This is a genomic window from Sphingomonas aurantiaca (genome assembly GCF_003050705.1).
Taxonomy (GTDB): Bacteria; Pseudomonadota; Alphaproteobacteria; order Sphingomonadales; family Sphingomonadaceae; genus Sphingomonas; species Sphingomonas aurantiaca.
In genome coordinates this window covers 169937-285279 of sequence record NZ_QAOG01000006.1, presented here as the reverse complement: position 1 = coordinate 285279, position 115343 = coordinate 169937, and the positions used below count along the sequence as shown (strand labels likewise).

The 115343-nt window shown below is 66.5% G+C and carries 93 protein-coding genes and 2 tRNA genes (2 of these 95 running past the window's edge); 60 read left to right on the top strand and 35 right to left on the bottom strand.

Annotation, left to right across the window (positions count from 1 at the left end; all coding sequences use genetic code 11):
• The 4 genes in view from C8J26_RS16920 to C8J26_RS16905 are tightly spaced (at most 14 nt apart) and all read left to right on the top strand, a layout consistent with a single transcriptional unit that may run on beyond the window.
• Window positions 1-22 carry the final stretch of a glycosyltransferase family 4 protein gene (locus C8J26_RS16920; RefSeq protein ID WP_167398880.1) on the top strand. Its footprint begins 1352 nt before the window's first position, so only the last 22 of its 1374 coding nucleotides appear in the window; the start codon falls outside the window, past its left edge; its stop codon occupies window positions 20-22.
• Complete coding sequence (locus C8J26_RS16915; protein ID WP_167398879.1) at window positions 22-1161, top strand: glycosyltransferase; 1140 nt, start codon at window positions 22-24, stop codon at window positions 1159-1161. Before C8J26_RS16920 ends, C8J26_RS16915 begins: the two co-directional genes overlap by 1 nt.
• Window positions 1158-2699 carry a hypothetical protein gene (locus tag C8J26_RS16910; RefSeq protein ID WP_107959368.1) on the top strand — a complete coding sequence of 514 codons (1542 nt, stop codon included), beginning with the start codon at window positions 1158-1160 and terminating at the stop codon, window positions 2697-2699. The genes C8J26_RS16915 and C8J26_RS16910 overlap by 4 nt, the downstream gene beginning before the upstream one ends.
• A 14-nt stretch (window positions 2700-2713) precedes the next feature.
• Window positions 2714-4252, top strand: a complete 1539-nt coding sequence (locus tag C8J26_RS16905; RefSeq protein WP_208631431.1) for an O-antigen ligase family protein — start codon at window positions 2714-2716, stop codon at window positions 4250-4252.
• On the opposite strand, the gene C8J26_RS16900 is transcribed toward C8J26_RS16905, so the two are convergent.
• Together C8J26_RS16900 and C8J26_RS20205 are read right to left on the bottom strand one after the other, a co-directional pair.
• Window positions 4225-5595, bottom strand: a complete 1371-nt coding sequence (locus C8J26_RS16900; protein ID WP_167398878.1) for an oligosaccharide flippase family protein — start codon at window positions 5593-5595, stop codon at window positions 4225-4227. The genes C8J26_RS16905 and C8J26_RS16900 overlap by 28 nt on opposite strands.
• Complete coding sequence (locus C8J26_RS20205; RefSeq protein ID WP_146168873.1) at window positions 5592-6803, bottom strand: glycosyltransferase family 4 protein; 1212 nt, start codon at window positions 6801-6803, stop codon at window positions 5592-5594. The genes C8J26_RS16900 and C8J26_RS20205 overlap by 4 nt, the downstream gene beginning before the upstream one ends.
• Between C8J26_RS20205 and C8J26_RS16885 the strand changes: the two genes are divergently transcribed.
• Window positions 6793-7854 carry a 2OG-Fe(II) oxygenase gene (locus tag C8J26_RS16885; RefSeq protein WP_244185366.1) on the top strand — a complete coding sequence of 354 codons (1062 nt, stop codon included), beginning with the start codon at window positions 6793-6795 and terminating at the stop codon, window positions 7852-7854. The genes C8J26_RS20205 and C8J26_RS16885 overlap by 11 nt on opposite strands.
• Here the strand turns inward: C8J26_RS16885 and C8J26_RS16880 are convergent.
• Complete coding sequence (locus C8J26_RS16880) at window positions 7840-9444, bottom strand: GMC oxidoreductase (protein ID WP_167398877.1); 1605 nt, start codon at window positions 9442-9444, stop codon at window positions 7840-7842. The two genes, C8J26_RS16885 and C8J26_RS16880, sit on opposite strands and share 15 nt — an antisense overlap.
• Window positions 9441-10205: a WecB/TagA/CpsF family glycosyltransferase gene (locus C8J26_RS16875; protein WP_107959362.1), complete on the bottom strand. Its 765-nt coding sequence runs from the start codon at window positions 10203-10205 to the stop codon at window positions 9441-9443. Before C8J26_RS16875 ends, C8J26_RS16880 begins: the two co-directional genes overlap by 4 nt.
• 365 nt (window positions 10206-10570) lie before the next feature.
• Here C8J26_RS16875 and C8J26_RS16870 point away from each other — a divergent pair, with 365 nt between their 5' ends.
• The 4 genes from C8J26_RS16870 to C8J26_RS16855 are packed head-to-tail and all read left to right on the top strand — an operon-like array spanning window position 10571 to window position 14555.
• Window positions 10571-11095: a polysaccharide biosynthesis/export family protein gene (locus tag C8J26_RS16870; protein ID WP_244185365.1), complete on the top strand. Its 525-nt coding sequence runs from the start codon at window positions 10571-10573 to the stop codon at window positions 11093-11095.
• Window positions 11082-12269, top strand: coding sequence for a hypothetical protein (locus tag C8J26_RS16865; RefSeq protein WP_107959360.1), 1188 nt, complete (start codon window positions 11082-11084; stop codon window positions 12267-12269). The genes C8J26_RS16870 and C8J26_RS16865 overlap by 14 nt, the downstream gene beginning before the upstream one ends.
• The gene (locus tag C8J26_RS16860; RefSeq protein WP_107959359.1) at window positions 12266-13738 is read left to right on the top strand and encodes a GumC family protein; all 1473 of its coding nucleotides are present in this window, start codon (window positions 12266-12268) and stop codon (window positions 13736-13738) included. Before C8J26_RS16865 ends, C8J26_RS16860 begins: the two co-directional genes overlap by 4 nt.
• Window positions 13739-13748: 10 nt before the next feature.
• On the top strand, window positions 13749-14555 hold the full coding sequence (locus tag C8J26_RS16855) for a CpsD/CapB family tyrosine-protein kinase (RefSeq protein ID WP_167398876.1): 807 nt from the start codon (window positions 13749-13751) through the stop codon (window positions 14553-14555).
• Window positions 14556-14571: 16 nt separating this feature from the next.
• On the opposite strand, the gene C8J26_RS16850 is transcribed toward C8J26_RS16855, so the two are convergent.
• Window positions 14572-15534, bottom strand: coding sequence for a phytanoyl-CoA dioxygenase family protein (locus C8J26_RS16850; protein WP_146168871.1), 963 nt, complete (start codon window positions 15532-15534; stop codon window positions 14572-14574).
• Between the two features lie 248 nt (window positions 15535-15782).
• Between C8J26_RS16850 and C8J26_RS16845 the strand changes: the two genes are divergently transcribed.
• On the top strand, window positions 15783-16904 hold the full coding sequence (locus tag C8J26_RS16845) for an acyltransferase family protein (protein ID WP_107959356.1): 1122 nt from the start codon (window positions 15783-15785) through the stop codon (window positions 16902-16904).
• Here C8J26_RS16845 and C8J26_RS16840 read toward each other — a convergent pair.
• Window positions 16897-18099 (bottom strand): DUF418 domain-containing protein, encoded by a 1203-nt coding sequence (locus C8J26_RS16840; RefSeq protein WP_107959355.1) that lies wholly within the window; start codon window positions 18097-18099, stop codon window positions 16897-16899. The genes C8J26_RS16845 and C8J26_RS16840 overlap by 8 nt on opposite strands.
• A 313-nt stretch (window positions 18100-18412) precedes the next feature.
• Here C8J26_RS16840 and C8J26_RS16835 point away from each other — a divergent pair, with 313 nt between their 5' ends.
• On the top strand, window positions 18413-19534 hold the full coding sequence (locus tag C8J26_RS16835; protein ID WP_107959354.1) for a DegT/DnrJ/EryC1/StrS family aminotransferase: 1122 nt from the start codon (window positions 18413-18415) through the stop codon (window positions 19532-19534).
• Window positions 19535-19547: 13 nt separating this feature from the next.
• Here the strand turns inward: C8J26_RS16835 and C8J26_RS16830 are convergent, their stop codons facing one another.
• Together C8J26_RS16830 and C8J26_RS20565 are read right to left on the bottom strand one after the other, a co-directional pair.
• Complete coding sequence (locus C8J26_RS16830; protein ID WP_107959353.1) at window positions 19548-21017, bottom strand: UbiA family prenyltransferase; 1470 nt, start codon at window positions 21015-21017, stop codon at window positions 19548-19550.
• Entirely contained in the window at window positions 21014-21406 is a 393-nt protein-coding gene (locus tag C8J26_RS20565; protein ID WP_167398875.1) for an EamA family transporter, read from the bottom strand. Before C8J26_RS20565 ends, C8J26_RS16830 begins: the two co-directional genes overlap by 4 nt.
• A gap of 165 nt (window positions 21407-21571) precedes the next feature.
• Between C8J26_RS20565 and C8J26_RS16820 the strand changes: the two genes are divergently transcribed.
• The 4 genes from C8J26_RS16820 (at window position 21572) to C8J26_RS16805 (ending at window position 27412) form a co-directional block, all read left to right on the top strand.
• The gene (locus C8J26_RS16820; protein ID WP_167398874.1) at window positions 21572-22867 is read left to right on the top strand and encodes a glycosyltransferase family 39 protein; all 1296 of its coding nucleotides are present in this window, start codon (window positions 21572-21574) and stop codon (window positions 22865-22867) included.
• Window positions 22868-23064: 197 nt separating this feature from the next.
• Window positions 23065-24108, top strand: coding sequence for a rod shape-determining protein (locus tag C8J26_RS16815; RefSeq protein ID WP_107959350.1), 1044 nt, complete (start codon window positions 23065-23067; stop codon window positions 24106-24108).
• A gap of 134 nt (window positions 24109-24242) precedes the next feature.
• Window positions 24243-26615 (top strand): FdhF/YdeP family oxidoreductase, encoded by a 2373-nt coding sequence (locus C8J26_RS16810; protein ID WP_107959349.1) that lies wholly within the window; start codon window positions 24243-24245, stop codon window positions 26613-26615.
• A complete protein-coding gene (locus C8J26_RS16805) occupies window positions 26612-27412 on the top strand; it encodes a formate/nitrite transporter family protein (protein ID WP_107959348.1) in 801 nt (266 codons plus the stop codon). Before C8J26_RS16810 ends, C8J26_RS16805 begins: the two co-directional genes overlap by 4 nt.
• Window positions 27413-27424: 12 nt before the next feature.
• On the opposite strand, the gene C8J26_RS16800 is transcribed toward C8J26_RS16805, so the two are convergent.
• Window positions 27425-27898 (bottom strand): Lrp/AsnC family transcriptional regulator, encoded by a 474-nt coding sequence (locus C8J26_RS16800; protein WP_107959347.1) that lies wholly within the window; start codon window positions 27896-27898, stop codon window positions 27425-27427.
• A 116-nt stretch (window positions 27899-28014) separates the two neighbouring features.
• Between C8J26_RS16800 and putA the strand changes: the two genes are divergently transcribed.
• Together putA and C8J26_RS16790 are read left to right on the top strand one after the other, a co-directional pair.
• The gene (gene putA, locus C8J26_RS16795) at window positions 28015-31626 is read left to right on the top strand and encodes a trifunctional transcriptional regulator/proline dehydrogenase/L-glutamate gamma-semialdehyde dehydrogenase (RefSeq protein ID WP_107959346.1); all 3612 of its coding nucleotides are present in this window, start codon (window positions 28015-28017) and stop codon (window positions 31624-31626) included.
• 63 nt (window positions 31627-31689) lie between these two features.
• Window positions 31690-33303 carry a M28 family peptidase gene (locus tag C8J26_RS16790; protein ID WP_107959345.1) on the top strand — a complete coding sequence of 538 codons (1614 nt, stop codon included), beginning with the start codon at window positions 31690-31692 and terminating at the stop codon, window positions 33301-33303.
• Here C8J26_RS16790 and C8J26_RS16785 read toward each other — a convergent pair.
• Window positions 33300-34160, bottom strand: coding sequence for an exonuclease domain-containing protein (locus tag C8J26_RS16785; protein WP_107959344.1), 861 nt, complete (start codon window positions 34158-34160; stop codon window positions 33300-33302). The genes C8J26_RS16790 and C8J26_RS16785 overlap by 4 nt on opposite strands.
• A 55-nt stretch (window positions 34161-34215) precedes the next feature.
• Window positions 34216-34476, bottom strand: a complete 261-nt coding sequence (locus C8J26_RS16780) for a DksA/TraR family C4-type zinc finger protein (RefSeq protein WP_107959422.1) — start codon at window positions 34474-34476, stop codon at window positions 34216-34218.
• A 166-nt stretch (window positions 34477-34642) separates the two neighbouring features.
• Between C8J26_RS16780 and C8J26_RS16775 the strand changes: the two genes are divergently transcribed.
• The 9 genes from C8J26_RS16775 to C8J26_RS16735 all read left to right on the top strand — a co-directional run bounded on the left by C8J26_RS16775 (window position 34643) and on the right by C8J26_RS16735 (window position 47166).
• Window positions 34643-35449, top strand: a complete 807-nt coding sequence (locus tag C8J26_RS16775) for a class I SAM-dependent methyltransferase (protein WP_056415199.1) — start codon at window positions 34643-34645, stop codon at window positions 35447-35449.
• Window positions 35450-35525: 76 nt separating this feature from the next.
• The gene (locus C8J26_RS16770; protein ID WP_107959343.1) at window positions 35526-37352 is read left to right on the top strand and encodes a DUF885 domain-containing protein; all 1827 of its coding nucleotides are present in this window, start codon (window positions 35526-35528) and stop codon (window positions 37350-37352) included.
• 263 nt (window positions 37353-37615) lie between these two features.
• Window positions 37616-38848: an ROK family transcriptional regulator gene (locus C8J26_RS16765; protein ID WP_244185364.1), complete on the top strand. Its 1233-nt coding sequence runs from the start codon at window positions 37616-37618 to the stop codon at window positions 38846-38848.
• A gap of 236 nt (window positions 38849-39084) precedes the next feature.
• Window positions 39085-39852 carry an SDR family NAD(P)-dependent oxidoreductase gene (locus tag C8J26_RS16760; RefSeq protein ID WP_107959341.1) on the top strand — a complete coding sequence of 256 codons (768 nt, stop codon included), beginning with the start codon at window positions 39085-39087 and terminating at the stop codon, window positions 39850-39852.
• A gap of 4 nt (window positions 39853-39856) precedes the next feature.
• Window positions 39857-40750: a glycoside hydrolase family 130 protein gene (locus C8J26_RS16755; RefSeq protein ID WP_107959421.1), complete on the top strand. Its 894-nt coding sequence runs from the start codon at window positions 39857-39859 to the stop codon at window positions 40748-40750.
• A gap of 142 nt (window positions 40751-40892) precedes the next feature.
• On the top strand, window positions 40893-41975 hold the full coding sequence (locus C8J26_RS16750; protein ID WP_244185363.1) for a metallophosphoesterase: 1083 nt from the start codon (window positions 40893-40895) through the stop codon (window positions 41973-41975).
• 100 nt (window positions 41976-42075) lie between these two features.
• Entirely contained in the window at window positions 42076-44199 is a 2124-nt protein-coding gene (locus C8J26_RS16745; protein WP_107959340.1) for a M3 family metallopeptidase, read from the top strand.
• Entirely contained in the window at window positions 44199-46100 is a 1902-nt protein-coding gene (locus C8J26_RS16740) for a S9 family peptidase (protein WP_107959419.1), read from the top strand. The genes C8J26_RS16745 and C8J26_RS16740 overlap by 1 nt, the downstream gene beginning before the upstream one ends.
• 58 nt (window positions 46101-46158) lie before the next feature.
• Window positions 46159-47166, top strand: a complete 1008-nt coding sequence (locus C8J26_RS16735) for a zinc-dependent alcohol dehydrogenase family protein (protein WP_107959339.1) — start codon at window positions 46159-46161, stop codon at window positions 47164-47166.
• 125 nt (window positions 47167-47291) lie between these two features.
• On the opposite strand, the gene C8J26_RS16730 is transcribed toward C8J26_RS16735, so the two are convergent.
• Window positions 47292-50288, bottom strand: coding sequence for a TonB-dependent receptor (locus C8J26_RS16730; protein ID WP_107959338.1), 2997 nt, complete (start codon window positions 50286-50288; stop codon window positions 47292-47294).
• Between the two features lie 258 nt (window positions 50289-50546).
• Between C8J26_RS16730 and C8J26_RS16725 the strand changes: the two genes are divergently transcribed.
• The 13 genes from C8J26_RS16725 (at window position 50547) to C8J26_RS16665 (ending at window position 65124) form a co-directional block, all read left to right on the top strand.
• Complete coding sequence (locus C8J26_RS16725) at window positions 50547-51086, top strand: RNA polymerase sigma factor (RefSeq protein WP_107959337.1); 540 nt, start codon at window positions 50547-50549, stop codon at window positions 51084-51086.
• The gene (locus tag C8J26_RS16720; protein ID WP_107959336.1) at window positions 51083-52057 is read left to right on the top strand and encodes a FecR family protein; all 975 of its coding nucleotides are present in this window, start codon (window positions 51083-51085) and stop codon (window positions 52055-52057) included. The genes C8J26_RS16725 and C8J26_RS16720 overlap by 4 nt, the downstream gene beginning before the upstream one ends.
• Before the next feature lie 130 nt (window positions 52058-52187).
• Window positions 52188-53753 carry an alkaline phosphatase D family protein gene (locus C8J26_RS16715; protein WP_244185362.1) on the top strand — a complete coding sequence of 522 codons (1566 nt, stop codon included), beginning with the start codon at window positions 52188-52190 and terminating at the stop codon, window positions 53751-53753.
• A gap of 238 nt (window positions 53754-53991) precedes the next feature.
• A complete protein-coding gene (locus C8J26_RS16710) occupies window positions 53992-54303 on the top strand; it encodes an STAS domain-containing protein (RefSeq protein ID WP_107959335.1) in 312 nt (103 codons plus the stop codon).
• Window positions 54300-54668 (top strand): response regulator, encoded by a 369-nt coding sequence (locus C8J26_RS16705; protein WP_107959334.1) that lies wholly within the window; start codon window positions 54300-54302, stop codon window positions 54666-54668. Before C8J26_RS16710 ends, C8J26_RS16705 begins: the two co-directional genes overlap by 4 nt.
• Window positions 54665-56677, top strand: coding sequence for a chemotaxis protein CheA (locus C8J26_RS16700; protein ID WP_107959333.1), 2013 nt, complete (start codon window positions 54665-54667; stop codon window positions 56675-56677). The genes C8J26_RS16705 and C8J26_RS16700 overlap by 4 nt, the downstream gene beginning before the upstream one ends.
• 4 nt (window positions 56678-56681) lie before the next feature.
• Window positions 56682-57188 carry a chemotaxis protein CheW gene (locus tag C8J26_RS16695; RefSeq protein WP_107959332.1) on the top strand — a complete coding sequence of 169 codons (507 nt, stop codon included), beginning with the start codon at window positions 56682-56684 and terminating at the stop codon, window positions 57186-57188.
• Window positions 57189-57242: 54 nt separating this feature from the next.
• Window positions 57243-58931, top strand: coding sequence for a methyl-accepting chemotaxis protein (locus C8J26_RS16690; protein ID WP_107959331.1), 1689 nt, complete (start codon window positions 57243-57245; stop codon window positions 58929-58931).
• 55 nt (window positions 58932-58986) lie between these two features.
• Window positions 58987-60798, top strand: coding sequence for a methyl-accepting chemotaxis protein (locus tag C8J26_RS16685; protein ID WP_107959330.1), 1812 nt, complete (start codon window positions 58987-58989; stop codon window positions 60796-60798).
• Window positions 60795-61280 (top strand): chemotaxis protein CheW, encoded by a 486-nt coding sequence (locus C8J26_RS16680; protein WP_107959329.1) that lies wholly within the window; start codon window positions 60795-60797, stop codon window positions 61278-61280. Before C8J26_RS16685 ends, C8J26_RS16680 begins: the two co-directional genes overlap by 4 nt.
• A 125-nt stretch (window positions 61281-61405) precedes the next feature.
• Window positions 61406-62215: a CheR family methyltransferase gene (locus C8J26_RS16675; protein ID WP_107959417.1), complete on the top strand. Its 810-nt coding sequence runs from the start codon at window positions 61406-61408 to the stop codon at window positions 62213-62215.
• Between the two features lie 3 nt (window positions 62216-62218).
• Entirely contained in the window at window positions 62219-63307 is a 1089-nt protein-coding gene (locus tag C8J26_RS16670) for a protein-glutamate methylesterase/protein-glutamine glutaminase (protein WP_056415157.1), read from the top strand.
• Window positions 63307-65124, top strand: a complete 1818-nt coding sequence (locus tag C8J26_RS16665; RefSeq protein WP_244185360.1) for a hypothetical protein — start codon at window positions 63307-63309, stop codon at window positions 65122-65124. Before C8J26_RS16670 ends, C8J26_RS16665 begins: the two co-directional genes overlap by 1 nt.
• Window positions 65125-65722: 598 nt before the next feature.
• Here the strand turns inward: C8J26_RS16665 and C8J26_RS16655 are convergent.
• A tRNA-Pro gene (locus tag C8J26_RS16655) sits at window positions 65723-65799 on the bottom strand.
• A gap of 188 nt (window positions 65800-65987) precedes the next feature.
• Here C8J26_RS16655 and C8J26_RS16650 point away from each other — a divergent pair.
• From C8J26_RS16650 to C8J26_RS16625, 6 genes are all read left to right on the top strand, one after another.
• On the top strand, window positions 65988-67034 hold the full coding sequence (locus tag C8J26_RS16650) for a lytic murein transglycosylase (RefSeq protein WP_107959328.1): 1047 nt from the start codon (window positions 65988-65990) through the stop codon (window positions 67032-67034).
• 106 nt (window positions 67035-67140) lie between these two features.
• Window positions 67141-68304, top strand: a complete 1164-nt coding sequence (locus C8J26_RS16645; RefSeq protein WP_107959327.1) for a D-alanyl-D-alanine carboxypeptidase family protein — start codon at window positions 67141-67143, stop codon at window positions 68302-68304.
• Between the two features lie 28 nt (window positions 68305-68332).
• Window positions 68333-69310: an AAA family ATPase gene (locus C8J26_RS16640; protein WP_107959326.1), complete on the top strand. Its 978-nt coding sequence runs from the start codon at window positions 68333-68335 to the stop codon at window positions 69308-69310.
• Between the two features lie 50 nt (window positions 69311-69360).
• Window positions 69361-70908 (top strand): methionine--tRNA ligase, encoded by a 1548-nt coding sequence (gene metG / locus C8J26_RS16635; RefSeq protein ID WP_107959325.1) that lies wholly within the window; start codon window positions 69361-69363, stop codon window positions 70906-70908.
• The gene (locus tag C8J26_RS16630) at window positions 70908-71699 is read left to right on the top strand and encodes a TatD family hydrolase (RefSeq protein ID WP_107959324.1); all 792 of its coding nucleotides are present in this window, start codon (window positions 70908-70910) and stop codon (window positions 71697-71699) included. The genes metG and C8J26_RS16630 overlap by 1 nt, the downstream gene beginning before the upstream one ends.
• Entirely contained in the window at window positions 71696-72460 is a 765-nt protein-coding gene (locus C8J26_RS16625; protein WP_056415139.1) for an MBL fold metallo-hydrolase, read from the top strand. Before C8J26_RS16630 ends, C8J26_RS16625 begins: the two co-directional genes overlap by 4 nt.
• 20 nt (window positions 72461-72480) lie before the next feature.
• Here the strand turns inward: C8J26_RS16625 and C8J26_RS16620 are convergent, their stop codons facing one another.
• Complete coding sequence (locus tag C8J26_RS16620) at window positions 72481-74865, bottom strand: TonB-dependent receptor (protein WP_208631430.1); 2385 nt, start codon at window positions 74863-74865, stop codon at window positions 72481-72483.
• Window positions 74866-75193: 328 nt separating this feature from the next.
• Here C8J26_RS16620 and poxB point away from each other — a divergent pair, with 328 nt between their 5' ends.
• Entirely contained in the window at window positions 75194-76933 is a 1740-nt protein-coding gene (gene poxB, locus C8J26_RS16615; protein ID WP_107959323.1) for a ubiquinone-dependent pyruvate dehydrogenase, read from the top strand.
• Window positions 76934-76984: 51 nt separating this feature from the next.
• Here poxB and C8J26_RS16610 read toward each other — a convergent pair whose 3' ends face one another.
• Both C8J26_RS16610 and C8J26_RS20955 read right to left on the bottom strand, forming a co-directional pair.
• Window positions 76985-77500 (bottom strand): Ros/MucR family transcriptional regulator, encoded by a 516-nt coding sequence (locus C8J26_RS16610; protein ID WP_107959322.1) that lies wholly within the window; start codon window positions 77498-77500, stop codon window positions 76985-76987.
• A gap of 139 nt (window positions 77501-77639) precedes the next feature.
• Window positions 77640-77843 carry a DUF5818 domain-containing protein gene (locus C8J26_RS20955; protein ID WP_056415133.1) on the bottom strand — a complete coding sequence of 68 codons (204 nt, stop codon included), beginning with the start codon at window positions 77841-77843 and terminating at the stop codon, window positions 77640-77642.
• A 138-nt stretch (window positions 77844-77981) separates the two neighbouring features.
• On the opposite strand from C8J26_RS20955, the gene C8J26_RS16600 reads away from it, so the two are divergent.
• Window positions 77982-78626: a glutathione S-transferase gene (locus tag C8J26_RS16600; protein WP_107959414.1), complete on the top strand. Its 645-nt coding sequence runs from the start codon at window positions 77982-77984 to the stop codon at window positions 78624-78626.
• Window positions 78627-78628: 2 nt separating this feature from the next.
• Here C8J26_RS16600 and C8J26_RS16595 read toward each other — a convergent pair.
• Window positions 78629-78718: transfer RNA gene (locus C8J26_RS16595), tRNA-Ser, on the bottom strand.
• Window positions 78719-78823: 105 nt separating this feature from the next.
• On the opposite strand from C8J26_RS16595, the gene C8J26_RS16590 reads away from it, so the two are divergent.
• A complete protein-coding gene (locus C8J26_RS16590) occupies window positions 78824-79090 on the top strand; it encodes a hypothetical protein (RefSeq protein WP_107959321.1) in 267 nt (88 codons plus the stop codon).
• A 22-nt stretch (window positions 79091-79112) separates the two neighbouring features.
• On the opposite strand, the gene C8J26_RS20560 is transcribed toward C8J26_RS16590, so the two are convergent.
• Window positions 79113-79265, bottom strand: a complete 153-nt coding sequence (locus tag C8J26_RS20560) for a hypothetical protein (protein ID WP_167398873.1) — start codon at window positions 79263-79265, stop codon at window positions 79113-79115.
• A gap of 180 nt (window positions 79266-79445) precedes the next feature.
• Here C8J26_RS20560 and C8J26_RS16585 point away from each other — a divergent pair, with 180 nt between their 5' ends.
• The 3 genes from C8J26_RS16585 to C8J26_RS16575 are packed head-to-tail and all read left to right on the top strand — an operon-like array spanning window position 79446 to window position 82885.
• Window positions 79446-80237, top strand: a complete 792-nt coding sequence (locus C8J26_RS16585; RefSeq protein WP_107959320.1) for a glucose 1-dehydrogenase — start codon at window positions 79446-79448, stop codon at window positions 80235-80237.
• Entirely contained in the window at window positions 80230-82053 is a 1824-nt protein-coding gene (locus C8J26_RS16580) for a glycoside hydrolase family 15 protein (protein ID WP_107959319.1), read from the top strand. The genes C8J26_RS16585 and C8J26_RS16580 overlap by 8 nt, the downstream gene beginning before the upstream one ends.
• 28 nt (window positions 82054-82081) lie before the next feature.
• Window positions 82082-82885, top strand: a complete 804-nt coding sequence (locus tag C8J26_RS16575) for an SDR family NAD(P)-dependent oxidoreductase (protein ID WP_107959318.1) — start codon at window positions 82082-82084, stop codon at window positions 82883-82885.
• A gap of 58 nt (window positions 82886-82943) precedes the next feature.
• On the opposite strand, the gene C8J26_RS16570 is transcribed toward C8J26_RS16575, so the two are convergent.
• Window positions 82944-84047, bottom strand: a complete 1104-nt coding sequence (locus C8J26_RS16570) for an NADH:flavin oxidoreductase/NADH oxidase (protein ID WP_107959317.1) — start codon at window positions 84045-84047, stop codon at window positions 82944-82946.
• Between the two features lie 175 nt (window positions 84048-84222).
• Here C8J26_RS16570 and glgX point away from each other — a divergent pair, with 175 nt between their 5' ends.
• Genes glgX through treY form a run of 4 tightly spaced genes read left to right on the top strand, consistent with a single transcriptional unit; the run spans window position 84223 to window position 92424 of the window.
• A complete protein-coding gene (gene glgX, locus C8J26_RS16565; protein WP_244185359.1) occupies window positions 84223-86325 on the top strand; it encodes a glycogen debranching protein GlgX in 2103 nt (700 codons plus the stop codon).
• Window positions 86322-88031: a malto-oligosyltrehalose trehalohydrolase gene (gene treZ / locus C8J26_RS16560; RefSeq protein ID WP_107959413.1), complete on the top strand. Its 1710-nt coding sequence runs from the start codon at window positions 86322-86324 to the stop codon at window positions 88029-88031. Before glgX ends, treZ begins: the two co-directional genes overlap by 4 nt.
• A complete protein-coding gene (malQ, locus tag C8J26_RS16555) occupies window positions 88028-90001 on the top strand; it encodes a 4-alpha-glucanotransferase (protein ID WP_107959315.1) in 1974 nt (657 codons plus the stop codon). The genes treZ and malQ overlap by 4 nt, the downstream gene beginning before the upstream one ends.
• Window positions 89998-92424 (top strand): malto-oligosyltrehalose synthase, encoded by a 2427-nt coding sequence (gene treY / locus C8J26_RS16550; RefSeq protein ID WP_107959314.1) that lies wholly within the window; start codon window positions 89998-90000, stop codon window positions 92422-92424. Before malQ ends, treY begins: the two co-directional genes overlap by 4 nt.
• A 4-nt stretch (window positions 92425-92428) precedes the next feature.
• On the opposite strand, the gene C8J26_RS16545 is transcribed toward treY, so the two are convergent.
• From C8J26_RS16545 to aroQ, 12 genes are all read right to left on the bottom strand, one after another.
• Entirely contained in the window at window positions 92429-93457 is a 1029-nt protein-coding gene (locus C8J26_RS16545; protein WP_107959313.1) for a c-type cytochrome, read from the bottom strand.
• Entirely contained in the window at window positions 93454-94074 is a 621-nt protein-coding gene (locus tag C8J26_RS16540) for a cytochrome c oxidase assembly protein (protein WP_107959312.1), read from the bottom strand. The genes C8J26_RS16545 and C8J26_RS16540 overlap by 4 nt, the downstream gene beginning before the upstream one ends.
• Entirely contained in the window at window positions 94071-94472 is a 402-nt protein-coding gene (locus tag C8J26_RS16535; protein ID WP_107959311.1) for a hypothetical protein, read from the bottom strand. Before C8J26_RS16535 ends, C8J26_RS16540 begins: the two co-directional genes overlap by 4 nt.
• On the bottom strand, window positions 94469-97015 hold the full coding sequence (gene ctaD / locus C8J26_RS16530) for a cytochrome c oxidase subunit I (RefSeq protein WP_107959310.1): 2547 nt from the start codon (window positions 97013-97015) through the stop codon (window positions 94469-94471). Before ctaD ends, C8J26_RS16535 begins: the two co-directional genes overlap by 4 nt.
• Window positions 97012-97950, bottom strand: coding sequence for a cytochrome c oxidase subunit II (locus C8J26_RS16525; RefSeq protein WP_416366527.1), 939 nt, complete (start codon window positions 97948-97950; stop codon window positions 97012-97014). Before C8J26_RS16525 ends, ctaD begins: the two co-directional genes overlap by 4 nt.
• Window positions 97951-98165: 215 nt before the next feature.
• Window positions 98166-99761: an isocitrate lyase gene (locus C8J26_RS16520; RefSeq protein WP_107959309.1), complete on the bottom strand. Its 1596-nt coding sequence runs from the start codon at window positions 99759-99761 to the stop codon at window positions 98166-98168.
• Between the two features lie 299 nt (window positions 99762-100060).
• A complete protein-coding gene (glnA, locus tag C8J26_RS16515; protein ID WP_056475362.1) occupies window positions 100061-101473 on the bottom strand; it encodes a type I glutamate--ammonia ligase in 1413 nt (470 codons plus the stop codon).
• A 143-nt stretch (window positions 101474-101616) separates the two neighbouring features.
• Window positions 101617-101955: a P-II family nitrogen regulator gene (locus C8J26_RS16510; protein WP_055875939.1), complete on the bottom strand. Its 339-nt coding sequence runs from the start codon at window positions 101953-101955 to the stop codon at window positions 101617-101619.
• Between the two features lie 184 nt (window positions 101956-102139).
• The gene (locus C8J26_RS16505) at window positions 102140-102475 is read right to left on the bottom strand and encodes an arsenate reductase family protein (protein ID WP_107959411.1); all 336 of its coding nucleotides are present in this window, start codon (window positions 102473-102475) and stop codon (window positions 102140-102142) included.
• A gap of 139 nt (window positions 102476-102614) precedes the next feature.
• On the bottom strand, window positions 102615-103967 hold the full coding sequence (gene accC / locus C8J26_RS16500) for an acetyl-CoA carboxylase biotin carboxylase subunit (protein WP_056415079.1): 1353 nt from the start codon (window positions 103965-103967) through the stop codon (window positions 102615-102617).
• The gene (accB, locus tag C8J26_RS16495; protein ID WP_107959308.1) at window positions 103967-104455 is read right to left on the bottom strand and encodes an acetyl-CoA carboxylase biotin carboxyl carrier protein; all 489 of its coding nucleotides are present in this window, start codon (window positions 104453-104455) and stop codon (window positions 103967-103969) included. The genes accC and accB overlap by 1 nt, the downstream gene beginning before the upstream one ends.
• Before the next feature lie 14 nt (window positions 104456-104469).
• The gene (gene aroQ / locus C8J26_RS16490) at window positions 104470-104904 is read right to left on the bottom strand and encodes a type II 3-dehydroquinate dehydratase (protein WP_055875951.1); all 435 of its coding nucleotides are present in this window, start codon (window positions 104902-104904) and stop codon (window positions 104470-104472) included.
• Window positions 104905-105025: 121 nt separating this feature from the next.
• Here aroQ and thiS point away from each other — a divergent pair, with 121 nt between their 5' ends.
• From thiS to C8J26_RS16475, 3 genes are all read left to right on the top strand, one after another.
• Window positions 105026-106018, top strand: a complete 993-nt coding sequence (gene thiS, locus C8J26_RS16485) for a sulfur carrier protein ThiS (protein ID WP_107959307.1) — start codon at window positions 105026-105028, stop codon at window positions 106016-106018.
• Between the two features lie 122 nt (window positions 106019-106140).
• Window positions 106141-106323, top strand: a complete 183-nt coding sequence (locus tag C8J26_RS16480; protein ID WP_055875955.1) for a CsbD family protein — start codon at window positions 106141-106143, stop codon at window positions 106321-106323.
• A gap of 242 nt (window positions 106324-106565) precedes the next feature.
• The gene (locus C8J26_RS16475; protein ID WP_107959306.1) at window positions 106566-107219 is read left to right on the top strand and encodes an HAD-IA family hydrolase; all 654 of its coding nucleotides are present in this window, start codon (window positions 106566-106568) and stop codon (window positions 107217-107219) included.
• Between the two features lie 115 nt (window positions 107220-107334).
• On the opposite strand, the gene C8J26_RS16470 is transcribed toward C8J26_RS16475, so the two are convergent.
• Entirely contained in the window at window positions 107335-109005 is a 1671-nt protein-coding gene (locus C8J26_RS16470) for a formate--tetrahydrofolate ligase (RefSeq protein ID WP_107959305.1), read from the bottom strand.
• An 82-nt stretch (window positions 109006-109087) separates the two neighbouring features.
• Between C8J26_RS16470 and C8J26_RS16465 the strand changes: the two genes are divergently transcribed.
• The gene (locus C8J26_RS16465) at window positions 109088-110293 is read left to right on the top strand and encodes an MFS transporter (protein WP_244185358.1); all 1206 of its coding nucleotides are present in this window, start codon (window positions 109088-109090) and stop codon (window positions 110291-110293) included.
• On the opposite strand, the gene C8J26_RS16460 is transcribed toward C8J26_RS16465, so the two are convergent.
• Genes C8J26_RS16460 through C8J26_RS16450 form a run of 3 tightly spaced genes read right to left on the bottom strand, consistent with a single transcriptional unit; the run spans window position 110269 to window position 114535 of the window.
• Entirely contained in the window at window positions 110269-111366 is a 1098-nt protein-coding gene (locus C8J26_RS16460; RefSeq protein ID WP_107959410.1) for a lipocalin-like domain-containing protein, read from the bottom strand. The genes C8J26_RS16465 and C8J26_RS16460 overlap by 25 nt on opposite strands.
• Entirely contained in the window at window positions 111366-113861 is a 2496-nt protein-coding gene (locus C8J26_RS16455) for an FtsX-like permease family protein (RefSeq protein ID WP_107959303.1), read from the bottom strand. The genes C8J26_RS16460 and C8J26_RS16455 overlap by 1 nt, the downstream gene beginning before the upstream one ends.
• Window positions 113858-114535, bottom strand: coding sequence for an ABC transporter ATP-binding protein (locus tag C8J26_RS16450; RefSeq protein WP_107959302.1), 678 nt, complete (start codon window positions 114533-114535; stop codon window positions 113858-113860). The genes C8J26_RS16455 and C8J26_RS16450 overlap by 4 nt, the downstream gene beginning before the upstream one ends.
• Before the next feature lie 256 nt (window positions 114536-114791).
• Here C8J26_RS16450 and mazG point away from each other — a divergent pair, with 256 nt between their 5' ends.
• Window positions 114792-115343, top strand: partial view of a nucleoside triphosphate pyrophosphohydrolase gene (gene mazG, locus C8J26_RS16445; RefSeq protein ID WP_107959301.1) — the 5' portion only. It continues 183 nt past the right edge of the window; the window shows 552 of its 735 coding nt (coding positions 1-552); it begins with the start codon at window positions 114792-114794; its stop codon lies off the right edge, out of view.

The following is a 115343-nucleotide window of genomic DNA, read 5'->3' as shown; positions in this document are numbered from 1 at the left end:
TTCCACGACAGCGAGCTTGTGATGCGCGACGCTGTGCCTGCGGATCGGCGAACCGACTTGGCGTTCTACACGCGCAGCTTGCACAACGGCGGCGTCGACCGGGTCGTCTTCAACCTTGCGGAAGAGTATCGCGACCGGGGGATGGCGGTCGACATCGTCGTCGATATCGACAACGTCCATTCGCCGTTCCGCACGCTGCTGCCATCCGGGGTAGAGTATGTCGTGCTCGATGCGCGCGGGCCGATCGCCCGGTTCACCAAGCTGCAGCGCTATCTGCGTCTTGCCCGGCCGCGTGCGGTGATGTGCACCAGCTTCGGCTTTCCCAATATCTACGCCGTGACCGTGCGAAGGCTGTCGGACGTGCCGTTCAGGTTGATGCTCACCGAACATTGCTTTCCTTCGGTCGACGTAGCCGATCCCGGGCCGTTGACGTCGCGCTATTGGTTCTTTCGCATCGCGCGGTTTTTCTACCCCCATGCCGATGCGATCGTGGCCGTATCGCAGGGAACGGCCGACGATCTGGCCGACGTGATCCGGATCGACCCGCGCACCGTACAGTGTATCTACAACCCGATCGTCAGCGATGCACTGCATCGCCAGGCAGAGTCGCCGATCGACCATCGCTGGTTCACGCAATCATCGGTACCGGTCGTGATCGCGGTGGGCAGGCTAGAGCCGCAAAAGGATTTCGCGACGCTGATCCGTGCCTTTGCGCAGGTGGTCCAGACGACGCCATGCCGTCTGCTGATCCTGGGGGATGGTTCGGAGCGTGCGATGCTGTCGCGGCTGGTGGCGTCGCTCAATCTGGACGACCTCGTCGAGATGCCGGGGTTCGCGCCCAATCCGCATGCCTATGTCGCGCGCGCCGCTGTGTTGGTGCTGTCGTCGCGCTTCGAGAGCCTGGCCAATGTCGTGATCGAGGCCATGGCCGTCGGTACGCCGGTCGTGGCGACCAACTGCCCGTCGGGGCCCGCGGAAGCGCTTGGCGGCGGGCGCTTCGGTACGCTGGTCACGGTCGGCGACGCGGATGAGCTGGCGGACGCGATGCTTGCAGTCCTGAAGTCGCGCCCGGCGCGTGTGCCGGCATCCTGGCTCGAACAATTCTCCACCAAATGGTCGGCCGACCGCTATCTGGAATCGCTGGGGCTGGTCGCACCATGATGACGGGTATCGCCGCACGGCTGGCCTGTGGCGGCGCGGCAGCCGCGATGGCCCTGGCGGTCGGCATGGGCGACAGCAGGCCGGGAAACGCTGCCGACGCGGTACCGGCGCAGGCCCGGCCACGTGCTGCAACGGACCTAGGCATTAATCTGTTCGGACTGGAAACCGCCAATCGCGAGCAGGTATTCTCGAACCTCATCCTGCAAAGCGGCTGGTTCGTCGACACCGGCCACGGCTGGACGCCGATGCCTGCGGACCGGCTCGATCGCAATGGCTGGATCAAGACCCTGCGCAAGGGCGAGGTGGCACCGCGACCTCTGGTCTTGCCGCCGTTACCGTTCGATCGCGTCGCGGTGCGCTGTACCTATGCGGGGCAGGGCATACTCACCACGGGTGGCATTGCGGAGACGGTAGGGCGGGCACCGGGCGTGCTCGATCTCGAGCTTCGGTCGAACGCTGCCCCCGACGAAGGCGCGTGGATCCGGCTCGATCAATCGAATCCGGCCGATCCACTGCGCGACATCGACTGCCGGGAAGAAGGCCGGTCCCGGTCCGAGCTTTTCAACCCCGCTTTCATTCGGTCGTTGCACGGTTTTGCCGCGGTGCGCTTCCTCGACTGGCAGCTCACCAATCTGAACCGATCGGTAACCTGGAACACGCGGACGCGCCCGGAGAGCGCGAACCAGACCGGCGGCGACGGCGTCGCGATCGAGACGATGATCGCGCTCGCCAATACCGCGCATGTCGATCCGTGGTTCCTGATGCCCTATACTGCGGATGCGACCTATATCGCGGGGTTCGCCAAGCTCGTGCGGGAGCGCCTGGCGCCCGACCGGACGGTCTATGTCGAACTCGGCAACGAGATGTGGAACGACATGTTCGAAGCGACCAGGCAGGCCGCGCGCGAGGGGATCGCCGCCGGACTGGCGCCGGCAGGCGACGGCGATACGGCCAAGTCGCTTCGCTACGCGCAGAAAACGCGCGCGGCGATGCGGATATGGACGCAGGTCTATGCCGACCGGCCGAACCGTCTGGTCCGGGTGCTGTCGGTCCAGAATGTCGAGCCGGCGATGGCGCGCCTCATGCTGGCCGATAAGGAGACGGCCCGATCGATCGATGCGCTGGCGACCGCGCCGTACATCCATCTGGATATGACCGGGCTCGGCGTCGACGATGTCGATCGGATGTTCGCAGCGCTGCCCGCGCAGGTCGACGCGACGATCGGCTATGCGGCGCAGACGCGTGCGCTGGCGCACGACCATGGCAAGCGCTTCGTCGCCTATGAAGGCGGGCAGCATCTGGTGACCGGGGACCTCGCGCTCGCGCGCGCGGTGCAGCGCGATCCCCGGATGGAGGCGATCTACCGGCAGTATCTGCGGGCGTGGCAGGCGCGGATCGGGGACCGACTGATGCTGTACGCCTCGACCGCACCAATCGCGCCCTATGGCGCGTGGGGGCTGAAGGAATATGCGGGCCAGGCCGAAACCGAGGCGCCCAAACTGCGCGCCGTCCATGCCTTCATGGCAGCGTCGCGCTGACCCGACCGTCCGCCTTGCCCGCCTTGATGCTGATCGCCGGGGGGATGCTGGCGCTATGGGCCTATTTCGTGATCAAGCCGGCCTTGTTCGTCGTCATCCTGTCCGGAATCGCGCTGTCGATCTTCTATGCCTGCCTCCGCCGCGAATGGCGAACGCAGCTGGGATGGGCACCGGCATTGGTAGCGGTTGCTCTGCCACTACTTGCCTGGTCGCCGCCCAATGTGTGGCTGCTCTATGCGGCGATGGCGTTGGTGGTACCCGTTGCGGCGCGGCGCGATGCGCAGATTGCGCCGCTCTACCTCTTCGCGCTCCTGCTGTTGCCCGGGCTCGATACGGTCATCGTGATCGGGACGTTGAAGCTGTTCGACTGCGGGGTCCACGACATGCTCGGGATCGGCGCGCTGGCGCGGCTTGCGCTGGCGGCGCGACGGACGCCGGTCGCGGTGCGCTTCGACCTTCCGGCCGCGGCTCTGATCACGCTCCTCGTGTTTGCGATCGCGCGCGATACGAGCATGACCAACGCGCTGCGCGTCACGATCACGATGCTGCTGGACTGCGCGATGCCCTATTACATCCTGAGCCGCGCGGTATCGCGCCCTGAGGATGTGAAACGGTGCATGGTACACCTGGCCGCCGCCGCGGCGATCCTGGCCGTCATCTTGCTCTACGAGGTTCGCACGTCCTGGCCGGTCTATAACGGGCTGTACAATGCGTATGGCCTGAACCTGATCCTGCTCGTCAAGCAACGCGGTGGCTATCTCCGCAGCGGCGGCCCGTTTCTCGAATCGACCTCGGTCGCGATGGTGATGGCGTGGTGCATCCTCGCCGCGTGGCTCGCACGCTTTGCGTTTCGGACGCGACTTTCCCACAGGGTCGTGCTTGGCCTGCTGCTGGTCGGCCTCACCGCGCCGCAATCGCGGGGTGCGTGGATCGGGCTCCTGCTCGGCACGATTGTCGCGGACCTCTATCGCGGTCGCATCGCTGCGATTGCGGGCCGGCTGGTCGGTGTGGCGACGCTCGGCGTCGTCATGGTCGCATTGGCACCAGCTGTGCCTTATCTGGCGAACATGCTGGGCAAGTCGACGGAGACGGCGTCGACCGTTGATTATCGCGCAAGATTGCTGACGCGGGGCATGGAGGAATATTGGAAGAGCCCGCTCATTGGCTATTCGCAACCGGAGGTGCTGTCGCGGCTTGCGGACATGCGGCAGGGGGAAGGGATCATCGACTTCGTGAACACCTATCTGTTCTTCGCGCTGGTATCCGGGGCGATCGGGGTAGCCTGCTTTATCGCCGCATTCGTGTTCTACATTCGCGGCATGCTGCGTTTCAGGGGCGCGCTGGGTCGGGCGGATCGAAGCCTCGCCGTGCCGGCATTCCTGGTCGCTGGGCTCGTGATGCCGATGGAGATGCTGGTCTTCACCTCGTTCGGGGGGCGCTGCGAGGTGATGGTGTTCGTGCTGTTCGGGCTGGCGGCGGCGCAGATGGCCTTCGTGCAGCCGCCATATCGTCGGCGCCGCGCGTCCTACAGCGCGATCGCGCAGACCGCATAACCCGCCGCTATCCCTATCCCGCCTATCGCGAGGAGACCGATCTCCTCGCCCAGGTGCAACAGCCCGACGCGGTGCAACTGCACCCAGCTGTAGAGCAGGGTCGGCAATTCGAGACCGCCGACACACGCGACGAGCCCAAGCGGGCCGGCGGTGAGAAACGACACGGGGCCGAACACCGCGAGCCAGACCAGTCGCGCGATATTGGCGTGGAACGTCATCTCCACCCGGCCGGACGCGGTGAGAACCTCGTTCGCGCTGTAGGTCGCCAGCGCCAGGAAGGGCGTGACGGCGAGCAGCCTCAGATATAGCGCGGCCTGCGCGTATCGGTCGTCGTAGAGCAGGGCGACGAGCAGGGGGGCGCCGCCGATCAGTCCACCCGCCGCCGCCATGTACAGCATCGAAACCGTCCGGCGCTGCTGGTAGAACACGGTGCGCAACCGGTCGGGCGTCTCGCGCCACGTCCTTGCATAGGTCGGATAGAGGACGCGGTTGGCATAGCTGACGGTGAACGACATCGGCGCGAGCGCCAAGTTGGCCGCGAGCATGTACAGGCCCAGCATGTCGAGGGGCAGGATCCGCGCCAGGACGAGCTTGTCGCTTTGCATCAACACCATGCTGATGATGCTCGACCCCGTGACGAACCGGGCAAAGCGCCAGAGTTCGCGCGCATAGTCCGCGTCGTACACCATTCTCCGGCGCGAATGCGTGAACATGACGTAGCTGAGCGCCGTCCGTACCGCGCTGGAGATCAGCATCGAGGCGACGATCGACCAATATGTCCGCCAGATCAGTGCAAGGCCGATCGCGGCGGCGACCTGGACGGAGGAACCGATAATGTCGAGCGCGCTCAGTGATGCAACCTGTCGCTCGCGCAGCGCCGTCACGAGCGACAGCGAACTACAGCCGTCGATCAGGAACTGGATCGCCGATACCGCCAATGCCGGCGCGATGACGGGACGGTGGACGAGATTTGCGATCGGTGTCGAGAGCATGACGAGGACGAGGGTTAGAACCGCCGCGCGGACCAGGCGTATGGTCCAGATCACGTCGAGAAACCGGCGCTCGGCTCCATCGCGGTGCCGGATGACGAAGGCTTGAAAACCCAGATCCGAGATCATCGACAACACGAACGCGATCGAGCTGATCAGGCCGACGGTGCCAAAGGCTTCGGGCATGAGCAGCCGGGTGAGGACGATGCTGCTGATCATCCGCAGGACGTTGCTCGCGATGACCGTGCCGACGACGATATTGGTGTCGCGCAACAAAAGCTTGGCAATGGTTCGACGGAGATCGCGCGACGGTCTTTGCTCCACCGAAATCGGCTCGACCGAACTCGCGGTCATCGTTGCCGTCGGGCGGCTAGGACGTCGCGGTAGAAGTCGAGCATCCGCGCACCGATGGCGTCGGCAGAAAATGTCGTTCTGCATTGCCGCCACGCGTTGAGCCCTGTCTGGGCGGCGGCGTCGGGGTGATCAAATAGCCAGGCGATGCGCGCCGCCATCGCGGCGGGGTCATCGATCGGTGTCAGCCAGCCGGTAAAGCCGTCTTCGATGATCTCGTCCGCGCCGGGCCACCTCGTGGAGATGAGCGGGCACCCCGCGGCCATCGCCTCGACGGCGGCATAGGGGAAGTTTTCCCAACGCGAGGCGACGACGGTGACGAACGCGCGTCGTCGCAACGCGTGGATCGCTGCCGGGGTGAGCAAGCCATGCACCGTTATCCGGGCCATGGCCTGCGGGCTGGTCCGCTCCCGGATCAGGTCGAGGTAGCGGACGACCGAACCGTCCGCGCGCTGCGCACCGCTGTCGGGCCCGACCAGGATCAGCTGTGCGGTCGGTCGGATTGCCAGCAGCTGTGCGAAGGCGGCGACTAGGGTGTCCGCGCCTTTGACGAGATCGATCCGGCCTACGCACAGGATCGTCTCGGGCTCGCAGCGCCTTATGTCCCACAGCGCGTCGCGGTCCGCGGCGATGACCGGGTTGGGAATCGTGCGCATCTGCGGGCAGGTGCAGCGATACCGGGTTCGTATCGCGCCCAGCACCGCGGCGGTCGGCGCGGTCAGCGCGGTCGCGCGCTGGATCGCACGACCCTCGGCACGCTCGCGATGGACCTTGTGGTGGGCGGGAATGAGCGCGTCGGCACCCTTTGGCTTGAGACATTGCGGGCCGTGCAGCCGGGTGATGATCGGGACGTCGAGACTCCGCTGGATCCTGCCGGACCAGCCGAAACTTTCCTCCATCTCGATCAGGTCGGTCGCGACCAGCTTACTGGCGTGGCGCATCTCGGCGGCGAGCCGGCGCGCGATGAAGGGGTGGTGGCCCAACCGGCGATCAAGTCGCGAGATCAGCCGCGTGGCGAACGGACCATGGCGGCTCGGTACGTGTAACGGGCGCGTCGTGCCGTCGCTCAAATGCAGCATGCCGTCGGTCAGCACCGAGACCTGATGACCCTGCCGGAGCAGATAGTCGCGGATGACCGAGACATAGGTCACGATGCCGTTCGCGACGCCCGCAGGCGGCCAGGCGGGGGAGTAATAGGTGATGTGCACCATCCGCACGCTCCAGCGTTGCAATAGACTAGCCGCGGCGCTGCGGCGCGTGGTCCTAGACTTCAGCCGAAAGCGGTGCTGCGTGAATTGGCAAAACACAGGAGGGAAAGTACGTCTGGACGATCATGCCGGGGAATGGCCTAGTCTGTGCGTGCCCCGTCGTTCCCTGATGTCCGACGGCGCGTCTCTTTTGCGGAGCTGGACGATGGCGCTGTTGAACTTTGCGGACGTGCGCGGATACCGGGCACTCGACGCGCAGGCGTGTCGCGTCGCGGGATCCGCCTTGACGGAGCGTTACGCCAGTGCGTCGCCCTTTCCGCATATCGCGATCGACGACTTCGTTCCGCGCGAGATATTGCGCGACGTTCTGACCGACTTTCCTGCTCGCCGGGAGCAGACCGCATTCGACCGGCATCAGGAGCGGCTGAAATACCAGTTCTCGCCGCAGCAATGCGGGAGCGCGGTGATCCGTAACCTGTTCTCGGAGCTCAATTCGGCAGCATTTCTCGGCTTTCTCCAGGAACTCACCGGGATCGACGGGCTGATCGCGGACCCGTATTTCGCGGGCGCGGGCCTGCATGAGACGATGCCGGGGGGGCATCTCGGCATCCATGCCGACTTCAATCGGCATCGGGCAATGAACCTGGAGCGGCGGCTCAACCTGCTCATCTATCTCAACGACGATTGGGAGGACGGCTATGGCGGTGCACTCGAGCTTTGGGACAACCGGATGACGGCGTGCGAACAACGGATCGCGCCAATCCTGGGCCGCGCGGTGATCTTCAACACCGACCTCGACAGCTATCATGGTCATCCCGATCCGCTCGCCTGTCCGGTCGGACGATCACGGCGGTCGATCGCGACCTATTACTACACGGTGCCCCGGAACGCCGACTTCGGCATCGAGCGCGAAACCCAGTTTCGTGTCAGGCCGGTCAGCGACGACCGGCGGGATTGGAAGATGATCCTGCACCACGTCATGCAGGACTGGACGCCGCCGGCGTTGCGCAAGGGGCGTCGGGGGGCGCTGCTCCCGCGCTTATTGAGCCGCTAACGCGTCTTCGCGCGCGCCGAGCCGGGCGTCGATCACCTCGGCGACGCGCAATGCGTTGGCGATCACGGTCAGTCCCGGGTTGGTACCGCCGCTGCTCGGCATGAACGAGGCATCGACGACATATAGGTTGTCGAGGTCGTGGACCTTGCAATTGCCGTCGAGCACGCTCGTGGCGGGATCGTGCCCGGCACGGCAGGTGCCGCAGGCGTGGCCGAAATTGAGCTGGACGTCGGTCTGAAGAGGCACGACGCGGAGGCCGCGCAGGAACCGTCGCGTCAGCCGGCGTGCCTCCCGAGCGCGACGCCGCAGCTCGTCCGTCACGGTATAGACGACGGTGATCCGACCGGGATCGCCGGGATCGAAGACGATGCGATTGTCGGGATAGCCGAAGTCCTCGACGATCATGACGAAGATCGAGGCCTCGCCGAACAGGCGGCCAGCGACAAAAGCGACCAAACGCAGCAGGCGCCTGACGGACCGCAGGTGGCGCAAGCGGCTGGTGTCGAACCAGTTCTGTAGAAAATGCTGCACATTGTCGACCGTGGCGCGGAGCCCGGTCGACTGGATGCTGCCCAGGCGCTGGCCGGCATGATGGTAGAGATCGCGGAATCCGATCGTCTTGCGCGGCCCTGCCGTGCTGGCGGCACGACGCGCCCACACCGCGAACCATTCATTGGCATGGAACATCAGGTGGCGGCCAACCTGATCCGATCCGTTCCCCAACCCATTCGGCCATTGCGGACTGCGCGATGCGAGGAGGATCGCGGGGCTGCGATACGCGCCTGCAGCCAGCGCTACCACGCGGCCCGTCACGCGATAGCTCGTCTCGCCCTGTCGGTACACGACGCCGGTCGCGCGTTGGTCATCGGCCTCGATCCGCTCGACCTCGGCCCCTGACACCAGCCGGGTGTCGCCATGGGCCAGCGACGGTTCGACACACACCAGCCGGGCGTCCCGCTTGCACCGCGCCGGGCAGACCGTGCCGCCGCACTCGCCGCATCCCGGGCCATAGCCGATGCCGACATGCAAACGGTAGGGATGCAGCCCGGCGCGGCGAAAGGAGTCGGTGAGGGACCGGTCGATCTCGCTCGCCGCCGGGGGCGTGAGCATCGCTGGCGAGGCGTGCTCGGCCAGGGGATCGGGCGTACCCATGACGCGGTACAGGCGCTCGGCCGCGTCGTAATGTCGGCACAGATCCTGCCAGGCGAACGGCCAGCCGCCGGTTGGATGCGGCAGGCCGGGTATCGACTCGATGTCGCTGCGCGCAAACCGCTCGAGCGCTGCGGCGAAAAGCAGCGACGATCCCCCCGCGCCACAGCCGAGCGGCGGGTAGACGAGGCTTTCGCGCCCGTCGATCTTCACGGTCATCCGCTCGGGCCAGCGCCCCGCGGCCATACGCTGCTGCGGGTCGTCGATCGCGTCGGCAAAGGGGATATCGTGCCGCGCGTGCTCGGGGCCGCGTTCGATGAACAACACGCTGCGACGCTTCTCGGAAAGCGCGTGACCCAGTGTACCGCCGCCGAGGCCGGCCCCGATGATGACGATATCCCATACGTCGCCATTGCGGGGGGACGGACCGTCAACCGTCACAAGCCATGCCCGTGAAACTGCCGCCAGTGATGGAACACCGATACAATCTGTGGCCCCTCGACGAGGTATCGGCGCCACAGGCGGGCGGGGTTGGTGGCGAGACGGTACAGCCACTCGAGCGACATCTGCTGGACGAACACGGGCGCGCGCGTCTGTTCGCCGACCAGGAAGTCGAGGCTGGCCCCGATGCACAGCGCCAGTCCGGTCGCCTCGCCGGTTCGCGTGATATCGTAGGCGAGCAGTTCCTGCTGCGGGGACCCGACCGCCAGAAAGATATAGCGCGCCTGTGCGGCGACCACGAAATCGACCGCGTGGGCGCGCTCGGCGCGATCATGGATGAACCCCATCGCCGGATTATGGTGGAGCAGATTCGTAAAGCCGTAGCGTTCGCGGAGCTTGGCGATCAGCGCAGGATTGCCACCCACCACGGCGATGCGGTCCGATCGGGACATGACCGTGGCGAACATCGCCTTCGTCAGGTCGCTGCCGGTCGTGATGGGCAAGCGCATGCCGGCGAACGTCGCCAGTTTTGCGAGGATCCGGCTGTCGCACAAGGTCATCCAGGCATGGCGGTATGCCGGCCATACGTCCGAGCGGGTACACGACAGCCGGACGATGTGGTCAACGTTCGGTGTCACGACATAGGCGAAGGGCGCCGACGGGGCCCGGGCGCGGATAGCCTGCAATGCCCTCTGGTCGTCCAGGCAATCGAAATCGAGCCCCAGAAGCTCGACGCTGTCACTCTCGGTCCCCTTGGCCATGCGCTCCTCCCTTGCCTCGACGCGCTGCCTTGAAGGACGGTTCGATCTGTGGCGGCGTTCGGGTCGATGCCCGACGTTGTCGCGACCTGCGCACGCGGCGGCCATGCGTAGTACAGCCATGCACGACTGCGTGATCCGCAATCCCTTCCGAAAAATCAGGGGGCGGATCATGGCTGTGGCATTCCCCGATACTCGTCGTGCCGGCCCGTTTGTACGCTGCCGGCATCACTCGCGCAGGAAGGTGGGATCCGATGCGACAAGGCCAGAATGACCGACAGAGTGCGCGCCGATGGTGCCGCGCCGCGGTTTATACGACGCTGTGCCTCGGCGCCTGGAGTGCGCATGCCGCGGAACCGGCACGATCGGTGACCGCGCCGAGCGGGGAATACCGCGTCAACGCTGGCGACGAGCTCGATGTCTCGGTCTGGGGCGAAGAGCGGATGCAGAAGACCGTGCGTGTCTTGCCCGACGGGACGTTCGCCTTCCCGCTTGCCGGCAGGGTCTCGGCGAGCGGCAACACGCCGCGCGAGATTGCCGACACGATTACGGGCCGGATCAAGAGCAATTTCCGGGACAGCGTGCCCGAGGTCACCGTGATCGTGCGCGATCCGGCGGGGATGCGCTTTTTCGTCGTGGGCAAGGTCCGTACGCCGGGCAGCTATCCGATCAGTCGCTCGGTCAATGCACTGCAGGCGCTCAGCATGGCCGGCGGTGCCGCCGATTTTGCCGATGTCTCACACGCCGTTCTCCTCCGCCAGGGGACGAAGGGGCAGGTGGTGGAGCCGGTGGATCTGGGACAGATGCTCAAAGGCGGCCGCGCGCTGTCCCCGGGGGTACAGACGACCGAGCTTCCCATGCTTGGCGCGGGTGACGTGCTTGTCATACCGTGACCTGCGCGTCGAACGCCTGGCGGTGCTCACCGCGCTCGCGTTGCAGACGGCTTCGCAGGGCACCGCCCAGAGCACTTCCCGCACCGCTATCACGGTCGACGCGACGACCGAGGCGGCGTCCAATCCGCTGCTGCGAAGCGGTAAGGATAATGGAGCCGTCATCGCCGAACTGTCGATCATGCCCCAATATAAGGTGACCGACGAGCGGGGCAACACGCTCGATCTGGACGCGGTGGCGACGGTCCGCAGTTATAGCCGGCTTTATCCTACCTATGTCCTGGGGAGCGTGACCGCGGTCCGCGGATTCCGGCAAAGCGAGCGCCTGTCGGGTACCGCGACGCTTGGCGTTGTGCGTGACCTGCCCGTCGACCTGCCGACGACCGGCATCGATGCGCTCGTCGCGCCGCAGAGCATCCGGACGACGATCAACGGTGCGGCCAATCTCGAATGGCGGCCCGACAGCCGCACCACCATCGCGCCTGCGATCTCGGCACTGCGCGCGACCTATGGCGGGGATACGGTCTTGCGCGCGACGCGCAGCGGACAGGCACAGCTGGCCTATGGACGGTTGGTCGCGGCGCGCACCACAATCGGGTTTCGACCGCTGTTCGCAATCTCGCAAACCGCAGGACAGCCGACGCTGGAGCGCTACGCCCTGGTCGGCACGGTCGAACACGGCTTGTCCTCCGTCATGCGGCTGAACTTCGATCTCGGTGTCGAATATCTGCCCGCGGTGCGGGATGCCCGCCTCCAGACCGCGTCGCGTGGCGCCGCGACATATGTCGTGGGGTCGCTCCGACTGTGCCGGGAAACGCTGCGGCTTGACGCCTGCATCGCCGGCGAGCTCGGTTCGCAGGTCAGTGCGCTCGATGGGTTCCAGCGCGCGCGATCGCTGCACACATCGGTCTCCTACCGACTGGACGAGCGCAAGACCCTCGCCGTGCTCCTCGACTACCAGCGCATCTCCGCGCCCAGGGGGCAGGCGGCGCTGTCGGCCGCCGGCGGTGGCAGGTTCGAGGCGGGCTCGGCGCTGGCGCGGATGAGCTGGCGGCTGACGCCAACGCTGACCGGCTCGGGCGAAGCCGGCTATATCATGCGCCGATCCGACATCGTTGGCCGCGTGCGGTCTTCGTATGTGGGCCTGCGCCTGCGTCTGGAGCCAAGACTGCGATGACCGAGCATGATGCACCGGAACGCCTCGACGGCTTCGAGCTGCGCGATTTGATATCGATCCTGTTCCGCTGGCGTCTGTGGCTAATAGGCGGCGTCGGTATCGGCACCGTGATCGCGGCGATCGTCGCGTTCGCGACGCAGCCGGTCTACCGTGCGACGGCGTCGCTGCTGATCGAATCGCAGGACATCCCGACGACGATCATCGCATCACCGTTGAACGACGGGGTGGAGGACCGCGTCGCCAAGGTGCGCGAACAGGTGCTGAGCCGTGCCAACCTCGCGAGGCTGATCAGCCAAAATAACCTCTATGCATCACGGCGCGGTATCGACTCAGCCGACAAGCTGCTTGCCATGCTGCGACGGGATATCGCGGTCGACCTGGTCGGCGCGAACGAGGGGAACGTATCGCAGCAGGGCAAGAACTCGACGATCGCGTTCACGCTGTCCTTCTCCAGCCCCGATCCGGCAGCCGCGCTGCGCGTCACGAACCAGCTGACGAGCATGTTCGTCAGCGAGAACGACCGTCTTCGCTCGCAACAGGCGCGTGGCGCGGCGCTGTTCCTAGTGCGCCGCGCGGACGAGCTGCGCGATCGGCTGGTCGCGCTGGAAGTCAAACGGCGTTCGATCGAGGCGCGGTATAATGGCGCGCTGCCCGACCAGCTTGCGCTGAGCCAGCAATCGACGTCTGCGTTACGCGCGGAGATTTCCCGTCTCGATGCCGAAACGCAGGGCATCGCGCAACAGAACGGCCTGCTCGTCGTGCGGCAGCAACAGTCGACGCCGCCGCTCCCGTCCTCGGCGCGGACCGAACTGGCGCAGGCGGAAGCGCGGTACGACCGGCTGCGCGCGACCTATTCCGACAGTCATCCGGACGTACAGGCGGCGCGTGCGGTGTTGCTGCTGGCGAGACAGGCCGCCGATCGGGAACCGGCGCCCCCCGATATCGGTGCGCCGATCCGCGCCGAGGTTTCTGCGGGGAACAGCCGGATCGCCGGCCTGGCGAGCCGACGCGCGCAACTCGTATCCGCGATCGGTCATGCGGATCGCCTGATCGCGATGGCGCCGCAAGCAGGCTATGAACTCAACAACATCGAACGCGAATATGACAATCTGAAGCAGCAATATCAGACCATTCGGGAAAAGCAGCTCGATGCGCAGGTCGCGGTGAACCTCCAGGCCGAGGGCAAGGGCGAGCGGTTTTCGGTCGTGGATCGCGCCACCTACCCGATCGAACCGGTGAGCCCACATCGGCTGAAGATCATCCTGACGGGGGCTGCGCTTGGTATCGCGGTGCCGTTCGCGCTGATGGTCCTGTGGGAGCTCTCGCAGCAGCCTGTTCACGGCGCGGCGGCTATCCGCAGGCTGACCGGGGAGGATCCGATGGCCACGATCATGACGATGAAGCGAGAACCACGCCTTGGCTTTCTGGGCTGGGTCCAGTCACTTCGCAGTCGCCATGCCGCCAGTTGAGGAAACTGCCATGTCCATGTCCACCTCCATGTCGATGTTCGACACGCTTCTGCTGGCAGAGAGCGACACGATCGCCTGGGACCCGCGGGACGATCCCATATCGTTGGTAGAGCGGGGGATCGTGCCGTTGCAGCGCGCGAACCTCGTGCGCAACGACGTCTATGCGTTCGCCATGGACGATCCGCGGAGCCAACCGTTCGCGATGTTGCGCTCGCGCGTGTTGCGGCACATCGGGAACACGCAGGCCCAGCTCATTGCGGTGACTTCGGCGAAGCCGCGCGAGGGCAAGTCGTTCGTCGCGCTGAACCTGGCGGCTGGGCTCAGCCATATTCATCCGACATGGCTGATCGATGCGGATCTTCGCAATCCTTCGATTGCCCGGCGGCTGGGGTTCACGCCGTTGCATGGGATCGACACGTTCCTGCACGGCGACGATGCGATCGTGCCGCTGCGGTGCCGGTTGGAAACGGACCTTCTGACGGTCGTCGCGATCCACGAGGCGCAGGCCGATTCCGCCAGGTTGCTCGCGTCGCCACGCGCGGGCAAGGCGTTTGCGACGTTGCGGACGCTCGCGGCTGGCGCGGTGTGTATCATCGATACCCCGCCGGTGCTGGAAGGCGACGACCTGATGATCCTCGCCCAGCATGTCGATGCGGTCCTGCTCGTGGTCGAGGAGGGGCGGACGCTGCACGCGGATCTTCGCGAGAGCCTTCGCATCCTGTCCCCCACGCCGGTGCTGGGGACGGTGCTCAACCGCACGCTCCTCCCGGTCCGGGCGCAATATTACGGGCAATATCCCTATCGGTCGGTACCCTGACCGCGGCGTCCTTCGATCACACCGGTGCAGGCGGAATGATTTTGAGCACCGGGTGCAAGCTGCGCGCCCATAGCGTCGCGTTGCGTTGGCGCGGGGGCATCCCGAGCGCGAGCGTCTCAAGCTGGCGCGGGTTGAGGCCCGAACGCTGGCAGAAGAAGGGATGCCGCGTCTGCCGCGCGAAATAGCTGTAATATAGCGCCGTGCGATCGTGCGTGTGTGCCGGTTGGCCACGGTGGAAGAAGCGCGCGGTGTCGGTAAAGACGACGGTGCCCGCAGCACCCGTGCACGTCACGACGGCGTCACGATAGTCCGCGCCCAGTCGCGACGTCAGTTCCTCTTCCGACCCACCTGCATAGCGATAGCCGTTCGCGTCGGTTTGTCCGAGATCGGGCCGGCTGATGACCTGCAAGGGACCACCGCCGGGCTCGACGTCGCAGCAATAGATTGCGACCTTGATCATCTTGCGGTCCTCGCGATCGCGATGCCATTCGCGCGCGCCCCCGCCGCGTCCGTTGGCGACGGTATAGATCAGCGCAAGGCCGTCATAGGCAACCGGTAGCCCGATATAGGCCTCGGCGATGTCGAGGAGACGGCTGCTGAGCCCCCAATGGAAGATCTCGTCATGGGCGAGGATCGCCGTCGGCGGTGCGACGATGAAGTCGCGGCCTGCGTCGCTCAGTCGCCGCGCCATATCGGTACAGTCGGCCGCGACACGCTGCGCTGCCGCGAACATCGCGGCCGAGCCCGGAATACCGAGTGCTTCGAGGCTCGTTACGTAGACGCCGGTGCGCGACAGCGTATCGACGATGTCCTGATCCGAGGGCGAGAGGATCGGCAGCGCGGGCCGATGGCCGGCCAATGCCGCGGCATAGCGCTGTTCCAGTCGGCGGCGCACGGGCGCCATGTTCGTCACCCCGAATGCCAGCTTGGCTGGGCGGTCGCCTAGGCGGCGCAGGATCTTTTGTGTTAGTTTCGCCATCGTGCGTTGCTCCGCGCGCGGCATAAGCAGGGGCCGCGACGTCGTCGACGCCTTGCTGCCGTACGGGCGTCACCCGGGCAATCCGTAGATCGACCGGGCAAAATTATGGATGGGGATCACCGGTTACAGGCAGCGCGCCCGAAAGTACGTTGGGCGTTCGCCTGATGCCATGCCGCGCAGGCGTTCCGTAAGACTGGCGCCGCGCGCCGCCATTCCCGGCAGTCGCAGCGACTGCGATCGGACAGGATATGAAAAGGCTGGACGGGCTGCAGGCATTGCGCGGGGTGGCCGCTGCGATGGTGGTGACCGACCACGCGATGCGCGCGGCCATCATTCAGGGACATAGCTTTGTCGCGCTAGAGGATTTCGCGGGCACCATCGGGCGCATGGGGGTGAACATCTTCTTCATCCTGAGCGGGTTCATCATGACCTATACCACGCGTGAGACGCAGCTGCTGCCGCCCCTGGTCCGCACGCGAACCTTCCTCGCGCGGCGCGTGGCGCGGCTGGTGCCGCTCTACTGGCTGGCGACAGCCGCGACGCTGGCGATCGGGACACTCGAGGGTACGGTCTATCGCGTGGGGACGCTGGTTACGTCGCTGCTGTTCCTGCCGAATTTCGCCGATAGCGGCGACTGGCGGATGCCGCCGATCGTAGGGGTCGGGTGGACGCTGAACTATGAGAGCCTGTTCTACCTGATCTTCGCCGGATCGCTGTTGCTGCCGCGCAGACTGGGGCTCGCGGTATCTATCGGCGTGATCGCGCTGCTGACGGGCGGGGGCGCAATCGCGCTTCATCATGTCGACGACGAGCCCTGGCGGCGGATCATCACCTTCTACGCGTTTCGGAACATGGTGTTCTTCGCGATCGGCATCGTGATCGCGATCGTCCTGCACCGCGCACCGGCCGCACCCTCGCAGCGCGCATTCTGGCTGGGGATCGCCATCATCGCGGTAACGCTGTCGGGTTATCTCGTCTTCGGCATTACCGAGGGCGTCGCCGCATGGTCGGTGTTTTCGGCCATGTCGTGCACGCTTGTCGTCATCCTGGCGGCGCGCGACGCGGCGCTTCCGGCTACTGCCCTGAACCGTGTCCTGCTGCATCTCGGCGAAGCGTCGTACAGCATCTACCTGTTCCATGCGCTTCTGATGGACCGCTTGGCCGCGGGCATCGAGAGCGATTTTAGTGTCTTGCGCGGCGCGGTCTTCGCGAGCGCAGCGACGCTTGCCTGCCTCATGCTCGGCTCGGTCGTCCACAGCGCGGTCGAGGTGCCGCTGGGCGCCATGCTGCGCCGGCCGTGGCGTGTCACGCCGGCGCGGCGACACTCGGCCGAGTCTCCAGCCCGGGGGGATACCCGTCAGCTCACATGACCGAGGTCCTGTTCCAGTCACCGATCACAGGCATCTGCGTTCTGCGGCGCATCGGCAGCGTGCCGTCGAGCGCGGCGGCCGCGCGCCACGCCCATTCGAGCGGGCCATAGCGGAAATGGCGTAGCCAGATCGCTGCGCCTGCCGTCTGTGCGATGACGACCACGAGCGCACAGATCGCCGCGTCGACCTCGTCGATCCGCGCGTAGAGACCCGAGCCGAAGCCGTAGATCAGCGGCACGAAGATCGCGGACTGCAGGATGTAGAAGGTCAGCGCCATCTTTCCGACGGGTACGAGCCGCCGCAGGATCGCCTGCAGTCGTGTTTCCCACACGCTGACGAAGCTCAATACCAAGACGACCGTCGCGCTGGTATTGAACAGGCAGGCGATGAGCAATCGCGCGTCTTGCACGAGCGGCGGCGTCGTGGCGCCGGGAAGCGCTACCATGCCCCACGCCAGATAGAGCGCTACCGTCGTCAACAGCGCGCCGGCGAGGACATAGTGGTGCGTAGCGCGCCATGTTGCGGCCGTTTCGAACAGCCGCGCTCGTGCCGCCACGAGGCCAAGGATCATCCAGCCGGCGAGCTCGAAGAGACGTCCGCTCAGGAGCATGAACTGCCATTTTCGCCAGAGCGCGGTCAGCAGATTGGCTTCGACCAGTTGCGTGAGCGAACCGTGGAGCGCGAGGGCTTGCCCGAACACGATATGGTCCTCGGGCAGGGGAATATGCGCGAGCGCCGCGCCGATCCGGACCAGAAGAAGCGGCTGCATCAGGCAGCAGAGCGCGACCAGCAACAGGCGCGAGGGCGAGACGATCCGGTCGGCGGCAAGGAGGGAAAGCCCGATGACCGCCAGGACGGTCAGTATGTCGCCGGCGTAGAGCAGGCCGTGCACCAAGCCGATGCCGAACAGGATAAGCAGTCGCCAGGCGTAGCGATACGCGAAGTCCGTGACCCCGACGCGCATCGTTCGCTTGATGGCGTCGAAGCTGAAGCCGAAGCACAGGGCCATGATCGAGAAGGTCTTGCCCGAGAACAACGCAAACACCGTCGCCTGGACCGCGGAGTGCATGTGCGGCATCTCCCAATAGGCGCCGAAGAGTTCTTCCATGTGGACCAGGAAGATACCGGAGATGGCAAACCCACGCAGCCCATCGACGATCGGTACGCGCGTACCGGCATTCCCTTCACCCTGCATCGCCGTGTCGTCCCCCTAGATGTCGGAACGATCTACCGGGGTTTGCACTGGCCGGTCAGAGGTGATCGACCCGGGTCGATCTAACTAGTGGTTTCTTCGCCGGATCGCGCGGTACGGGAAGGGTCATGGGCAGTAATACGGAGGGCGGGGGCGGGAGTTACAGCCGTCGGCCGGGACCATAGCGTTCGACCTGGACAGTCATAACGGGGAAGATCAGCATGGGCGGGAAGAGCTTTGCCGGTAGCGCTTGGCGCAGTGTTTGCCTGCCGCGGTCGACGTCTTGCACCTGCCGCGATGCCGCCCTGGTGCTCGCATGACGCCGGTCTATGTGACGCAGCCCTGCATGCCACCGCTGGGTGAGTTCATCCCCTATCTGGAGACGATCTGGCGAAACAAGTGGCTCTCCAATGCCGGGCCGGTCCATGAGCAGCTGGAGGCCGAGCTGGCGCAGTATCTCGGCGTCGAGCATATCGCGCTCGTCGCCAACGGCATGATCGCGTTGACGATCGCGTTGCAGGCGCTGGAGATTGCCGGGGAGGTCATCACGACGCCCTTCTCGTTCGTTGCCACGAGCAACGCGATTCTGGCGGGCGGTCTGAAGCCGGTGTTCGCCGATGTCGATCCGATCACCTGCAACCTCGATCCCGATGCGGTCGAGGCCGCGATCACGCCGCACACCGTCGCGATCCTGCCGGTGCATTGCTTCGGCCGCCCGTGCGACACGGTGCGGCTGGCGGCGATCGCCGAGCGGCATGGGATCCCGATCCTCTACGATGCCGCCCACGCGTTCGCCGTGCGAAAGTCGGGCGTGAGCGTCCTGCGCGAGGGAACGATGTCGACGCTGAGCTTCCATGCGACCAAGGTCTTCAGCACGTGCGAGGGCGGCGCGATCGTGTGCCGCGACAAGGCGCTCAAGGATCGGGTCACGTCGCTGCGCAACTTCGGCTTTATCGACCAGGAGCGCACGGGCATGATCGGCATCAACGGCAAGATGAGCGAGGTTCACGCCGCTTTCGGGCTGTTGCAGCTCAGGCACCTGTCCGCCGCGCTCGACCGGCGCGGTGCGATCGACGACCGGTATCGCCGTGGTCTGGCGGGGATCCCCGGCCTCGCGATCGTGCCGACGGGTGACGACGTCCTTGCCAACCACGGGTATTTTCCGATCCTTGTCGAGGATGCGTACCCGCTCGACCGCGATGGACTACACCGCGTCTTGACCGCCAAGGGCATTGGCGCGCGCCGCTATTTTTATCCGTTGATCGTCGACATGCCGGCGTATCGCGGATTGCCGGCGGCGGCCGTTTCGGTGCCCAACGCGCGGCGGATCGCCGACCGCATTCTGTGCCTGCCGATCTTTCCCGACCTGACCGACGACATCGTCGACGGGATCGTGGGAACGCTGCGCGAGCTGGTCGGCGACCGCAAGGCGGCCTGACCGCGCGTGTTCGCTACATCCCGACGATCGGGATTGCGAGCTCCACCATGGCCGAGAGAGATACCACGAGGCCGCAGCAGGCGATGACGCCGCAGCTGATCCGATCCCGGATCGTGAACACGATCGGATCGTCGTGCATATGGCCCCGCCGTGCCAGCAGCCACATCCGCGCCAGCCAGTACAGCAACAGCGGGCAGACCAGCCAGAGCAGCGCCGGGGTGGCGTAGAGCCGCGCGACATAGGGCTGCGCGGCATAGAGCGAGAAGACGAGCACGCTGCAAAAGCCGCTGGCGATGCCGAGCGCTGCGATCACGGCCTCGTCCCCGACCGCATAGCCGCGTCCTCCTGCAGCTTGCAGACCACGCCGCGCGGCATCGACCAGCTCGGCGTAGCGCTTCAGCATCGCCAGGCAGATGAACAGGAACATCGAGAAGGCCAGAAGCCACATCGAGATCGTTACGCCGAGCGCGACCGCACCACCGATGACTCGCACCGTGTACAGGCCTGCAAGCGTGAACACGTCGACCAACGCCCTTCGCTTGAGCGAAAAGGAATAGGCTATCGTCGTCCCATAATAAGCCGCGAGCGTCACCGCGAAGCCGGGTGGCAGCAAGAGGCAGATCGCGGCCGCCAGGATCACCAGGGTCGGCACCAGCACGACTCCGCCGAGCAGCGGCGCTCTCCCCGATGCAAAGGGACGTTTCGATTTGCGGGGGTGCAGCCGGTCAACCGGAAGATCGACGATGTCGTTGAGCAGATAGGAACTGGAGGCGCACAGGCTGAATGCGACGAACGCGAGCGCCGCCGCGAACAGCGCGTCGGGCCTCGCTATCATATGCGCGGCGAGCAACGCGACGAAGACCAGCAGGTTCTTGAGCCATTGGTGGGGTCGCAGCGCGAGCAGCAGCGCGAACGGCTCGCGCCTGGAGTCGAAGATGCGGGCATCATGGCCGATATGGCGCCGTGCGTTGGCGCCGACTCCCATCGCTTCGCCGGCGAGCTGCCACACCGGGCGGTCGGCGCGGCTGTCGCCGACATATGCGAATCCCTGCGGGCCGAACCGCTCGGCGAGATGCTCTGCCTTTGCCAGTCCCTTGAGGTTGATCGCGGTGGTGGATGCGCAGGTGTCGTCGAATACCCCGAGGTGGTGCGCTACCGCGTCTGCCCATGGTCGCGGCGAGGCGGTGACGAGGAAAGCCTGTCCTCCGGCGGCACGGTGTTCTGCGATATAGGCAAGCAGATCGCTGCGGTACGGCAATCCTTGCGGGGCGAGTGGAAGGCGCGCCGCGAGTTCTCCCTTGAGCCGACACGGGCCTTGAACGGCCCATGCGACGAGCTGCCAGCCGGAGAGCGGATGGAGGCACAGAAAGGCGATAACGGCCTCGTACAGCAGATCGGTGCGGATCAGCGTGTTGTCGAGATCGACACAGAGCGGCAATCGCGTGTCTTCGGTGGTGCGCGGCGCGGCGACGAGGCTGGTCACGCGGTGCGGCCGGCTGCGACGAGCAGGACCCCGGACACGACCAGCAACGATCCGACAATCTGCGGCAGGTTCGGCACCTCGCCCAGCCAGAGCCACGACAGCAGCAGGACCAGTACGAAGCCGAGCGCGACGAAGGGATAGGCCAGCGACAGGTCGATTCGGCCCAGCACCAGCATCCATGCGATCGATGCCGCGGCGTATAGCAGGAACCCTGTCAGCAGCTGGGGCTCGAGGATCACCGCGCGCGAGAACGGGATCGCGCTACCGTGCTGCATCGCCGCCTGTACTGCAGGCCGCTCCATGCCGAGTTTGAGCAGGACCTGCGCGAGCGAGGTACTGCCCACGCTGAACGCGATCCCCACGAGCGTCGCGGTATCGATACTCCGCACAGTCTGTTCCCCCGCTGCGGACTTTGGGCGAGTGTAGCGGGCGGGGTTTCGGCGCGTCGATACGCGCGTTCGCGCTCCGAGATCGTCGTACGGCATACACAGGATGCCGGAGCGCGCCCGGATGAGGCATCCCGACATAAGGCAGAGTGTGGGGAGCAACCGTCGGTGGCAGATGCGCGACAGCAGATAGCCCGCGTGCTGGACGCCGCCGCGCGCCACGCTGGGTTTCCCTATGCCGTGCTTGGTGTCGGGATCATGGTGCGGCTCATCTGGGCGCTGCTCGTTCCCGTGGTGCCGGTATCCGACAGCCTGTCCTATGGTCTTTTTGCCGGCCGATTGTCGCGAGGGCTTGGATATACCTGGCTCGACGGCAGCGCGTCGGCGTTCTGGCCGGTCGGGACCTCGGCGATCTATGCGCTGCTGTACCGTCTGTTCGGGACCGGGCACGGCGTCATCGTCGGGTTCAACATCCTCCTGTTCGTGCCGATCCTGCTGCTGTCGATGCGGCTGACGGCGCGCTGGTTCGGCGCGCACGCGGCGGCGATCTCGGGCGTCTTGCTGGCGCTTTGGCCGATGCAGGTCGAATTCACCACGATCCTTGCCAGCGAACTCATCTTCACCACGCTCGTGCTGATCATCGTGTCGCTATGGGACGCGGAGAGCCTTTCGCCGCTGCGCCGCGGGATCCTGTTGGGGATCATGCTGGCCGTCGCGAGCTATGTTCGGCCGACTGCGCTGTTGCTGACCTGCGTCCTGATGGTGTCCGCCGCGGTCAGGGGGCAGGGCGCGCGGCGTCTTCCGGCCGCGGCGATCAGCGTGGTGGTTGCGGCCTTGCTCATCGCGCCCTGGGCGGTGCGCAACAGCCGGGAGTTCCATCGCCCCGTCCTCTTGTCGACGAACGGTGGCGTGACGCTGTGGATGGGCAACCATGCGAATTCCGGCGGCGGCTATGCCGAGGTGCCGGCTGAGTTTGCCGGCCTCGACGAGGCGACGCGGGATGAACGCATGGGCGGTATCGCCAAGGCGTATATCAGGGCGCACCCGGCGCAGTTCGTCTGGAATTCGCTGCGGAGGCTGCAGGATACGTTCGGGCGGGAGACGATCGGTATCGCCTGGAACGAGCCCGGGCTCGTCCGCGCGTTCGGACCGCGCGTGCTGGTGTGGCTCAAGCTGGTGTCGCAAGCCTATTGGCTGGCGGTGCTGGCGCTCGGACTCGCGGGGTTCGTGCTGCTCGTCGCGTCGCTCGGGGTGTGGCGCGCGGTGAGCCATCCTGGGGCGATCACATGGCTGTATTTCGCAGGCGTTCACGCGGTGATCGTCTCGCAGGATCGCTATCACTTTCCTGTGACGCCCTACATTGCCGGTTTTGCGGGGATGGCGGTCTGGGCGATGGTCCAACGATCGCGACACGCCGATCCGGCGTTCGAACGCACGGCGCGGCCGTCGGGTATGCGGGGATAGACCGGGTCGGCATTGGGATGAGTCGACCGTCTTGGCGGGGTTCGATCGACGGGTGCCGCTGTCCGGTCGGATAATCGTCGTTCGGATCGCCCGGTCGGACGCAGACGGATTGACGCGGATCGTGCGACCGCCGCAGCACGACGGCAGATGGCGACCGCGGCTGATCGCGCATGCCCCTGTTGCAGATTGTCAGACCGATGCGCCTTCCTCGTCTCTTCAGCCGTGCGTCCAGCGATATGGCAATCGATCTCGGCACGGTGAACACCGTCGTCTACCTGCGCGGGCAGGGCATCGTGCTCAACGAGCCGTCGGTGGTCGCGATCGAGACTCGCGACGGGGTGCAGCAGGTCCGCGCGGTCGGTGCCAAGGCCAAGCTGATGATGGGCAAGACGCCCGACGGTATCGAGACCATCCGGCCGATGCGCGACGGCGTGATCGCCGATCTCGACGTCGCCGAGCAGATGATCAAGTTCTTCATCGACAAGGCGCATGGCGGGCATAGCCGGATGCCGCGCTATCCCGAGATCGCGATCTGTATCCCCTCGGGCGCGACGCTGGTCGAACGCCGCGCGATCCGCCAGGCCGCGTCCAATGCGGGCGCGCGGAAGGTCTATCTGATCGAGGAGCCGATGGCGGCCGCGATCGGCGCGGGGTTGCCCGTGACCGAACCGGTCGGCGCGATGGTCGTCGATATCGGCGGGGGTACGACCGAAGTCGCGGTGCTGTCGCTGCGCGGGCTCGCCTACAGCACCTCGGCCCGCGTGGGCGGCGACAAGATGGACGAGGCGATTGCGTCGATGATCCGCCGCAAGCATAATCTGATGATCGGCGAGGCGACCGCCGAGCGGGTCAAGCTGGCAGTCGGTATGGCGCGCGTTCCCGAGGACGGGATCGGCGACACGATGCGGGTCAAGGGCCGCGACCTCCGCGCCGGCGTGCCCCGCGAGATCGAGGTGACACAGGCGGATATCGCGGGCTCGCTCGGCGACCTGATCGGCCAGATCGTCGAGACCGTGCTGACCGCGCTCGAGAAGACCGAGCCCGAACTGGCCGCGGACATCTGCGACCAGGGGATCGTGATGACGGGCGGGGGATCGTTGCTCGCGCGGCTGGACGAGGTGCTTTCCGACGCTACCGGGCTGCCGGTGACGGTGGCGGACAACGCGCTGACCTGCGTCGCGATCGGCGCGGGGCGGGCGATGGAAGAGCCGATCTATCAGGGTGTCATGACCGAGGTTTGAACGGGCGCGCGCGGCGCGTCACGCGAAAGGGCAGCAGCCTTGACGAATTAACTTGATCACCGACTGAAGAATTTCCGCTTTAGTCATCAGGTTGCGAGACCGTATGCGATCCCGAACGATCGAGGAGAGCGTGCATGCCCGATAAACGGCCGGACGGAATTACCGATTACACCGGACCTGCGGGTGGCTGGGGCGCGCTCAAGGCGGTCGCGGTTTCGCTCAAGGCGCAGCAGATCGTGGTGCGTGGCGGGCAGACTTTGCTCAAGTCGAACCAGCCCGACGGCTTCGATTGCCCGAGCTGCGCCTGGCCCGACCCGAAGCATACCTCGTCGTTCGAATTCTGCGAGAACGGCGCAAAGGCGGTCGCGTGGGAATCGACCGCGAAGACGATCGGCGCCGAGTTCTTTGCCAAGCACAGCGTGTCGGACATCTGGCAGCAGAGCGATCACTGGATCGAGGACCAGGGCCGGGTGACCGAGCCGCTCCGCTACAATGCCGCGACTGATCACTATGAGGTCGTGAGCTGGGCGGAGGCGATGCGCGGGATCGGGGCAGGCCTTGCCGCCGTGCCCGATCCGAACCAGGCCGAGTTCTACACCTCCGGACGCTGCTCGAACGAGGCAGCCTTCCTGTTCCAGCTGTTCGTGCGGATGTATGGCACCAACAACTTTCCCGACTGCTCGAACATGTGCCACGAGGCGACTTCGGTCGGCCTTCCGAAGTCGATCGGGATCGGTAAGGGCACCGTCAGCCTCGAGGATTTCGATCACGCCGACCTGATCCTGTCGATCGGTCACAATCCCGGCACCAACCATCCGCGGATGATGGCGACTCTGCGCGAAGTGTCGAAGCGCGGCGGCAAGATCATCGTCTTCAACCCGCTCAAGGAACGCTCGCTCGAGCGCTTCGAGTCGCCGCAGTCGGTGGTCGAGATGGCGACGATGTCGGCGACCCCGATCGCCAGCAGCTATTACCAGGTCAAGGTCGGCGGCGACGCGGCGGCGCTGAAGGGCATCGCCAAGGCGCTGGTGGCGCTCGATGAGGCCGCCAAGGTCTCGGGCGGCGAACCCGCGCTCGATCATGCCTTCATCGCCGAGCATACCGCCGGGCTCGACGAGTATATCGCCGATCTCGCGACGACCGAATGGGCCGATATCGAACGCTCGAGCGGGCTTTCGCGTAGTGATCTTGAAGAGGTGGCGCTCGCCTATTCGAAGTCGAAGTCGACGATCTGCTGCTACGGCATGGGCGTCACGCAGCATCGCACGGGCACGACCAACGTCCAGCAGATCGCCAACCTGCTCCTGTTGCGCGGCAACATGGGCAAGCCGGGGGCGGGTATCTGCCCCTTACGCGGGCACAGCAACGTGCAGGGCGACCGTACCGTCGGGATCACCGAGCGGCCGATGACGATGCTGCTCGACAACATGCGCGACGTGTTCGGGTTCGAACCGCCGCGCGAGCATGGCCATTCCGTCGTCGAGAGCATCGCGGCGATGCGCGACGGCCATGCCAAGGCGATCGTCTGCCTGGGTGGCAACCTCGCCATCGCCTCGTCCGATCCGCAGGCGTGCGCGGAGGGCTTCCGCAACCTCGACCTCGCGGTCCACATCACGACCAAGCTCAACCGCACGATGCTGTTGATGGCGAAGTCGACCTATATCCTGCCGTGCCTCGGCCGGACCGAGCTCGACATGCAGGCAACTGGCCAGCAAGCGGTGACCGTCGAGGATTCGATGTCGATGGTCCACGCCTCGCGCGGCTTCCTGATGCCGCCGGGCGAGAATGTGAAGTCGGAGATCTGGATCGTCGGCGAGATCGCCAAGACGACGTTTGCGGCCAAGGGCCATTCGCCGGTCGCGATCGACTGGGACGCGTATGTCGGCGACTACAGCCTGATCCGCGACAAGATCGAAGCGGTGTTCCCCGCCTTTGCCGATTACAATGCTCGTATCCGCAAGCCTGGGGGCTTCCATCTGCCCAACTCGGCGGCGATGCGGCAGTGGAAGACGGACAGCGGCCGGGCCAACTTCCTGGTGACAAAGGGCGTTGCGGAGGATGAGGGCGCGGGCGATCCAAACGTCATGCGATTGACGACGCTGCGCGCGCACGACCAGTATAACACCACCGTCTACAGCCTCGACGACCGCTATCGCGGCGTGTTCGGTCGTCGCGACATCCTGTTCATGAACGCGCGCGACATGGCGCGTCTGGGCTTTGAGGAAGGCGACGTCGTCGATATCGCGACCGCGCTTCAGTTCGCGCGTCCCGACCGCGTCGTGCAGAAGCTGATGATCGTCCGGTATGCGCTGCCCGATGGATGTTGCGCCTCCTATTATCCCGAGACGCAGCCGCTGATCGCGCTCGAGGATCATGATCCGCAGAGCTTTACCCCCTCGTACAAGTCCATTCCGGTGACCGTCCGTCCCGCCGCCGCCGACATGGGTTCGGATCGCGGCGTGGTGCGTGCCGGGATCGTCGGCCAGAAGAGCAAACAAGACGCATGAGCACCGGTTACACGTCGACGATCGACACCTATGCAAACCTGGCGGCCGTCAAGGCCGCCGCACTCCGCCGGTCGCCGGCGGGCTTTTTCGCCGGGGCTATCCTCGCCGGAACCTATATTGGCATCGCCATGATCCTGGCGATCAGCACCGGGTCGGGGCTCGCGCCGGGCGTGCGGCCGCTGGTGATGGGCGCGACCTTCGGGCTCGGGCTGATCCTCACGGTGTTCGCGGGTGCCGAGCTGTTCACCGGCTATGTCATGTATCTGGGCTTTGGCCTGGCGAAGCGGACGATCGGCGTCTCGGACGCGGTGAAGATGATCGTCGTCGTCTGGATCGGCAACCTGATCGGCGGGCTCATCCTGTCGGCGGTGTTCGCGGCGGGCGGTGGCGGGGCGGTATTCGCGAATGCGGACACGATGTTCCACGCCTATGTCCAGCATAAGGTGGAGGCGAGCGCGGTCGCGCTGATGGCACGTGCCATCCTGTGCAACTGGCTGGTGTGCTTGGCGATCTGGACCGCCGCCCGCATGACCGGCGACGCGGCCAAGTGCATCGCAATGGCCTGGATCCTGCTCGCCTTCGTCGCGGCCGGGTTCGAGCATTCGGTCGCGAACATGACCGCTCTCACGCTCGGCCTGCTGGTGCCCAACCCGTCGATCGATGTTGCGGGCATGGTCCGCAACCTGGCGATCGTCAGCCTTGGCAACATCATTGGCGGGCTGGTGTTCGTCGTTGGCGGCTACCTTGCCGCGGCGAAGACCGACGTCGTACCGGCGAAGGCCAACACGCGCCGCTGACGCCGCCCGCTGCTACATCGCCGCGTCGCGGATCGTCTCCATCGCAACGAAGGTGGAGGTGCTCGCGACGTGCGGCAGGCTCGATATCCGCTCGCCCAGCACTTCGCGGTAGCGGCGGATATCGGGCGTACGCACCTTGAGCAGATAATCGAAGCTGCTAGCGATCATGTGGCATTCCTCGACCTCGCGGATCGCCAGCACCGCGCGGCGGAACGCGTCGAGCGCGGCCTCGCGCGTGTCGGACAGCTTCACCTCGGTGAACGCGATGTGGTCGAGCCCGAGCATCACTGGGTCGAGCACTGCGCGGAAACCCCGAATATAGCCATCGTCGAGCAGACGTTTCAGTCGGACCTGGCACGGCGTCTTCGACAAGCCGACGCGCCGCGCGAGCTCGGCCACCGACATCCTGCCGTCGTCGCGCAACAGGTCGATGATCCGGCGGTCGAACTGGTCGATCGGGCTAGCTGGCTTGGGGTTATCGGGCATCTGACCTTTTCTATCGCTATTAATTGGCCGGTTCGTCTTCTGAAGGCGTATTGATAAGTCGGATCGACGGGCGCGTCCATGCTACGGAAGTGGCCAGATTTCTGACGAGGCCCGCCATGCCGCATCCATCTTCGCCTACCCCGTTGTTTGCCGATTTTGCCCCTCCGGTCCGCGAACAGAGCCCACTGCGCCGGGCGATCACCGCAGCCTATCGCCGCCCCGAGACCGAATGCCTGGCGCCGCTGCTCGACCAGGCGACGCTCGACGACTCGACCGCGGCCGATGTCACGCGGACCGCGACCGCGCTGATCACGGCGCTGCGCGCCAAGCGCAAGAGCGGCGGGATCGAGGGAATCGTTCAGGAATATGCGCTGTCGAGCCAGGAGGGCGTCGCGCTGATGTGCCTGGCCGAGGCAATGCTGCGGATTCCGGATGCGGCGACCAGGGATGCGTTGATCCGTGACAAGATCGCGGGTGGCGACTGGACGTCGCATCTGGCCGAGGGACGGTCGTTGTTCGTCAATGCCGCCACCTGGGGCCTCGCGCTGACGGGCAAGCTGACGGGCAGCGTCGACGACACCGGACTGGGTGCGGCGCTGACCCGGCTGGTCGCGCGCGCGGGCGAGCCCGTGATCCGCGGCGGCGTGGCGATGGCGATGCGGATGATGGGCGAGCAGTTCGTCGCCGGCCAGACGATCACCGAAGCGCTCAAGCACGCGGTGACCCCGGAAAAGCAGGGCTTCCAGTATAGCTACGACATGCTGGGCGAGGCGGCGACGACCGCGGAGGACGCGCGTCGCTATCATGCCGACTATGTCACCGCGATCCATGCGATCGGCAAGGCATCGGCGGGACGCGGGATCTATGGCGGGCCTGGAATCTCGATCAAGCTGTCGGCGCTGCATCCACGCTATGCCCGCTCGCAGGCCGACCGGGTGATGGCCGAGCTGTTGCCCGACGTGAAGACGCTCGCGCTGCTGGCCAAAAGCTATGACATTGGCCTCAACATCGATGCGGAGGAGGCGGATCGCCTCGAACTGTCGCTCGATCTGCTCGAGACGCTAGCGATGGACCCCGATCTGAGCGGCTGGAATGGGCTGGGGTTCGTGGTGCAGGCCTATGGCAAGCGCTGCCCGTTCGTGCTCGACTGGATCATCGATCTGGCGCGCCGCGCGGACCGCCGGATCATGGTCCGGCTGGTCAAGGGCGCCTATTGGGATGCGGAGATCAAGCGCGCGCAGGTCGACGGGCTGAGCGACTTCCCCGTCTATACGCGCAAGGTCCATACCGACGTCGCCTATATCGCCTGCGCGCGAATGCTGCTGGCGGCGAGCGATGCGGTGTTCCCGCAGTTCGCGACGCACAATGCGCAGACGTTGGCGACCATCCACACCGTCGCCGGGCCCGATTTCGTGATCGGCGATTATGAGTTCCAGTGCCTCTACGGCATGGGCGAGCCGCTGTACGAGGAAGTGGTCGGCGGCAACCGGCTGAATCGTCCGTGCCGGATCTATGCGCCGGTCGGGACGCATGAGACCCTGCTCGCCTATCTCGTTCGCCGGTTGCTGGAGAACGGCGCGAATTCGTCGTTCGTCAACCGGATCGCGGACCCCGCAGTGCAGGTCGCCGAGCTGGTCGCCGACCCGGTCGCGACGGTGCGCGCGATGCCGGTACCGGGGGCGCCGCATCCGGCGATCCCGCTGCCACGCGACTTGTACGGCACGCGGCGCAACTCCGACGGGCTGGATGCCAGTGACGAGGGCGTGCTGGCGGCGGTTAGCGAGACGTTCCGCGGGGTGCTGGAGCCGGTGCGGGCGGGGACCGGTGACGGGACTGCGCGCGCCGTGTGCAATCCGGCGGACCACCGCGACCAGGTGGGTACGGTGTACGAGCTGTCGGTCGAGGCCGCGCTGTCGCTGGCGCAGACGGCGACCGAGGCCGCGCCGCGATGGGCCGCGGTATCGGTGACGGAGCGCGCGGCGTGTCTCGATCGCGCGGCGGACCTGATGCAGGCGCGGATGCCGGTGTTGCTGCCGCTGATCATGCGCGAGGCGGGCAAGTCGCTCGCCAACGCGGTCGCCGAGGTGCGCGAGGCGATCGACTTCCTGCGCTATTATGCGCAGCAGGCGCGGGCGATGCCGGCGGGGCAGGCCCCTTTGGGCGTGGTGACGTGCATCAGCCCGTGGAATTTCCCGCTCGCGATCTTCGCCGGGCAGGTCGCCGCGGCGCTGGTGGTGGGCAATGCGGTGCTGGCGAAGCCCGCCGAGGAAACGCCGCTGATCGCCGCGCAAGGGATCGCGATCCTGCACGAGGCAGGCGTTCCCGAAGACGTGCTCCACCTGGTGCCGGGTGACGGCGCGATCGGCGCGGCGCTGGTCGCGGGGCCTGCGACGATGGGCGTGATGTTCACCGGATCGACCGAGGTCGCCCGGTTGATCCAGGCGGAACTGGCCAGGCGGGTGTCGCCCGCCGGTGCGCCGATCCCGCTGGTCGCGGAGACGGGCGGCCAGAACGCGATGATCGTCGATTCCTCCGCGCTGGCCGAGCAGGTCGTCGCCGACGTGGTCGCCTCCGCGTTCGACAGCGCGGGCCAGCGGTGTTCGGCGCTGCGTATCCTGTGCCTGCAGGAGGACGTCGCGGATCGGACGCTGGCGATGCTGAAGGGCGCGCTGCAGGAATTGCGGATCGGGCGTACCGATACGCTGGCGACCGATATCGGCCCGGTGATCTCCGCCGAGGCGAAGACGACGATCGAGCGGCATATCGAGCGGATGCGTGGACTCGGCCGCCCGGTCGAGCAGATCGCGCCGGCGGGGGACACGACGCACGGGACGTTCGTCTCGCCGACGATCATCGAACTCGACGATTTCGCGGATCTGGAGCGCGAAGTGTTCGGGCCGGTGCTGCACGTCGTCCGCTTCCGCCGCCCCGAGCTGGGGACGCTGATCGATCGGATCAACGCGACCGGCTATGGCCTGACGTTCGGGCTGCACACGCGGCTGGACGAGACGATCGCGTTCGTCACCGGGCGCGTCCAGGCGGGCAATCTGTACATCAACCGCAACGTCATCGGCGCGGTCGTCGGCGTCCAGCCGTTCGGTGGACGAGGGCTGTCGGGGACGGGGCCGAAGGCGGGCGGACCGCTGTATCTCGGCCGGCTGGTCACCGGCGTCGATATCGCGGTGCCCGGTTCGAGTGATCCCGCGGCGCTGGCATTTGCGTCCTGGCTCGACGCACACGGCGAGACCGTGGCGGCGCAGACCGTTTGGAATTGTGCTGCGGCATCGCCGCTGGGCGGTGTGACCGAGCTGGCGGGTCCGGTCGGCGAGACCAACGTCTATGCGATTCATCCGCGCGGCACGGTGCTGCTGCTGCCGCAAACGCGCGACGGCCTGATCACGCAGCTGGCGGCGGCGCTGTCGACCGGCAATGCCATCGTCGTCGGCGCGGCGGCGGCGTTGACGATCGACCTGCCCGAGGCGGTCGCGGAACGCGTGCGCTGGGTCGAGGATTGGGCGGCCGCTGGGCTCTATGCCGGCGCGCTGATCGAGGGCGATGCCGTGCGCGTCGCTGCGCTGAACCAGGCGATCGCCGCGCTGCCGGGGCCGATCGTGCTGACGCAGGCGGGGGCTGCCGGGTACCGGCTCGACTGGCTGGTCGAGGAAGTATCGACCTCGATCAACACGACCGCTGCGGGCGGCAATGCCAGCCTGATGGCGATGGCGTGATCGATCGGAGTTAGGTCGAAACAACGGGTTGTTCCGGCAGGGTTTTCCGTTCACCCTGCCGGCATGAATCGTATCCTGCCCTTGCTCATGCTGCTGACCGCGGCGACCGAACCCGCCGCGCCCTTGCTGTCGCCCGACCGCATCAAGGCGGATGTCCGGACGCTGAGCGCCGACGATTTCCACGGACGCGGCCCGACGCAGATCGGCGAACCGATCACGCTCGATTTCCTCAGCCGGCGGTTCGCCGACCTCAAGCTGCAGCCGCTGACCGACGGGGGGTATCGCCAGCGCGTTCCGCTGCTGCGCTGGACGCGCAATGCGGCGCAGTTCACGCTCCGGCTCGGTGCGACGTCGGTGCCGCTGCGGCCGGGCGTCGAGATCGCGGCGTCGTCGCGGATCGTGGGCGCCACCGCGCTCGACCGCGTGCCGATCGTGTTCGTCGGCTATGGCGTGGTCGAGCCGTCGCTTGGCTATGACCCGTATCGCGGCGTCGACGTGCGCGGCAAGATCGTCGTGGCGCTGGCGGGCGATCCCGATGTCGAGGCGGGACGCGATCTCGGCTTTGGCGGTCGCGTGTCGAGCCCGGCGGCGCGGACCAAGCTGGCCGAGGCGCAGAAGCGTGGCGCGGCGGGCTTCCTGACGATCCACGAGACTTTTCCCGCGAGCTATCCTTGGTTGCAGATCGCCAATGGCGACGCGGTGCCGGGCTATGCGCTGGACACGGGCACGATCCCGGCGGCGTTCGGCGTGCGCGGCAATGTGCGCAACGACATCGGCATACGCCTGCTCCGGCAGGGTGGGCTCGACTACAAGGCGGCGAAACTCGCGGCGCAACGCGCGGATTTCAAGGCGGTCGAGCTGAAGGGCGCGACGTTCGATGCGCGCGTCGATACCCGGCTCGACCATGTCGAGAGCCATAATATCGTCGGTATCCTGCCGGGTACCGATCTGGCTGCAGGCAGCATCCTGTATGGCGCGCACTGGGACGCTTATGGCGAGAACGCGTTCGATCCGCCGGCGGACCGGATCCGCAATGGTGCGATTGACAATGGGACGGGGACCGCGACGCTGCTCGAGATCGCGCGTGCGTTTGCAAAGGGGCCGCGGCCGCGGCGCTCGGTCGTGTTCGCGCTGTGGACCGCGGAGGAGAAGGGTCTCCTGGGGGCGAGCTGGTATGCGGATCATCCCGTCCTGCCGCTCGCGACGACCGCAGCGCAGTTCAATCTGGATCCGCATGTCGTGCTGGGGCGGACGCGCGATCTGGAGCTGATCGGTGTCGGCCGGACTCCGCTCGAGGCCGATCTGGCGCGCGTCGCGGGCGCGCAGGGGCTGCGGATCGTGCCCGAGGAGAATACCGAGGCGGGGTGGTATTACCGCTCGGATCACTATGCGCTGGCGCAGAAGGGCGTTCCCGGCGTGTATTTCCGTGCGGGCCGCGATCTGGTCGCGGGCGGCGCGGCGGCGGGCGAGGCGAAACGCGATGCGTTCAATGCGCGCTGCTATCACCAGACTTGCGACGAATTCGATGCGCGCTGGGACATGACCGGCGCGGCGCAGGAGGGCAGCGTTGCCTATGCGCTGGGGCGCGAGGTGGCGCAGGGCGCGGGTTGGCCCGGCTGGAACGCGGGCGAGCCGTTTGCGATCGAGCGCGCGAAGACCGACGCGGCACGCCGCTAAGCGCGCGCCGCGATCGTCCGTAACGCATCGCTGGGGAGGATTCGCAGCGGCGTGCCTTCACGGCGGAGTTCCTCCGCCTTGAGGAACGCGGCGCTGGCGCGGGTGGCGCGGCCAAAGGGTTCACGGCCGGCGACGACCAGCATCGTCGTCGAGCTGCCGACCCCGGTCATCACGCGCGCGCCGAGGCTCGCGGCGAGATGCGCCAGCTTGCCGTCGCGCGGTTCGCCGAGGATCGCGACGCGTTCGCCGCGCAGTGGTCCGTCGGCAGCGGCGCGCGGGGCGGGGCCGGCGACGCGCGGCGGGGCGAGCCAGTCGGCGAGCGACAGCCCGGTATGGTCGATTGCCTTGACGATCACCCAGCCCGCCGCGCGCGCGTCGCTGAGCGCATCGTGGTGGCGGTGCTCGATCCCGAGATAGCGCGCGAGGACGCCGAGCCGGTGGCTTTCGAGATCGGGCCAAGCGCGCTTGGCAACGCGGACGCTGTCGAGCCACGTCGTCTCGATCATCGCGCGGTCGTGGATGCGACATGCGGCCGCCAGCGCGCCCTTGTCGAAATAGGAATGCGCGACGGTGGTGCGGCCTGACAAATGGCCGTGGACGACGGCGTGAATGTCGCTGAAGCTCGGTTTGCCGACGACATGGTGCGCGGCGATGCCGTGAATCCGCGTGTTGAAGACGTTGAACTCGTCGCGCGGATCGAGCAGCGTCTCATAGTCGAAGATCTCGCGCCCGTCCTTGAAACCGACGATGCCGACCTGGCAGATGCTGCTGACGCGCGAACACGCGGTCTCGACGTCGATCACGACGAAATCGGGTGTCGTGGCCTCGGTATCGCGGTTGGTCATTTGGTCGATCATTCGCCGATCCCTGACGGGCCGGGGACGCCAAGTAAAGCGACGCGCATCCGATCGCTTACCGAAGCTGGCTGTCCTTGCTGCCGCGGCGGTTGAACAGCGCGGAGGCGGGGCGGTCGCGGCCGCTCTGGCAGGCGACGCAGGTCCGCACGCCGGGGACCGCGAGCCGGCGTCCCTCTGGAATGTCGTCGCCGCACTGCGCGCAATAGGGCTCGCTGTCGCCGGTCGGCATCCGCGCGCGAGCGGACAGCACGGCGTCCATCACCGTGTCGTCGATCTGGTCCTGCACCGCGCCGTCGCGTGTCCAACCGCCCGCCATCATTCGCATCCTTTGTTTCGCGTGCATCGATGATATGGGCAATGTTGCTGTCGTTTCCAGTCGCGGTGCGTGGACGTCGCATTGGACGGCATTTCGGGGGCATTGCGGGCTTGTCGAACGCGCCCGGCGGGGCCATCCTGCGGGCTGCAATCCCGAGAGGTCGACGATGAACCGCTACGCCCGCATCCTGCTCTGTGCCGCCCCCGTTCTAGTCCTGGGGGGGATGACAGCCGCCAGCGCGCAGCGTGTGCCTGCGCCGATCGCCGCCGCGGTGGCTGCACCGACTCGTACGCCCGCCAATGTCGCGCGCGACCGGTATCGCCATCCGGCCCAGACGTTGGCGTTCTTCGGGGTGAAGCCGACCGACACGGTGGTCGAGATCTGGCCGTCGGGCGGCTGGTATACCGAGATCCTCGCGCCGATGACCGCGCGCGGTGGAGTCTATTACGCGGCGGGGCCGTGGGAGAAGGGGCTGAACGGCGTGCGCGCGATGCAGGCGAAGACCCCGGCGGCATACGGCAAGGTTCGGCTGGCGGCGTTTCCGGCAGAAGCCGGGCAGCCGGGCGTGCCCGACGGCAGCGCCGATGTCGTGCTGACGTTCCGCAACGTCCATAATTGGCGGTTCGGCGGCGCGGATCGCGCGCGCGCCATGTTCGCGGCGATGTTCAAGATGCTCAAGCCGGGCGGCACGCTGGGCGTGGTCGAGCACCGGCTGCCCGAGGCGCGCGACATCGCGGCGGAGGAGAAGAGCGGTTATATGAAGACGAGCTCGGTCATCGGCTTTGCGACCGCGGCGGGGTTCAAGCCGGCGGGCGCGTCGGAGATCAACGCCAATCCGAAGGACAGCGCGGATTGGCCGAACGGCGTCTGGACGCTGCCGCCGAACTATGCGCTGAAGGACGTCGACCGCGCGAAATATGCCGCGATCGGCGAGAGCGACCGGATGACGCTAAAGTTCGTCAAGCCGCGATAGGGATCTGCTCAGGCGTTGCTTGCGGCGGTCGAACGCCCGGCCTAGTCCTTGCCGTAACATTCTTACGGTGGGGAATATGCCGGTGTCGATCAAACTGCTGCTTGCTGCGTGTCTAGCAACTACCGGTTCCACCGCCGCGGTCGGTCAGGCGTTGCCGCCACCCACCGCGCAGGCCGGCGACAGCGTCGAGGATACCAAGCTCAAGGCGTTGTTCTATGCGAGCGACGAGGCCAGCCTGAAGCGGAACCCGGTATCGGCGATCTTCCGCGGCGACCTGCGCTACGCCGATCATCTCGGCGCGTACCTGACCGATGCATTTACCGCGGCCGAACGCGCCGCGGCGGAGGCCGATCTCGCCGCGCTCGGACGGATCGACCGCGCGAAACTGACCGCGGTCGACCAGATCGCGTACGACGTGTTCGAGACGAATACGCGGATCACGCTGCGCGGCTATGCGCCCGACCTGCTCAAGATCCAGCGCGACCTGCCGATGGATCATTTCTCGGGCTTCCAGACCTTCTATCCCGACTTCGCGTCGGGGCAGGGCGCCGCGCCGTTCAAGACGCTGCTCGACTATGAGAACAACCTGAAGCGCAACGCAGAATATGCCGCCGTGCTCGACCGCGCGATCGGGCTGTTCCGCGAGGGCATGAAGGACGGGATCGTCCAGCCGCGGCTGGTGGTCGACAACATGATCGGCCAGTTCGACAACCTCATCAAGGAAGGCGCCGAGGGTTCGACCTTCGCCGGGCCGCTCAAGACGTTCCCCGCGAGCATTTCCGCGGCGGATCAGGCACGGTTGCGCACGGCCTATGCCACGCAGATCCGCGACGTGATTCTGCCCGCCGAACAGCGGGTGCGCGATTTCCTGGCCAACGAATATCGCGCCAAGGCTCGCGAGAGCGTTGGCGTGTCGGCGATGCCGGGCGGCGCCAAGCTCTATGCCTATCTGATCGAGCAGAACACGACGCTGCCGCTGACCGCCGACGCGGTGCACACGCTGGGCCTGTCCGAGGTCGCGCGGCTGTTGAAGGACATGCGCGTGCAAAAGGACGCGGTCGGCTTCAAGGGCGACCTGCCTGCGTTCTTCACCTATCTGCGGACCGATCCGAAGTTCGCCCCCGTCTCCGCGGAGAAACTGCGCGAGGGGTATCAGGCGATCGAGGCGCGGATCTACACGCGCATCCCCGAGCAGTTCTCGCTGGTGCCCAAGACCAAGCTCGAGATCCGCGCGGTGCCCGCGTTCAAGGAGAAGACCGAGGCGGGTGGTTCGTACCAGGGCGGTACGCCCGACGGGACGCGACCCGGTGTGTTCTACTACAACACCTATGATCTGCCGTCGCGCTACACCTGGGAGATGGAGACGTTGTTCCTGCATGAGGGCGTGCCGGGGCATCATTTCCAGATCAGCCTCGCGCAGGAAAACACCGCGCTGCCCGCGTTCATGCGGTTCGGCGGCAATACCGCCTATGTCGAAGGCTGGGCGCTGTATTCGGAGAGCCTGTGGAAGGAGCTCGGCGTCGAGACCGATCCGTATCAGCGGATGGGCGGGCTGAACGACGAGATGCTGCGCGCGATGCGGCTGGTGGTCGACAGCGGCATCCATGCGAAGGGTTGGACGCGCGACCAGGCGATCGCGTACATGCTCGCCAACTCGCCGATGGCGCGGACCGATGCGACCGCCGAGGTCGAGCGCTATATCGCGATCCCGGGACAGGCGCTGGCGTACAAGATCGGCCAACTGACGATCGCGCGGACCAAGGCAAAGGCGAAGGCGGCGCTGGGCGCGAAGTTCGATCCGCGCGGGTTCCATGCGCAGGTGCTCGATACCGGTGCGCTGCCGATGCCGGTGCTCGAAAAGAAGATCGACCGCTGGATCGCGGGTGGGGGCAAGGCCGAGTGAGCGCCGTACCGATGACGCAAGGCGATCGCGATTTGGATCAATGTCGGTGTTGACTTGCCCGTGCAGGTACGAGACCTTCGACAATACCAAAAGATGATCTTTCGCGATCACGGCGGGGAAGGGGGACGATTGAAACAGCATGGTTTAGCGGTGGCGGTGCTCCGTAAGACGGGTATGCGCGTCATCAGCCATGGGCGGGCCGGTGGCGGTGCTGGCCATACCTGCATCTCGACCCCGGACCGCGTCCCGGATTGGACGGCCGCTTGAACTTTTCCGATTTCGATCCCGCGATCCAAGGCGGCGTGACCGCGGACGAACGCGCGGTGCGACTGGGACCAAGCTTGTCCGGGACCAATCTGGAACGCGCGGGCGACTATAACCAGCGCGTCGTGCTGCAGGTGATCCGCCGCAATCCGGACATCACGCGCAGCGAGATCGCGACGATGACCAATCTGACATCGCCGACGATCGCCAATATCACCGCGCGATTGTTCGATTCCGAGCTGATCGTAGACGCGGGGCGCCGGACGGGCGCGCGGGGCCAGCCTGCGGTGCGGCTGCGGATCAACCCCGATGGCTGTTTTGCGATCGGGCTGAACATCGATCGCGATCATGTCACGCTCGTCTCGCTCGATCTCGCGGGGACGGTGCGATCGCGCTTTACGCGCCAGATCGCGTTCGCGATGCCCGAGGATGTCGTCGAGACCGTGCGCGCGGGAATCGCCGAGATCTACAAGACCAATGTGATCCGTACCGACCGGGTGCTGGGCGTCGGGGTGGCGCTGCCCGACGATCTGGGCCGTGTCGTACTGCCGCACCGGCCGGCGGGCTATGACCGCTGGGGGGACGTCGACCTGCAGGCGCTGTTGGCCGATGTGGTTCCGTGGTCGATCCATATCGACAATGACGCGGCGGCGGCGGCGATCGGCGAGGCGCAGTTCGGCGGCGGCCTCGATCATGCGAGCTTCTTCTACATCCTGGTCAGCGCAGGGCTGGGCGGCGGGATCGTGACCGACGGCACCTATTATCGCGGCGCGACCGGGCGCAGTGGCGAGATCGGGTTCCTGCCGCTTGCGGGCGATCCCGGGCGCGTGTTGCAAGACGTGGTGTCGCTGTCTGCGCTGACCCAGCGGCTGGAGGCGGCGGGGATGCCGGTCGCCGGACTGGATCCGACCGAGCCGTTTCCCGCGGCGTGCGCGTCGTCGCTCTCGGGGTGGCTGAACGAGGCCTCGAGCGCGCTGGTGCCCGCGGTGACCGCGGTTAACTGCCTGCTGAACCCGGCGGCGATCCTGCTTGGCGGACGGCTTCCCGACGAGGTGCTGGACCGGCTGGCCGACGAGACGCATCGCAAGATGACCGCGGCGGCGGCGACCATCCCCGCCTCCGCACCGATCCGCCGCGCGACGTTGTCACGCGATGCCCCCGCGGTCGGCGCGGCGATCCTGCCGTTCCTCGACCGCATGCTGCCGTCCGACGCGATCCTGATCAAGTCCTGAGTTCGGGTGCAATCGGGGCGCCGTGCGCACAACCGTTCGTGGGTCCAAAACTCACCCGATCGCAAGATCTTTGACACCCCGACATCCGTCCCGAGCAAGGAGTGTCGGACGACCGCGCCTCGGTGGATAACGAATTGGTCGCGACGGTCTTGTCGTTGACCTGACACGGAATTCATTTGCACCGCGCCCGCGATGCGCGCTTGCGACGGGGGCAGAAACCGGCGTCAGGAGTAGTCATGTTCGAGGATCAGGTCGCGATCGTCACGGGGGGAGAATCGGGGATCGGTGCTGCCTGCGCCAAGGCGCTGGGTGAGGCCGGTGCGCGGGTGGTCATCACCTATTTCGAGGACGTCGCGGCGGCGAACGCGGTGTGTGCGGCGATCGGCGGCCCGGATCGCGCGCTGGCGGTGCAGACCAATGTTGGCGACGAGGACGCGGTCGAGCGGCTGTTCTCGGCGGCCGAGAAGGCGTTTGGGACGGTCAGCCTGCTGGTCAATTCGGCGGGGCTGAACATGACCGGGGTCAAGCTGGTCGACATGCCGCTCGCGCAGTTCGATCGCGTGATCCGGTCCGATCTCTACGGCCCCTTCCTGACCTGCCGGCGACTGGTGCGCGCGCTCGAGGCCAAGGATGCTCGCGGGCGGATCGTCAATATCTCGTCGATCCACGAACGCGCGCCGCGGCCCGGCGGGGTGGATTATGATTCGGCCAAGGGTGGATTGTCGCAGCTGACCGCGACGCTCGCGCTTGAGCTCGCGCCGAAGGGGATCGCGGTCAACGGCGTCGCGCCGGGGATGATCCTGACGCCGATGAACCAGTCCGCGCTCGATCATCCGGCCGAGCTCGCGGCGAAGGAGGCGGCGATCCCGTGGAAGCGCGCGGGGCGGCCCGACGAGGTAGCCGCGCTCGTCCTGTTCCTGCTGTCGCCGGCGGCCGATTATATCACGGGGACGACCGTGACGATCGACGGCGCGCTGTCGCTGACCGTTGCGCAAGGGGCCTGAACCGATGCTCAGCTATGTCGTCGAGCAGCTCGATACCGTCACGCTCTCGGCGGCGTCGCCGATCGACGGGATGGACCTGATGAGCCCGTTCGTCTGGAAGGAAGGCGCGCTGTACCGCGTGATGATCCGCGGCGTGCCGCACCCGCTCGGGCCGCATGATCCGACCGGGATCATCGCAGGCGGAGCGAGCACGGACGGGCTGCACTTCCGGATGGATGCGGGGCTGGCGGTCGTGCCGGGGCCGGGGCCTGCCGATCTCGGCGGGTGCGAGGATCCGACCGTGCTGGTGACCGACCACGAGTATCTGGTCTATTACACCGGGGTCGACGCGGCGCGGGCGCAAGGATCGATGATCCTGGCGGCTGGGCGCGAACTGAGCGCGCTGGTCAAGCAGGACCTGGTCCTGAAGGCGCCACCCGGCGAGGGCAACATCAAGGAGGCGACGCTCGCGCAGACCGCGGCGGGGGATTGGCGGCTGTTCTACGAATATGCCGCGCACGAGGCGTCGCGGATCGGCATGGCGCGCGGACCAACCGCCAAGGGACCGTGGACGGTGACGCCCGATCCGTTCGGGATCCGCGAGGGCAGCTGGGACAATTGGCACCTGTCGACCGGGCCGATCATCCGGATCGCGGGGCAGGATCCGGTGATGTTCTACAATGGCGCGACGCACGACGCGCGCTGGCGGATCGGCTGGATCAGCTTCGATGCCGATTTCACGCGGGTGACCGGCCGCGGGATCGAGCCGATGCTGGTGCCGCCGCCCGCGGTGAGCCGCGAGGCGACCGATATCGCGTTCGCCGCATCGACCGTGATCGAAGGCGACAGGATCGCGCTATATTATTCGCTCGAGGACCGGATGCTGCGGCGTGCGCTGATCGGCGTCTATTCGCGCTGAGCGTCGAATTCGGTGCGGCCGAAATAAATTGCGCCACGCGGGCAGGCGCGGCGGTATCGGGGCTGGCCGCCATCGTTCCCGGGGGCATCGCCAAAGGATAGAGACGATCTTCCAGCTGATCTTTTCGCTGCCGTGCCTGTACGTGATCGGGCGCTGGCTCTGGCCGCTGTCGTTGACGGTGCCGGTCAAGCTGATCGTCGCGGTGCTGCTGCTGCTGGCGTCGCAATATCATTCGTGGAGCCGGCTGTCGTCGGGGTCGGTGTTCGCGCCCGAATTTCCCCGCGCCGTCGTGATCGCGTTCAACTGGGCGTTCGGCGCGATCCTGTTGCTCGCCATCCTGCAGATGCTGCTCGATCTCGGAACGCTGGCGACGATGCTGGTGCGACGCGGTGCCGTCGTGCCCGACGCGGTGCGCTATGCGACCGCGGGGCTTGCGGCGGTGCTGGCGGCGATCGGCATCGCCAACGCGATCCGCGTGCCGGCGGTCAAGGACGTCGAGATCACGATCCGCGACCTGCCGCCGCAGTTCGACGGATACCGCGTGCTGCAGCTGACCGACCTGCATATCAGCCGGCTGTTTCCTGCGAACTGGGCGCGTGCGGTGGTGACGCGCGCCAATGCGTCGGGCGCGGACGTGATCGTGGTGACCGGGGACTTTATCGACGGGTCGGTGGCGATGCGGCAGGCTGACGTCGCCCCGCTGCACGACCTGCGCGCGCCGGACGGCGTCTATGCGATCCCCGGCAACCATGAGTATTTCTTCGATTATGCGGCGTGGATGCGGCATGTTCAGGGGCTGGGAATCCGCATGCTGCCCAACGCGCATACGCTGCTCCAGCGCGGCGATGCTCGGCTGGTTCTCGCGGGTGTGACCGATCTCTCCGCGCCCGCGGTTGGACAGGCGGGGCCGGATCTTTCCGCGGCGCTCGCCGGTGTGCCAGCCGGGGTGCCGATCCTGTTGCTCGACCACCAGCCCAAGGCGGCGCGGCAGTCGGCGGCGCGCGGGGTCGCGTTGCAGCTGTCGGGCCATACGCATGGGGGCATGATCCTGGGATTCGACCGGATCTTTGCGCTCGCCAATGGCGGCTTCGTCTCGGGACGCTACGATGTCGACGGGATGACGTTGTATGTGAGCAACGGCACCGGGCTGTGGCCAGGCTTCGCGCTGCGGCTCGGTCGATGGGCGGAAATGACGCGGATCACGCTGCGGTCGAAGCGCGCCTAGCCTGGTCGGCGATGCCGGGCGGAGGCGGCAATCAGACGTTGTGGCGGGTCGGCGGTCCATGCAAGAAGAGCGTCATCACTCCTGCCATAGAGAACCATCGATGCTGCGTTCCACCCTGCTTCGTTCCGCCGCGCTTCTGTGCTGCCTTGCCGGTGCCGCCACGGTCCAGGCGGCGCGCGTCAATCCGCTGACCGTGCCCAGCACGCTGCCGTTCCAGGCGCCGCGGTTCGACCAGATCACCGACGCCGATTACCAGCCCGCGCTCGAACAGGGGATGGCCGAGCAGATCGCCGAGATGAAGGCGATCGCCAACAATCCCGCGGCACCGACCTTTGCGAACACGATCGAGGCGATGGAACGCTCCGGCCGGACGCTCGACCGCGCGAGCCAGGCGTTCTTCGGCGTGTCGCAGGCGAACACCAACGATGCACTCGATGCAGTGCGGTCCGCGGAGGCGCCCAAGCTCGCGCAGCATAGCGATGCGATCTATCTCGATCCCGAGCTCTTCGCGCGTGTGCAGGCGCTGTACGCCAAGAAGGATAAGCTCGGTCTCGATGCCGAGCAGCGTCAGGTGCTGGAGATCTATCACAGCGACTTCCTCCATGCCGGCGCGCAGCTGAACGACGCCGACAAGGCCAAGCTGCGGTTGCTCAACACGCAGATCTCGACCGCGACGACCGACTTCCAGCAGAAGCTGCTCGCGGGCACCAAGGCAGGCGCGCTGGTGGTTGACGACAAGGCCAAGCTCGCCGGCCTGAGCGATGCCGAGATCGCCGCCGCCGCGGAGGGCGCGAAGGAGCGCGGGATGCCCGGCAAATATGTCCTGTCGCTCCAGAACACGACGCAGCAGCCGGCGCTCGCCTCGCTGAGCGATCGTGCGACTCGCGCCGCGCTGTTCGAGAAGAGCTGGAACCGGTCGCAGCGCGGCGACGCGAACGATACGCGCGCGCTGATCCGGACGATCGCGCAGTTGCGCGCGCAGAAGGCGCAGCTGCTCGGCTATCCGAACTATGCCGCCTATTCGCTGTACGACCAGATGGCGAAGACGCCGGCGGCAGCAAAGGGGTTCATGACGCAGCTCGTGCCCGCGACTGCCGCCGAGCAGCGCCGCGAGGCGGCCGAACTGCAGAAGACGATCAACGCGACCGGCACCGCGTTCCCGCTCGCGCCGTCGGACTGGGACTTCTATTCGGACAAGGTGCGCAAGGCAAAGTACGACCTCGACCAGAACGAGCTGAAGCCGTATTTCGAGATCGGCCGCGTGTTGCAGGACGGCGTGTTCTTTGCCGCCAACCAGCTCTACGGCGTCACCTTCAAGGAACGCCGCGACATTCCGACCTATCAGCCGGACATCCGCGTCTTCACCGTCTACGACAAGGACGGGTCCGAACTCGGGCTGATGTATTTCGATTACTGGAAGCGCGACAACAAGTCGGGTGGCGCGTGGATGTCGAACTTCGTCGGCCAGTCGAAGCTGCTGAAAACCAAGCCGGTCGTCTACAACGTCGGCAACTTCACCAAGCCTGCGCCGGGCCAGCCCGCGCTGATCACGTTCGACGACGTGACGACGATGTTCCACGAATTCGGGCATGCGCTGCACGGGCTGTTCGCGAACCAGACCTACCCGCTGGTGTCCGGCACCAACACCGCGCGCGACTGGGTCGAATTCCCGTCGCAGTTCAACGAGCATTGGGCGCTCGATCCCAAGGTGTTCGCGAACTACGCGAAGGATTACCGCAGCGGCGCGGTGATGCCGCAGGCGCTGGTCACGAAGATCAAGAACGCGGCCAAGTTCAACCAGGGCTATGAGCTCGGCGAACTGGTGGCCGCTGCCACGCTCGACCAGGACTGGCATTCGCTGCCCGCGTCCGCCGGGCCGCAGGACGTCGATGCGTTCGAGACCAAGGCGCTCAACACGATGGGGCTCGACACGAAGGACGTGCCGCCGCGCTATCGTACCAGCTATTTCGCGCACATCTGGGCGGGCGGTTATGCCGCGGGCTATTACGCGTATCTGTGGACGCAGATGCTCGATAACGACGCCTATGCGTGGTTCATGGCGCATGGCGGCCTCACGCGCGCGAACGGCCAGCGATTCCGCGACATGATCCTGTCGAAGGGACACACGCAGGACTACGCCCCGATGTTCAAGGCGTTCTATGGCAAGGATCCCGATATTGGGCCGATGCTGGAAGACCGGGGCCTGAAGGCGGCTGCCAAGTGATGCGGCCCGTGCTCATGGCGGCGCTGCTCATCACCGCTTCGACCGCAGCGGTCGCGCAGCAGGCGCCGGTGCATCAATATGGCGCGGTGGCGATCGCACCCAAGGGCGACCGCCTCGCCAGCATCGAATCCGCGTCGCCGACGCATGCGGCGATCGTCGTGCGGCGCGTGGCGGATGGTGGGATCGCACAGACGATCGATCCGTGCCCGACCTGCAGCTATGGCGCGCCGACCTTTGCGACCGATGGTCGGATCGCGTTCGTCGCGCGCAAACCGGGCGAGCCGCGCGCGCTGGTGATGCTGGCGGATATGCGCGGCGCACGGCAGGTCGCGGCGATCGACGGCATCGCGTCGACGCCGCGGTTCTCGCCCGATGGCAAGCGGCTGGCGCTGCTCGCCACGTTCGGCGCCGCGAAGGAAGCAGGGGCGACGCAGGCGGGCGTCCGGCAGGTCGGCGAGATCGGCGAGACCAGCGACGAACAGCGCTTGGCGATCGTCGACATCGCCGCGGGCACGGTGAAGCCGGTGTCGCCCGCCGACCGCTATATCTACGAATATGACTGGACCCCCGACGGTCGCGGTTTCGTGGTGACGAGTGCGCTCGGCAATGGCGACAACAACTGGTGGGTGGCGACGCTCGACGCGGTCGACGCGCAGACCGGGGCGGTTCGCACGATCGCCAAGCCGAAGACTCAGCTGAACATGCCGCGCGTGTCGCCCGATGGGCGGACGGTCGCGTATATCGGCGGGCTGATGAGCGATTTCGGCGCGATCGGCGGCGACGTCTGGACGGTGCCGGTCGCCGGGGGCGTGCCGGTCAACCAAACCGCAGGCGCCAAGGCGACGGTCACCTCTCTCGACTGGACGCAGGGCGGGCTGCGCGCGGTTCGCCTCCATGCGGACGCGGCCGAGATCGCGACGCTCGATCCGGCCGGCAAGACGACGGTCAGCTGGAGCCGCCCGGCGAGCTTTGCTGCGGGCGATGGCCGCGTGGCGTATAGCGCGGACGGCAGCATCATGGCGGCCGCGGTGCAGGATTTCACGCACGGCCCGGCGATCTTCGCAGGCCCGATCGGCGCGCCGCGCCAGATCACGCATGATAATGATGCGCTTGCAGCCGTCGCCACGGCGCGCAGTGTAACGTGGAAGAATGACGGGCTCGACGTGCAGGGCTGGCTGCTGGCGCCCAAGACCGCCGACCCCGCGCGCAAGGCGGCGATGGTGACGATCGTCCATGGCGGTCCGTCGTCGGCGAACACGCCGAGCTATATCACCATCGGGTCGGGGCCGGCGGCGCTGCTAGAGGCTGGCTATTACGTGTTCATGCCCAACCCGCGCGGCAGTTTTGGGCAGGGCGAGGCGTTTACCGCCGCCAACCGTCGCGATTTCGGCGGTGGCGATCTGCGCGATATCCTTGCGGGGATCGATGCCGTCGAGAAGATCGCGCCCGTCGACGATGCGCGGCTCGGGCTGACCGGGGGCAGCTATGGCGGCTTCATGGCGATGTGGGCGAACACGCAGACCAACCGGTTCAAGGCGATCGTGGCCGGTGCCGGGCTGTCGAACTGGATCAGCTATTACGGCACCAACGGCATCGACCAGTGGATGATCCCGTTCTTCGGCAAATCCGCCTATGACGACCCCGAGGCCTATCGCGCGGTCTCCGCGATCAGCGTCATCAAGCGCGCCAAGACGCCGACGTTCATCTATGTCGGCGAACGCGACATCGAGGTGCCGCCAACACAGTCGATCGAATATTGGCACGCATTGAAGGAACTGGGCGTCCCGACCAGCCTCGTCATCTATCCCGATGAGGGCCATGCCATCCGGGCGCCGGCCAATGCGGCGGATGTCCGCAAGCGATCGGTCGCCTGGTTCGATCGCTATCTGACGCCGCGGTAAGCGCACGGGGAGAGTTCGAGGGGACCGCGCGTTAGGACCCGCAGACAAGGAGTTTGCGATGAAGGTCATGACGCTGCGGTCCCCCGCTGGACTCGATACCCTGCGCATCGAAGAGCGCGCCGATCCGGGCGATCCCACGCCCGGCACGATCCGCGTTGCGCTGCACGGCAGTTCGCTGAATTTCCACGACCTTGGTGTCGTGACGGGCAAGATGCCGAGCGCTGATGGTCGCGTGCCGCTGTCCGATGGCGCCGGGATCGTCGAGGCGGTCGGCGAGGGCGTGACCGAGTTCGCGGCGGGCGATCACGTCGTGTCGTGCTTCTTCCCCGATTGGCAGGACGGACCGCCGGTCATCGGTGACTTCAGTCGCACGCCGGGCGACGGGATCGACGGGTTCGCGCAAGCCCATGTCGTACTGCCCGCGACCGCGTTCACGCACGCCCCCAAGCTCTACGATTCCGTCGAGGCGGCGACGATCACGACCGCAGGGCTGACCGCATGGCGCGCATTGGTCGCCGATGGCGGGCTGAAGGCGGGCGACACGGTATTGTTGCTGGGAACGGGAGGCGTATCGATCTGGGCGTTGCAGATCTCCAAGGCGATGGGAGCGATCGTCGCGATCACCTCGTCGTCGGACGCGAAGCTCAACCGCGCCAAGGCGCTCGGCGCGGACTTCACGCTGAACTACCGCACGCATCCGGACTGGGGCCGCAGGATCGCCGACTGGACCGGCGGCCGCGGGGTCGATCACGTGGTCGAGGTCGGCGGCCCCGGCACGCTTGGCCAGTCGATCGACGCGGTGCGGATCGGCGGGCATATCTCGCTGATCGGCGTGCTGACCGGGCGCGGCGGCCAGGTGCCGACCGCGGCGTTGATGGCCAAGCAGGCCCGGCTGCAGGGCCTGATCGTAGCCAGCCGCCGCGACCAGCAGGCGTTCGTCCGCGCGCTCGATGCGACCGGGATCCGCCCGGTGATCGACCGCCGCTTCCCGCTCGATCGCCTTGCAGACGCGTTCGCGTTCGAGATGAGCGGCGAGCATTTCGGGAAGATCGGGATTGAATGGTAACGCCTTCCGGCGGGTGAGGGACTGGGGTGGCGCGACGGCTGCGCCACCCCATACCTCCGTAGATAGCCGCCGTTATGCAGTTTGGCGTTTCAGGCGTCGACGATCGTCGAACCGGTGCGCTTCGGCTAGAACCGCATGGTCCCGCCAAACGCGACCGTCCGTCCGCTCACCGTGTTGGTCATCACGCGCTTGGCGGTGCCGTCGGCATATTGGACGATCGGCTCGTCGGTGATGTTGATCACGTCGAGCGACAGTTTGACCTGGTGCGTCAGATTGACATAGGCGGACGCATCGAGGTTCGTCGTGCCCTTGATGTACTCGCCGATATTGCCGTTGCCGCCATCGCCCCAGCGATAGCGCGAGCGTGTCGCGACCGAGCCGCGCACGCCCCAGCGATCGGTATCGTAGTAGAGCGTCGCATTGGACGAAAATTTCGACAGCGTCGGCAAGGGCAGGCGCACCGGGACTCCCGCATAGAAGACGTCGGTCGATCCCTCGGCGATGGTGACGTTGCCGAGGACGCCCAGCTTGTCGAAGGGGGCGGGGAGAAAGTCAAAGTCGCGTTTTGCGGCGAGTTCGATGCCCTTGATCGACGCGCCGGGGCCGTTGATGGGACGCGTGTAGTTCACCAGCACCGAAGGGTCGACGCCGACGGGCAGCAGCGACGCCGGATAGCCCGTCGTATCGTACGCGACCAGCCGGGTCTCCGACGTGATGTACGAATCCATGTGCTTGTAGAACGCACCGATCGCGAGCGAACCGCGCTTGCCGTCATAATATTCCAGAGAGGCTTCGACGGAATCGGCCTTGAACGGCGCGAGATTGGGGTTGCCGGCGGCGATGGTGCCCCCGAACGAGGCGAGGTTGAGCGTCCCGGCGGCGCGCATGTCGCTGAGGGCGGGGCGGCTCAGGTTGCGGTTGCCGCTGAGGCGAAACACGACCGACCGGCTGAGGTCGAACGCTAGGTTCGCGGCCGGAAGAAAGCCGTGATAGTTGTTGGTCACGTTGACCGGCACTAGCGCGCTGCCGACCAGCGCGGTGCCCGATGACCCGAGGTCGGTATGGTAATAGCGCACGCCGAAATTGGCGCGCAGCCCGATCGTGCCGAGTTCAGTCGCAAGGTCATATTGCAGATAGGCGCCATAGGTGTTCTCGAGCAGGTCGTAGGCGGTGCCAGCAACGGTGTTGCCCGCGGTCAACGTCATGGGCTGGCCGAGCAGCGCATAGGTCCCTGCGACGTCGCCGATCGTGTACGGCGCAAGCGTGCTGTTAGACAGCGTCGTCGTCGGCACGTCGGGGATGCCCGGCTTGCCCTCATAGCTGGGCGCGACCTTGCGTTGCCAGCCGCTGTTGGTGAAGCGCTTGAACCCGGCCCCGGCCTTGATCGTCGAGCCTGAGCCGATGGTCCAGGCAAGCTCCGCCTTGGTGTTGTAGAACTCGCTCTTGATCCGGTCCGCGCGCGTTTCCAGACCCTGGAGATCCCATTGCGACGCGTCGGTCGTGTCGAACCCGTAGCTGGTCCGCGGGGACCCGGTGTTCAGGCCCGTAAAGGCATAGCTCTTGCCGACCGCCTCGAGATAGACCTCGGCATAGCGGGAATCGAACGTCGATCGCGACCAGCCGCCGAGAAAATTGACCGTCAGGTTGCTGCTGAGATCGGTGTGGCCGTTCAGCGCCGCCTGCCAGAAGGTCGTCTGGTCATGCGTGACCTTGGATTCAGTGCGCATGTCGACATGGTCGAACGACGCGCCGACGATATCGTTGAAGTCGTCGAAGCTCACGCCGGTCAGCAGCTGCGTACCGGTGACGTTGTTGGCGGCGATGCCGTTGGTGCCCGCCGCCCCGATCACGCCGGATGTGCGATCGTTGTTGAGCTTGCCGTACAGCACGTCCAGCGTCAGGTCGGTGCGATCGTCGGGATGATATTGCAGCGCAGTAGTGAGCCCGAGCCGCTCGCGCTTGTTGAAGAAGGTCGCATAGGTCTGCGCGCGGCTGTTCCAGATCCGGCTGGCCCCGGTCGCATTGACCAGCAACGCGCGGTCCGCCGCCGAGATGGCCGGGCCGACATTGGCGGCACCGAAATTGATCTGCGACCAGTTCCAGTTGCGATAGCCGAATTCGACCGTGTCTGCGGTGCTGTACGCGACCGACGCGAGGACCCCGAAATCGCCCCAGCGTTCGGAGATCAGCCCGACAAGCCGCGGCGTGACCGTCTTGGTATATTGGTTCATCTGCCCCTTGGCGGATGCGACCACGGTGAGCCGGTTGAAATCGAACGGCTTGGCGGTGTGGAGCCCGACCGTCCCGCCGATCCCGCCCTCGTCCTGCTCGGCCGCGTAGGACTTCTCGACGACGACCTTGTTGAAGAGTTCGGAGGCGAAGATGCTATAGTCGAACGCGCGTGAGCGGCTCACCGACGACCGGCTGTCCAGCCCCGACGACGTGTTGGTGAGCACCTCCATGCCGTTGAGCTGCGTGCGCGTGAAATCCGCGCCGAGGCCGCGTAGCGAGATCTGCCGCCCTTCGCCGCTGTCGCGCGTGATTGCGACGCCGGGAATGCGCTGGAGCGCTTCCGCGAGGTTCTGATCGGGAAACGCGGCGATGTCCTGCGCCAGGATCACGTCCTGCGATCCGGTCGCGTTCTTCTTGATCTGCTGCGCCTTGGCGACGCTCTCGCGATAGCCCGTCACGACGATGTCGCCGCCTCCGACGACCTGTGGCTCGACCGCCGATTCCGACACCTGAACACTTGCGCCATCGCCTGCCACGGCAGCGGCTGCCGCCGTGGCGAAGCGCTTGTGGCGCGCGATCGTCACCGTGCCGTCGACGATCCTGCCATCCAGGTCGCTATCCGCGGTAAGCCGCGCGAGCGCGTCCGCGGCGGTCATCCGCCCCTGCAAGCGTGGGCTGCGCGCGCCGTTCAAAACCGCCGGCGACGATGCCAGCTGCAGCCGCGTCAGCCGCGAGAAGGCGAGCAGCGCATCGCCGAGCGCTTGTGCCGGCAGATCGAACGCGAAGGTCCGCGAGGCGGACGGCGCTGCCTGCGCGGGGGCGGGCGTGCCGGCGAACCCGGCGAGCGAGACCGAGCTTAGCAAAAGATGCAGACGAATTTTACGCAACATGTCTTCCCCCAATATGGTTCGAGAGCAAGACGGGCGCGCCGCCGAGAACCCGACAAACTATTTGGTTTCACATATAAGACATAATGTTTTCATCGATCTAGATTTGCCAGACCGGGAGTAGTTGACGGATGTTATTTGATACGCACAAGGCGGAACTTGTCGGCATGGCCCGATAATATCTCCCTCATCTCGCGGTATTCTGTCCGAGATTGTCACAAATTCTGTCTAGGGCGCCTGGATCAACAATCCGGATGTCCGATGCCAGCGGTGCTGCACCAGATCGAGAACCGCGCGGGTGATGCCCCTGCCGAGGATTGGCGCGCGATCGCCGCGACGCTGCGCCGCTACGTCCGGGCACGCACGAGCCGCGCGGACGTGGTCGAGGACGTCGTGCAGGAGACGCTGTCGCGGCTGGTGCATCAGGGCCGCGTGCAGAAACTGCTCAGCGTCTATGCGCTGGGGTTCCGGATCGCCGCAAACCTGCTGATCGACCATCATCGTCGCGACAGCCGCTATGTCGCCGAGAGCGGGGAGGAGACTGCCAGCCTTGCGCCGTCGCCGCATCGGGTGCTGGCGGGGCGGCAGGCAGTTGCGATCCTGAAGGAGGCGCTGGCGGCGATGCCGCCGCTGCGTCGGGACGTACTGGTTCGCCGCCGACTGCACGGGCAAAGCTGTGCGGCGATAGCGAAGGAGCTGGGGTTGAGCGCGAAGGCCGTTGAAAAGCACATCACCCGCGGCCTCGCCGACCTGCACAAGGCGATGCCGGGCGATACGGCCGCGCGCGAGGCGGTGCGATGACGCGCGACGCGCAGATCGTCGAGGAGGCCGCGGCTTGGATCGACCGGCTCAACCGGCCGGTGGTCGACGCCGCGGTGGGGCCGGCCTTCGACGCCTGGATGGCGGCGGCGCCGCGGCACCGCGAGGTCATTGCCGAGCTTCAGGCGCTCTGGCAGTCGGAGGCGCTGGTCGAGGCACTCGGTCAGTCCCGCCTCGCGCCGGGCGTCGCCACTGCGCCCTCTGTAATCACCGATCGCTCCGGTCGCCTGCGCCGTGCCGCGCCGCGGTTCGCCGCCGCGGCGTGCGCGATGCTGGTCGCGGTCATGCTGATCGTGCCGGCGCTGTTGACGAGCACCTATCGCACCAATGCGGGCAGAGGCCGGTCGGTCGTGCTGGGCGACGGATCGCGCGTCGACATGAGCGGGGATACCGAGCTTCGCGTCCAGATATTGCCGTGGAAACGCAGCGCCGAACTGGTGCGCGGCGAGGCGTTCTTCGACGTCCGGCATGAGCGCGTCCGGATATTCCGCGTGGCCAGCGGCACCACCTCGGTGCGGGTGCTGGGCACCGCGTTCAACGTCGATCGCCAGAGCCCGACGCGGACCGCTGTCGTCGTGTATCGCGGTGCCGTCGAGGTCGGTGTCGCCGGCGAGACCGAGCTCGTCTTGAACACGGGGTATGGCGCGCGCGTCGTCGACGGCCATGTCATCGCGCAGCGGCGGATCGCAGGCGGCGTGCCCGACTGGAAATCGGGGTGGTTCGAGGCGTCCGACGTTCCGCTGGGCGTGCTGATCGACAAGGTCCAGCGCTATTCGGCGCGGCCGATCCTGTTGCACGATCGCGCGTTGCAGGCGCTGCCGATCAGCGGACGCTTTCATGTATCCGATACCGAACGCGCGCTGCAGGCCGTGCAGGCGGCCTATCACGTCGATATCGCCTACGGTCCGAAGACGATCGCGATCCGTCCCGCGGGCGAGGCGGACGATCGATAGCGGCGACGCGGTCGGTTTATCGGTGTCGGGTTTTGCCCGGCGGCTGCGTCTTCCCGTCATAGTCCGTCGCGACGCGATGCCGGGTCCGGTCCGGCGCGTGGTCCGCGCGATGCCGTCAGGGAGTACCGCCGTGCCTCAGTTCGATCGCCGTAACATGGTCAAGGCCGGCCTTTCGCTCGCGCTGTTGGGCGGAGTCGGCGCGCCGCGGCTGCTCGCGCGCGCCAATTTCACGCGCGATCCGTTCACGCTCGGCATCGCGTCGGGTGAGCCGTGGCCCGACGGGTTCGTCATCTGGACCCGGCTTGCGCCCGAGCCGCAGACGCCCGGTGGCGGCATGCCGCCGCACGATGTTCCGGTGCGCTGGGAGGTGGCCGAAGACCCCGGTTTCCGGACGGTCGTGCGGACCGGCGTGGCAGTGGCGAAGGCCGACCTTGCGCATTCGGTGCATGTCGAAGTCGACGGCCTGCAATCGCGGCGGCCCTATTGGTATCGCTTCCTCGTCGCTGGTGCCGGATCGAGCCCGGTCGGCACTGCGCGTACCGCACCGGCGGCAGGCACGTCGCCCGAGCGGCTGCGTCTGGCGATGCTGGGGTGCCAGGATTTCGAGACGGGGTTCTTCACCGCCTATGCGCATGTCGCACGCGAGCCCGACCTCGACGCGGTCTTTCACTATGGCGACTATATCTACGAGATGGTGGCGCGGACCGAGCCCAGCCCGCGCAAGCATCTGGGAGCCGAGACGTACACGCTGGACGCCTATCGCCGCCGTTACGCGCAATATAAGTCGGATCCCGATCTTCAGGCCGCGCACGCCGCGGTCGCGTTCATCATGTCGTTCGACGACCATGAGATCGACGACAATTGGGCGGGCGAATTCGACAAGGATGGCAACCGGCCCGAGATCTTCGCGCTGCGCAAGGCGGCGGCACTGCAGGCCTGGTATGAGCATGTTCCCGTCCGCCGCGCGCAGCGACCGGGCGCAGCGCATGTGCGAGCCTATCGCCGGCTCGATTACGGCACGCTCGCGCGGATGCACGTGCTCGACACCCGCTCGTTCCGCAGCGATCAGCTCTGCGAGCGTCCCGGCATCGGGCGCGTCGAACTCGATGCTTGCCGTCCTGTCGACCGGCCGGACCGGACGATGCTGGGCGCGGCGCAGGAAGCCTGGCTCGATCGCGGGCTCGGCAACGACGCCCGCTGGAACTTCGTCGCGCAACAGGTGCTCCTCATGCCCTATGACGCGCGCAAGGACGGCGCGACCGCACCCGTCGTCGGCAAGGACAATTGGAACGGCTATCCGCTGTCGCGCCAGCGGCTCGTCGACAGCATCGCGCGACGCGGGCTGAAGAACGTCGTGATCGGCAGTGGCGACCTGCACCAGCATGTCGTCGGGTCCGTACCGCGCGACGCCGATGACGTCGGCGGCGCGGCGATCGCGACCGAGTTCCTCGCGACCTCGATCTCGTCGGGGGGGACGGGCGGGGCGCACTATCCCGGGGAAACCGGGACGCTGGCCAACAACCCGAACGTCGCACTGCTCAACAATCAGCGGGGCTACCAGCTGTTCACGGTCACGCCGGACGCCTGGCGGGCCGACGTGAAGGTCATGGATCAGGTCGACCGGCCCGGGGGGCAGATCTCCACGATCGCGAGGTTTGTCGTCGACCCCAAGCAGCCCGGACCGCAATCCGGCTGACGCAGCCGCGATGTTCACGCTGCCCGCTGCTTCGCGCTCAGGGCGGCGCAGCGCCTTGACGGGCGCCTGCCTTCGCCCGGTCAACCGGCGATGATCATGATCCCTGCATGATCCCGGCGCGTGCGCGGAACCGAATTCTCGTCCCGACCGACAGGCCCGCCCACCGTCCCCTCTATAATGATCATGATCGGTTTGCCGGGGATGGTCCCCGCGCAACCGTCCAGTCACGAGGGATAGGATGCAGGCGATCATCGAGCTGCCCGCAGCCATGACGGTCCGTACCGGCGCGGCGTTCCAGGGCCAGCTGCTGGCGGCTTTTGCAGATAATGACGAGGTCATACTCGATGCCGCCGCGGTCGCCGACGTCGATCTGAGCTTCGTGCAGACCGTATACGCCGCGCGCGACCATGCCGAGCGGCTGGACAAGACGATCCGCCTCGCTTCGCCCGCACAGGGCCCGCTCGCCGCCCTGCTCAAGCGCGGCGGCTTCACCACCGACGCGGATCCCGCCGATCTGCAATTCTGGTTCCACGGAGACCTGCCGCAATGAGTGCGTCCATTCTCACTGTCGATGATTCCCCCAGCCTGCGGATGGCGATCCGGATCGCGCTGAGCGGGGCGGGCTATGCCGTGACCGAGGCGGAGGACGGGGTCCAGGGCCTGAAGGCCGCCACCGCCAGCCGGTTCGACCTGATCATCACCGATCTCAACATGCCCAACATGGACGGGCTGACGATGATCCGCGAGCTGCGCAAATCGCCCGACCAGTGCGGCACGCCGATCATCTTCCTGACCACGGAATCGGATGACTCGATGAAGCAGCAGGCCAAGGCGGCCGGTGCGACCGGCTGGCTGGTCAAGCCGTTCGTCCCCGAACAGCTCATCAAGGTCTCGCGCAAGGTGCTCGGACGATGAGCGGGCAGGATCCGATCGCGGCGTTCCGCATCGAGGCCGCCGACCTGCTCGACCAGATCGAGGAGGCGCTGCTCGACCTTGGCCACCGGCTCGACGACCGCGACTTGGTCGACGCGGTGTTCCGGGGCTTGCACACGCTCAAGGGCTCGGGCGCGATGTTCGGGTTCGATGCGCTGGCGACCTTCACGCACCACTGCGAAAGCGCGTTCGATCGCGTCCGCAAGGGGCTGGTGCCCGCGACGCAGGCGCTGGTCGCGGTGATCCTGTCCGCCAAGGACCATATGCGCGCGCTGATCGACGGCGACGGCACGGGCCAGGAGGCCGCCGGTGACGCGATCCTGCAGGCGTTGCAGGCCGCGATCGAAGGCGCGGGTGCCGCCGCGGCTCCGGACACCGTGGCCGAGCCCGCCAAGGCCGGCTGGCGGCTGTCGTTCCGCTTGCCCCCCGAAGCGATGGCGAACGGGACCAACCCGCTGATGCTGCTCGACGAACTGCGCGAGTTCGGCGAATGCCGGGTGATCGCGCGGGTCGACCGCGTGCCGATGCTGCCCGATCTGGTGCCGGTCGAATGCCATATCGGCTGGGATCTCGAGCTGCACGGCGACATTTCGCGCGGCGATATCGAGGACGTGTTCATCTTCGTGATGGACGACATGGAGCTTTCGATCGAGCCACTGGAGACCGCTGCGCCAGCCGCCGCCGCCGTCGACGACGCCTTGGACGATGTCCCGCCGGTGCAGCTCCATGCGGTCGCGCCCGCCACGCCCGCCGCGATCCCCGCCCCGGATGCCGTCGCCCCGGCGAACGGCCGCCAGCCCGCAAAGTCCGGCGAAAGCGTGCGCGTCCCCGCCGAGCGGCTCGACGAGCTGATGGACCGGGTCGGCGAGCTGGTGATCGTCCAGAGCCGCCTGTCGCAGCTCGCGCATGGCAGCGTGATCGGCATGGAAATGGTGCTACGTTCGATCTCCGAGGAAATCGAACGGCTCGCGAGCGAACTGCGCGAGACGATGATGGTCCTGCGGATGGTGCCGGTCGCGTCGCTGTTCAGCCGCTTCCGCCGCCTGATCCACGACCTGTCGCGCGAGACCGGCAAGACGATCGAGCTCGAGACCGAGGGCGAGGCGACCGAGGTCGACAAGACCGTGATGGAGCGGCTCGCCGATCCGATGGTCCACCTGATCCGCAACGCGTGCGACCACGGGCTGGAAACCGCCGAGGAACGTATCGCGGCGGGCAAGTCCCCGGTCGGCAAGGTGCGGCTCTCCGCCAGCCAGGCGGGCGGCGAGGTGATGATCACGATCCGCGACGATGGCCGCGGGATCGATCGCGAGCGCGTGCGCGCCAAGGCCGAATCGCAGGGGCTGATCCAGCCGGGCCAGGTGCTGAGCGATTCCGAGATCCTGCACATGATCTTCCACCCCGGCTTCTCCACCGCCGCGACGGTGACCAACCTGTCGGGCCGCGGCGTCGGCATGGACGTGGTCAAGCGCACGATCGAGACGCTGCGCGGCGCAATCGACATCACCAGCAAGCCGGGCGAGGGATCGACCGTCGTGCTGCGCATCCCGCTGACGCTGGCGATCATCGACGGGTTGCTCGTCCGGGTCGGCGACGGACGCTATGTCATCCCGCTCGCCGCGGTCGAGGAATGCATCGAACTGAGCCTCGAGGACGATCTGCGGTCGCGCGGGCGCAGCTTCATCACGCTGCGCGAACGGCTGGTGCCGTTCCTGCGGCTGCGCGAGATGTTCGACACCGGCACGCGGCCCGATCCGCACCAGAAGATCGTCGTCATCGCCACCGGGACCGAGCGCGTCGGGCTGGTCGTCGACCAGATCATCGGCAGCCACCAGACCGTCATCAAGTCGATGTCGCTGCTGCACCAGGCAGTCACCACCTTCGCCGGCGCGACGATCCTCGGCGACGGCGGGGTCGCGCTGATCCTCGACGTCTCGCAACTCGTCGCCTTGGGCCAGCATCAGGAGGAGCGGCTGCGCGCCGCTGGATAAGCCAATGGAAAAGAGCATGATTCACTGGGACGCGACGGGTGGCCTTGAAGTCCTGACGTTCGATCTCGGCAGCGAGACCTTTGCGCTGGAAGCGGTGCTGGTACGCGAGATCCTCGACCTGCTGCCCGAGACAGCCGTGCCGGGCGCGCTCGCGCTGGTCGGCAGCGTCGTCAATTTCCGCGGCAAGATCATCCCGATCGCCGACCTGCGGCTCGCCTTCGGCATGCCCGCGGCGGAGGCCACGGTCGACAGCCGGATCGTCGTGATCGAGATGGACGCGCATGGCGAGCCGATCCAGCTCGGCATCCGCACCGACAAGGTCCACGAAGTCGCGACGCTGCGCGAGGCGGATGCGGAAGCGCCGCCCGCGGTCGGAATGCGCTGGCGCCGCGACTATGTCCGCGAGCTGGTGCGCCGCGAAGAGGGCGTGATCGTCCTCCCCGATCTCACCGCGATCTTCAATCCGCTCACCGGCGGCGACGACGCCGCTGGGCGTGCGTCGGTCCACTGACCGCCTTTCCCCGATCCCGATCTCAGGCCAAAGCCTGCCAGGAGACACGACATCATGCGCGCCACGATACGGATGAAACTAGCGGCGGTTTTCGCCGTGGTTCTGCTCATCTCAGCCGGGATGGGCGTCGTCGGCATCTACAAGATGAACGTCATCAACGCCCAGTCGACCGATATGGCCGAGAACTGGATGCCGAGCATCGACGCGATCCATGCGATCAACACGTCGGCCGCCAATCTGCGTGTCGCGCAATATTACCACGTCGCCTCGACCGACGATGCCAAGATGTCGGCGGTCGAGGCCGAGATGAACGCCGACCTGGCTTTGCTTGTCCGGCAGCGGGCGCGGTATGAAAAGCTGATCTCCTCGGACGACGAGCGCGCGATCTATGCGCAGTTCGCCGAGAAGTTCGGCCGTTACGTCCAGGAACAGCGCAGGATCCTGCTTCTGTCGCGCGCCAACCAGAATGCCGAGGCGGCGCGTCGGATCGAGGCGAGCAAGGGGCTGTACGACGACTTTTCGGCGGATCTCACCAAGCTGGTCAAGCTGAACGTCGATGGCGGCGCTGCGGCGAGCCGGACCGGGGACGAGGTCTATGCCGCGGCGCGGTCGCTGTTCATCGCGCTGCTCGTCGCGGTCATCGTCATCGGCATCGCCGCCGCGCTCTGGATTTCGCGGCTGGTGTCGCGCGGGCTCGGCAAGATCGCGGAAGCCGTCGACTCGGTCGCCAGCGGCGACCTCGGCCATGAGGTCGTGGTTACCTCAAACGACGAGATCCGCGACGTGGTCGATACCGTCAACCACATGACCCAGACGCTGCGCGGGGTGATCGGCAATGCGGCCGCGGCGGCGAACAACGTCTCGTCAGGCAGCCAGGAACTGTCGGCCAGCGCCGAACAGATGTCGCAGGGCGCGACCGAACAGGCATCGTCGACCGAACAGGCGTCGTCGGCGATGGAAGAGATGTCCGCCAACATCAAGCAGACCGCCGACAACGCCGCGCAGACCGAGAAGATCGCGCGCCAGTCGTCGAAGGATGCCGAGGCGAGCGGGATCGTGGTCGATCGTGCGGTCGGCGCGATGCGGACGATCGCCGAGAAGATCGGTATCGTCCAGGAGATCGCGCGCCAGACAGACCTGCTCGCGCTCAACGCAGCGGTCGAGGCGGCACGCGCGGGCGAGCATGGCCGTGGCTTCGCGGTGGTCGCGTCCGAAGTGCGCAAGCTCGCCGAACGCAGCCAGGGGGCCGCCGCCGAGATCGGCGCGGTGTCGAGCGATACGCTGCGTGCCGCGAGCGAGGCGGGCGACATGCTGACCAAGCTGGTCCCCGACATCCGCCGCACCGCCGAACTGGTCGCCGAGATCAGCGCCGCGTGCCGCGAGCAGGACATCGGTGCCAACCAGATCAATCAGGCGATCCAGCAGCTCGACCAGATCACGCAGCAGAATTCGAGCGCATCCGAACAGATTGCCGGCACGTCGGAGGAACTCGCCGCGCAGGCGCAGGAGCTGCAGGCGACGATCGCCTTCTTCCGCGATGCTGGGGTCGAACGGCCGGTGCGTGTCGCGAAACCGACCCGCGCGCCCGTTGCGCCCGTCCGCAAGCCTGCGCCCGCACCGCGCGTCGCCAGGCATCGGCCGGGATCGATCGGAGACCAGAAGGCCCGCCTGAACGGCTTCGCGCTCGACCTGCAACAGGGTGGCGCCGACGACCACGACCGCGCTTTCGAGGCGGCGGCATGACCCAGGGTTTGCGCGCCGTCGATCATCACACCCGCGTCAGGAAGGAAATCTGACCATGCGTCCGACGATCAAGTTGAAACTGGCCGGCGCGTTTGCCGCCGTCCTGCTGATCTGCGCCGCGCTCGGCGTGGTCGGCATCCTGAAGATGAACGCTATCAACGCCCAGTCGACCGAGATCACCGATAACTGGATGCCCAGCATCGATGCGCTCCACCGGATCAACACCGCGACATCCGACCTGCGCGTCGGCCAATATTATCACGTCGCGTCGACCGATCCGGCTAAGATGGAGCAGGTCGAGACCGAGATCAACGCCACGCTCGCCACGCTCAAGCAGCAGCGCGCGCGCTACGAGAAGCTGATCTCGTCGGACCAGGAGCGCGCGTCCTACGCGCAATTCTCGGAGAAGTTCGATCGCTATGTGCGTGAGGGCAACCAGATCCTGACGCTTTCGCGCCAGAACCAGAATGCCGAAGCGGCGCGACGGATCGAGCACAGCAAAACGCTGTTCGACGACTTTTCGGGGGATTTGCTCAAACTGGTCAAGCTGAACGTCGATGGCGGCGCGGCGGCGAGCAAGACCGGCGACGACGTCTATGATGCGGCGCGCTCGCTGTTCATCGGCCTGGTCGTGGCGGCGCTGGCGATCGGCATCATCGCCGCGCTGTGGATCTCGCGCACCGTGACGCTGGGGTTGCGCAAGGTCGCCACGGCGATCGATGCGGTGGCGATCGGGGATCTCGACCAGGATGTCGCGGTCACCAGCAACGACGAGATCAAGGACCTCGTCGATACCGTCAACCGCATGACCGCCAATCTGCGTCAGACCTCGCAGCTCGCCGACCAGATTGCCGGCGGCGACCTGACGGTCGATCATCACCCGCTGTCCGACAAGGACACGCTGGGTCTCGCGCTCGCGCGGATGATCGAGCGGTTGCGCGGCGTGGTGGGCGATGCCTCGAGCGCGGCGAACAACGTGTCGTCGGGCAGCCAGGAACTGTCGTCCAGCTCCGAACAGATGTCGCAGGGCGCGACCGAACAGGCGTCCGCGACCGAACAGGCGTCCGCGGCGATGGAAGAGATGTCGGCCAACATCAAGCAGACCGCCGACAATGCCGCGCAGACCGAGAAGATCGCGCGCCAGTCGTCCAAGGACGCCGAGGCGAGCGGGATCGTGGTCGACCGTGCGGTCGGCGCGATGCGGACGATCGCCGAGAAGATCGGCATCGTCCAGGAGATCGCGCGCCAGACCGATCTGCTCGCGCTCAACGCCGCGGTCGAGGCCGCGCGCGCGGGCGAACATGGCCGTGGCTTCGCGGTGGTCGCGTCCGAAGTGCGCAAGCTCGCCGAACGCAGCCAGGGTGCCGCCGCCGAGATCGGCGCGGTGTCGAGCGATACGCTGCGTGCCGCGAGCGAAGCGGGCGACATGCTGACGAAGCTGGTGCCCGACATTCGCCGCACCGCCGAACTCGTCGCCGAGATCAGCGCCGCCTGCCGCGAGCAGGACATCGGTGCCAATCAGATCAACCAGGCGATCCAGCAGCTCGACCAGGTCACGCAGCAGAATTCGAGCGCATCCGAACAGGTCGCCAGCACCTCGGAGGAACTCGCCGCGCAGGCCGAGGAGCTCCAGGCGAGCATCGCCTATTTCCGGCTCGACACGCATGGCGCGCGGCCGGTGAAGGTCGCCAAGGCCTCGGTCGCCAGGACCAGCATGCCGATCCGCAAGGCACCGGCCCGCAGCCTGGCCAAGCCCCGCCCCAACTCAGTAGCCGACCAGCAGGCGCGCGCGCAGGGCTTCGCGCTCGATCTCGCCCGTGGTGGCCCAGACGCAGAGGACGCCGATTTCGGCGCACAGGCAGCATGAGCGATACGCATGAAATCCAGGTCGTCACCTTCGGGCTGGGGGCGGAGGTGTTCGCCGTCCCGGTGACGCTCGTCCGCGAGATCCTCGATTATCGCGAGACCTTCCATATCCCCAACGGGCCGGAATATCTGCTCGGCTTGACCGACATGCGCGGGCAGGGGGTGACCACGATCGACTTCCGCCTTCGCCTCGGTCTGCCGCATGCGGACCCGACCCCGAGCACGCGGATCCTGGTGGTCGACGTACCGCTCGCGGACCGCGCGCTGATGCTGGGGCTGGTGGTGGACCGCGTACTCGAGGTCAGCACCTTCCGCGGCGACCAGATCGACGCGGCCCCCGATATCGGCGTGCGCTGGCCGTCCGATTATATCGGCGGCGTGGTGAAACGGCCCGACGGTTTCGTCGTGCTGGTCGATATCGCGCGCGTCTTTTCGTCGGCTGACGTCCCGTTGCTGAGCAGGTCGATCGCGCACGCCGCCTGAACCCTTGTACCCCGGGGCGACTGTCCCTGGAGCCCTCTACCCGGAGCATCGACGTGCCCAGAGCCGCCGCCACCGCCGCCACTGCCCCCGCACCGATCGGTCCGGCCGGGTCGGGCAACGACCAGATCAGCCACCGCAACTTCGTCAAGATCGCGACCTACATCTACGCCACCGCGGGCATCAAGATGCCCGACAGCAAGAAGACGATGCTCGAGGGGCGGTTGCGGCGCCGGATGCGGGCGTTGTCGTTGCCGTCGCTGGATGCCTATTGCGACCATGTGTTCGTAACGGGCGGGCTCGATGCCGAGGCGTTGCACCTGCTCAATGCGGTGACCACGAACAAGACCGACTTCTTCCGCGAACCCCAGCATTTCGACTATCTCGAATCGACGATCCTGCCCGACCTGATCGACCGGCGGGTCGACCGGATCCGCGCATGGAGCGCCGCCTGCTCGACCGGGCCGGAGCCCTATACGCTGGCGATGGTGCTAGACGATTGGGCGACCAACCGCGGTGGCCCGGGTTACGGCATCCTCGCGACCGATCTCGATACCGACGTGCTCGAAGCGGCGCGGACCGGGATCTATTCCGCCGAAGCGGTCGAGCCGGTGCCGCATGCGCTGCGCCGCTATATCGCGACGTCGCGCGATTCGCGGCGCAGCGAGGTCCGGATCGTGCCCGCGCTGCGCAGCGCGATCGGCTTCGCGCGGATGAACCTGATGGACGAGCGGTATCCGGTCGGGGATCCGATGCACCTCATCTTCTGTCGCAACGTCCTGATCTATTTCGACAGGCCGACGCAGCGCAAAGTGGTGTCGCGGCTGATCGACTGCCTCGTCCCCGGCGGGCACCTGTTTCTCGGCCATGCCGAGTCGGTCGCCGGGCACGATCTGCCGTTGGTGCAGGTCGCCAACACCATCTTCAAGCGGAGCTGAGCAATGAAGAACGGCAAAATCCGCGTCCTCGTCGTCGATGATTCGGCGAGCGTGCGTCATATGATGACCGCGGTGCTGCAGGAGGACCCCGATATCGAGGTGATGGCCGCCGCCGCCGATCCGTTCAGCGCGGCGCGTGCGATCCAGGCGGAAGTCCCCGACGTCATCACGCTCGACGTCGAGATGCCGCGGATGGACGGCATCACCTTCCTGCGCAAACTGATGGGGCAATGCCCGGTGCCAGTGGTGATGTGCTCGTCGCTGACCGAGGACGGCTCCGAAACGCTGTTACAGGCGATGGAGGCGGGCGCGGTCGACGTGATCCTGAAACCCAAGATGGGCGTCGCGGATCATCTGGCGGAGCATAATATGCAGATCCGCGACGTGGTGAAGGCGGCCGCCCGCGCGCGCGTCCGCGGTCGTCCGGCGGGCCATGCGGTCCGCCCGCACACCCCAGAGAAGAAGCTCACCGCCGACGCGATGCTGCCGCCGCCAAGCAGCCGCGCGATGAGCCGCACGACCGAAATGGTGCTGTGCCTGGGTGCCTCCACGGGCGGCACCGAGGCGCTGAGCCAGGTGCTGCGCGCGCTGCCCGCGAACGCGCCGGGGATCGTCGTGGTCCAGCACATGCCCGAGAATTTCACGCGCGCCTTTGCCCGCCGGCTCGACGGGCTGTGCGAGGTCGACGTCAAGGAAGCGAGCGACGGCGACGCCGTGCTGCGCGGCCAGGTGCTGATCGCTCCGGGTGGCGGCAAGCACACGATGCTCGAGCGGCAGGGCGCGCGCTATCATGTCAGCGTGCGCGAGGGGCCGCTGGTGTCGCGGCATCGCCCGTCGGTCGACGTGCTGTTCCGCTCGGCCGCGCGCTCCGCGGGGTCGAATGCGGTCGGCGTGATCATGACGGGCATGGGGGACGACGGCGCGCGCGGCTTGCTCGAGATGAAGCAGGCGGGCGCGATCACCTTCGCGCAGGACGAGGCGACCTCGATCGTGTTCGGCATGCCCAAGGAAGCGATCGCGCGCGGCGCGGCGGATCACGTGATCCCGCTCGGGCAGATCGCGCGACAGATGCTGGGCGCGGCGAACCGCTGATGGAGATCGTCGTATCGCCCGGGGCGGAGGAGGTCGCCGCGTCACCCGAGAGGCTCGCGGACGCGCCTGCCGCCGGGTCCGTCGAGGACTCGCGCGCAGGCGGCGGGGCGATGCCGCAGTCGCTGGAGGTGCTGCGGACGGCGCTCGCCGACCTCGCGCGGGGGCTCGATTCGCGCTTCGTCGCTGCCGGCGCGGCGCTCTCGCAGACATATGAGATCGTCGAACGCCTCATCGCCGCGCTGGAGCGCGTGACGGGCGCGATGGATGCCGACGGCGCGGCGGCTGCGGTGGCCAACATGCGCGCGACGGCGGACCGGCTGATCCGGCTTCCGCAGTCGCAGGCGGCGCGTGCGACTGCCCTGCGCGACGTCCAGCAGATCGGCGTGGCGCTGCGCGGCGAGATCAGCCGGGTCAACCGGACGCTCAGCTTCCTTCGCATCTGCGGGCTCAACATCAAGGTCGCGTCGGCCGGGATGGCCGAGTTCTCCGATTTCGCCGACGACATGTTCGTGAAGCTGGATGTCGCCGAGGCCGAAATGGCGCGGATCGGGGTCGAGGTCGAGGTGCTGGTGGACTTGGTGCCAAGCGTGTTCCGCGTCGAGCAGCAGCTTACCGCCGAATGCGCGGCGGTCATCCCGCGTGTTCCCGCCAGCCTGGCCGAGGATGCCGGCGCGCTGCAGGCACATCAGACGGTGCTGGCGGCGCGCGCGGCGGAGATCGCCGAGGTCGCGCGCGATGTCCGGTCCAAGCTGGCGACCGCGCTGGGTGCCTTGCAGATCGGCGACATCGCACGGCAGCGGATCGAGCATGTGGTGACCGGGCTCGGCATGATCCATGATGCCGTCGATGCGGATCTCGCGCTGGACGCCGACGCCGCAGCGGCCGTGCGAGGCTATGGGATCGCGATGCTGGCGGCACAGGCGGCCGATACCGCGCGGGATTTCCAGCGCGAGACGCATGTGTTGACGCAGAACCTCCACGGCATCGCGCCGCGCGCCGCCGCGTTGCTGACGTTTCGGCAAAGCGGTGATAGTGGCGGCGACAGCGGCGGAGACAGTGGGGGCGGCCAGGGTGAGACGACGTTCCTGTCTGGGCTCGAACGCAGCGTCGCCGAGGCGGAGAGCGTCACCGGTCGGCTGCGCGAGGCGGATGCCCAGTCGCAACGGCTGGGCGAGGCGACCTCTGCGATGGCGGCGCAACTGGCCGCGCGGTTGCGCAACGTCCACCGCGTGAAGGACGACGTCCAGCACATGGCCTGGAACACCGATCTGCGCAGTTACCGGATGGGGGAAGCGGGCCATGGCCTCGCGGTGGTGGCGTCCGAGATCCGCGGCTTTGCCATCGCGCTCGAGGCTATGTCGGGCCGGATCGGCGCACTGTTCGAACGGCTGGCGAGCGCTGCAGGCGCGATCGGCCGCCCCGAGGCAGACGGCGAGGTCACGCAGCCGCTGGCGGAGTCGCTCGACCGGATCCGCGAGGGGAGCGTGCGGATGCGCGAGGGGCTGGCCGGGCTGGGCGACGATGCGACCGCGATTTCGGACATGTTGCGCACGACGACCGACAGCGTCGATTGCCATGCGGTGGGTGGCACGCTGGCCGATCACGCGACGCACCTCGCCGGCTTCGGCGCGACCGGAGACGATTGCCCCGACGCGGCAAAGCCCGCGCTGGCCGACCTCCTCGATGCCATCCGAAGCCTCTACACGATGGCGCGCGAACGCGAGATCCACCGCCAGTTCGCGCTGCGGCCGGACGAGCCCACTGCCGCCCCCGCGGCATCGGACGCCGAAGAGGACGACGACGACGGCCTGTTCTGACCGCCGCCGCTGGTAGGAAGGCAGGGCAAAGCGTAGCGCAACCATCGCCACGGCACCGACTCCGGCGATCCCGGCAAAGGCGGCACCCCGCCGACCGCCGCCACCGTCAGGCCGGAGAAGATCGCGGCGATCGCGCCCGCGCGCTGCCGAGCCTTCGAAACCGGATCGGCGTTGTGAAGATCGCACACCACATCCGCCACCGCCCTCGCGCGCTCCTTGCTCGAGCTGGCATCGATCAAGTGGTCATGCTCGTCCAATGCCGTCAGCCGTCGAGGCCCTTGCAGGCAAGGAGAGCCTACGCTTCAGCATAGATGGCATCGATCGTGGGGTGATCTCCCTCCGGGCTGGGCTGCCGGGCCAATCGAGCTTGATGCGCTTCGACTGCCAGCGCGATGCATCGCTGAGTATCTGTTTCAGCTGATCGGGGGGCAGCCCCGTCGACCACGGTCATCTTCCCGCCAGTGATAGCTACCGCGCAACTTTAGGTTCGATAAGCCTCGTCCATCGCCCCCAATGGGTGCAGCGAAGGGTAAAGTCGTGGGTACGACCATGCCCGATCGCCATATTGGCGACGAGTGATGATCGAAGTACCTCATGATGGTCGGGGAGACAGGATTCGAACCTGCGACCCCCTGGTCCCAAACCAGGTGCGCTACCAGCCTGCGCCACTCCCCGACTGCGACGGCCCTTAGCCGCTGATTTCGCCGGATGGCAAGCGGCATCGTGTTTCGCGCGGCGAAAGACGCCCGTCAGGCCGTGCGGCGCGCGTTAGCCGGCACGCCGCGAGAGGCGTACGGCCGCACGTGCGTCGGGCGGGACGATGCGAGGTTCCGATCGCGGCGGGTCTGTGGCAGAGCCCACTCATGGGTGGGACATCGACAGCAACGGCGCGACTGCGCAGGATCGTTATCGGCTTGGTTGCCGTGCTGGCCGGGAGCAGCCCGGCGCTGGCGCAGGACGATGCTGGGTTTCAGGCGTATCTCGTCGCGCTGCGGCGGCAGGCGCTGGCGGACGGTGTCAGCACGCGAACGGCTGACGCGGTGTTTCCGACGCTGACGCTCAACCAGCGGGTGATCGATCTCGACCGGCAGCAGCCGGGCGCGACAAGTAGCAGCGCGGTCCCGGCGTTCGCGCCGTACCGTGCGCAGCATGTCGACGCGGCGCGGATCGCGCGCGGGCGCCAGACCTATCTGGCGCAACGCTCGCGGTTGCAGCGGATCGAGCAGACCACCGGCGTCCCCGAATCGATCATGGTCGCGATCTGGGGGCATGAGACGAATTACGGCAGCTATACGGGCAATTTCGATCTGCTTCGGTCGCTCGCCAGCCTTGCCTATGAGGGGCGGCGGCGATCGCTGTTCGCGGGCGAGTTCATCGCCGGGCTCAAGATGCTCGATCGTGGCGTGACGCGCGACCAGCTCAAGGGAAGCTGGGCGGGCGCGACGGGCAACCCGCAGTTCCTGCCGTCGATCTATCTGCGCCTCGCGCGCGACGGCGATGGCGACGGGCGCGCGGATATCTGGAACAGCCCGGCGGATACGCTGGCGTCGATCGGCAATTACTTCGTCGATGCCGGCTGGCGCGCGGGCCAGCCCTGGGGTGTCGCCGTCACCGTTCCCGCGACATTCGACCGATCGCAGGTCCGCAACCGGCTCGTCTCGCCACGCTGCCCGCGCGTGTTCGAGCGGCATAGCGGGTGGCGGACGATCGCCGAGTGGCGTGCGCTGGGGATCGCGCCGCAAGGCCGCAGCCTGCCCGCCGACAGCGTGATGGCGACGTTGCTCGAGCCGGACGGGCAGGGGGCTACCGCCTATCTGCTGACGAGCAACTACCGCGTGATCCTCGATTACAACTGCTCGAATTTCTATGCGCTGTCGGTCGGCCTGCTCGCCGATGCGGTCGAGCGCTAGGCCGAATTTACGCGCAACGCGGGCGTGACGCGGTCGCCGGGCGCGGCTATGACCTGCATCACATCCTGCCCACGGATCGAGTTCCCTTTTGCTCACGGAATACCCCATGAAGAAGCTGATCGTCGCACCGCTCGTCGCGCTCGCGCTGGCGCACCCGTCCATCGCCGCTGCGCCCCAGTTCCAGACCGCCGCGCCGATCGCCTATATGGAGGACCTGTCGTCGGGTGCGGTGCTGTTCGCGCGTGACGCCGATCGCCGGATGCCGCCGGCGTCGCTCGCCAAGATGATGACGGTCTATGTCGCGTTCGACATGGTCAAGAAGGGCGAACTGAAGCTCGACCAGATGATGCCCGTGCGGCCTGAGACCTGGGCGAAATGGCATGGTCCGTCCGCGGGTTCGACGATGTTCCTGTCGTCGGGTGAGAATGTCAGCGTCGCCAATCTGCTGTACGGCATCGTCACGCTGTCGGGCAACGACGCGTGCATCGTGCTCGCCGAGGGGATTTCGGGCTCGGAGCAGGCGTTCACCGAGCGGATGAACCGCAAGGCGGCCGAACTGGGTCTCAAGGACAGCCATTTCGGCACTGCGAACGGCTGGCCCGACAACGGCGTGACCTATGTCACCGCGCATGATCTCGCCAAGCTGGCCGCGGCGACGATCACCAACTATCCCGATCTGTACAAGCAATTCTATTCGAAGCGCGACTTCACCTGGGGCAAGACGATGGGTGGCAGCGCGATTACCCAGGCGAACCGCGATCCGATCCTCGGTCGCGTCGCGGGCGCCGATGGCCTGAAGACCGGTCACACCGAGGAGGCCGGCTATGGCTTCACCGGCTCGGCGGTGCAGAACGGGCGTCGCCTCGTGATGGTGGTCGCCGGGCTGACGAGTTCGGGCCAGCGCGCCGAGGAGTCGGTCCGCTTCATGGAATGGGGCTTTCGCGCGTGGCAGTCCAAGCCGATCGTCGCCAAGGGCAAGAAGGTCGAGACCGCCGCGGTGCAGCTCGGCGATGCGTCGTCGGTCGGGCTCGTCGCCCCCAAGGCGCTGACCGTGACGCTGCCCGCGGGCACCTCGCCGACGATGACCGCCAAGGTCGTCTATGACGGCCCGATCAAGGCGCCGATCAAGGCGGGGCAGCATGTTGCCGATCTCGTCGTCACCACGTCCGACGGTCTCCAGCAGACGATGCCGCTGGTCGCCGAGAAGGATGTCGCCGAGGCCGGCTTCTTCGGTCGCGCTTGGGCAGGGCTGACCGGCTTTTTCGGCTGATGACCCCGGCGCCGATGGTCGTGCAGGCATGACGCCGATCATCGGCAACACCGCCGCGCAGGCTGCCTTTCTGGCAGCGATGCGCGGCGGCTCGCTGCATCACGCGTGGCTGATTGCGGGGCCGCAGGGCGTCGGCAAGGCCAGCTTCGCGCGCGCCGCGGCGATGCGGATGCTGGCGGACGCGGCCAATCCCGATGACGGTTCGACGGGGCTGGCGGTGCCCGAGGGCAACCGGACGCGGTCGCTGATGGAGGCGGGCTCGCACCCCGACTTCCGCGTTCTCGCGCGGTTGCCCAAGGATCCCGACAAGCCCGACCAGGACCTCGCGCGCAGCATCACGATAGCGCAGGTCCGGACGTTGCAGCCCTTGTTCGCCACGACGCCGTCGATGAGCCCGCGCCGTGTGGTCGTCATCGATGCGATCGACGATCTGGAGCGGGGCGGGGCCAATGCGCTGCTCAAGAATCTCGAGGAACCGCCCGCGGGGACGATCTTCCTGCTCGTCAGCCATGCGCCGGGGCGGTTGCTGCCGACGATCCGATCGCGCTGTCGCCTGTTGCGGTTCGAGGCGCTCGATACCGACGAGGTCGCGACCGCGATCCGGACGCTGCGCCCCGAGGCGGATGAGGACGAGGTGGCCGCGCTGGTTCGTGCGAGCGACGGTGCGCCCGGACGCGCGCTGCGCTATGCCGGGCTCGACATCGCGGCGATCGACGACGCGATCGCGGCGATTGCGCAGGGCGGCGACCGTGACAATGGACTTAGGCTTAAACTGGCTAAGGCGCTGGCGCTGAAGGCGGCGCAACCGCGCTACGAGGCGTTTCTCGATCGCGCGCCTGTGTTTATCGCCGATGCGGCACGGGCCCGGTCCGGGCAGGCTCTGCGGTCCGCGCTCGACGCGCATGCCGCGGCGCGCGATCTGGCGGGGGCCGCGATCGGCCTGTCGCTCGATGCGCAGGCGACGGTGTTCGAGATGGCGGGGATCGTCGCGACATTACGCCAGTGATCGCGCGGCACAGGCTTCACCTGATCGGGGTGATGCTCTAGGAGCGCGGCATGGCCGACCCCTTTTATATCACCACCGCAATCCACTATCCCAATGGCCGACCGCATATCGGCCATGCGTATGAGATGATCGCCGCCGATGCGATCGCCCGCTTCCAGCGTCAGGCCGGGCGCGACGTGCTGTTCCAGACCGGCACCGACGAGCATGGCCTCAAGATGGTCCAGACCGCACGCGAGCGCGATATCCCGGTGCGCGACCTGGCCAATGAAATGTCGTCGTATTTCCATGAGATGGCGGATCGTCTTGGCATCTCGTACGACCGGTTCATCCGCACTGTCGACGAGGATCACTACGCGGCGAGCGCGGCAATCTGGCAGGCGATGGCGGATGCGGGCGACCTGTATCTCGATCGGTACGAGGGCTGGTATTCGGTCCGCGACGAGGCGTTCTACGACGAATCCGAATTGACCGGGGAGGGCGACGATCGCCGCTCGCCGCAAGGTACGCCGGTCGAATGGACTGCCGAGGAGACCTGGTTCTTCCGCCTGTCAAAATATCAGCAGCCGCTGCTCGATCTCTTTGCCGCCAACCCCGACTTCATCCGCCCGGAGAGCCGTCGCAACGAGGTGATGCGCTTTGTCGAGGGCGGGCTGAAGGATCTGTCGGTCTCGCGTACCAGCTTCGACTGGGGCGTGCCCGTCCCCGGCAGCCCCGGCCATGTCATGTATGTGTGGGTCGACGCGCTCACCAACTATCTGACCGGTATCGGCTATCCCGACATGACCGGCGACAAGGCGAAATACTGGCCGGCGGATATCCATCTGATCGGCAAGGATATCGTTCGTTTCCACGCGGTGTACTGGCCGGCGTTCCTGCTCTCGGCGGGGGTTCCGCTGCCCAAGAGCGTGTTCGGGCACGGCTTCCTGCTCACGCGTGGCGAGAAGATGTCGAAGTCGGTCGGCAACGTCGTCGATCCGATGGCGCTGGCGGATGCGTTCGGCGTCGATGCGCTGCGCTATTTCTTCCTGCGCGACGTCAGCTTCGGCCAGGATGGCAGCTACTCGCCCGAGGCGATCGTTACCCGCGTCAATGCCGAGCTGGCGAACAGCTTCGGCAACCTTGCGCAACGAACTTTGTCGTTCATCGCCAAGAATTTGAGCGGCGAGTTTCCCACGGCGGGTACGGTCCACGAGGCCGATGCGATGCTGATCGAGGAGGTCGTTATCGCCTGTGCCGGGTTCAAGTCGGGGTTCGCGGACCTCGCGCTGTCGCAGGGCATCGAGGCGTGGATGCGCGGCGTGTTCGCGTGCAACCAGTATATCGACGCGCAGGCACCCTGGGCGTTGCGCAAGACCGATCCCGAGCGGATGAACGCGGTGCTCGGCACGCTGGTCCGCGCGATCCGCATGCTCGCGATCGCGATCCTGCCGGTCGTGCCGGACTCGGCGGGCAAGGTGCTCGACCAGATCGGCGCGACCGAGCGCGATCATGCCGCAATCGACGACGATGGCTGGTACGACCGCGTCGCCGCCTCCGACTTCCGCATCGCGCCGCCTGCGCCGGTGTTCCCCCGTCTCGAACTGCCTGCGGAGGCCTGATGCTCGCCGACAGCCATTGCCATCTGAACTACAAGGGCCTCGTTGAGGACCAGCAGGCGGTCCTCGCGCGCGCCCGTGCGCGCGGTGTAACGGCGATGCTCAACATCTCGACCCGCGAAAGCGAGTGGGACGATATCGTCGCTACCGCCGAGCGCGAGCCCGATGTCTGGGCGACGATCGGGATCCATCCCAACGAGGCGGATACTTATCCCGACGTCGATGCCGCCAAGCTCGTCGCGCGCGCGCAGCATCCGCGCGTCGTCGGGCTCGGCGAAAGCGGTCTGGACTATTTCCGCGATACGTCGGACCGGGCACGCCAGCAGGCGAGCTTTCGTGCGCACATCGCGGCGTCGCGCGAGACCGGCCTGCCGATCGTCGTCCACACCCGCGATGCCGAGGACGATACCGCGGCGATCATGGCGGAAGAGATGGCGAAGGGGGCCTATACGGGCGTCATCCACTGCTTCACCGCGAGCGGTGCGTTTGCCGACAAGGCGCTGGACATGGGGCTGTACATCTCGATCTCGGGAATCGTGACGTTCAAGAACGCGCGCGACCTGCAGGAGACCGCCGCGCGGTTGCCGATCGAGCGGTTGCTGATCGAGACCGACGCGCCGTTCCTCGCGCCCGTGCCGCATCGGGGCAAGACTGGCGAGCCCGGTTTCGTCGCCGACACCGCCAAGTTTCTCGCCGACCTGCGCGGCGAAACTGTCGAGGACTTGTCGCGACGTACCGCCGAGAATTTCCACGCGCTGTTCGCCAAGACGCGGGTGTCCGGGGCGATCGCATGAAGATCACGATCCTCGGTTCGGGCACGTCCTCCGGCGTGCCGAGGATCGGTAACGACTGGGGCGACTGCGACCCGACCGAGCCGCGCAATCGCCGCACGCGGGCGTCCGCGCTGGTCGAGCATGACGGTACGCGGATCCTGATCGATACGAGCCCCGACATGCGCGAACAGCTGCTCGCGGCGGATATCGACCGGGTCGATGCGGTGATCTGGACGCACGATCACGCGGATCACTGCCACGGGATCGACGATCTGCGGCAGCTGTTCCACGCAAGCGGTACGCCCGTTCGCGGCTATGCGCGGCCCTTCACGCTCGCGGCGCTCGATGCGCGCTTCACCTATGCGTTTCATGGTCGCCCCGGTTACCCGCCGACGATCGCGGCCGAGGTGTTGCCCGACCGGCTGACGATCGGCGGTATCGATATCCGTGTGACCGACCAGCCACACGGCAGCATCCACGCCGCTGGCCTGCGGTTCGGGGCGGCGGGCGTGTCGATCGGATATGCGACCGATTTCAACGTGATGACCGATGATATGGCCACGCTGTATCAGGATCTAGACGTCTGGGTCGTCGACGTTCTGCGAAGGCGTCCGCATCCGACGCACATGGCGTTGCCCGCCATACTCGGATGGGTCGAACGCCTGACGCCAAGGCAGACTGCGTTGATCCATATGGACAATACGATGGACTATGCGACGTTGTGCGACGAGCTGCCGGCCGGTGTCGAACCTGGTTATGACGGGCTCGTGCTGACCGCCTGACGGCCGCACGAGCCCGAGGCTCAGAACCCCTTTTTCAGCGAGACGAAGAACTGGCGCGGGGTGCCGGCCAGCAGCGTCTGGTTGTCGCCGCTGGCGGTGAAGCCGTTCGAGCCGATCGTCGCGATGTACTTCTTGTCGGTCAGGTTGGTGACGCTGCCCAGGATCGAGACGCCGTGCAACGCGCCGTCGCCCTCGAAACGATAGCCGATGCTCGCATCGACGAGCACGCGCCCGGGCACCGACTGATCGTTGAGATAGGTGAAGTAGCGCTTGCTCATGTAATCGGCACCGACGCGTGCGGTGAAGCCCGACTGTTCCAGGACGACCTCGCCCTTGAGCATGTGCTCGGGGCTGTCGACGGCCATCTTGCCATCGGTTGCCACGAGCACTGCGCCGGTCGCAGACAGGACGTCGTCGGCATATTTCGATTTGTTGTACGAATAGCTGGCGAACAGCGACAGGGGGCGGAACACGCGGTAATTCACCGCGACCTCTGCGCCATAGGTATGGACGCTGCCGACGTTGTTGAGCGTCGCGGGGTTGCCGATGATCCCGGCGCCGTTGGCAAAGCCGAGCAGCCGGTTGGCGAAATCGATGTAATAGCCGACCGCCGACGCCTGGAACGGTCCGGTCCGGAAGCGCAGGCCGCCCTCCGCGGTCCTGGAGCGTTCGGGCTTCAACCGGCCGCGGATCGCGTCGAACCCGGCTTGCGTGGTCGAGAACGGGCCGGTCGTCGCCGACGACACATAGGCGCGGACGTTTTCCTTATAGTCGGCGAAGAGTTCGGTCGATGGCGCGAGCTTGAAAAGGATGCCCGCCTGGGGCTGGAACCAGTCCTTTGCGGTGATCCGTCCGATCGCGAGCGGCGAGGTCGTCGCCGGCAGCATGACCGCGCGGTTGACGACGTAGAAGCCCTTCCACCCGGCGTTCAGCGTCAGCCGGTCGTCGGCGAGCCTGATCGTGTCGCCGACATGATATTGCATCGTGTCGGTGCTGTACTTGCCGTCCCACTGCGTCCGGTAGGGGTTCTTCTGGAATTCCAGCGTGTCACGGTTTGGCGTCGCGCTGTCGGTCATGCCGTAGAAGCGGCGCGCCTGCGTGAACGTGTTGCTCTCCAGCCAGCCGCCGACCTCCAGCGTGTTCGCCGACGTCTCATACACCAGATTGCTCAGCGCGCCGCCGCGCTTCATCGCATATTCGGTCGTGCGGAAGCCGAGCGGGCTTGCCGCGGCGATCGGTGTGCCATCGGCGTTTGCGGCGCCGGCCGGGGTCGGCGAATAGGGCGTGATCCATGATCCCTGGCCCTTGTTGTCATGATAATAGCCGGTCGTGGTCAGCGACAGTTCGGGCGTCAGATGCGCGTCGAACGTGACACCGCCCAGATAGTCCCGACGCAGCCCGCCCGCATCGTAATAGGCGTCGTCGACCGTGCCGAACCCCGTCGGAAACGTCGTACCGGCCCCCGTCCAGGGCTGCGCGGTGCCAGCGGCGACCGCGGCCTGGTTTTGCGCGACCTTGGCGATCTGCAGCGCCAGCGGGTAATTGTCGGCGATGTTGTCGTTGCGCAGCCCGCGGCGGTTGATGATGTTGAGGTTGAGATCCTGATAGTCCTGCTCGCGACGATCCGAGAAGTTCAGGAACGCCGACAGGCTGCCGAGTGTGCCTAAATCCTTGACGATCTTGCCGTTGGCCTGGTGCTGGCGCTGGACGCCGTCGCCCTTCCACTTGTCGGTCGAGAGATAGCCATAGCTCAGATAGCCCTTGAGCCCGCCGCCGAGATCGCCGCTGTCGATGCGGGCGAACGCGCGATAGGTGTTGTCCGACCCGTAGGTGCCGCCGCCGGTGACGTTGCCCGTATCGCGCGGCGCGTCGCTGAAGAACTCGATCGTGCCGCCGAGGTTGCTCGTCGAGGCGGTGCCGAGCGCGCCTGCGCCCTGCGCCACGTCGGTGCGGGCGACGTTCTCGGAAAGGATCGCACGGCTGATGTGCAGGCCGTTGACATTGCCATAGCTCATGTCGCCGAGCGGTACGCCGTCGAGCGTGAAGCCGAGCTGGTTCTGGTTGAACCCGCGCAGCGAGATCCGCACCGCCCATTCATAGGCGCCGAACGGGTCGGCCGCCTGGAAATTGACCCCCGGCAGCTTCTCGATCGCCTTTAACGGGCTCGAGCCGGGCGTGAGGCGGTTGAGATCGGCTGCGGTGATGCTCTGGATCTGGCGGCTCTGGCCGAAGCCGAGCACGACGATGTCTTCGCCAGTGCCCTGAGCTGCATCGGTGGCTGCGCCGTCGGCCGGGAGCGGCTGGTCCGCTGGCGCCAGCGCCGGGGAAGGGGCGTTTTGCGCGACGGCGGGTGCAGCGATCGCCAGCACGGCGACGCTGGCGAAAAGGCCGGAAAGACGGTTCATGATGGTCCCCTTCGCTGCCATGGCGCAGCGTCCACCGCGCCCATCGGCGTGGCGCGTTACCGGGCGACGACGTTTCGATGACGTTTCGATGTCCGGTACGTATTTCCGCGACGCTCGTTTGCACGGATGAAATTTCGCGGGGCCAGCGTGACCGATCCGCAACACCGGGCACGATCGCCGCTGCCTGGAGAAACTTGCGGCAGATTAGATCCGTGCGTGCGGAACCGATCGCGCCGGCGACGCTTTGATTCGGGTGAACACCGCATGCGCCTGACGACGACCGGTCGCGGAAGACGTTGCGGGTCATCACATGGGAAAAGCACGCGCAATGGCTCATACAATCGCGGATATCATGGCGCTCACGCTCGCCGATGCCGGCGTCAAGCGGATATGGGGCGTGACCGGCGACAGCCTCAACGGCCTGAACGAGACGCTCCGCAAGCTGGGCCGGATCGACTGGATGATGACCCGCCACGAAGAGGTCGCGGCGTTCGCGGCCGGGGCGGAGGCGGCGATGACGGGCGAGCTCGCGGTCTGCGCGGGGAGTTGCGGGCCGGGCAATCTGCACCTGATCAACGGGCTGTTCGACTGTCACCGCAACCATGTGCCGGTGCTCGCGATCGCCGCGCATATTCCGTCGTCCGAGATCGGCCTGGGTTATTTCCAGGAGACGCATCCGCAGGAGTTGTTCCGCGAATGCAGCCACTTCGTCGAGCTTGTTACCAACCCGGCGCAGATGCCCGAGGTGATGCACCGGGCAATGCGCGCGGCGATCGGCAAGCGTGGCGTCGCGGTGATCGTCGTGCCCGGCGACGTGGCCTTGCTCGACGCGCCCAAGGGTGCGACGGGGACGTTCCCCGCTCTGAACGCGCCGCGGATCGTGCCCAACGCCGCCGATATCGATACGCTTGTCACGCTGCTCGACGACGCTAAGGCGGTGACGTTGCTCTGCGGGGCGGGGTGCGCGGGACAGCATGACGCGGTCGTGGCGCTCGCCGATACGCTCGGCGCGCCGGTGGTCCATGCGCTGCGGGGCAAGGAGCATGTCGAATGGGACAATCCGTTCGATGTCGGGATGACCGGGCTGATCGGTTTCTCGTCGGGCTATCAGGCGATGGAGAATTGCGATCTGTTGCTGATGCTCGGCAGCGATTTTCCGTATCGCAACTTCTATCCCAAGGACGCGAAGATCGTTCAGATCGATCGCGATCCGTCGCAGCTCGGCAAGCGCGCGCCGCTCGAGCTAGGGATCGTCGGCGACGTGGGCGAGACGATCGCCGCGCTGCTGCCGCGCCTGGAGCGGCGCACCGATCGCACGTTCATCGATGCCGCACGCAAACATTATGCGAGCGCGCGCAAGGGGCTGGACGATCTGGCCACGCCGTCCAAACCCGGCCGCCCGATCCATCCGCAATATCTGGCGAAGATGCTGAGCGATCTGGCAGCGGACGATGCGGTCATCTCCGCGGACGTCGGCACGCCGACTGCCTGGGAGTGCCGCTACATCACCGTGAACGGCCGCAGGCGCTTGCTGTTCTCGGCAAACCATGGATCGATGGCGAACGCGCTCGCGCAGGCGATCGGCGCGCAGGCGGCCTGTCCCGGGCGTCAGGTCATCTCGCTGTCGGGGGATGGCGGGTTCGCGATGTCGATGGGCGATCTGCTGACGCTCAAACAGCTCGATCTGCCGGTGAAGATCGTGATCGTCGACAATGGCGAACTGGGTTTCGTCGCGCTGGAGCAAAAGGCGGGTGGGTTCCTCGACGTGAACGTCAAGCTGGAGAACCCGGATTTCGCGATGATCGCGCAGGCATCGGGGATGCTCGGCATCACCGTGACCGAGTCTGCCGATTTGGAGGAGGCGCTGCGCCGTGCGTTTGCGCATGACGGTCCGGCACTCGTTTCGGTGAAGACGGCGTCGTATGAACTGCTGATGCCGCCGTCGATCAAGGCCGAACAGGCGAAGGGGTTCAGCCTCTACATGGCCAAGGCGATCCTCAACGGTCGCGGCGATGAAGTGATCGAACTGGCCAAGACGAATTTGCGGATGGCGCTGCCTGGCCTCTGAGCCGGGCCGCATGCGAGACGGGGAAGGTCCCTAGACCTTCCCCGCTCGTTATTACTCTTCGTTGCCGAGCGTCTTCTTGGCGGCGTCGAGTGCGGCCTTGCCGCTCTTGCGAACCGTCTTGCCCGCCGAGTCCACAGTCTTTTCGACCGTGCTGCCGGCCTTGCGACCGAGACCGATCGACTTTGCCATTGCGCGGCGTGCTTCCGAATAGTTCGCAGCGACCATCGGATAGTCGGCCTTCAGGTTGAAGCGCTCGCGATACTGTTCAGGCGTCAGGCCGTTGGTCGTCAGGTGGCGACGCAACGTCTTGTACTTCTTGCCGTCGAGCATCGAGATGATGTGATCGGGCGACGCGAGCGACTTGCGCGCGGTAACCGCAGGCTCATGGCTCTGCGAAGGCGCAGCGGCGGCTTCGGCATCGCTGCCGTCGGTGAGCTTGATGACGGCGGCATGCATCGACACGAGGAACGCGGGAACATCATCCGCCGACGTGCGCGTGTTCGGATTGGCCAGCCAAGCTGCAGTCAGTTCCGCAGCAAGCTCCACGGGGTTGATTGTATCGGTCACACTCAGTCCTTGTTTCTACTGCCCCCCGGCGGAGGGCGGACTACAACGTGTGCAACAGAATGAAAAGCCACGAAGTTATGAAATATTAGACACTATTCGAAATTGCGCGGGTCAGCGAAATTCTTTCGATCACGCACAATCACGCACTCGATACCCCATCGACGCTGATCAGATCCGGTGCGATCGCGACGCCGATTATACGTACGCGCTTCTGCACATGATCAACCGGCATTCGGCCAAGTTGCAGCGTGTAACGACCGCCTGAATCGCGTTGCAATAGGAATGCTCCACCCTCGCGGATCAGCGTGCCTGTTTCGTCTATCGGTGTGCCTGTGTTCGTCATTCGCGGACAACGCACGAATCCGCATGCGGATCACTATACGATCTGCATGGCGCATAACGGGGTACGGCGATCGCTGCCAACGGATCGGGGCCAACTGTGCCCGTGATCGGCTCGACGGGATCGGGTAAGCCCGGTCCGATGACGCTACCGATCCTCTACAGCTTCCGCCGCTGCCCCTATGCGATGCGTGCGCGCCTGTCGTTGCTCATGCGCGGCGTGGCGGTCGAACTGCGCGAAGTCGTGTTGCGTGCCAAACCCGCGGCGATGCTGGAGGTTTCGCCAAAGGCGACGGTGCCGGTGCTCGTCCTGCCGGACCAGCGGGTGCTCGACGAAAGTCTCGACATCATGCGGTGGGCCACGGCGGAGAGCGGAGCAGCCGACTGGATGTCGCCGGACGACGCGATGCTCGTCGCCGACACTGACGGCGCGTTCAAGCATCACCTTGACCGCTTTAAATATGCCGATCGCTATCCGGCGGATGCCGTCGATCACCGGGCCGAGGCAACGCGGTTTATGCAGAGGCTGGACGGTCGGCTCGATCGTCGTCCGATGCTGGATGGGGACCGTCTGTCGATGGCTGACATCGCGATCCTGCCGTTCGTGCGCCAGTTTGCCGAAACCGATCGCGGCTATTTCGACGCGTTGCCGCTACCGGCGCTGCAGCGCTGGCTGGCGACGTTCCTCGGATCGCCGCTGTTCGGCCGCGCGATGACCAGGTTCGCGCCATGGCAGGACGGGGATGCGCCGGTCGTCTTTCCTGCGGATATGTCCGAAAACTGCTGACCTGGCGGAAGAGGTGGGATTCGAACCCACGGATGAGTTACCCCATCGCTGGTTTTCAAGACCAGTTCCTTAAACCACTCGGACACTCTTCCAGGCCAGTCGGTGAGCGCATCTAGGCAATGCACGCGGTGTTCGCAACACTCGCCGGACATAGCCTGCGGGTTGCGCGGCGACGCCGCTGACCGCATGGGAGCGCGATGGACCTTGACGCGATCTCGCACCATTTTTTCGGGACGACCGACATCGATACGCTCGACCCCACCGCGCTGGCGGCGGGGCGGGACCGGCTCTCGCTCGCGTTCGGCACCGAGCGGGAGCCGGGCCGGCGTTTTGCGTTATGGGCGGTGCTTCGGGCGACGGGCGAGGCGCCCGCGCCACACCTCGCGTTCAAGGACCCGCGCGAGCTGCGCGCGGCAGAACTCTATGCGAGCGTCCTGAGACAGTCCGAGACCTCCGAGGACTGAACCGCGGAGCGGCCTGCCGGCGTCAGGCGGCGCGGCGGATCTGCAGCGCCTGGTCGATCCGGCGGATCAGGTCGGCGATCGGTGGCCGCTCAAAGACGGAGGCGCAGTCGTCGCGGTGCAGCGGTGCGCGCATGCGATTGCCGACGAGCGTGAAGATGTCCTGGTGGCGTGCCATGGGGTCGATCCTTTCGATCGCCCCACCATGCCCGCCAACCGTTAACCAAAGGTTGGCGATGCAACGCTGTGCACCGTCAAGGGCTTAGCCCCGCCGTCTGCGGGCGATGTCGAGCGTGCGCAGGGATAAACTTTCGCCGGGGCGCGTTGAGCGGCGATAATCCCCAGCGAAAGACCAGCCATGCATATCGACCTGACAGGCCAGGTGGCGATCGTCACCGGCGCGAGTTCCGGGCTTGGCCGTGCGTCCGCGATCGCGTTTGCGAAGGCGGGCGCGAAGGTCGCGGTGAACTACAACAGCAGCGCGGACAAGGCGCGCGCGGTCGTCGAGGACATCGTGCAGGCCGGCGGCGAGGCCTTTGCGTGCGAAGCGGACACGTCGGACGAGGCGGCGGTGCTGAAGTTGTTCGACGAAACGGTCGCGCGGTTCGGCGGCGTCGACATCGTGTTCGCCAATGCGGGCATGCAGAAGGATGCGCCCTATGCCGAGCTGTCGCTCGAGGACTGGAAGCGGGTCATCGACGTGAATTTGACCGGGCAGTTCCTCGTCTCGCGCGAGGCGGTGCGGCGGTTTCGCACGCAGGGCGATCGCGGCGTCAGCCGCGCGATCGGCAAGATCCTGTTCATGAGTTCGGTACACGAGGTCATCCCCTGGGCCGGGCACGCCAATTACGCCGCGTCGAAGGGTGGCAGCGGGATGCTGATGCGGACGCTGGCGCAGGAGGTTGCGGGCGACCGGATCCGCGTAAACGGCATCGCCCCCGGCGCGATCGCGACCGAGATCAACGCGGATGCCACCGCCGACCAGGACAAGCTGCTCGAACTCATTCCCTATGCCCGGATCGGCGATCCCGACGATGTCGCGCGGGTGGCACTGTTCCTCGCCTCGGATGCAGCAGACTATATCGTCGGATCGACGCTGACGATCGACGGCGGGATGAGCCTGTATCCGGGCTTCCGCGACAATGGATAAGGCGACCATATCGATCGCGGATCATGGCGCGATCGGCAATCTGGAAACCGTCGCGCTGGTCGATACGGCGGGGACGATCGACTATCTCTGCTGGCCTTGCCTCGATAGCGCATCGGTATTCGCGCGATTGCTCGACACCGAAACGGGCGGGTATTTCGCCGCCGAGCCCGATCTGCCGGGGGCCAACATCGTCCAGATGTACCTGCCCGAAACCAACATCCTGCTCACCCGCTGGATGGCCGACGCGGCGAGCGTCGATCTGATCGACCTCATGCCGGTGGGCAATGACGCGGACGATGCGCCGTCGCGGCTGGTCCGGCGACTGACCTGCACGCGGGGATCGGCGACGGTGCGGGTGCGGTGCGCGCCGCGGTTCGACTATGGCGTCGTGGGGCGCAAGGCCTCGGTGACGACGGACGGCACAGACGTCTCGCGCGGGCGGTTCGATCATGAGAGCGGGCTTGCGCTCGCGCTGCATGGCGCAGGGTCGCTGGTTGCCGACGGGTGCGACCTGACCGCCGAGATCCATCTTGCTGAAGGCGACACCGTCTCGCTGATCCTGAGCAACCCGGACGACGTCTCGCTCGACACCGATGCGCTCGATGCCATCGTCGAACGCGACATCGCGTATTGGCGGAGCTGGAGCCGCACCTCGCGCTATCGCGGTCGCTGGCGCGAGACGGTCGAGCGGTCGGCGATGGCGCTGAAACTGCTTACCTCGCGCAAGCACGGATCGATCGCCGCCGCAGCGACCTTCGGCCTGCCCGAAGCGCCGGGCGGGGTGCGCAACTGGGACTACCGCGCGACGTGGATCCGCGACTCTTCGTTCACCGTCTATGCGCTGATCCGCCTGGGCTATCAGGAGGAGGCGGTCGGCTTCCTCCACTGGGCGATGGATCGCGCGCAGGCGTGTTCTAAGGGGCATCTCGGCGTGATGTACGCGCTCGACGGCGGCGAGATCGCCGACGAGCGCAAGCTGGACCTCCGCGGCTTTGGCGGCGCCGCGCCGATCGTCGTCGGCAACGAGGCCAAGGACCAGACACAGCACGACATTTACGGCGCGCTGCTCGACGCGACGTATCTCGGCAGCAAATATGGCGAGGCGATCGCGCATGATTCCTGGGTAGCGATCGGCCGGATCGTCGATCAGGTCTGCGATACCTGGGCGACGCCGGATTCGGGGATCTGGGAAGTCCGCGGACCGAAGAAGCATTATCTGCACTCGCGGCTGATGAGCTGGGTCGCGATCGATCGCGCGGTGCGGCTTGCGCAGAAGCGCTCGCTCCCGGCGCCGCTGGTGCGCTGGTCGGAAACACGGACGGCGATCCATGACGATATCTGGGCGCAGTTCTGGGACGACGATCTCGGCCGCTTCGTCCGTGCGATCGGCGACGCACCCGAGGACAAGGCCGTCGACGGCGCGTTGCTGATGATGCCGCTGGTGCGCTTCATCGGCGCGACCGATCCGAAGTGGCTCGCGACGCTAAAGGCGATCGGCGAAGACCTGTCTGATGACGGCCAGGTCTATCGCTACCGGATCGACGATGGCTTGCCGGGGCAGGAGGGGACGTTCGTCGCCTGCTCATTCTGGTATGTCGAATGCCTCGCGCGGGCAGGGCGGCTCGACGAGGCGCGGCTGAACTTCGAAAAGCTGCTCGCGCACGCCAACCATGTCGGGCTGTTCGCCGAAGAGATCGCGCAGGATGGCAGCTTCCTCGGCAATTTCCCGCAAGGCTTTAGCCATCTCGCGCTGATCAGTGCCGCCTTCTACCTCGACCGCGCGCTCGACAGCGACGGTCCGCGGGAATGGGCATGATTTTCATCACCACCACAAGGACGACAGCATGAACCTCGATATCGCAGGCAAAATCGCGCTCGTGACCGGCGCGGACAGCGGCATGGGCAAGGAAACCGCCCGGATGCTGCTGCAGGAAGGCGTACGGGTCGCGATCTCCGACCAGCCGGGCGGCGACCTCGACTCCAGTGTCGAGGACCTGAAGGCGCATGGCGAGATCATCGCGGTCGAGGCGGACCTCACCAAGCTCGACGACGTCACGGCACTGTTCGAGAAGGTCCGCGCGAAGCTCGGCGAGCCCGACATCCTGGTCAACTGCGCAGGCGTGACGGGCGCGACGGGCGATTTCCTCGATGTCGACGATGCAGGCTGGCAGTCGACGATCGACATCAACCTGATGGGTGCGGTGCGCGTCTGCCGAGAGGCGATCCCGGCGATGCGCGCCAGCAAATGGGGCCGCATCGTGCTGATGAGCTCGGAGGATGCGGTGCAGCCCTATGTCGACGAACTCGCTTATTGCGCATCGAAGGCGGGCATCTCCAGCCTGTCGAAGGGGCTGTCAAAGGCCTATGGCTGCGACAACGTGCTGGTGAACACGGTATCGCCCGCGTTCATCGCGACGCCGATGACCGACAAGATGATGCAGAAGCGCGCCGACGAGAACGGAACGAGCTTCGACGAGGCGATCGAGACGTTTCTCAAGGAGGAGCGCCCGGGCATGACGCTGAAGCGCCGTGGCACCGCGGAAGAGGTCGCGTCTGCTATCGTATTCCTGTGCTCCGAGCGGGCGAGCTTCATCAACGGCGCGGATATCCGGGTCGATTCCGGCTCGGTCATGACCGTCGCGGGCTGAGCTGCCGCTAAGAGCCTGTTCCCCCGCGGAGGCGGGGGAACAGGGTTAAATGCAGGCCTTACGCCTCGAACAGATCCTTAAATTGCCGCGGCTGCGACCGTAGATACTGGTTCGGCGCCTTGACCTTCCCGCCCAGATGCGCCGCGGCATGCCAGGGCCAGCGCGGATCGTAGAGGATCGTGCGGGCGAGCGCGATCATATCGGCATCGCCCGTACCCACGATGGCCTCGGCCTGCTCATAGTCGGTGATCAGCCCGACCGCGACGACCGGGATCGACACCGCCTGCTTAACGGCCCGTGCGAGCGGTACTTGGTAGCTCGGCCCGACGGGGATCTGCTGCGCGGGCGTCGTGCCGCCGCTCGAGACGTGGATCGCGCTGCAGCCGCGCGCCTCGAGCGCCTTAGCAAACGCCACCGTCTGATCGGAGTTCCAGCCGCCCTCGGCCCAGTCGGTGCCCGACACGCGCATCGTCACCGCGCGCTCGGCCGGGAATGCCGCGCGAACCGCATCGAACACCTCGAGCGGGAACCGCATCCGGTTTTCAAGGCTGCCACCATACTCGTCCTCGCGACGGTTCGACAGCGGCGACAGAAATTCGTGGAGCAGATAGCCGTGCGCGGCGTGCAGCTGGACGGCGTCGATCCCGAGCCGAGCGGCGCGCACCGTCGCGGCCACGAACGCATCGCGGACCCGTGCCAGTCCCTCGCGGTCGAGCGCGACCGGTGCGTTCTCCTCGGGAATGAACGGGACGGTCGACGGTCCCTCGGTCTGCCAGCCATTGGGTTCGCCCGGCGCGATCTGGAGCCCGCCCTTCCACGGCACCTCGCACGATGCCTTCCGCCCCGCGTGCGACAACTGGATCGCGATCGGCATGTCGGACCAGCGCCGGATGCTCTCGATCACGCCCGCCATCGCGGCCTCGGTCGCATCGTCGTACAGCCCGACATCGCCGTACGTGATCCGCCCCTCGGGCACCACCGCGCTCGCCTCGATCGTCAGCAGCGCGGCACCCGACAGCGCGAGGTGTCCGAGGTGGATCTGGTGCCAGTCGTTCATGCAGCCATTGCTTGCCGAATATTGGCACATCGGCGCGATGACGATACGATTGGCGAGCGTCAGGTTGCCGATCGTGAGCGGTGCGAACAGTTTCGGCCCGCTCATGCGATGGTCGATCCGACGGTGAGAGAAGTGCGCATGGTCGTCCCTTGCTGATAAGAATTGCGCGGCGAAAACTCGCTGCGGAACTGGGAACATAGGAAGCGGCGGACGGGTTTCACGCCAAGCAATGCTGCACCGCGATAAAGCTGCGGTCGGCGCCACGAAAAGGGTCTTCGCCTTGCATCTACTGCCCGACACGCTCGACGCCGGTTCCGCCTATCCGTTGGGCGCTACGTTCGACGGCCTTGGCGTCAATTTCGCGGTCTATTCCGCCAACGCCGAGAAGATCGAGCTCTGCGTCTATGACGAGACCGGCCGCCGCGAGCTAAAACGCTACGCGCTGCCCGAATGGACCGACGAGGTCTGGCATGGCTACCTCCCCGATGCGCAGCCCGGCCTTGTCTATGGCTACCGCGCGCATGGGCGGTACGCGCCCGAGGAAGGCCACCGGTTCAACCCGAACAAGCTGCTGCTCGATCCCTATGCCAAGCAGATGATCGGCGAACTCCGCTGGACCGACGCGATGTACGGCTATCAGGTCAAGTCGCCACGCGCGGACCTGAGCTTCGACAAGCGTGACAGCGCGCTGACGATGCCCAAGGGCGTCGTGACCGACAGCCATTTCGACTGGTCGCGCGACGTGCGGCCCAACACGCCGTGGTCCGAGACGGTGATCTACGAGGCGCACGTCAAGGGCCTCACCAAGCTGTTCGACGAGGTCCAGCCCTCCGAACGCGGCACGTTTGCGGCGCTCGGCAACCCCAAGGTGATCGATCACCTCAAGCGGCTCGGCGTGACGGCGATCGAGCTTCTGCCGATCCACACCTACATCCAGGATCGCTTCCTGCAGGAGAAGGGGCTGCGGAATTATTGGGGGTACAACACCCTCAATTTCTTCACGCCCGAGCGCTCGTTCTTCGCGACCGACAGCCACAACGAACTGCGCCGTTCGATCCGCCGGCTGCATGCGGCCGGGATCGAGGTGATCCTCGACGTGGTCTACAACCACACCTGCGAGGGCTCGGAACAGGGGCCGACGCTGTCATGGCGCGGGCTCGACAATGCGAGCTATTACCGGCTGGTCAAGGACGATCCGCGCTTTTCGATAAACGACACTGGCACTGGCAACACGCTGAACCTCACCAAGGCGCGCGTCATCCAAATGGTCGCGGATTCGCTGCGCTACTGGGCGACAAGCTTCGGCATCGACGGCTTCCGCTTCGATCTCGGGCTGACGCTGGGGCGGACGGATACGGGCTTCGATCCGGGTGCGGGATTCTTCGACGTGCTGCGGCAGGATCCGGTGCTCGGCAAGCTGAAGCTGATCACCGAGCCTTGGGATATCGGCCCCGGCGGTTATCAGCTAGGCAACTTCCCTCCCGGCTTCGCGGAGTGGAACGACAAATACCGCGATACGGTGCGCAAATTCTGGCGCGGCGATCACGCGCAGCGCGCGGATCTCGCCGCGCGGCTGACCGGGTCGGCCGATCTGTTCGACCGTCGCGCGCGGCGGCCATGGGCGAGCGTCAACCTGCTGGGCGCGCATGATGGCTACACGTTGGCGGATACGGTCGCCTATGAGGAGCGGCACAACGAGGCGAATGGCGAGGACAATCGCGACGGCCATTCGAACAACTGCTCGCGCAACTGGGGCGTCGAAGGGCCGACCGAGGATCCGGCGATCCTCGAGACCCGCCAGCGCGTGATGCGCTCGATGCTGACGACGTTGTTCGCCTCGCTCGGCACGCCGATGCTGGTTGCCGGGGACGAGTTCGGGCGGACGCAGAATGGCAACAACAACGCCTATTGCCAGGATAACGAGATCAGCTGGCTCGACTGGGAGAAGGCGAAGTCGCCCGAGGGTGACGCGCTGATCGACTTCACAGCGCGGCTGATCGCGCTGCGTCGCGACTATCCGATGCTCCGCGCCGGGAACTTCCTGTACGGCGAGGATACGCCCGCCGAGGGCCTCAAGGATATCGAATGGTGGGACGAGCGCGGCCAGCAGCTCACCTCCGAGGATTGGGAGAACACCAACGGTCGCGCACTGGTCATGCGTCGGGCATGCGAGCGCGAGTCGGGCGAGGTTCAGGTGATCTCGCTCCTGCTCAACGCCTCGGAAGGCCCGCTGACCTTCCACATGCCGCCGCCCGAGGATGCCGAACGCGTTGTCCTCATCGACAGCAGCAAGCCGGATCAGCCCGCCACGCCGATCAAGGACAGCTATGAGCTTCCCCCGCAGGGTGCGGCGTTGCTGACATGGACGATTGCGGCGGCATGATCGGCTGGGGACCGACGCTCGAGGCCGATGGGACGACCTTCCGCCTATGGGCACCCGACCGTGATTGGGTGACGCTCGAGATAGCCGGCGGCGATGCGGTCGCCATGACCAGCGGGCCTGACGGGTGGTTCAGCGCAAAGGCGCCAGTCGGCGCAGGCGCGCGCTACCGGTTCCGGCTGGCGGACGACCTTACGGTCCCGGACCCGGCGTCGCGCGCGCAGTCGGGCGGGGTCCATGGCTGGAGCGTCGTCGTAGACCACGCCGCTTATGAATGGCGCACGACGGACTGGCGCGGGCGCGCTTGGGAAGAGATGGTCATCCAGGAGGTCCATGTCGGCACGCTGGGTGGCTTTTCGGGTGTCGCGGACCGGCTTCCAGAGATCGCCGAGCTTGGCGTGACGGCGATCGAACTCATGCCGGTCAATGCGTTCGGCGGCACGCGCAACTGGGGCTATGACGGCGTTCTGCCTTATGCTCCTGCCGAGAGCTACGGCACGCCCGACGACCTGAGGGCGCTGGTCGATCGCGCCCACGAACTCGGTCTCGCGGTGTTCCTCGACGTCGTCTACAATCACTTCGGGCCCGACGGGAACTACCTCGGCGCCTATGCGAAGGGGTTCTTTCACCCCGAAGTCGATACCCCCTGGGGCGGCGCGGTCGCGGTCGATCAGGCGCCGGTCCACCGCTATTTCGTCGACAATGCGCTGATGTGGTTGAACGACTATAAGTTCGACGGCCTGCGGTTCGATGCGGTCCACGCGATCGAGAATGACGACTTCCTCGACGCGATGGCGGCCGAACTGCGTGAGAAGACTACGGGCCGCCACGTTCATCTCGTCCTCGAGAACGAAGGCAACGACGCCGATCGCCTTCACCCCGCGGCGTTCGATGCGCAGTGGAACGACGATTTCCACAACGTGCTGCACGTCCTGCTGACCGGCGAGACCAGCGCCTATTATAGCGACTTTGCCGACCGGCCCGCCGAACGCCTCGCGCGCTGCTTGGGCGAGGGCTTTATCTATCAGGGCGAGGGCTCGCCGAACCATGACGGCAAGCCGCGTGGTAAGCCCAGCGCGCACCTGTCGCCAACCGCGTTCGTCGCGTTCCTCCAGAATCATGACCAGATCGGCAACCGCGCGATGGGCGAGCGCCTGACGCTGCTTACCGACCGGCAAAAGCTTCGGGCCGCGACCGCGTTGCTCCTGCTGGGGCCGCAGATCCCGCTGCTGTTCATGGGGGACGAGCAGGGCAGCGAGAGCCCGTTCCTGTTCTTCACCGACTTCCACGACGAGCTCGCCGATGCGGTGCGCGAAGGGCGGCGCAAGGAATTCGCCAAGTTCGCCGCGTTCGCCGATCCCGAAGCGCGCAAGGCCATCCCCGATCCCAACGCGCTCGAGACGTTCGACCAGTCGCGCGCGCATCCCGGCCCGGATGCTGCGACGTGGCAAGCGCTGTACGCCACGCTGCTCAAGATTCGCCACGAGGCGATCATCCCTCGGTTACGTGGCACGACTGCAATCGGTGCGGAAGCGATCGGGGAGGGGGCTGTCGTCGCGCGCTGGCGGATGGGGGACGACGCGGTTCTCACGATCGCGCTGAACCTGGGGGACGAGGCGGTAGCCTTTCCTGTCATCGAGGCTGCGCCGATCTTCGCGGATGGCGACCCCGGCCAGCCTGACAGCATCGCGGTCTGGTTGGCGCGATGAGCGACCTGCACACGCTCGCGACGGCCGCCGGGCTGCAGCGTGACTGGCAGGACGCTGCCGGGCGTCGCCAGACGGTATCGGACGACGCCTTGCGGACGATCCTCCATCGCCTCGGCCATGCATCCGGCAGCGACACGCAGATCGCCGACAGCCTCGCTGCGATCGAGCGCAGGACGGCCCATGCGCCCCGGTTCCTGTCCGTCGATTGCGGAGCCCCGATTGCGCTTCCTGCGACGGCTTTGAGCAGCGCCGAACTGACGCTCGAAGACGGCACGAAGATCTCGTTGTCGGTGGAGAACGGCGCGCTGAAGCCGATCGAGCAGGTCGGGTATCACCGTCTCGCGATCGACGGCACTGAGATCGATCTGCTCGTCGCCCCGCGGCGCTGCTTTACGATCTCGGATGCGGTCCCCGGACGCAAATGCTGGGCGCCCGCGGTTCAGATCCCCAGCCTTTGCGGCGACACTCCCCAGGCTTTCGGCGACTTCGGAACGCTGGTCGATGCTGCGCGTGCCTTTGGCGCCCGGGGCGCCGATGCGCTCGCGATCAGCCCCACGCACGCGCTGTTTCCCGCCGATGCCAGCCGCTACAGCCCCTATGCGCCATCGAGCCGCCAGTTTCTCAACGGCCTCTATGGGACGCCGTCCGTCGACGCGGACGCTTTGGCTGACGTCTCCGCCGATCTGATCGATTGGCAGAACGCGATACCTGCGAAGCTTGCACAGCTTCGCAAGACTTACGCGGAAGAGGTTGCCGACATTGGCGAAAGCCTCGACGCGTTCCGACGAGACGGTGGGGAGGATCTCGAACGCCACGCCGAATTCGACGCCCTCCACGCGCATTTCTTCGCACAGATGGGTGCACGCGGCTGGCAGCAATGGCCGGCCGACTATCATGACCCTGCCAGCGCTGCCGTCCGCCGCTTCGTCGAGGATCATGCCGAGGACGTGGCCTTCTACGCGTTCCTCCAGTGGCGCGCGCGCCGTGATCTGGATGCCGCGCAGACGGCCGCCAAGGATGCGGGCATGGCGATCGGCCTCATCGCCGACCTTGCCGTCGGGATGGACCCAGGCGGCAGCCACGGCTGGAGCCGGCGCGGTGATCTGCTCACCGGTCTGTCGATCGGGGCGCCGCCGGATCCGCTGGGTCCTGACGGCCAAAGCTGGGGCATTACCGGGTTCGATCCGCAAGCGCTTCGCGATACCGGATTCGCCGCATTCATCGCGACGATCCGCGCAGCCCTCGCGCATGCCGGCGGCATCCGTATCGACCATGCCTTTGGCCTGCGCCGCCTGTGGGTCGTACCCGAGGGCGCATCGGCCGCGGACGGCGCGTATCTCGACATGCCGTTCGACGACCTGATGCGGATCGTCGCGATGGAGTCGCACCGCGCCAAGGCGATCGTCATCGGCGAGGATCTCGGCACCGTCCCCGACGGGTTCCGCGAGGCGATGGATGCGCGTGCGATGCTCGGCATGCGCGTCTTGTGGTTCGAGCGTGATGCCGATGGCTTCGTCCCTCCCGTGAAATGGTCGCCCGACGCGGTGGCGATGACCGGCACGCATGATCTGGCGACCGTTGCCGGCTGGTGGAGCGGACGCGATATCGGCTGGACCTGGGCGCTGGGCCGCACGTCCGAGGCGGTTGACGAAGCCGCAGACCGTGCCGCCCGCGCCACGGATCGTGCCGCGCTGTGGGCCGCGTTCGACACGGGCCGCGATCAACCCGCGGAGGACGACACCGACCCGGTCGTCGACGCTGCGATCGCGCATGTCGCGAGCACCCCCTGCGCGCTCGCCATCGTGCCCGTCGAGGATCTCGCCGGACTGGTCGAGCAGCCCAACCTGCCGGGCACGATCGACGAGCATCCCAACTGGCGCCGCCGCCTGCCCGACACGACCGAGGCGCTGCTCGACCGCGCCGACGTCACCGCCCGTATCGACGCCCTCAACGCCACGAGATCCGCATGACCCCTCGCGCGACCTACCGGTTCCAGTTCCACAAGGATTTCACCTTCGCCGATGCCAAGGCGCTGGTGCCGTATCTCGACGCGCTCGGGATCAGCCATGTCTATGCCTCGCCGATCACGCGGGCGCGGCGCGGGTCGAAGCATGGCTATGACGTTGCCGATCCGACCAGCATCAATCCCGAACTCGGCGGCGAGGATGCGTTCCGGAGCCTGGTCGCGGCGCTCCGTGTGCGCGATATGGGCATCATCATCGATATCGTCCCCAACCATATGGGGGTGGCTGGCGGTGAGAATGGCTGGTGGAACGACGTCCTCACGCGCGGGGAAGCAAGCCCGTTCGCCCGCTATTTCGACATCGATTGGCGCGAGAAGCTCGTCCTGCCGATCCTCGGCGATCCGCTGGCCGAAACGATCGCGAGCGGCGCGCTGAAGGTCGAGCAGGTCGATGGCCGCTACGTCCTCGAAGCCTATGGCGAGCACCGTCTGCCGCTCCGCGACGAGGACCAGGCGGCCGCGGCAACCGCGGATATTGCCGCGCTGGCCGACCGGCAGCATTACCGTCTGGCCTCGTGGCGCGTTGCCAATGACGAGCTCAACTGGCGGCGGTTCTTCACGATCAACGACCTTGCCGGCCTGCGTGTCGAGGACCCGGTCGTGTTCGACGCGACGCATGCGCTGTATTTCCGCCTCTACGGCGAGGGCCTGATCGACGGCGTCCGCGTCGACCACGTCGACGGCCTCACCGATCCCGCCGCCTATTGCCGGCAGCTCCGCACGCGGCTCGACGCGATTGCGCGACCGGCCGATGCGCCGCCCGGCCCGGCGTACATTATCATCGAGAAGATCCTGGCGGACGGCGAGCCGCTCGCGACGGACTGGCGCGTCGACGGCACCAGCGGCTATGATTTTATGGAGCAGGTTGCAGCCTTGCTCCACGCGAGCAGCGGCGCAGAGCCGCTCGCTACTCTGTGGGCGGACATAAGCGGACGATCCGCGGCCTTCTCACCCGAGGAACTGCGCGCGCGGCAGGAATTGCTTGCCTGGCAGTTCGATGGCCAGCGCCGCGGGTGCGTCGAGGCGTTCGTGGCCTTGGCGCGCTCGACGCCGGAGTGCGACGGCCTCACCCGCGGCATGCTCGACCGTGCGATCGAGCGCATGCTGTGGGTCTTCCCGGTCTACCGCACCTATGGGACCGGCGATGCCGCCCCCGCAGCCGATGCTGCGATCCGCGAAACGGTCCGCGAGCGTGTCGCCGAGTTCGTGCCGCCAGGCGAGGACGCGGTCGTCGACCGGATCCTGGCATGGTTGGCAGGCGAGGGCCCCGGGGACGCCGGGCTGGCGGCGGAGGCGGTCCGCAAATTCCAGCAGCTGTCCGCGCCGATCGCGGCCAAGGCGGTCGAGGATACTGCCTTCTACCGCTATGGTCGGCTGCTGTCGCGCAACGACGTCGGCTTCGATGCAGGCCGCATGTCGCTGGATATCGGAGACTTCCATGCCGCGATGATCGATCGTACGCGCAACTGGCCTGCGGCGATGCTCGCCACCGCGACGCATGATCACAAACGCGGCGAAGACGTGCGGGCGCGGCTCGCCGTGCTGAGCGAAATCCCCGATCTGTGGCGCACGCATGTCGAACGATGGCTCGACCTCGCGCTGCCCTTCGCCGACGGGGTGGCGCCGGATGACAGCTATATGCTGCTTCAGACACTGTTCGGCGCTTGGCCGGAGGGCCTTTCCGCGGCGGACGGCGGAGGGCTGTCCGACTATGCGGAGCGGATCGTGGCGTGGCAGGAAAAGGCCTTGCGCGAGGCCAAGTTGCGCTCGTCTTGGGAGTCACCGGACTCGGACTATGAAACGCGCTGCCACGATCTGGCGCGAGCGCTTCTCGATCCCACGCGATCGCAGGCGTTTCTGGAAGACCTGACCGCCCTCGTCGCGAAGTTGGCCCCCGCAGCCGAAGCGAACAGCCTCGCCCAAGTCGCGTTGCGTTACACAGTGCCCGGCGTGCCCGATCTGTATCAGGGGACCGAGGCTATCGACCTGAGTTTGGTCGATCCCGACAATCGTCGGCCGGTGAACTATGCGCGTCTGCAGGCCAATCTGGACGGCGAGCCGCTGGCGAAGATGGCACTTATCCAGCGGCTTCTGACGCTGCGACGCGATCATCCGGCATTGTTTGCCACGAGCGGATATGACCCCATTGCCGTCACCGGCGCTCGTGCGGATCAGGTCATCGCGTTTCGACGGGTGGGCGACAGGGCGGTCTTGCGGTGTGTCGTGCCGCTACGGACTGCCGAGTGTCACCTCGACGGGATCGGCGTGCGCGACTGGTGGGGCGATACGGCGCTAGCCTCCGGCGAACGGCTCGCCGATCTGGTCGGCGACCGTTCGGTCTCGATCGAGCTGTTGCCCGCTACCGGCTGAGCGCTCAGCGACCGGCGAGATAGCGGGCAAGCGGGTCGATCATGTCCTCGGGTATCCGCCGAGCGATGACGGGCATCGTCGACTGCGACTTGCGTGCATCGACGACCGTCTCGTCGCCGCGCCAGTTCCGCAGGCGTTGCGCGATGTAGCTCGCGCGCTGGCCGGCGAGCACGGGATAGGGCTTGCCGGGCGCGTGGCAGCTTGCGCAGGCGGGCAACTGGACCTTTGGCAGGCCTTCGCGGTCGATCCTGGCAGCCTCGACGCTGCCCGCGGGCTTGGTCGTACCGATGCCGGGCATCGCCGCGAAATGATCCGCCAGGCGCGTCATCTCGGCTGGAGTCAGCGTCGCGGCCGCGTTCGACATTACCGCGCTCTGTCGCTTGCCGATCGCATAGGCCTCGAGCGCGGCGCGCAGATAGGCGGGGCTCTGGCCGCCGAGCACGGGGATGTCGGGCTGGCCGCGGCCACGGCCGTCCGCACCATGACAGCCCGCGCAGGTGGCGATCCTTGCGTCGGTCGGCCCCGGTACTTCGGTCAGCGCGCGGTAGGTCGCTGCCGACATTTCGGGCAGCAGCCGGACGAACGCGACCATGTGGCGGACCTCGTCGTCGCGGTCCTTCGCCGCCCAGCCGGGCATGCCGCTGAATTTCACGCCGTGCTTGAGGATCCAGAAGAGCTGCTTGTCGGTCCATTCACGCGCGTTGATCGAAAGATCGGGGGCAGGGGGCGTCGCCGCCTGCATCACCGGCAGCGGGCGCACGCCAGGTGCGCCGTGGCAGGCGGCACAACTCGCCTTGAACAGGCCAGCTGCGCTCACGACCCCGTCGCGCGCCTTGGGATCGTCGGGCACGGTCAAGGCGGCATGCGTGCGCACCGAGTTGCGCATCGTCCAGTGGAGGAACCAGTCGGTGATCTTCCAATGCCCCGACGAGGCGGCGACGTTGAACACCCCCGACCAGGAAAATAGCAGCCCCGCCACGATCAGCGCGACGATGGCGGCGACCGCGCGCGCCCAGGTGATCCGGATCGTCATGCCGTTGCGCTCCGTGTCTTCAACACACCGCCGAGCATCGCGAGCCCGCCGAGAAAATAGCTTGCCGCACCGATCATCAGCATGACGACGCCGCCAAGCTGCTGGTCCTCGAGCGGATCGAGACCGTGCGCGGACGGATGCATTGCCATCATGGCGTAGAGCGGCCGCGGCGCCAGGCCGATCAGCGCACCGAGCAGAGTCATGTGCATCGACGTCAGCAGCATTGCCGCGACGCCCGACACGCGCCGGTCGGTCGCCCCGCCGGTTTGCGTGCCGAGCACCGCGCTCCACAGCAGCAGGCCGGCGCCGAGGAAACTCGCCTGCTCGATCAGCAACGCCAGCGGCTGCATGTCGACGCGCAGCCGCAACGCGGGCAGGTGCCATAGCCACACCACGACGAGTTCGACCAGCGACATCACCAGCGGCGTTACCACCGCAGGCCACCGCTCGGCCGGATCGAAGCGGCTACCCGCGATGCCGTAAGCGAGGAACGGCGCCGCGACCGCAACTGCGATCATGTGACCCGCCATGTGCCCGACCATACCGAGCGGCGCTGCGGCAAACGCCCAGCCGAGCGGGACCAGCACCGCGCCGAGCACCAGGCTCGCGCGTCTCATCGGCAATCGCCGAACACGATGACCGGCAGTGCGGTGAAGATGACCGCGACGAAGCTCAGACCTGCGAGCAGCCGGGTCGACAGCGCGAGGAAGCGCAGACGGTCGATCGCGGTGCCCTCATCATGCGGCGCAGGGTCGCCCGGCGTCTGCGACTGGACGCGCGCGATATAGCCCGCCGCGACGATCCCCAGCAGCGCGACGATCGTCGCAATCAGCGTGGCCAGCGGAAACCCGTTTAGCGCCGTCCCCGGCGTCGGCGATTTCGCGCAGGTGACGGCGACCCACAGATAGCAGAACATGAAATGCACCGCCCAGATCGTCGGCGGGAGGATCAGCGTCCACAACGTGACCTTGAGGTCGCGCGCCCAGTGCTTGCGGTTGTCCTTGGACGTAGTCATGCAACCCCCGGGAACAGGCCGATCGTGCAGAACGTCACGATACCCGTCAGTGCGAGGAAATGGTGGTAGACGGTGATGTTGCGCAGGTCGGCATCATAAACCGGCGTCATCTTCCCCGCGAGGCTGCGCGCGAGCGTGTAGGTCTGCATGATCACGCCGATCGCGGCGTGCACCGCGGTCCAGATCGCCAGCGTCCACACGATCGCCGGATAGACGTGCAGCTCCGGATCCATCCCCGACACCCAGGGTCCCGCAAGCCCGGCGAACAGGCTAGACAGCGTCGTGACGATCCCGACGACCAGCAGCGCGCGGCCCGCAGCGACGTTACCGCGGCGATGCACTTCGCGCGCGCCGACCGTGGCCGCCCAGCCTGTCAGCGTCAGCGCCAAAGCGACCATCGGCCAGAACACGCCCGGTCCATCCAGCCCGGCGCCCGTGGGCGGGAAATTGGTGTGGATCGTCCAGAAGAAGAAATAGCCGAAGACGAGTCCCGAAAACGCGGTCGCATCCGCCATCATCGTGATGAACATCGCCCACCAGCCCGGCGCCGACGGCCCCGAGGTGTAGAGCGGCACCTCGATGCCGTGGCCGATATGCTTGGTCGGCTTTTCGGGGATCTCGGCGGTCCCGGTCCACAGCCACCACAGCACGCAGGCGAGCGTCGCGATGCCGCTGAGCGCGGACAGCAGATACAGATGATAGGTCGTCAGGATGAACACGCCCGCCAGCGCGACCGCGGTCATCATCGGCTTCACGCTCGGCGTGCCGAGGCGGATCACCTGCAGCGGCCGGGCGTCGAGCACGGTGGTGATGATCGACTCGCGGCGCATCTCCTCCGCGTCGGGCAGGAAGAAGCGGCCCTCGTCGACCTTCTGGACGAAGTTCTTCTGATCCCAGATCGGATAGCGGCTCTCGATCAGTGGCACCGAGCGGATGCCCCAGTCCTCGTCATCGGGCAGCGCCAGCCATTCGAGCGTCCCCGCGTTCCACGGATTGCGCGGCGCCTTGGGGCGGCGCGGCGACAGCGCGAGATCGATGCACACGATCAGCACCCCGAGCGCGAACAGGTACGAGCCGGCGGTCGAGGCGAGATTGAGCCCGCCGATGCCGAGTTCCTCGGGATAGGTAAACACGCGGCGCGGCATGCCGAGCAGGCCCGAGAGATGCATCGGGAAGAAGGTCAGATTCATGCCGACGAACATGATCCAGAACGCGATCCGGCCGAGCCTGTCGCTGAGCTTTTTCCCGGTGACCAGCGGCCAGTAATAATACAGCCCGGCGAACAGCGGCAGCAGCGTACCGCCGATCAGCACGTAATGCAGATGCGCGACGATGAAATAGGTGTCGTGCGCCTGCCAGTCGAACGGCGCGACCGCGACCATAACGCCGGTCAGCCCGCCGATCACGAACACCGCTAGGCTTCCGCTCGCATACAGCAACGGCGTCGATTTCTTGACGTTGCCCGCCCAGAGAGTCGCGATGAAGACGAAGATCTGCACGCCGGTCGGGATCGCCACCGCTTCGGAAGCGGCCGCGAAGAAGGCGAGGCTGATCTTCGGCAGTCCGGTCGTGAACATGTGGTGGACCCACAGCCCAAAGCTCAGGAACGCGGTGCCGACCGCGGCCAGCACGATCCACGGATAGCCGAGCAGATGCCGCTGCGCGAAGGTCGGGATCAGCATCGCGAACAGCGCGATCGAGGGCAGGAAGACGATATAGACTTCGGGGTGGCCGAAGATCCAGAACAGGTGCTGCCACAGCAGCGGGTCGCCGCCCTTCTCCGCATTGAAGAACGGCCAGTTGAGCAGCCGCTCCATCTCGAACAGCACGTCGCCCGCGATCAGCGGCGGGAACGCGAACAAAATCATCACCGCGACGACCAGGATATACCAGGCGTAGAGCGGCATGAGGTTGAGCCGCATCCCCGGCGGGCGGCATTTGAGCACGCCGACGATCAGCTCGACCGCGGCTGCGACCGACGACACCTCGATGAAGCTGAGGCCCAGCATCCAGATGTCGGCGCCCAACCCGCTCAGATCGGTCCGTGTCGTCAGCGGAGGATACATGAACCAGCCGCCATCGGGCGCGGCGTCGAAGAAGATCGATCCCGACACGAACACGCCGCCGATCAGGAAGCTCCAATAGCCAAAGCCCGACAGCCGCGGGAACGGCAGGTCGCGCGCGCCGAGCAGCTGCGGCAGCAGGATGATCGAGACCGCCTCGAACATCGGCACCGCGAACAGGAACATCATCATCGAGCCGTGCAGCGTGAACAGCTGATTGAACGTGTTCGCGGTGACGAGGTCGTTGTTCGGCACCGCCAGCTGCGTGCGCATGATCAGCGCGAGCACGCCCGCGAACAGCATGAAGCCGAACGCGGTCAGCGTGTACCACACGCCGATCCGGTTGTTGTTGACGTCGGTCCAGCGGAAGAACCAGCCCGAGGGCGGCTTCCACACTTCGCGCAGGCGGTCTTCCTGGCCCTTGCGGACCGCGGGATCGTTCTGGTCGGGGGCGACGTACGGGGTGCTCTCGGTGGTCATTTGAGCCCCTGGAGATAGCTGGCGATCTGGTCGGCTTCGGCGGCCGACATCTGCGGGAAGGCGGGCATCCGCACGCCGGGCTTGGTCTTGCCGGGATCGCGGACGAAGCCAGCGATATTAGCGTGGGTCATCGGCAGGACGCCGGCCGCGAGCGTCGCGCGCGACCCGAAATGCGTCAGGTCGGGGCCGATCTTCGCAACCGGGCCGATCCCGCGGACGCTGTGGCAGCCGCTGCACCCATAGCTGGCGAACAGGCGCGCGCCGGGCGATGCGGTCGGCGTCGCAGGTCGCGCCTGTGCGGCGAGCCAGCGCTCGAACGCGGCGGGCTCCATCGCGACGACGTCGAACGCCATCAGCGCATGGCCCAGCCCGCAGAACTCGGCACAGACGCCGCGATACGTCCCCGCCTTGGTCGCGCGGACGATGAGGCGGTTGGTGCGGCCGGGGATCATGTCCATCTTGCCCGCGAGGCCCGGCACCCAGAAGCTGTGAATGACGTCGGTGCCGCGCAGCGACAGTTCGACGGTGCGGCCGACCGGCAGGCGGAGTTCGTTCGCGGACTCGACCAACGGTCCGCCGGGCGGCGCGTAGCGGACCCGCCACCAGAATTGCTCGCCCTCGACACCGATCCGCAGATCGGTATCCGCGACCGGGATCGGCCGCATCGCCGGCAGCGCATAGAGCAGCAGGCCGAGCAGCAGGATCGACGGGCCGATTCCGCCGAGCCACAGCACCAGCTTCATCCCGCCCTTGTGCGTGAGCCGGCCTTCGGGCGCGCGCATCGCGTGGCGCATGAGCAGCGCGAGACCGGCGGCAAGGATAACCGAACCGACGACCAGCACGATCGCGATCGAGCGAACCTTGTCCGCCTCCTCGCCGAACGGGGCGAGCGTCGATTGGTGACGGTTGCACGCGGCCAATATCGGCAGGCACATCGCCACGGGAAGAAATTTCACCTTCCGCATCATCACCTTGCCACCCTTTGAAGCGCGTCTCCTAAACGGCCGACTTGGGTGGCGGAACCCCGAAAATGACATTTTGTTCATGTTCGGTACGAAGCGCTGTCGTATATCCCGGCAGCGGCACAGTCGGTCGACGACCAGTGCGCCGCTGCGAGGTCAGGGCCGGAGCTTGCGCTCCGGTCCGTAGATCAGGCGGCGAACTGGTTCATCGTATTGTGCACGCCGCCGGCCTTCAGCGCGGCCTCCCCCGCGAAATACTCCTTGTGATCGTCGCCGAGGTCGGAGCCCGACATGTTCTGATGCTTGACGCAGGCGATGCCCTCGCGGATTTCCTTGCGCTGGACGCCCTTCACATAGCCGAGCATCCCGGCGTCGCCGAAATACTCCTTGGCGAGATTGTCGGTCGAGAGTGACGCGGTGTGATAGGTCGGCAGTGTGATCAGGTGATGGAAGATGCCGGCACGCTTGGCCGAATCCGCCTGGAAGGTGCGGATGCGCTCGTCCGCCTCGTCGCCCAGCGGCGTGCCGTCATAGTCGACGCTCATCAGGCGCGCGCGGTCATACGCCGACACGTCGCGACCCGATTCACGCCACGCGTCAAAGACTTGCTGGCGGAAGTTCAGCGTCCAGTTGAAGCTCGGCGAGTTGTTGTAGACGAGCTTTGCGTTCGGGATCACCGCGCGGATGCGGTCGACCATGCCGGCGATCTGTTCGATGTGCGGCTTCTCGGTCTCGATCCAGAGCAGGTCGGCGCCGTTCTGTAGGCTCGCGATGCAATCCATCACGCAGCGATCCTCGCCCGTGCCCGCGCGGAACTGGAACAGGTTGGAGGGCAGGCGCTTCGGACGCAGCAGCTTGCCGTCGCGGTTGAGGATGACGTCGCCATTCTGCGCGGTGGCGGGGTCGATCTCCTCGCAATCGAGATACGAATTATACTGGTCGCCCAGGTCGCCCGCCGTCTTGCTGACCGCGATCTGCTTGGTGAGCCCCGCGCCGAGCGAGTCGGTGCGCGTGACGATGATCCCGTCCTCGACGCCCAGCTCGAGGAACGCGTAGCGGCACGCGCGGACCTTCGCGAGGAAGTCCTCATGCGGGACGGTGACCTTGCCGTCCTGATGGCCGCACTGCTTCTCATCGCTCACCTGGTTCTCGATCTGCAGCGCGCAGGCACCCGCCTCGATCATCTTTCGTGCGAGCAGGTAGGTGGCCTCCGCATTGCCGAAGCCCGCGTCGATGTCGGCGATGATCGGCACGACGTGAGTCTGGTGGTTCTCGATCGCGTTGAGCAGGCGCTGCTCCTCGATCGCATTCCCTGCGGCGCGCGCGGTGTCGACGTCGCGGAACATCATGCCGAGCTCGCGCGCATCGGCCTGGCGCAGGAAGGTGTAGAGTTCCTCGATCAGTGCCGGGACGCTGGTCTTCTCGTGCATCGACTGGTCGGGCAGGGGGCCGAACTCACTGCGCATCGCGGCGACCATCCAGCCCGAGAGGTAGAGGTAGCGGCGGTCGGTGGTGCCGAAATGCTTCTTGATGCTAATCATCTTCTGCTGCGCGATGAACCCGTGCCAGCAGCCGAGCGACTGGGTGTAGTTCGCCGGATCCGCATCATAGGCGGCCATGTCCTTGCGCATGATCGCGGCGGTGTAGCGCGCGATGTCGAGGCCGGTGGCGAAGCGGTTCTGGAGCCGCATCCGCGCGACCGATTCGGGCGAAATCGCGTCCCAGGTGCCGTTCTGGTCGGCGATGAGCGTGGTCATCTGGGCGATATGCGTCTGGTAGGTCATGGGCGATCCTTCGCTGCTGCGTTGATCGTCGTGTAGGGTTGTTGACACGGGTGGCGGTGAGGAATCCACGCAGCCACGGGGTGTTGATGTCACCCGAACGGTTTTGCTGCTGTCGTAGTGTAAAGAAGATTACAGAGCGCGGTAGTTGGAGGCGGTACAACGAAGAAGGGCGCCCGGATCGCTCCGGACGCCCTCTTGTCAGTCAACGTCGTGGCGAAGCCACGCCGTCGGTCGTCGCTACTTGCGACGCCGGCCGACAGCGGCTGTGCGCTTTTGCGCACCGCTGCCGGCACGGCAGCTCAGCCGCTGTAGTACATGTCATACTCGACCGGACTCGGCGTCATTTCCCAGCGGGCGACTTCGGCGCGCTTGATCTCGACATAGCTCTCGATCTGGTCCTTCGAGAACACGTCGCCCTTCAGCAGGAAGTCGTGATCGGCGAGCAGGCAGTCGAGCGCCTCGCGGAGCGAACCCGCGACGGTCGGGACCTGGGCGAGTTCTGCCGGCGGCAGGTCGTACAGGTTCTTGTCCATCGCTTCACCCGGATGGATCTTGTTCAGGATGCCGTCCATGCCGGCCATCATCAGCGCCGCGTAGGCGAGGTAGGGGTTCGCCAGTGCGTCCGGGAAACGCACTTCGACGCGCTTCGCCTTGGGGCCGGTGCCGTACGGAATGCGGCACGATGCCGAGCGGTTGCGTGCCGAATAGGCGAGCAACACGGGCGCTTCGTAGCCGGGGACGAGGCGCTTGTAGCTGTTGGTCGTCGGGTTGGTGAACGCGTTGACCGCCTTGGCGTGCTTGATGATGCCGCCGATGAAATACAGGCACATGTCGGACAGACCCGCATAGCCGTTGCCGGCGAACAGCGGGGTCTTGCCCTCCCAGATCGAGAAGTGCGTGTGCATCCCCGAGCCGTTATCTTCCTTGATCGGCTTGGGCATGAATGTCGCCGTCTTGCCGTACGCATGCGCGACCTGATGGACGACATACTTGTAGATCTGCATGCGATCCGCAGTCTGCGTCAGCGTGCCGAAGGTCAGGCCCAGCTCATGCTGCGCGGCCGCGACCTCGTGATGATGCTTGTCGCACGGCAGGCCCATCTCGATCATCGTCGAGACCATCTCGCCGCGGATGTCGACCGCGCTGTCGACCGGCGCGACGGGGAAATAGCCGCCCTTGGCGCGCGGACGGTGGCCGAGATTGCCGCCCTCATATTCGCGACCCGAATTGCCCGGCAGCTCGATGTCGTCGATCTTGTAATAGCTCGTCGAATAGCTGTTCTCGAAGCGGACGTCGTCGAACATGAAGAATTCGGCTTCGGGGCCGACATAGACGGTGTCGCCGACGCCGGTCGTCAACAGATACGCTTCGGCGCGCTTGGCGGTCGAGCGCGGATCGCGCGCGTACAACTCGCCCGTCGACGGATCGGCGATGTCGCAGATCAGGATCATCATCGGCGTCGCCGAGAACGGATCGACATAGACCGCGTCGAGATCGGGCTTGAGCGTCATGTCGCTCTCGTTGATCGCCTTCCAGCCCTCGATCGACGAGCCGTCGAACATCAGGCCGTCGGTCAGCTCGTCTTCGCCGATCAGGCTGGCGACCATCGTGAGGTGCTGCCACTTGCCCTTGGGATCAGTGAACCGCAGATCGACCCACTCGATCTCCTGGTCCTTGATCATATTGAGAACGTCGGAGGCCGAATTCGCCATGATGCTTGCCCTTCGTTTTGAGACTTCCACCGCGTCATGCGGGGAATCTAATTGCGGTATGGAACGTGATTTCCACACAATGTTGCGCCGCGTCAAATGACGATGTCGTCACTCGGCGTCAACGCCGTATGCGTGGATCTGAACTAGATTGCGTCGTCGTCGCGCTCGCCGGTGCGGATGCGCAGCGCGCTCTCGACCGGGATCACGAAGATCTTGCCATCGCCGATCCGGCCGGTCTGCGCGGCCGCGGCGATCGCCTCGACGACGCGCTGCGCCAGGCCGTCCTCGACGACCACCTCGAGCTTCACCTTCGGGAGGAAGTCGACGACATATTCCGCCCCGCGGTACAGCTCGGTGTGGCCCTTCTGCCGGCCGAAACCCTTGGCCTCGGTCACGGTGATGCCGCTGACGCCGATCTCGTGCAGCGCTTCCTTCACCTCATCCAGCTTGAACGGCTTGATGATGGCTTCGATCTTTTTCACAGGTACGCCCCCGGTTGTCGTTGAAAGCCTCGCCCTTGCGGGTGAGCCGTTCGCCCTTGCGGGCGCCTTGCACCAAACGTGCCAGCCGCGGCGCCCTCGGGCAACCGCGGAATATCGTTGATTTCACTGCCCGAAATTGCGGCATCTGCTGGGAGCGTGCGCAATGCGAGGGCAGGGGTATCGATCACAGGATCTCGTGCAGTCGTGCGATCGGGCGGCCGAGGCGTACACCCTTGTCGGTCTCGACCAGCGGGCGCTCGATCAGCAACGGATCAATCATCATCGCGTCGAGGATGGCCTCGGCATCGCCGTGCTTGACCGCCTTGGCGCCGTCTTCCGCCATGCGCAGGCCCTGGCGCGGCGTCATTCCCGCGCGGTCATACAGTCGGACGAGGTCCGCGCGGGAGGGGGGAGTCTTCAGATATTCGACGATCGTGACGTCAGCACCCGCGTCTTGGAGCAACGCGAGCGCCTCGCGTGACTTGGAGCAGCGTGGGTTGTGGTAGATCGTCGCCTTCACGAATGCTCCGTTATCGTCGTTTGCGCCCGTCACCCCAGCGAAAGCTGGGATCTCACCGTTCGGGTCGCACCGCAAACCAAGCGGGATATCCCAGCTTTCGCTGGAATGACGGGTAGGTGGGTGCAGGGCGGCTGGGCCGTCACGCTCCCTGCTTGGCGAGCCACTCTTCCAGCCACTTGATCGTGTACGCGCCTTCCTGGAACTCGGGATCGTCGAGCAGCGCGCGGTGCAAGGGGATCGTCGTCGTGACGCCCTCGATCACCATCTCCTCGAGGGCGCGCCGCAACCGCCGCAGCGCGCCCTGGCGGGTCGTGCCGTAGACGATCAGCTTGGCGATCATCGAGTCGTAGTAGGGCGGCACGCGGTAGCCGGCATACAGCCCGCTATCGACGCGGACATGCATCCCGCCGGGTGCGTGATACACCTTCACCAGCCCCGGCGACGGCGCGAAGGTGCGCGGGTCCTCGGCGTTGATGCGGCATTCGATCGCATGGCCGCGGAACTGCACGTCTTCCTGGCGCAGCGTCAGCGGATGCCCCTCGGCGACGCGGATCTGTTCGCGCACGAGATCGAGGCCGGTGATCATCTCGGTCACCGGATGCTCGACCTGAAGCCGGGTGTTCATCTCGATGAAGTAAAATTCGCCCGCTTCCCACAGGAACTCGATCGTCCCCGCGCCGCGATAGCCCATGTCGGCCATCGCCTTGGCGACGATCCCGCCCATCCGCTCGCGCTCCTCGGCGGTGATGATCGGCGAGGGGGCTTCCTCGAGCACCTTCTGGTGGCGGCGCTGGAGCGAGCAGTCGCGCTCGCCCAGATGGATCGCGTTGCCGTTGCCGTCGCCGAAGATCTGGAATTCGATATGCCGCGGATTGCCGAGGTATTTTTCCATGTAGACGGTGGCATCGCCGAACGCGGCCTTCGCCTCGCTGCCGGCCTGCTGCATCTGCGTCTCGAGGTCTTCGGCGTCGGCGACGACCTTCATGCCGCGACCACCACCGCCGGATGCCGCCTTGATGATCACCGGATAGCCGATCGATTCGGCGATCGCCTTGGCTTCCGCGATGTCGCTGATCGCGCCGTCCGAGCCGGGGACGAGCGGAAGCCCCAGCGCGCCCGCGGTGCGCTTGGCCTGGACCTTGTCGCCCATGGTGCGGATATGCTCGGGCTTCGGCCCGACGAACAGGATGTTGTGAAGTTCGACGATCTCGGCGAACTGTGCGTTCTCGCTGAGGAAGCCGTAGCCGGGATGGATCGCATCCGCGCCCGAGATTTCAGCGGCCGAGATGATGTTGGGGATGTTCAGATAGCTGTCGGTGGCCGATGGCGGTCCGATGCAGATCGCTTCGTCCGCGAGCCGGACGTGCATCGCATCGGCGTCGGCGGTCGAATGGACCGCCACCGTCTTGATGCCCATCTCATGGCAGGCACGGTGGATCCGCAGCGCGATCTCGCCGCGGTTCGCAATGAGCAGCTTCTTGATTTGCGGCATTATTCCACCACGACCAGCGGCTGATCGAACTCGACCGGCTGGCCGTTCTCGACGAGGATCGCGGTGACGGTGCCGGCCGAAGGCGCGACGATCGTGTTCATCACCTTCATCGCCTCGATGATCAGCAGCGTGTCGCCCGCATTGACCTTCTGGCCGATGGTCGAGAACGGCTTGGCCTCGGGGTTGGCGGCGAGATAGACGGTGCCGACCATCGGTGACTTGACCGCGTTCGCGCTGGTCGCTGGGGCCGACGCGCCGACCTCGGCCTGCGGGATCGCGAGCGGGGCGGAGACGGGGGCCGCCGCGGGGGCGGGCGCGTAATGCGCGACGGGCGCCGCCTGCGCGGCCTTGCGCGCGACGCGGATCCGGCGCGAGCCGTCCTCGACTTCGATCTCGGTCAGCTGCGTGGTGTCGAGCAGTTCGGCGAGCTGGCGCACCAGGGTCACGTCGACCTGCATTGCGCCTGTGGTTTCTGGTGTATCGGTCATGGCGGGGCCTCCTGTCAGAACCGTGCGACGGCTTCAAGCGCAAGCAGATACGAAAGCGCGCCGAAACCCGCGATCGTACCCTTCGACGCCTGCCCGACCAGGCTTACATGCCTGAACGATTCACGTGTGTGGGGATTGGAAAGATGCACTTCGATTACCGGCGTCTTCACGCCCTTGATCGCGTCATGGACCGCGACCGAGGTGTGCGTGAACGCGCCGGCGTTGAGAATCACCGCTTTCGCGCCGCGCGCCTGCGCCTCCTGGATCCAGTCGACGAGGTGGCCCTCGTGATTCGACTGGCGCATGTCGATCGTCAGGTCGAGTTCGCGCGCGCGGTCCTCGAGCATCCCGGCGATATCGTCGAGCGTCTCGTCGCCATAGATTTCCGGCTCGCGCGTCCCCAGCAAATTGAGGTTGGGGCCGTTCAGGACGAAGATCGTATCGGGCAAGGTCGGCCTTTCGGTTGCGGGCGCTGCGGAGCGGTCTCTATATGCGCGTCACGCCATTCCTTACAGGCCCGTCTCGCGACAAGTCGAGCGGCGCCTTCGCTGTATAGTGGATCACATATCTATGCCCCATTCCGATGGCACCGTTTCGATCACCGTCAACGGCGAGCACAAGCGCGTCACGGCCGGGCTCTCGCTGGCTGGACTCGCAACCGAACTCGGCCTCGTTCCCGAGAAGATCGCGGTCGAGCGCAACATGGAAGTGGTACCGCGCTCGACGCTGGCGGACGTGATGGTCGAGGACGGCGACGACCTGGAGATCGTGCATTTCGTGGGCGGCGGTGACCATGCGGATAGCTGGACCGTCGCGGGGCAGACGTTCAATTCGCGGCTGATCGTCGGTACCGGCAAGTACAAGGATTTCGCGCAGAACGCCGCCGCCGTCGCGGCGTCGGGCGCGGAGATCGTCACGGTCGCCGTGCGCCGGGTCAACGTATCGGATCGCAACGCGCCGATGCTGACCGACTTCATCGACCCCAGAAAGGTCACTTACCTGCCCAATACCGCGGGCTGCTTCGATGCCGAATCGGCGATTCGCACGCTGCGGCTGGCGCGCGAGGCGGGTGGTTGGGAGCTGGTGAAGCTCGAAGTGCTCGGCGAGGCAAAGACGCTCTATCCCGACATGGTCGAGACGCTGCGCGCGACCGAGATGCTGGCGAACGAGGGTTTCAAGCCGATGGTCTATTGTGTCGACGATCCGATCGCGACCAAGCGTCTAGAGAATGCGGGCGCAGTCGCGATCATGCCGCTGGGCGCGCCGATCGGCTCGGGGCTGGGCATCCAGAACCGCGTGACGATCCGGCTGATCGTCGAGGGGGCAGGGGTGCCCGTGCTGGTCGATGCGGGCGTCGGCACCGCATCAGATGCTGCGGTCGCGATGGAGCTCGGCTGCGACGGCGTGCTGATGAATACCGCGATCGCCGAGGCGAAGGATCCCTTGATGATGGCGGCGGCGATGAAGGCCGCTGTCGAATCGGGGCGGCTCGCCTATCGGGCCGGTCGAATGGGGCAGCGGCGCTATGCCGATCCGTCGAGCCCGCTGGCCGGGCTCATCTGATCGCGCCCTAGCAAACCGGGTCATGACGCAAACGTCACGGAACCCACGGGAAAGACGGCCGTTATACCTTAGCAAGTTCAAGCGGCCCGGTTGGCGGGCTAGCACAACAAGTGGAGGCTCTGATGGGCGAGTTCACCGACAAGGTCGCAGCGGCAGGCAACAAGGTTGCAGGCAACGTCAAGGAAGCCGTAGGCAAGGCAACCGATAACGATCGTCTGGTAGCCGAAGGCGAAGCGCAGCAGGCCAAGGGCACTGCGCAGAACGTCAAGGGCAGCGTCAAGGGCGCACTCGGCGACGACATCTAAGCTTTGGCTTGATGCAGGAATATTGGCCGCTTCGGGAGACCGGGGCGGCCTTTTCATTGTGTAACGCTTCCCGCCGCCGCCGCCCCGGCGAAGGCCGAGGCCCAACTGGGCGGCAATGCTGATGACGGGCTGCCCGTTGTCACTTCGGACATGCCAACCGGGCGCCGGCCTCCGCCGGGGTGGTGCAAAAGTGCGGACCAAACGGCCTTGCCTCACCCGCCAACCTCGATCACGAGCACCCGATGACCTTCCCCACCCGCACTTACGCCGCGTTCCTGTTCGACATGGACGGGACGATTCTAACCTCGATCGCGTCGGCCGAGCGCACCTGGACCAAATGGGCAATCGCGCACGGCCTCGACGCCGCGACGTTCGTGCCGACGATCCACGGGGTGCAATCGGTCGAGACGGTAAGGCGGCTTGGCCTTCCCGGTGTCGATCCGGTCGCCGAAGCCGCAGCGATCACCGCGGCGGAGATGGAGGATGTGGACGACATCGCGCCGATCGCGGGCGCCGCGGCGTTCCTCGCCAGCCTGCCGCCTGAGCGCTGGACGATCGTGACCTCGGCGCCGCGCGCGCTCGCCGAAGTGCGCCTGAAGGCTGCAGGGCTGCCGGTCCCCGCGACGATGATCGCCGCCGACGACATTCCGAACGGCAAGCCTGCGCCGGACTGCTTCCTGGTCGCCGCCGAAAGACTCGGTGTCGCGGCGGGCGATTGCCTGGTGTTCGAAGACGCCGCAGCCGGGATCACCGCGGGGGAGGCCGCGGGGGCCGATGTGCTCGTGATCACCGCGACGCATTCGCACGGGGTCGAGATGGCGCATCCGACCGTCGTCGATTATGTCCGATTGTCGGTAACCGTCCGCGAGGATGGCCTAATCGTCACGCAGGACTGACCTCCCCCCCTTCGTCATCCTGACAAAAGTCAGGATCCAGAGTAACAGTCCGCGCCGCTCGTGGCTCTGGATCCTGACTTTCGTCAGGATGACGGAGCAAGAGGCATCCGGGGTCTTAAAACAGCCCTTCGATCAGCCCCTCATCATTCAGGTGGATCGCTTCTGCCGCGGGGACGCGCGGCAGGCCTGGCATGGTCATGATCTCGCCGCAGATCGCCACCACGAAGCCGGCGCCAGCAGAAAGCCGCACCTCGCGGACCGGCACGATGTGTCCCGTCGGCGCGCCGAGCAGCGCCGGGTCGGTCGAGAAGCTGTACTGCGTCTTCGCAAGACACACGGGCAGGTGGCCATAGCCCGCCTCCTCCCACCGCTTGAGCTGGGCGAGCACGCTCGGATCGGCAACTGCATGCTCTGCACGATAGATCCGCCGCGCGACCGTATCGATCTTGTCGAACAGCGATAGCTCGTCGCCATAGATCGGCGCGAACCCGCCGCCATGCGTCTCGCAGATCTCCGCGACCGCATCCGCCAGTTCGACCGCGCCCGCGCCACCCTCGGCCCAATGCCGGCACAGGATCGCACGCGAACCATGCTGTGCCGCGGCCTCGACGATCGCGGCGATCTCCGCGTCGCTGTCGGTGTAGAAATGGTTGATCGCAACGATCGCGGGGACGCCGAACTGGCGGATATTCTCGATATGGCGGACGAGGTTGACCGCGCCCCTGCGCACCGCCTCGACATTTTCCTGCGCCAAATCGGCCTTGGCGACACCGCCGTTCATTTTCAGCGCGCGCGCGGTGGCGACGATCACGACCGCGTCGGGCGCGAGCCCCGCCTGCCGGCACTTGATGTCGAAGAACTTCTCCGCGCCCAGATCCGCGCCGAACCCGGCCTCGGTCACGACATACTCGCCGAGCGACAGCGCCGCGCGCGTCGCGATCACCGAGTTGCAGCCATGCGCGATGTTGGCGAACGGGCCGCCGTGCAGGAAGGCCGGCGTGCCCTCGAGCGACTGGACGAGGTTGGGCTTGATCGCCTCTGCCAGCAGCACCGCCATCGCGCCGTCCGCCTTCAGGTCGCGCGCGGTCACCGGCTGGCGGTCGCGCGTATAGGCGACGACGATATCGCCCAGCCGGCGCTCCATGTCGGCCAGGTCGTTCGCGAGGCACAGGATCGCCATCACTTCGGACGCGACGGTGATGTCGAACCCGGATTCGCGCGGGTAACCGTTGGCGACTCCGCCGATCGACTGGACAATATCGCGCAACGCGCGGTCGTTCATGTCGAGCACGCGGCGCCATACTACGCGGCGGACGTCGATCTGGAGCGCGTTGCCCCAGTGGATATGGTTGTCGATCATCGCCGCGAGCAGATTATGCGCCGCCGTGATCGCGTGGAAATCGCCCGTGAAGTGGAGGTTGATGTCCTCCATCGGCGCGACCTGCGCGCGACCGCCACCCGTCGCGCCGCCCTTCGTCCCGAAACAGGGTCCGAGCGAGGGCTCGCGCAGTGCCAGTACCGCCTTGCGGCCGGTGTGGCGCAACGCATCGGCGAGACCGATCGAGGTGGTGGTCTTGCCTTCGCCCGCAGGCGTCGGGTTGATCGCGGTGACGAGGATCAGCCGGCCTTGCGCACCGCCCTTGCGCGTCTGGAGCCAGTCGAGCGCGATCTTCGCCTTGTAGCGACCATAAGGCTCGATCGCCGCGTCGGGGATGCCGAGGTCGTCCGCGACGGTGGCGATGGGGCGCAGCGCGACGCTGCGGGCGATGGCGATATCGGTGTCCATGGCGCCTGCCTAGCGAGGCTGTGCTCGGGATTCCAGACGCTAAGCTGGCAAGCGTCGTCACATCACCCTAAGCGCCACGGCAATGACCGACACCCATCGCACTATGCCCGCCATGACACCCGCGCTCACGACCGTCTTTGCAGGCGCGTGCGGCATGATGGTCGCCAACCTCTATTATGCGCAGGCGCTGATCGGCGAGATCGCCCCGGCGCTGGGGCTTCACGGCAGCACCGCGGGGCTGATCGTCACGCTGACGCAGCTAGGTTACGGCGCGGGCCTGTTGCTGATCGTGTCGCTCGCCGATCTGGTCGAGAACCGCCGGCTGATCCTGACGATGGTCGCGGGCACGACGATCGGGCTGATCGGCGTGGTGTTCTCGACCGGTGCCCTGAGCTTCCTCGTCTTCTCGTTCGTCACCGGATTTTGTTCGGTCGGCGCGCAGATCATGGTGCCGCTCGCCGCGCATCTGGCGCCAGATGCGAAGCGCGGGCAGGTGATCGGCAACATCATGGCGGGACTGATCACCGGGATCATGCTCGCGCGGCCGCTGGCGAGCGGACTTGCGTCGATCGCCGGCTGGCGTGCGATCTTCGCGGTGTCGGCGGTGGCTATGGTCGCGCTCGCGCTGTTGCTGGCGAAGATGCTGCCCGAACGGCGGCCGAGCCCCGGTCTTGGCTATGCGCAGATCCTCGCGTCCAGTTTCAAGCTGCTCGCGCGGACGCCTGCGATCCGTCGGCGCACCGCGTACCAGACGACGATGTTCGCGATCTTCAACCTGTTCTGGACCGCGGTGCCGCTGGTGCTGGCGACCCGGTTCGGTCTCGGGCAGGCCGGCATCGCGCTGTTCGCCCTGGCAGGGGCGGGCGGTGCGCTGACGGCACCGATCGCCGGACGGCTCGGCGATCGCGGCTATATTCGAATCGGAACGGGCATTGCCCTGGGCAGCGCGATCCTGGCCTGTGTCGTCGCGGGCTGGGCGGGGGCGGCGCATATGCTGATCGTGCTGGCGATCGCAGCGATCCTGCTCGATGCGGCGACACAGCTGAACCAGGTGCTCGGCCAGCGCGTGATCTACTCGATCGCCGCCGACGCCCGCGGGCGAATCAACGCGATCTACATGACCGTCGTGTTCCTGGGCGGCGCGGCAGGGTCGATGCTGGCCTCGTTCAGCCTCTACCATGGCGGCTGGACCGCGACGATGGCGGTGGGAGCCGGCCTTGCGGTGGCGGCGTTCGCACTGTTCCTGACCGAGCCGCGCGGCGATCACATCCTCAGCGGATCCGCATAACCCGTCAGCTCGAGATACCCGCTGCCACCGGGCGTGCGGACCGCCCCCTCCCAATAGACCGGCATTCCACTGCGCCTTGCATCGAGCTCCTGGTCGGCGAACAGCGGGTTGAGGTCCAGCCGGCGAACCCCCTCGGGCAGGCGGATGCTGAGACGTTGCGCGACCGGGTACACAGCGCCGGTCCTCGGCGATCGCCATCGCTTCAGCGCCGCGAAGCGTACGTCGCCGGGCGCGAACCGGACGACCCGGCCGTCGGCGCGTCGGAACGATCCACCCGCCCAGATCTGCCGGCCGCCCGGACCGCGGATCCGGAACGCCATCAGCGCGCCGCCGTCGTCGAGGTTGAGCCCGGTCCAGTCCCAGCCGACCGCACCACCGCCGAGATAATCCGACGACCATTCGCGATCCAGCCACGCTTGGCCGGTGACCGGCTGCGCGGTGCCCTTGCGCGTCAGGCTGCCCGATACCGCCAGATGCGGCACCGAGTAATAATAGCTCGCCTGTTCGGGCAGGGGGCCCTTCTGGCTATACCCGTCCTTGCCCTCGAGCAGCGGCGGCTGGCGCGGCGTCAGCGTCAACGCCAGCGCGAACTCGGGCGTCTTGACGGTGGCGACGAAGCGTCCGTCGGCGAGCCGGCGGATACGCCAGTCGCGCAAGCTGACGTCGGTGTCGCCGATCCGCGCCTGGGCGAGCCCGAAGCCCGCCCGCGCGGCGCGCTCGCCGTGGAGGAGGTGGCCAACGCTAGGATCGGAGAGCGCGGCATGCGCGAACAGGATCTGCTTGGGCGCGAACTTGCTCGGGTTGGCAGGATCCGTCTTGGGCGTCGTCCGGAAAAACGTGATCTGGAAACCTAGGTCGCGCTTCTCGCGCGTCTCCAGCCGGCCGGTGACGTACCACCATTCGGTCCGAAACGCCGGGTGCGCGCCATGCTCGCGCGGGAAGACGAACCGCGCGCCGGGGCGGACGGTCGGATAGTCGGTTGCAGCAGGCGTCGCGGCCGTCAGCGTCACCGCGGCGGCCGCGAGCAGGCCTGTGGACAGGCGTTTGAAACGGCGCGTGAACGGGTAGGGCATCACCAATCCTCCCTGACCATGCGGACCGCATCGGCGGCGATCGCGCGGCGGCCGGCCAGCGTCGCGGTGCCGGCGGCGGCGATCACCAGCGCCCCCGCGACGCTGGCCACGATTCCCCAGGGAACGCGCGTCGCCATCGTCCAGTTGAACGATTGCGGGTTAATCACGTGGACCAGCACCTGCGCCATGATCCCGCCCAGCGCGATCCCGGCAATGCCGCCGACCAGACCGAGCAGCGCCCCTTCGCTCGCCAGCATCGCGACGATCTGGCGTTTAGAGACGCCAATGTGCCGCAGCATCCCGAACTCACGCGTGCGGGCGATCGTCTGCGCGGACATCGTCGCGGCGACGCCTGCGAGCCCGACCAGGACCGCAACGCCTTCCAGCAGATAGGTCACCGCAAAGCTGCGATCGAACAGCTCGAGCGCGTATCGGCGCAGCGTGGCTGGTCGCGCGATCGAGACGAAGCGGGCGAGCCCGCGGGGCGTACGCGCCGTCAGCGCCTGTTCGACGCGCACCGGGTCCGCACCGGGCTGCAGCGTGATCGCCGCCTCGGTTCGGGTCCGGTCGCCGGTCGCCTTGCTATAATCGGTCTCGCGCATCACGATCGCGCCCTGCTGGCGGGCGTAGTCGCGCCAGATGCCGGCGACGGCATAGCGCCCCGCCAGCGGCAGCGTGACGGTCGCGCCGACCTTCCAGTTATAGAGCCGCGCGGCGGGTTCGGAGAGCCAGATCGGGATCGTCCCGGCGGGCAGGCGATCGGCCTTGTCGAGCAGCACGAACCGCGCATCGACCGGGCGCGCGATCAGCGTCACCGGCGGGCGATCCGCGGAGAGCGTCAGCGGAACCTGCCGGCTGAACGCGATGCCCGCCACGCCGGGAGTCGCGCGCAGCACCGCCTGCGCGGCGGGATCGAAGCCTGAGCTGCCCTCAACGCGCAGATACAGGTCGTCCGACAGGATCTGACCGAGCCATTCGTCTACGGCGCCGCGGAAGCTGGTCACCATCACCGCCATCGCGATCATCAGCGCGGTGCTCGCGACGATCCCGCACAGGGCGGTGGCGGCCTGCCCGGGCGCACCATGAAGATGGTGGATCGCAAGATCGCTGGCGACGCTGCGACCCGAGCGGCGGGCGAGTGGCGCCAATACCGTCCGCGCGAGCCATGGCATCCCGGCGATCCCGCCCGCCAGGATCAGCGCCATGCTCGCAAACCCGAATATGGGAAGTCCGCCGATCGCGGGAAGCTGCGCCGCGACACCGCCGACCGCGATCAGCGCCGCTGCGGGGATCCACGGAACGGGCGTGCGCGGATCGATCATGTCGCCAGCGTTGCGGAGCGCCGCGGCGGGCGCGACGCGCGCGGCGATGCGTGCGGGCAGGACGCTGCCGGCAACCGCTGCAAACACGCCGAGCAGGAAAAAACCGACCGCGGCGGCGGGCGCGAACGCAAGCCGGACGCTGCCATCGGCGAAATAGCCCGCGCCGAGATCGCCGCCGAACCTGGTAAGCGCGGCATAGGCCACCGCATAGCCGAGCAGCAGTCCCAGGCTCGATCCGATCAGGCCGATCGCGAGGCCTTCGAGCGCTACCGTGGCGATGATGCCGTTGCGCGGCAGGCCAAGCGTCCGGATCAGTGCGAATGCGCGAAGCCTGCGCGCGACCGACAAGGACTGTGCGGAGAACACCAGGAAGCCGCCCGTCAGCAGCGCGACCAGCGCGAGCATGTCGAGATTGACGCGATACGCGCGGGACAGCGCGTCGCTGCGTGTGGCATCGCTGGCGCTGGTCCCGATCGTCGCATCGCGCGGCAGGATCGCGGTCAACGCCGCGGTCGAGGTGCCATCGGCCTGCTTGACGTCGATCCGGTCGAGCCGGCCCAGCCTGCCGAACCGCCACTGCACGGTGGCGATATCGACGACGCCGATCGCTTGGCCCTCTGCGACGCCGGGTAGCGCGCCCGCGACGCGGAGCTGCGTCGCCTTGCCGTTTGCCGCCACGGTCAGCGCGTCGCCCGGCCGAACGCGAAGGACGCGTAAGGCGGCCGATGACAGGAACAGCGCCTGCCCGTCGAACGCGGCATCGGTGCGACGGTCGACGCCGGCGGGGGCGATGCCGATCAGCGACGGCGTCACCTGCGCTGCACGGATGACGTCGAGACCCAGCAGCGTGAAGCGCGCCGTGCCCGCGGTCGCGCGCAGGACGACCACAGGACTCGCATCCGCGACGCCCGTCGCGGTCGCAACTCGCGCATACAGCGCCTCGTCGAACCCAAACGGGGTCGTGGCGTTGACCTGCACGTCCGCCCGCCCGTTCACACTCCGCAACGCACCCTCGAACGACGACAGCGCCGAGCCGTTGACCAGATGGACCGCGAACCCGAGCGCAACGCCGATCGCGATCGCCACCGCGGTCAAGGCGAGGCGGGCAGGGTGCGCGCGCCATTCTCCGCCGATCAGCCACCCCAGCGCAAGTCGCGCCGATAGGAGGCTCATGCTCGGCGTTCCAGGCCGGTAGCCGTCAGCGTCAGGACGATGTCGGCGATCGCCGCGGCGGCTTCGGAATGCGTGACGATGATTGCAGCGACACCGTTCTCCCGGACCGCAGTTGAGAACAAAGCAAGAATCTTGGCCGCAGTCTCCGGATCGAGATTGCCGGTCGGCTCGTCGGCAAGGATGATCGCCGGGCGGTGGACGAGCGCGCGCGCGATGGCGACGCGTTGCAACTCGCCGCCGGACAGATCGCGCGCATAGCCGCCACCGCGTGTGCCCAGACCGACGCGCTCCAGCATCGCGTCCGCACGCGCAGTGATCGAGCGTCGGTCCGCGGAGACCAGCGCGAGCGGGAGCGCGATGTTCTGGCGCAAGGTGAGATACGGGAGGACATGGAACGCCTGGAAGACGAACCCGACACGCGTCGCACGGAGCCGGGTCAACGCCGCTTCGTCCAGTGTCTCCAGACCGACGCCTTCGATCGCGACCTGGCCGGCATCGGGCCGGTCTAGCCCTGCGAGTATGTTGAGCAGCGTCGATTTGCCGACGCCGCTCTCACCGACGATCGCGATGAGCTGGCCGGGCCTTGCGATCAGGTCGAGACCGCGGAAGAGCTCGCGACCGCCGGGGACCGATTTTGCAAGGCTGGAAACGCGAAGTAGGGCATCGTCGTGCATCGCCGGACCATGCCACGCATGGCCATGGCATGACAGCCGCGCGGCATTGCCTCAGATTGCTTTCGAACCAGTCTAATCGGTACCGAGCATCCGGGCTCAGGTCGCACAAGGTCGGCGCGTCCGGCCCGACGTATGTTTGACAGGATAGCGGTTCACCGTAAGGGTTCGTTCACCAAACACAATCTGTATTTTACATAATACATATTATCGATCTTATATCGTGATGAATCTCCGGGTCGTTTTTTGAGGGCTTTCTATGATTGAACGGCTGACTTCCATCATGGCGCGGTTGCGTGATCCGGTTGCGGGTTGCGAATGGGATCGCGTCCAGACCTGGTCGACGATCGCGCCGTACACGATTGAGGAAGCCTATGAGGTCGCCGACGCGATCGCGCGCGACGATGCTATCGATCTCAAGGACGAACTCGGCGACCTCCTGCTCCAGGTCGTCTTTCACAGCCGTATCGCCGAAGAGTCCGGCGCCTTCACCCTGGCCGACGTCGTCGCCGCGATCAGCGACAAGATGGAACGCCGCCACCCGCATATCTTCGGCGATGCCGCGACCTCGCCCGGCTGGGAAACGATCAAGGCCGGCGAGCGCGCCGAAAAGTCGGATCCCAGCGCGCTAGCCGGGGTTGCGATCGGCCTGCCCGCCTTGGCGCGCGCGGAAAAGCTGCAGAAGCGTGCCGCGCGCGTCGGCTTCGACTGGCCCGATGCCACCGGCCCACTCGCGAAGGTAGTCGAGGAAATCGAAGAGGTTCGCGAGGCCGGCTCAGACACCGTGGCAGAAGAGATCGGCGACCTGCTG

Excerpts from the sequence above, each read along its gene's own strand:
- C8J26_RS16915 (WP_167398879.1), top strand. The coding sequence starts at position 22 with ATGCGCGACGCTGTGCCTGCGGATCGGCGAACCGACTTGGCGTTCTAC.
- C8J26_RS16910 (WP_107959368.1), top strand. The coding sequence starts at position 1,158 with ATGATGACGGGTATCGCCGCACGGCTGGCCTGTGGCGGCGCGGCAGCC.
- C8J26_RS16900 (WP_167398878.1), bottom strand. The coding sequence starts at position 5,595 with ATGACCGCGAGTTCGGTCGAGCCGATTTCGGTGGAGCAAAGACCGTCG.
- C8J26_RS16885 (WP_244185366.1), top strand. The coding sequence starts at position 6,793 with ATGTGCACCATCCGCACGCTCCAGCGTTGCAATAGACTAGCCGCGGCG.
- C8J26_RS20205 (WP_146168873.1), bottom strand. The coding sequence starts at position 6,803 with ATGGTGCACATCACCTATTACTCCCCCGCCTGGCCGCCTGCGGGCGTC.
- C8J26_RS16875 (WP_107959362.1), bottom strand. The coding sequence starts at position 10,205 with ATGGCCAAGGGGACCGAGAGTGACAGCGTCGAGCTTCTGGGGCTCGAT.
- C8J26_RS16860 (WP_107959359.1), top strand. The coding sequence starts at position 12,266 with ATGACCGAGCATGATGCACCGGAACGCCTCGACGGCTTCGAGCTGCGC.
- C8J26_RS16855 (WP_167398876.1), top strand. The coding sequence starts at position 13,749 with ATGTCCATGTCCACCTCCATGTCGATGTTCGACACGCTTCTGCTGGCA.
- C8J26_RS16850 (WP_146168871.1), bottom strand. The coding sequence starts at position 15,534 with ATGGCGAAACTAACACAAAAGATCCTGCGCCGCCTAGGCGACCGCCCA.
- C8J26_RS16845 (WP_107959356.1), top strand. The coding sequence starts at position 15,783 with ATGAAAAGGCTGGACGGGCTGCAGGCATTGCGCGGGGTGGCCGCTGCG.
- C8J26_RS16840 (WP_107959355.1), bottom strand. The coding sequence starts at position 18,099 with ATGCAGGGTGAAGGGAATGCCGGTACGCGCGTACCGATCGTCGATGGG.
- C8J26_RS16835 (WP_107959354.1), top strand. The coding sequence starts at position 18,413 with ATGACGCCGGTCTATGTGACGCAGCCCTGCATGCCACCGCTGGGTGAG.
- C8J26_RS16815 (WP_107959350.1), top strand. The coding sequence starts at position 23,065 with ATGCGCCTTCCTCGTCTCTTCAGCCGTGCGTCCAGCGATATGGCAATC.
- C8J26_RS16810 (WP_107959349.1), top strand. The coding sequence starts at position 24,243 with ATGCCCGATAAACGGCCGGACGGAATTACCGATTACACCGGACCTGCG.
- C8J26_RS16805 (WP_107959348.1), top strand. The coding sequence starts at position 26,612 with ATGAGCACCGGTTACACGTCGACGATCGACACCTATGCAAACCTGGCG.
- C8J26_RS16800 (WP_107959347.1), bottom strand. The coding sequence starts at position 27,898 with ATGCCCGATAACCCCAAGCCAGCTAGCCCGATCGACCAGTTCGACCGC.
- putA (WP_107959346.1), top strand. The coding sequence starts at position 28,015 with ATGCCGCATCCATCTTCGCCTACCCCGTTGTTTGCCGATTTTGCCCCT.
- C8J26_RS16790 (WP_107959345.1), top strand. The coding sequence starts at position 31,690 with ATGAATCGTATCCTGCCCTTGCTCATGCTGCTGACCGCGGCGACCGAA.
- C8J26_RS16785 (WP_107959344.1), bottom strand. The coding sequence starts at position 34,160 with ATGATCGACCAAATGACCAACCGCGATACCGAGGCCACGACACCCGAT.
- C8J26_RS16780 (WP_107959422.1), bottom strand. The coding sequence starts at position 34,476 with ATGGCGGGCGGTTGGACACGCGACGGCGCGGTGCAGGACCAGATCGAC.
- C8J26_RS16775 (WP_056415199.1), top strand. The coding sequence starts at position 34,643 with ATGAACCGCTACGCCCGCATCCTGCTCTGTGCCGCCCCCGTTCTAGTC.
- C8J26_RS16770 (WP_107959343.1), top strand. The coding sequence starts at position 35,526 with ATGCCGGTGTCGATCAAACTGCTGCTTGCTGCGTGTCTAGCAACTACC.
- C8J26_RS16760 (WP_107959341.1), top strand. The coding sequence starts at position 39,085 with ATGTTCGAGGATCAGGTCGCGATCGTCACGGGGGGAGAATCGGGGATC.
- C8J26_RS16755 (WP_107959421.1), top strand. The coding sequence starts at position 39,857 with ATGCTCAGCTATGTCGTCGAGCAGCTCGATACCGTCACGCTCTCGGCG.
- C8J26_RS16745 (WP_107959340.1), top strand. The coding sequence starts at position 42,076 with ATGCTGCGTTCCACCCTGCTTCGTTCCGCCGCGCTTCTGTGCTGCCTT.
- C8J26_RS16740 (WP_107959419.1), top strand. The coding sequence starts at position 44,199 with ATGCGGCCCGTGCTCATGGCGGCGCTGCTCATCACCGCTTCGACCGCA.
- C8J26_RS16735 (WP_107959339.1), top strand. The coding sequence starts at position 46,159 with ATGAAGGTCATGACGCTGCGGTCCCCCGCTGGACTCGATACCCTGCGC.
- C8J26_RS16730 (WP_107959338.1), bottom strand. The coding sequence starts at position 50,288 with ATGTTGCGTAAAATTCGTCTGCATCTTTTGCTAAGCTCGGTCTCGCTC.
- C8J26_RS16725 (WP_107959337.1), top strand. The coding sequence starts at position 50,547 with ATGCCAGCGGTGCTGCACCAGATCGAGAACCGCGCGGGTGATGCCCCT.
- C8J26_RS16720 (WP_107959336.1), top strand. The coding sequence starts at position 51,083 with ATGACGCGCGACGCGCAGATCGTCGAGGAGGCCGCGGCTTGGATCGAC.
- C8J26_RS16710 (WP_107959335.1), top strand. The coding sequence starts at position 53,992 with ATGCAGGCGATCATCGAGCTGCCCGCAGCCATGACGGTCCGTACCGGC.
- C8J26_RS16705 (WP_107959334.1), top strand. The coding sequence starts at position 54,300 with ATGAGTGCGTCCATTCTCACTGTCGATGATTCCCCCAGCCTGCGGATG.
- C8J26_RS16700 (WP_107959333.1), top strand. The coding sequence starts at position 54,665 with ATGAGCGGGCAGGATCCGATCGCGGCGTTCCGCATCGAGGCCGCCGAC.
- C8J26_RS16695 (WP_107959332.1), top strand. The coding sequence starts at position 56,682 with ATGGAAAAGAGCATGATTCACTGGGACGCGACGGGTGGCCTTGAAGTC.
- C8J26_RS16690 (WP_107959331.1), top strand. The coding sequence starts at position 57,243 with ATGCGCGCCACGATACGGATGAAACTAGCGGCGGTTTTCGCCGTGGTT.
- C8J26_RS16685 (WP_107959330.1), top strand. The coding sequence starts at position 58,987 with ATGCGTCCGACGATCAAGTTGAAACTGGCCGGCGCGTTTGCCGCCGTC.
- C8J26_RS16680 (WP_107959329.1), top strand. The coding sequence starts at position 60,795 with ATGAGCGATACGCATGAAATCCAGGTCGTCACCTTCGGGCTGGGGGCG.
- C8J26_RS16670 (WP_056415157.1), top strand. The coding sequence starts at position 62,219 with ATGAAGAACGGCAAAATCCGCGTCCTCGTCGTCGATGATTCGGCGAGC.
- C8J26_RS16665 (WP_244185360.1), top strand. The coding sequence starts at position 63,307 with ATGGAGATCGTCGTATCGCCCGGGGCGGAGGAGGTCGCCGCGTCACCC.
- C8J26_RS16650 (WP_107959328.1), top strand. The coding sequence starts at position 65,988 with ATGGGTGGGACATCGACAGCAACGGCGCGACTGCGCAGGATCGTTATC.
- C8J26_RS16645 (WP_107959327.1), top strand. The coding sequence starts at position 67,141 with ATGAAGAAGCTGATCGTCGCACCGCTCGTCGCGCTCGCGCTGGCGCAC.
- C8J26_RS16640 (WP_107959326.1), top strand. The coding sequence starts at position 68,333 with ATGACGCCGATCATCGGCAACACCGCCGCGCAGGCTGCCTTTCTGGCA.
- metG (WP_107959325.1), top strand. The coding sequence starts at position 69,361 with ATGGCCGACCCCTTTTATATCACCACCGCAATCCACTATCCCAATGGC.
- C8J26_RS16630 (WP_107959324.1), top strand. The coding sequence starts at position 70,908 with ATGCTCGCCGACAGCCATTGCCATCTGAACTACAAGGGCCTCGTTGAG.
- C8J26_RS16625 (WP_056415139.1), top strand. The coding sequence starts at position 71,696 with ATGAAGATCACGATCCTCGGTTCGGGCACGTCCTCCGGCGTGCCGAGG.
- C8J26_RS16620 (WP_208631430.1), bottom strand. The coding sequence starts at position 74,865 with ATGAACCGTCTTTCCGGCCTTTTCGCCAGCGTCGCCGTGCTGGCGATC.
- poxB (WP_107959323.1), top strand. The coding sequence starts at position 75,194 with ATGGCTCATACAATCGCGGATATCATGGCGCTCACGCTCGCCGATGCC.
- C8J26_RS20955 (WP_056415133.1), bottom strand. The coding sequence starts at position 77,843 with ATGACGAACACAGGCACACCGATAGACGAAACAGGCACGCTGATCCGC.
- C8J26_RS16600 (WP_107959414.1), top strand. The coding sequence starts at position 77,982 with ATGACGCTACCGATCCTCTACAGCTTCCGCCGCTGCCCCTATGCGATG.
- C8J26_RS16590 (WP_107959321.1), top strand. The coding sequence starts at position 78,824 with ATGGACCTTGACGCGATCTCGCACCATTTTTTCGGGACGACCGACATC.
- C8J26_RS20560 (WP_167398873.1), bottom strand. The coding sequence starts at position 79,265 with ATGGCACGCCACCAGGACATCTTCACGCTCGTCGGCAATCGCATGCGC.
- C8J26_RS16585 (WP_107959320.1), top strand. The coding sequence starts at position 79,446 with ATGCATATCGACCTGACAGGCCAGGTGGCGATCGTCACCGGCGCGAGT.
- C8J26_RS16580 (WP_107959319.1), top strand. The coding sequence starts at position 80,230 with ATGGATAAGGCGACCATATCGATCGCGGATCATGGCGCGATCGGCAAT.
- C8J26_RS16575 (WP_107959318.1), top strand. The coding sequence starts at position 82,082 with ATGAACCTCGATATCGCAGGCAAAATCGCGCTCGTGACCGGCGCGGAC.
- C8J26_RS16570 (WP_107959317.1), bottom strand. The coding sequence starts at position 84,047 with ATGAGCGGGCCGAAACTGTTCGCACCGCTCACGATCGGCAACCTGACG.
- treZ (WP_107959413.1), top strand. The coding sequence starts at position 86,322 with ATGATCGGCTGGGGACCGACGCTCGAGGCCGATGGGACGACCTTCCGC.
- malQ (WP_107959315.1), top strand. The coding sequence starts at position 88,028 with ATGAGCGACCTGCACACGCTCGCGACGGCCGCCGGGCTGCAGCGTGAC.
- treY (WP_107959314.1), top strand. The coding sequence starts at position 89,998 with ATGACCCCTCGCGCGACCTACCGGTTCCAGTTCCACAAGGATTTCACC.
- C8J26_RS16545 (WP_107959313.1), bottom strand. The coding sequence starts at position 93,457 with ATGACGATCCGGATCACCTGGGCGCGCGCGGTCGCCGCCATCGTCGCG.
- C8J26_RS16540 (WP_107959312.1), bottom strand. The coding sequence starts at position 94,074 with ATGAGACGCGCGAGCCTGGTGCTCGGCGCGGTGCTGGTCCCGCTCGGC.
- C8J26_RS16535 (WP_107959311.1), bottom strand. The coding sequence starts at position 94,472 with ATGACTACGTCCAAGGACAACCGCAAGCACTGGGCGCGCGACCTCAAG.
- ctaD (WP_107959310.1), bottom strand. The coding sequence starts at position 97,015 with ATGACCACCGAGAGCACCCCGTACGTCGCCCCCGACCAGAACGATCCC.
- C8J26_RS16525 (WP_416366527.1), bottom strand. The coding sequence starts at position 97,950 with ATGTGCCTGCCGATATTGGCCGCGTGCAACCGTCACCAATCGACGCTC.
- C8J26_RS16520 (WP_107959309.1), bottom strand. The coding sequence starts at position 99,761 with ATGACCTACCAGACGCATATCGCCCAGATGACCACGCTCATCGCCGAC.
- glnA (WP_056475362.1), bottom strand. The coding sequence starts at position 101,473 with ATGGCGAATTCGGCCTCCGACGTTCTCAATATGATCAAGGACCAGGAG.
- accC (WP_056415079.1), bottom strand. The coding sequence starts at position 103,967 with ATGCCGCAAATCAAGAAGCTGCTCATTGCGAACCGCGGCGAGATCGCG.
- accB (WP_107959308.1), bottom strand. The coding sequence starts at position 104,455 with ATGACCGATACACCAGAAACCACAGGCGCAATGCAGGTCGACGTGACC.
- thiS (WP_107959307.1), top strand. The coding sequence starts at position 105,026 with ATGCCCCATTCCGATGGCACCGTTTCGATCACCGTCAACGGCGAGCAC.
- C8J26_RS16480 (WP_055875955.1), top strand. The coding sequence starts at position 106,141 with ATGGGCGAGTTCACCGACAAGGTCGCAGCGGCAGGCAACAAGGTTGCA.
- C8J26_RS16475 (WP_107959306.1), top strand. The coding sequence starts at position 106,566 with ATGACCTTCCCCACCCGCACTTACGCCGCGTTCCTGTTCGACATGGAC.
- C8J26_RS16470 (WP_107959305.1), bottom strand. The coding sequence starts at position 109,005 with ATGGACACCGATATCGCCATCGCCCGCAGCGTCGCGCTGCGCCCCATC.
- C8J26_RS16465 (WP_244185358.1), top strand. The coding sequence starts at position 109,088 with ATGACCGACACCCATCGCACTATGCCCGCCATGACACCCGCGCTCACG.
- C8J26_RS16460 (WP_107959410.1), bottom strand. The coding sequence starts at position 111,366 with ATGCCCTACCCGTTCACGCGCCGTTTCAAACGCCTGTCCACAGGCCTG.
- C8J26_RS16455 (WP_107959303.1), bottom strand. The coding sequence starts at position 113,861 with ATGAGCCTCCTATCGGCGCGACTTGCGCTGGGGTGGCTGATCGGCGGA.
- C8J26_RS16450 (WP_107959302.1), bottom strand. The coding sequence starts at position 114,535 with ATGCACGACGATGCCCTACTTCGCGTTTCCAGCCTTGCAAAATCGGTC.